At 67.4% G+C, this 113,965-nt stretch carries 103 protein-coding genes and 3 tRNA genes (1 of these 106 cut by a window edge); 68 read left to right on the top strand and 38 right to left on the bottom strand.

Translation table 11 applies throughout. From position 1 onward, the window contains the following. On the bottom strand, positions 1-854 hold the beginning of the coding sequence (locus ACO2RV_RS08385; protein ID WP_423291771.1) for an Rne/Rng family ribonuclease. Its footprint begins 1,789 nt before the window's first position; only the first 854 of its 2,643 coding nucleotides appear in the window; the start codon lies at positions 852-854; its stop codon lies off the left edge, out of view. 808 nt (positions 855-1,662) lie between these two features. Between ACO2RV_RS08385 and ACO2RV_RS08380 the strand changes: the two genes are divergently transcribed. Continuing rightward, on the top strand, positions 1,663-2,976 hold the full coding sequence (locus tag ACO2RV_RS08380; protein ID WP_423291769.1) for an N-acetylmuramoyl-L-alanine amidase: 1,314 nt from the start codon (positions 1,663-1,665) through the stop codon (positions 2,974-2,976). A gap of 92 nt (positions 2,977-3,068) precedes the next feature. Continuing rightward, a complete protein-coding gene (locus ACO2RV_RS08375) occupies positions 3,069-5,507 on the top strand; it encodes a penicillin-binding protein 1A (RefSeq protein ID WP_423291767.1) in 2,439 nt (812 codons plus the stop codon). A gap of 21 nt (positions 5,508-5,528) precedes the next feature. Here ACO2RV_RS08375 and ACO2RV_RS08370 read toward each other — a convergent pair whose 3' ends face one another. Beyond that, positions 5,529-6,146, bottom strand: coding sequence for a glutathione S-transferase family protein (locus ACO2RV_RS08370; protein ID WP_423291765.1), 618 nt, complete (start codon positions 6,144-6,146; stop codon positions 5,529-5,531). A gap of 91 nt (positions 6,147-6,237) precedes the next feature. Here ACO2RV_RS08370 and ACO2RV_RS08365 point away from each other — a divergent pair, with 91 nt between their 5' ends. Both ACO2RV_RS08365 and prfB read left to right on the top strand, forming a co-directional pair. After that, a complete protein-coding gene (locus ACO2RV_RS08365) occupies positions 6,238-6,747 on the top strand; it encodes an Lrp/AsnC family transcriptional regulator (protein ID WP_423291763.1) in 510 nt (169 codons plus the stop codon). Between the two features lie 101 nt (positions 6,748-6,848). Beyond that, positions 6,849-7,979: a peptide chain release factor 2 gene (gene prfB / locus ACO2RV_RS08360; protein ID WP_423291761.1), complete on the top strand. Its 1,131-nt coding sequence runs from the start codon at positions 6,849-6,851 to the stop codon at positions 7,977-7,979. 21 nt (positions 7,980-8,000) lie between these two features. Here prfB and ACO2RV_RS08355 read toward each other — a convergent pair whose 3' ends face one another. Then, positions 8,001-8,465: a peroxiredoxin gene (locus ACO2RV_RS08355; protein ID WP_423291759.1), complete on the bottom strand. Its 465-nt coding sequence runs from the start codon at positions 8,463-8,465 to the stop codon at positions 8,001-8,003. Between the two features lie 153 nt (positions 8,466-8,618). On the opposite strand from ACO2RV_RS08355, the gene ACO2RV_RS08350 reads away from it, so the two are divergent. Then, positions 8,619-12,197 carry a DUF3971 domain-containing protein gene (locus ACO2RV_RS08350; RefSeq protein ID WP_423291757.1) on the top strand — a complete coding sequence of 1,193 codons (3,579 nt, stop codon included), beginning with the start codon at positions 8,619-8,621 and terminating at the stop codon, positions 12,195-12,197. A 62-nt stretch (positions 12,198-12,259) separates the two neighbouring features. Here the strand turns inward: ACO2RV_RS08350 and tyrS are convergent, their stop codons facing one another. Beyond that, the gene (gene tyrS / locus ACO2RV_RS08345; RefSeq protein WP_423291755.1) at positions 12,260-13,516 is read right to left on the bottom strand and encodes a tyrosine--tRNA ligase; all 1,257 of its coding nucleotides are present in this window, start codon (positions 13,514-13,516) and stop codon (positions 12,260-12,262) included. 181 nt (positions 13,517-13,697) lie between these two features. On the opposite strand from tyrS, the gene ACO2RV_RS08340 reads away from it, so the two are divergent. Then, the gene (locus ACO2RV_RS08340; RefSeq protein WP_423292059.1) at positions 13,698-14,837 is read left to right on the top strand and encodes an anhydro-N-acetylmuramic acid kinase; all 1,140 of its coding nucleotides are present in this window, start codon (positions 13,698-13,700) and stop codon (positions 14,835-14,837) included. Positions 14,838-15,086: 249 nt separating this feature from the next. Next, a complete protein-coding gene (locus tag ACO2RV_RS08335) occupies positions 15,087-15,455 on the top strand; it encodes a hypothetical protein (RefSeq protein WP_423291753.1) in 369 nt (122 codons plus the stop codon). 78 nt (positions 15,456-15,533) lie between these two features. On the opposite strand, the gene ACO2RV_RS08330 is transcribed toward ACO2RV_RS08335, so the two are convergent. Then, positions 15,534-16,199, bottom strand: a complete 666-nt coding sequence (locus tag ACO2RV_RS08330; protein ID WP_423291751.1) for an alpha/beta hydrolase — start codon at positions 16,197-16,199, stop codon at positions 15,534-15,536. A gap of 346 nt (positions 16,200-16,545) precedes the next feature. Here ACO2RV_RS08330 and ACO2RV_RS08325 point away from each other — a divergent pair, with 346 nt between their 5' ends. From ACO2RV_RS08325 to ACO2RV_RS08285, 9 genes are all read left to right on the top strand, one after another. Further along, on the top strand, positions 16,546-17,715 hold the full coding sequence (locus ACO2RV_RS08325) for a cysteine desulfurase family protein (protein WP_423291749.1): 1,170 nt from the start codon (positions 16,546-16,548) through the stop codon (positions 17,713-17,715). A 75-nt stretch (positions 17,716-17,790) separates the two neighbouring features. Further along, the gene (gene sufB / locus ACO2RV_RS08320) at positions 17,791-19,281 is read left to right on the top strand and encodes a Fe-S cluster assembly protein SufB (RefSeq protein ID WP_423291747.1); all 1,491 of its coding nucleotides are present in this window, start codon (positions 17,791-17,793) and stop codon (positions 19,279-19,281) included. A 115-nt stretch (positions 19,282-19,396) separates the two neighbouring features. Then, positions 19,397-20,155: a Fe-S cluster assembly ATPase SufC gene (gene sufC, locus ACO2RV_RS08315; protein WP_423292057.1), complete on the top strand. Its 759-nt coding sequence runs from the start codon at positions 19,397-19,399 to the stop codon at positions 20,153-20,155. Positions 20,156-20,165: 10 nt separating this feature from the next. Continuing rightward, entirely contained in the window at positions 20,166-21,479 is a 1,314-nt protein-coding gene (gene sufD, locus ACO2RV_RS08310) for a Fe-S cluster assembly protein SufD (RefSeq protein WP_423291745.1), read from the top strand. Between the two features lie 178 nt (positions 21,480-21,657). Continuing rightward, on the top strand, positions 21,658-22,905 hold the full coding sequence (locus ACO2RV_RS08305) for a SufS family cysteine desulfurase (protein ID WP_423291743.1): 1,248 nt from the start codon (positions 21,658-21,660) through the stop codon (positions 22,903-22,905). Beyond that, entirely contained in the window at positions 22,902-23,276 is a 375-nt protein-coding gene (locus tag ACO2RV_RS08300) for an SUF system Fe-S cluster assembly protein (protein WP_423291741.1), read from the top strand. The genes ACO2RV_RS08305 and ACO2RV_RS08300 overlap by 4 nt, the downstream gene beginning before the upstream one ends. Before the next feature lie 5 nt (positions 23,277-23,281). Continuing rightward, positions 23,282-23,713 (top strand): VOC family protein, encoded by a 432-nt coding sequence (locus tag ACO2RV_RS08295; RefSeq protein ID WP_423291739.1) that lies wholly within the window; start codon positions 23,282-23,284, stop codon positions 23,711-23,713. Positions 23,714-24,012: 299 nt separating this feature from the next. Continuing rightward, positions 24,013-24,369, top strand: coding sequence for a HesB/IscA family protein (locus ACO2RV_RS08290; protein ID WP_423292055.1), 357 nt, complete (start codon positions 24,013-24,015; stop codon positions 24,367-24,369). Between the two features lie 14 nt (positions 24,370-24,383). Next, the gene (locus tag ACO2RV_RS08285) at positions 24,384-24,749 is read left to right on the top strand and encodes a TfoX/Sxy family protein (RefSeq protein WP_423291737.1); all 366 of its coding nucleotides are present in this window, start codon (positions 24,384-24,386) and stop codon (positions 24,747-24,749) included. A 102-nt stretch (positions 24,750-24,851) separates the two neighbouring features. Here ACO2RV_RS08285 and ACO2RV_RS08280 read toward each other — a convergent pair whose 3' ends face one another. Then, positions 24,852-26,429, bottom strand: coding sequence for a DEAD/DEAH box helicase (locus ACO2RV_RS08280; protein ID WP_423291735.1), 1,578 nt, complete (start codon positions 26,427-26,429; stop codon positions 24,852-24,854). Between the two features lie 219 nt (positions 26,430-26,648). On the opposite strand from ACO2RV_RS08280, the gene greA reads away from it, so the two are divergent. Then, positions 26,649-27,125: a transcription elongation factor GreA gene (greA, locus tag ACO2RV_RS08275; RefSeq protein ID WP_423291733.1), complete on the top strand. Its 477-nt coding sequence runs from the start codon at positions 26,649-26,651 to the stop codon at positions 27,123-27,125. Positions 27,126-27,135: 10 nt separating this feature from the next. Further along, complete coding sequence (locus ACO2RV_RS08270) at positions 27,136-27,765, top strand: LysE family translocator (protein ID WP_423291731.1); 630 nt, start codon at positions 27,136-27,138, stop codon at positions 27,763-27,765. A gap of 6 nt (positions 27,766-27,771) precedes the next feature. On the opposite strand, the gene parE is transcribed toward ACO2RV_RS08270, so the two are convergent. After that, on the bottom strand, positions 27,772-29,814 hold the full coding sequence (gene parE, locus ACO2RV_RS08265) for a DNA topoisomerase IV subunit B (RefSeq protein WP_423291729.1): 2,043 nt from the start codon (positions 29,812-29,814) through the stop codon (positions 27,772-27,774). Between the two features lie 237 nt (positions 29,815-30,051). On the opposite strand from parE, the gene argC reads away from it, so the two are divergent. Then, positions 30,052-31,107, top strand: a complete 1,056-nt coding sequence (argC, locus tag ACO2RV_RS08260) for an N-acetyl-gamma-glutamyl-phosphate reductase (protein ID WP_423291727.1) — start codon at positions 30,052-30,054, stop codon at positions 31,105-31,107. Between the two features lie 69 nt (positions 31,108-31,176). Here the strand turns inward: argC and ACO2RV_RS08255 are convergent, their stop codons facing one another. Further along, the gene (locus ACO2RV_RS08255; protein WP_423291725.1) at positions 31,177-31,536 is read right to left on the bottom strand and encodes a lysozyme inhibitor LprI family protein; all 360 of its coding nucleotides are present in this window, start codon (positions 31,534-31,536) and stop codon (positions 31,177-31,179) included. Then, a complete protein-coding gene (gene phaC, locus ACO2RV_RS08250; RefSeq protein WP_423291723.1) occupies positions 31,533-33,608 on the bottom strand; it encodes a class I poly(R)-hydroxyalkanoic acid synthase in 2,076 nt (691 codons plus the stop codon). The genes ACO2RV_RS08255 and phaC overlap by 4 nt, the downstream gene beginning before the upstream one ends. A gap of 154 nt (positions 33,609-33,762) precedes the next feature. Between phaC and ACO2RV_RS08245 the strand changes: the two genes are divergently transcribed. From ACO2RV_RS08245 to ACO2RV_RS08220, 6 genes are all read left to right on the top strand, one after another. Continuing rightward, complete coding sequence (locus ACO2RV_RS08245; protein WP_423291721.1) at positions 33,763-33,984, top strand: hypothetical protein; 222 nt, start codon at positions 33,763-33,765, stop codon at positions 33,982-33,984. 97 nt (positions 33,985-34,081) lie between these two features. Next, the gene (locus tag ACO2RV_RS08240) at positions 34,082-34,468 is read left to right on the top strand and encodes a hypothetical protein (RefSeq protein ID WP_423291719.1); all 387 of its coding nucleotides are present in this window, start codon (positions 34,082-34,084) and stop codon (positions 34,466-34,468) included. A 129-nt stretch (positions 34,469-34,597) separates the two neighbouring features. Continuing rightward, on the top strand, positions 34,598-35,815 hold the full coding sequence (locus ACO2RV_RS08235) for an LL-diaminopimelate aminotransferase (RefSeq protein ID WP_423291717.1): 1,218 nt from the start codon (positions 34,598-34,600) through the stop codon (positions 35,813-35,815). A 57-nt stretch (positions 35,816-35,872) separates the two neighbouring features. Continuing rightward, entirely contained in the window at positions 35,873-37,192 is a 1,320-nt protein-coding gene (locus ACO2RV_RS08230; protein ID WP_423291715.1) for a homoserine dehydrogenase, read from the top strand. A gap of 14 nt (positions 37,193-37,206) precedes the next feature. Further along, on the top strand, positions 37,207-38,205 hold the full coding sequence (glpX, locus tag ACO2RV_RS08225; protein WP_423291713.1) for a class II fructose-bisphosphatase: 999 nt from the start codon (positions 37,207-37,209) through the stop codon (positions 38,203-38,205). A gap of 203 nt (positions 38,206-38,408) precedes the next feature. Continuing rightward, positions 38,409-38,750, top strand: a complete 342-nt coding sequence (locus ACO2RV_RS08220; RefSeq protein ID WP_423291711.1) for a hypothetical protein — start codon at positions 38,409-38,411, stop codon at positions 38,748-38,750. A gap of 124 nt (positions 38,751-38,874) precedes the next feature. On the opposite strand, the gene ACO2RV_RS08215 is transcribed toward ACO2RV_RS08220, so the two are convergent. Next, positions 38,875-39,570, bottom strand: coding sequence for an alpha/beta hydrolase (locus ACO2RV_RS08215; RefSeq protein ID WP_423291709.1), 696 nt, complete (start codon positions 39,568-39,570; stop codon positions 38,875-38,877). A gap of 243 nt (positions 39,571-39,813) precedes the next feature. Between ACO2RV_RS08215 and ACO2RV_RS08210 the strand changes: the two genes are divergently transcribed. Further along, positions 39,814-40,677, top strand: a complete 864-nt coding sequence (locus ACO2RV_RS08210) for a DMT family transporter (RefSeq protein WP_423291707.1) — start codon at positions 39,814-39,816, stop codon at positions 40,675-40,677. Positions 40,678-40,867: 190 nt separating this feature from the next. Here ACO2RV_RS08210 and ACO2RV_RS08205 read toward each other — a convergent pair whose 3' ends face one another. Both ACO2RV_RS08205 and ACO2RV_RS08200 read right to left on the bottom strand, forming a co-directional pair. Continuing rightward, positions 40,868-42,238, bottom strand: a complete 1,371-nt coding sequence (locus ACO2RV_RS08205) for an esterase-like activity of phytase family protein (RefSeq protein WP_423291705.1) — start codon at positions 42,236-42,238, stop codon at positions 40,868-40,870. Positions 42,239-42,346: 108 nt separating this feature from the next. Further along, positions 42,347-43,345: a homocysteine S-methyltransferase family protein gene (locus ACO2RV_RS08200; protein WP_423291703.1), complete on the bottom strand. Its 999-nt coding sequence runs from the start codon at positions 43,343-43,345 to the stop codon at positions 42,347-42,349. 214 nt (positions 43,346-43,559) lie between these two features. On the opposite strand from ACO2RV_RS08200, the gene ACO2RV_RS08195 reads away from it, so the two are divergent. From ACO2RV_RS08195 to ACO2RV_RS08075, 25 genes are all read left to right on the top strand, one after another. Further along, positions 43,560-44,183, top strand: a complete 624-nt coding sequence (locus ACO2RV_RS08195) for a TetR/AcrR family transcriptional regulator (protein ID WP_423291701.1) — start codon at positions 43,560-43,562, stop codon at positions 44,181-44,183. 58 nt (positions 44,184-44,241) lie between these two features. Next, entirely contained in the window at positions 44,242-46,062 is a 1,821-nt protein-coding gene (recJ, locus tag ACO2RV_RS08190; protein ID WP_423291699.1) for a single-stranded-DNA-specific exonuclease RecJ, read from the top strand. Beyond that, positions 46,059-46,229 carry a hypothetical protein gene (locus ACO2RV_RS08185; protein WP_423291697.1) on the top strand — a complete coding sequence of 57 codons (171 nt, stop codon included), beginning with the start codon at positions 46,059-46,061 and terminating at the stop codon, positions 46,227-46,229. Before recJ ends, ACO2RV_RS08185 begins: the two co-directional genes overlap by 4 nt. After that, on the top strand, positions 46,226-47,506 hold the full coding sequence (locus tag ACO2RV_RS08180; protein WP_423291695.1) for an NAD(P)/FAD-dependent oxidoreductase: 1,281 nt from the start codon (positions 46,226-46,228) through the stop codon (positions 47,504-47,506). The genes ACO2RV_RS08185 and ACO2RV_RS08180 overlap by 4 nt, the downstream gene beginning before the upstream one ends. 323 nt (positions 47,507-47,829) lie before the next feature. Continuing rightward, positions 47,830-48,117, top strand: a complete 288-nt coding sequence (locus tag ACO2RV_RS08175) for a hypothetical protein (RefSeq protein ID WP_423291693.1) — start codon at positions 47,830-47,832, stop codon at positions 48,115-48,117. Between the two features lie 172 nt (positions 48,118-48,289). Continuing rightward, positions 48,290-49,579, top strand: a complete 1,290-nt coding sequence (locus tag ACO2RV_RS08170; RefSeq protein ID WP_423291691.1) for an imelysin family protein — start codon at positions 48,290-48,292, stop codon at positions 49,577-49,579. 13 nt (positions 49,580-49,592) lie between these two features. Then, positions 49,593-51,053 (top strand): multicopper oxidase family protein, encoded by a 1,461-nt coding sequence (locus ACO2RV_RS08165; RefSeq protein WP_423291689.1) that lies wholly within the window; start codon positions 49,593-49,595, stop codon positions 51,051-51,053. A gap of 77 nt (positions 51,054-51,130) precedes the next feature. After that, the gene (locus ACO2RV_RS08160; RefSeq protein WP_423291687.1) at positions 51,131-52,327 is read left to right on the top strand and encodes a di-heme oxidoredictase family protein; all 1,197 of its coding nucleotides are present in this window, start codon (positions 51,131-51,133) and stop codon (positions 52,325-52,327) included. A gap of 12 nt (positions 52,328-52,339) precedes the next feature. Next, positions 52,340-53,464 carry an imelysin family protein gene (locus ACO2RV_RS08155; protein ID WP_423291685.1) on the top strand — a complete coding sequence of 375 codons (1,125 nt, stop codon included), beginning with the start codon at positions 52,340-52,342 and terminating at the stop codon, positions 53,462-53,464. 10 nt (positions 53,465-53,474) lie between these two features. Further along, positions 53,475-54,605 carry a DUF1513 domain-containing protein gene (locus ACO2RV_RS08150; protein WP_423291683.1) on the top strand — a complete coding sequence of 377 codons (1,131 nt, stop codon included), beginning with the start codon at positions 53,475-53,477 and terminating at the stop codon, positions 54,603-54,605. Positions 54,606-54,768: 163 nt separating this feature from the next. Next, positions 54,769-55,554 (top strand): outer membrane protein, encoded by a 786-nt coding sequence (locus ACO2RV_RS08145; RefSeq protein ID WP_423291681.1) that lies wholly within the window; start codon positions 54,769-54,771, stop codon positions 55,552-55,554. Between the two features lie 117 nt (positions 55,555-55,671). Further along, positions 55,672-56,835: an aminotransferase gene (locus ACO2RV_RS08140; RefSeq protein ID WP_423291679.1), complete on the top strand. Its 1,164-nt coding sequence runs from the start codon at positions 55,672-55,674 to the stop codon at positions 56,833-56,835. A gap of 216 nt (positions 56,836-57,051) precedes the next feature. After that, positions 57,052-58,362, top strand: coding sequence for an urea ABC transporter substrate-binding protein (gene urtA / locus ACO2RV_RS08135; protein ID WP_423291677.1), 1,311 nt, complete (start codon positions 57,052-57,054; stop codon positions 58,360-58,362). Positions 58,363-58,490: 128 nt separating this feature from the next. Then, positions 58,491-60,110, top strand: a complete 1,620-nt coding sequence (gene urtB / locus ACO2RV_RS08130; RefSeq protein ID WP_423291675.1) for an urea ABC transporter permease subunit UrtB — start codon at positions 58,491-58,493, stop codon at positions 60,108-60,110. Then, complete coding sequence (gene urtC / locus ACO2RV_RS08125) at positions 60,107-61,273, top strand: urea ABC transporter permease subunit UrtC (RefSeq protein WP_423291673.1); 1,167 nt, start codon at positions 60,107-60,109, stop codon at positions 61,271-61,273. Before urtB ends, urtC begins: the two co-directional genes overlap by 4 nt. An 11-nt stretch (positions 61,274-61,284) precedes the next feature. Beyond that, positions 61,285-62,094, top strand: coding sequence for an urea ABC transporter ATP-binding protein UrtD (urtD, locus tag ACO2RV_RS08120; RefSeq protein WP_423291671.1), 810 nt, complete (start codon positions 61,285-61,287; stop codon positions 62,092-62,094). A gap of 4 nt (positions 62,095-62,098) precedes the next feature. Further along, positions 62,099-62,794, top strand: a complete 696-nt coding sequence (gene urtE / locus ACO2RV_RS08115; protein ID WP_423292053.1) for an urea ABC transporter ATP-binding subunit UrtE — start codon at positions 62,099-62,101, stop codon at positions 62,792-62,794. Then, on the top strand, positions 62,769-63,638 hold the full coding sequence (locus tag ACO2RV_RS08110) for an urease accessory protein UreD (RefSeq protein ID WP_423291669.1): 870 nt from the start codon (positions 62,769-62,771) through the stop codon (positions 63,636-63,638). Before urtE ends, ACO2RV_RS08110 begins: the two co-directional genes overlap by 26 nt. Positions 63,639-63,696: 58 nt before the next feature. Beyond that, a complete protein-coding gene (locus tag ACO2RV_RS08105; protein WP_423291667.1) occupies positions 63,697-64,317 on the top strand; it encodes an urease subunit gamma in 621 nt (206 codons plus the stop codon). A gap of 65 nt (positions 64,318-64,382) precedes the next feature. After that, entirely contained in the window at positions 64,383-66,095 is a 1,713-nt protein-coding gene (gene ureC, locus ACO2RV_RS08100; protein ID WP_423291665.1) for an urease subunit alpha, read from the top strand. Between the two features lie 124 nt (positions 66,096-66,219). Continuing rightward, on the top strand, positions 66,220-66,936 hold the full coding sequence (locus ACO2RV_RS08095) for an urease accessory protein UreE (RefSeq protein WP_423291663.1): 717 nt from the start codon (positions 66,220-66,222) through the stop codon (positions 66,934-66,936). A 9-nt stretch (positions 66,937-66,945) separates the two neighbouring features. Further along, a complete protein-coding gene (locus tag ACO2RV_RS08090; RefSeq protein ID WP_423291661.1) occupies positions 66,946-67,653 on the top strand; it encodes an urease accessory protein UreF in 708 nt (235 codons plus the stop codon). A gap of 15 nt (positions 67,654-67,668) precedes the next feature. Continuing rightward, a complete protein-coding gene (gene ureG, locus ACO2RV_RS08085) occupies positions 67,669-68,313 on the top strand; it encodes an urease accessory protein UreG (protein ID WP_423291659.1) in 645 nt (214 codons plus the stop codon). 178 nt (positions 68,314-68,491) lie between these two features. Continuing rightward, positions 68,492-70,777 carry a putative bifunctional diguanylate cyclase/phosphodiesterase gene (locus tag ACO2RV_RS08080; RefSeq protein WP_423291656.1) on the top strand — a complete coding sequence of 762 codons (2,286 nt, stop codon included), beginning with the start codon at positions 68,492-68,494 and terminating at the stop codon, positions 70,775-70,777. Between the two features lie 81 nt (positions 70,778-70,858). Then, positions 70,859-72,628: an ArnT family glycosyltransferase gene (locus tag ACO2RV_RS08075; protein WP_423291654.1), complete on the top strand. Its 1,770-nt coding sequence runs from the start codon at positions 70,859-70,861 to the stop codon at positions 72,626-72,628. Positions 72,629-72,630: 2 nt separating this feature from the next. Here ACO2RV_RS08075 and metC read toward each other — a convergent pair whose 3' ends face one another. After that, entirely contained in the window at positions 72,631-73,821 is a 1,191-nt protein-coding gene (metC, locus tag ACO2RV_RS08070) for a cystathionine beta-lyase (RefSeq protein ID WP_423291652.1), read from the bottom strand. A gap of 276 nt (positions 73,822-74,097) precedes the next feature. On the opposite strand from metC, the gene ACO2RV_RS08065 reads away from it, so the two are divergent. From ACO2RV_RS08065 to ACO2RV_RS08050, 4 genes are all read left to right on the top strand, one after another. Next, positions 74,098-75,117 carry an amino acid ABC transporter substrate-binding protein gene (locus ACO2RV_RS08065; RefSeq protein WP_423291650.1) on the top strand — a complete coding sequence of 340 codons (1,020 nt, stop codon included), beginning with the start codon at positions 74,098-74,100 and terminating at the stop codon, positions 75,115-75,117. A 117-nt stretch (positions 75,118-75,234) separates the two neighbouring features. After that, the gene (locus tag ACO2RV_RS08060) at positions 75,235-76,425 is read left to right on the top strand and encodes an amino acid ABC transporter permease (RefSeq protein WP_423291648.1); all 1,191 of its coding nucleotides are present in this window, start codon (positions 75,235-75,237) and stop codon (positions 76,423-76,425) included. Positions 76,426-76,434: 9 nt separating this feature from the next. Next, on the top strand, positions 76,435-77,811 hold the full coding sequence (locus tag ACO2RV_RS08055) for an amino acid ABC transporter permease (protein ID WP_423291646.1): 1,377 nt from the start codon (positions 76,435-76,437) through the stop codon (positions 77,809-77,811). Positions 77,812-77,826: 15 nt separating this feature from the next. Beyond that, positions 77,827-78,624 carry an amino acid ABC transporter ATP-binding protein gene (locus ACO2RV_RS08050; RefSeq protein ID WP_423291644.1) on the top strand — a complete coding sequence of 266 codons (798 nt, stop codon included), beginning with the start codon at positions 77,827-77,829 and terminating at the stop codon, positions 78,622-78,624. A gap of 81 nt (positions 78,625-78,705) precedes the next feature. Here ACO2RV_RS08050 and sseA read toward each other — a convergent pair whose 3' ends face one another. The 5 genes from sseA to ACO2RV_RS08025 all read right to left on the bottom strand — a co-directional run bounded on the left by sseA (position 78,706) and on the right by ACO2RV_RS08025 (position 83,005). Further along, a complete protein-coding gene (sseA, locus tag ACO2RV_RS08045; protein ID WP_423291642.1) occupies positions 78,706-79,551 on the bottom strand; it encodes a 3-mercaptopyruvate sulfurtransferase in 846 nt (281 codons plus the stop codon). Positions 79,552-79,578: 27 nt separating this feature from the next. Beyond that, positions 79,579-80,295, bottom strand: coding sequence for an alanyl-tRNA editing protein (locus tag ACO2RV_RS08040; protein ID WP_423291640.1), 717 nt, complete (start codon positions 80,293-80,295; stop codon positions 79,579-79,581). Beyond that, positions 80,295-81,326, bottom strand: a complete 1,032-nt coding sequence (locus ACO2RV_RS08035; protein ID WP_423291638.1) for a cysteine synthase A — start codon at positions 81,324-81,326, stop codon at positions 80,295-80,297. Before ACO2RV_RS08035 ends, ACO2RV_RS08040 begins: the two co-directional genes overlap by 1 nt. 90 nt (positions 81,327-81,416) lie before the next feature. Further along, positions 81,417-82,868, bottom strand: a complete 1,452-nt coding sequence (locus tag ACO2RV_RS08030; RefSeq protein ID WP_423291636.1) for a cryptochrome/photolyase family protein — start codon at positions 82,866-82,868, stop codon at positions 81,417-81,419. Further along, positions 82,865-83,005: a hypothetical protein gene (locus tag ACO2RV_RS08025; RefSeq protein ID WP_423291634.1), complete on the bottom strand. Its 141-nt coding sequence runs from the start codon at positions 83,003-83,005 to the stop codon at positions 82,865-82,867. Before ACO2RV_RS08025 ends, ACO2RV_RS08030 begins: the two co-directional genes overlap by 4 nt. Between ACO2RV_RS08025 and ACO2RV_RS08020 the strand changes: the two genes are divergently transcribed. Beyond that, entirely contained in the window at positions 83,004-83,816 is an 813-nt protein-coding gene (locus ACO2RV_RS08020; protein ID WP_423291632.1) for an SDR family NAD(P)-dependent oxidoreductase, read from the top strand. The genes ACO2RV_RS08025 and ACO2RV_RS08020 overlap by 2 nt on opposite strands. A gap of 21 nt (positions 83,817-83,837) precedes the next feature. On the opposite strand, the gene ACO2RV_RS08015 is transcribed toward ACO2RV_RS08020, so the two are convergent. The 7 genes from ACO2RV_RS08015 to ACO2RV_RS07985 all read right to left on the bottom strand — a co-directional run bounded on the left by ACO2RV_RS08015 (position 83,838) and on the right by ACO2RV_RS07985 (position 93,560). Continuing rightward, positions 83,838-88,094, bottom strand: coding sequence for a translocation/assembly module TamB domain-containing protein (locus tag ACO2RV_RS08015; RefSeq protein ID WP_423291630.1), 4,257 nt, complete (start codon positions 88,092-88,094; stop codon positions 83,838-83,840). A gap of 5 nt (positions 88,095-88,099) precedes the next feature. Beyond that, complete coding sequence (locus tag ACO2RV_RS08010) at positions 88,100-90,031, bottom strand: autotransporter assembly complex protein TamA (protein ID WP_423291628.1); 1,932 nt, start codon at positions 90,029-90,031, stop codon at positions 88,100-88,102. A gap of 340 nt (positions 90,032-90,371) precedes the next feature. Continuing rightward, positions 90,372-90,680: a hypothetical protein gene (locus ACO2RV_RS08005; protein WP_423291626.1), complete on the bottom strand. Its 309-nt coding sequence runs from the start codon at positions 90,678-90,680 to the stop codon at positions 90,372-90,374. Positions 90,681-90,873: 193 nt separating this feature from the next. Then, positions 90,874-91,512 carry a ParA family partition ATPase gene (gene parA / locus ACO2RV_RS08000; protein WP_423291624.1) on the bottom strand — a complete coding sequence of 213 codons (639 nt, stop codon included), beginning with the start codon at positions 91,510-91,512 and terminating at the stop codon, positions 90,874-90,876. 84 nt (positions 91,513-91,596) lie between these two features. Further along, entirely contained in the window at positions 91,597-92,304 is a 708-nt protein-coding gene (locus ACO2RV_RS07995) for a L,D-transpeptidase (protein WP_423291622.1), read from the bottom strand. 88 nt (positions 92,305-92,392) lie between these two features. Beyond that, entirely contained in the window at positions 92,393-92,992 is a 600-nt protein-coding gene (locus ACO2RV_RS07990; protein ID WP_423291620.1) for a flavin reductase family protein, read from the bottom strand. A gap of 4 nt (positions 92,993-92,996) precedes the next feature. Next, entirely contained in the window at positions 92,997-93,560 is a 564-nt protein-coding gene (locus tag ACO2RV_RS07985) for a nitroreductase family protein (protein ID WP_423291618.1), read from the bottom strand. Positions 93,561-93,674: 114 nt separating this feature from the next. Between ACO2RV_RS07985 and ACO2RV_RS07980 the strand changes: the two genes are divergently transcribed. Together ACO2RV_RS07980 and ACO2RV_RS07975 are read left to right on the top strand one after the other, a co-directional pair. After that, positions 93,675-94,829 carry a hypothetical protein gene (locus ACO2RV_RS07980; RefSeq protein WP_423291616.1) on the top strand — a complete coding sequence of 385 codons (1,155 nt, stop codon included), beginning with the start codon at positions 93,675-93,677 and terminating at the stop codon, positions 94,827-94,829. A gap of 95 nt (positions 94,830-94,924) precedes the next feature. After that, positions 94,925-96,055 carry a DUF2336 domain-containing protein gene (locus ACO2RV_RS07975; RefSeq protein WP_423291614.1) on the top strand — a complete coding sequence of 377 codons (1,131 nt, stop codon included), beginning with the start codon at positions 94,925-94,927 and terminating at the stop codon, positions 96,053-96,055. A gap of 10 nt (positions 96,056-96,065) precedes the next feature. Here ACO2RV_RS07975 and ACO2RV_RS07970 read toward each other — a convergent pair whose 3' ends face one another. Further along, positions 96,066-96,884, bottom strand: a complete 819-nt coding sequence (locus ACO2RV_RS07970; protein ID WP_423291612.1) for an NAD kinase — start codon at positions 96,882-96,884, stop codon at positions 96,066-96,068. Between the two features lie 30 nt (positions 96,885-96,914). Between ACO2RV_RS07970 and cutA the strand changes: the two genes are divergently transcribed. Next, positions 96,915-97,256 (top strand): divalent-cation tolerance protein CutA, encoded by a 342-nt coding sequence (gene cutA, locus ACO2RV_RS07965; protein ID WP_423291610.1) that lies wholly within the window; start codon positions 96,915-96,917, stop codon positions 97,254-97,256. Positions 97,257-97,268: 12 nt separating this feature from the next. On the opposite strand, the gene ACO2RV_RS07960 is transcribed toward cutA, so the two are convergent. The 7 genes from ACO2RV_RS07960 to ACO2RV_RS07930 form a co-directional block, all read right to left on the bottom strand. Continuing rightward, entirely contained in the window at positions 97,269-97,517 is a 249-nt protein-coding gene (locus tag ACO2RV_RS07960) for a DUF3297 family protein (protein ID WP_423291608.1), read from the bottom strand. A gap of 93 nt (positions 97,518-97,610) precedes the next feature. Further along, positions 97,611-98,600 carry an MBL fold metallo-hydrolase gene (locus ACO2RV_RS07955; RefSeq protein ID WP_423292051.1) on the bottom strand — a complete coding sequence of 330 codons (990 nt, stop codon included), beginning with the start codon at positions 98,598-98,600 and terminating at the stop codon, positions 97,611-97,613. Positions 98,601-98,710: 110 nt separating this feature from the next. After that, the gene (locus ACO2RV_RS07950) at positions 98,711-99,307 is read right to left on the bottom strand and encodes an outer membrane beta-barrel protein (protein ID WP_423291606.1); all 597 of its coding nucleotides are present in this window, start codon (positions 99,305-99,307) and stop codon (positions 98,711-98,713) included. 166 nt (positions 99,308-99,473) lie between these two features. Then, positions 99,474-100,271, bottom strand: coding sequence for an ABC transporter permease (locus ACO2RV_RS07945; RefSeq protein WP_423291604.1), 798 nt, complete (start codon positions 100,269-100,271; stop codon positions 99,474-99,476). Further along, a complete protein-coding gene (locus ACO2RV_RS07940; protein ID WP_423291602.1) occupies positions 100,268-101,305 on the bottom strand; it encodes an ABC transporter permease in 1,038 nt (345 codons plus the stop codon). Before ACO2RV_RS07940 ends, ACO2RV_RS07945 begins: the two co-directional genes overlap by 4 nt. Further along, positions 101,298-102,374, bottom strand: coding sequence for an ABC transporter ATP-binding protein (locus ACO2RV_RS07935; RefSeq protein ID WP_423291600.1), 1,077 nt, complete (start codon positions 102,372-102,374; stop codon positions 101,298-101,300). The genes ACO2RV_RS07940 and ACO2RV_RS07935 overlap by 8 nt, the downstream gene beginning before the upstream one ends. 188 nt (positions 102,375-102,562) lie before the next feature. Next, entirely contained in the window at positions 102,563-103,690 is a 1,128-nt protein-coding gene (locus tag ACO2RV_RS07930; RefSeq protein WP_423291598.1) for an extracellular solute-binding protein, read from the bottom strand. A 442-nt stretch (positions 103,691-104,132) separates the two neighbouring features. On the opposite strand from ACO2RV_RS07930, the gene ACO2RV_RS07925 reads away from it, so the two are divergent. Both ACO2RV_RS07925 and ACO2RV_RS07920 read left to right on the top strand, forming a co-directional pair. Next, a complete protein-coding gene (locus ACO2RV_RS07925; RefSeq protein ID WP_423291596.1) occupies positions 104,133-104,870 on the top strand; it encodes a TerC family protein in 738 nt (245 codons plus the stop codon). 96 nt (positions 104,871-104,966) lie between these two features. After that, positions 104,967-105,656, top strand: coding sequence for a sulfite oxidase-like oxidoreductase (locus ACO2RV_RS07920; RefSeq protein WP_423291594.1), 690 nt, complete (start codon positions 104,967-104,969; stop codon positions 105,654-105,656). Between the two features lie 86 nt (positions 105,657-105,742). On the opposite strand, the gene ACO2RV_RS07915 is transcribed toward ACO2RV_RS07920, so the two are convergent. The 3 genes from ACO2RV_RS07915 to ACO2RV_RS07905 form a co-directional block, all read right to left on the bottom strand. Beyond that, positions 105,743-106,483 carry a hypothetical protein gene (locus ACO2RV_RS07915; RefSeq protein WP_423291592.1) on the bottom strand — a complete coding sequence of 247 codons (741 nt, stop codon included), beginning with the start codon at positions 106,481-106,483 and terminating at the stop codon, positions 105,743-105,745. Between the two features lie 221 nt (positions 106,484-106,704). Next, positions 106,705-107,337: a hypothetical protein gene (locus tag ACO2RV_RS07910; RefSeq protein ID WP_423291590.1), complete on the bottom strand. Its 633-nt coding sequence runs from the start codon at positions 107,335-107,337 to the stop codon at positions 106,705-106,707. Positions 107,338-107,447: 110 nt separating this feature from the next. Next, positions 107,448-107,522: transfer RNA gene (locus ACO2RV_RS07905), tRNA-Thr, on the bottom strand. Between the two features lie 179 nt (positions 107,523-107,701). Between ACO2RV_RS07905 and ACO2RV_RS07900 the strand changes: the two genes are divergently transcribed. The 4 genes from ACO2RV_RS07900 (at position 107,702) to ACO2RV_RS07885 (ending at position 110,039) form a co-directional block, all read left to right on the top strand. Then, positions 107,702-108,328 (top strand): FkbM family methyltransferase, encoded by a 627-nt coding sequence (locus tag ACO2RV_RS07900; RefSeq protein ID WP_423291588.1) that lies wholly within the window; start codon positions 107,702-107,704, stop codon positions 108,326-108,328. A 174-nt stretch (positions 108,329-108,502) separates the two neighbouring features. Beyond that, on the top strand, positions 108,503-108,925 hold the full coding sequence (locus tag ACO2RV_RS07895; RefSeq protein WP_423291586.1) for a hypothetical protein: 423 nt from the start codon (positions 108,503-108,505) through the stop codon (positions 108,923-108,925). A gap of 34 nt (positions 108,926-108,959) precedes the next feature. After that, positions 108,960-109,586, top strand: coding sequence for an OmpA family protein (locus tag ACO2RV_RS07890; RefSeq protein ID WP_423291584.1), 627 nt, complete (start codon positions 108,960-108,962; stop codon positions 109,584-109,586). 111 nt (positions 109,587-109,697) lie between these two features. Next, positions 109,698-110,039, top strand: coding sequence for a RidA family protein (locus ACO2RV_RS07885; protein WP_423291582.1), 342 nt, complete (start codon positions 109,698-109,700; stop codon positions 110,037-110,039). A 114-nt stretch (positions 110,040-110,153) separates the two neighbouring features. Here ACO2RV_RS07885 and ACO2RV_RS07880 read toward each other — a convergent pair whose 3' ends face one another. Together ACO2RV_RS07880 and rlmB are read right to left on the bottom strand one after the other, a co-directional pair. Further along, on the bottom strand, positions 110,154-111,827 hold the full coding sequence (locus ACO2RV_RS07880) for an MFS transporter (protein ID WP_423291580.1): 1,674 nt from the start codon (positions 111,825-111,827) through the stop codon (positions 110,154-110,156). Between the two features lie 350 nt (positions 111,828-112,177). Beyond that, positions 112,178-113,035, bottom strand: coding sequence for a 23S rRNA (guanosine(2251)-2'-O)-methyltransferase RlmB (gene rlmB / locus ACO2RV_RS07875; RefSeq protein ID WP_423291578.1), 858 nt, complete (start codon positions 113,033-113,035; stop codon positions 112,178-112,180). A gap of 214 nt (positions 113,036-113,249) precedes the next feature. On the opposite strand from rlmB, the gene ACO2RV_RS07870 reads away from it, so the two are divergent. The 3 genes from ACO2RV_RS07870 to ACO2RV_RS07860 all read left to right on the top strand — a co-directional run. Continuing rightward, positions 113,250-113,334 (top strand) — tRNA-Tyr (locus tag ACO2RV_RS07870). Between the two features lie 33 nt (positions 113,335-113,367). Beyond that, a tRNA-Gly gene (locus ACO2RV_RS07865) sits at positions 113,368-113,441 on the top strand. 166 nt (positions 113,442-113,607) lie between these two features. Next, the coding region (locus ACO2RV_RS07860; RefSeq protein WP_423291576.1) for a GTP-binding protein at positions 113,608-113,965 on the top strand (358 nt) is incomplete at its 3' end.

Genomic DNA, 113,965 nt, shown 5'->3' with positions numbered 1-113,965 from the left:
TCCGGCTTGGTGCGGCTGGCGCCGGCGGTGCGCAGGATGACGCCCATGCCCTCCGGCACTTCGAGGTCGGAGGCGACCTCCTTCAGGCGCTTGCGGTCCTCGGCCGAGGTGATCTTGCGGGAGATGCCGCCGCCGCGCGCGGTGTTGGGCATCAGCACCGAATAGCGACCGGCGAGCGAGAGATAGGTGGTGAGCGCCGCACCCTTGTTGCCGCGCTCTTCCTTCACGACCTGCACCAGCATGATCTGCCGGCGCTTGATCACTTCCTGGATCTTGTAGGAGCGGGCGCGGGTGCGCGGGGCGGCGCGCTCGGGCACCTCTTCCAGCGCGTCGTCCGAGCCGACCTCGTCGACGATGTCTTCCTCGCCGGCAATTTCCTCGACCTCGCCGGTCGCTTCCTCGTCGTCGGAGCGGCGACGCGAGCGGCGGGCGGGAGCGGGGGCCTCGCCGTCCTCGGACGCTGCCTCGGAGACCGTCTCGTCACCCTCGGTGGCCTTGGCGGCGCCGCGGCGACGGGAGCGGCCACGCGGCTTGTCCTCGTTCTCCGCTTCGGCTTCCTTGCGCTGGTGGCGCTCTTCCTCGGCCAGCAGGGCCTGCCGGTCGGCGACCGGGATCTGATAGTAGTCCGGGTGGATCTCGCTGAAGGCGAGGAAGCCATGCCGGTTGCCGCCATATTCGATGAAGGCGGCCTGGAGCGACGGCTCGACGCGCGTTACCTTGGCGAGGTAGATGTTGCCGCGCAGCGGCTTGCGGTTGGCGGCCTCGAAGTCGAATTCCTCGACTCGGTTGCCGCGCACCACCACGACCCGGGTCTCCTCCGGATGGGTGGCGTCGATAAGCATCTTGTTGGCCATAGAACTCTCATATGCGGCTGCGGCAGCGTCGACGTCGCGAAGGACGCCGGACGGCTGTGGCCGAGCCTGTAAACATTGACCGGAAATTGGTCAGGGAGGAGGGAATAAGGAAGAGACGCCTCGCGTGCGGGGCGCGGACGGGATTGGCGCGAGACGGCGGCCCGGCGGTCACAAGCACAGCGGTTGAACCCGCTCCGCTGCTGATCCGCACTTGCCGGCTGACGCGTCATCGTATGGTGCCGTCCATTCCTCGACCGAACAGGGCAAGCCGCGACCGCGGGCGGCCCGACTCGAGGCATATGGCGGCGAAGCTCGCGGGCGCGCTCGATGCGAAGCAATCGATTGGCGAACCAACCGGCTGGCGAAGCGTGCGCTGATGCCGCGTCCGAAGGCCCGGAAACAACGTCGGCCGATGCGTGGTCATGACAGCGTTCGCGGCTGTGCCGCTTGCAGCGAGGTGGCGCGCCCACAAGAGCGCTGGCGCCATCCCCACCGGGCATCCCCATTTCTGGATCGCCCAACGCTGCCGGACCGCGATAGCCGGACGTCAAGCGAGCGACCCGGAATGCGAACCATATGCGTGCCCTTAATAGCGGCATGCGTGCCGATTTGGCAAGGATCGCGTCCGATCCGATCGCCGTGAGCCGTGGCCGGTACGCCACGCTGGCGCGTCCGTCGTCGTCGCGCGGTCAACCAATGGTTAACTCTAGGTTCCTAATTCGTTAGAAATGGCCTCAAGGGGGACCATTTCACCGCCCATGTTCCACACCCGCCCCAGAGGGCCGATGCCGGAGTTAGAACACCGACGATGACGTGGGGCGCGATCAAGTGGCGCGAGGCTATTTCGGGGCTCCTGCTCGCGGCGGCGCTGGTCGTGCTGTCGGGCAGCGCGCCCTCGATGGCCCAGGAGCCCGCGGTGGCGACCGACGCGCGTCTGGCGGGCGACGGCGAGCGCACGCGCCTGGTGGTCGATCTTTCGCGTGCCGTGCCGCTCGGCGCCTTCACGCTGGCCGATCCCTACCGCGTCGTCGTCGACATTCCCGACGTGGTGTTCAGCCTGCCGGCCTCGGCCGGGCAGGAGGGAAGGGGGCTGGTAAGCGCCTATCGCTTCGGCCTGTTCGCGCCGGGCAAGGCGCGCATCGTGCTCGATGTCTCGGGACCGGTCACCATCGACAAGGCGTTCGTACTGGAGCCGATGGACGGCCAGCCGGCGCGCCTCGTGGTTGATCTCGCCAAGACCGATCGCGTCAGCTTCCTGAAGGCCGTGGCGGCCCCGATCCGCCGGGCCGAAGAGCCGACCATGCCCCGGGGTGAGGCGCCGAAGGCCGGCGACATGCGGCCGGTGATCGTCATCGATCCCGGCCATGGCGGCATCGATTCGGGGGCGGTGAACCCGGCCTTCAACGTCACCGAGAAGGATCTTGTCCTGGCCATCGCCAAGCAGCTGCGGCACAAGCTCGACCAGACCGGGCGCTATCGTGCGCTGATGACCCGCACGCAGGATACCTATGTGGCGCTCGGCCAGCGGGTGCGGTTTGCCCGCGAGAGCGGGGCGCGGCTGTTCATCTCGCTGCATGCCGATTCGCTGTCGGCGCGCGATGGCGACGTGCGCGGCGCGACCATCTACACGCTCTCGGACAGGGCCTCGGACGCGGAGGCGCAGCGCCTCGCCGATTCGGAGAACAAGGCCGACATGATTGCCGGCCTCGACCTCTCCGAGGAGCCTGCCGACGTCGCCGGTATCCTGTTCGACCTGGCCCAGCGCGAGACCCGCAATTTCTCGGCGCAGTTCGCTCGGACGCTCGTGGGCCAGGTCGGCGATGCGGCGCGGATGCACAAATCGCCACTGAAATCGGCTGGTTTCAAGGTCTTGAAGGCGCCGGACGTGCCGTCCGTGCTCTTCGAGCTCGGCTATCTCTCCAGCGCCAAGGACCTTGAGCTGATGATGTCCTCGGACTGGCAATCGAGCGTGACCGATGCCATGGTGACGGCAATCAATGCCTATTTCGCGGCGCAGAAGCCGGGCGATGCACTCCCGGTGGCGATGCCCGCCAGCATGGACCGGGGCGCGGGCGAGCCGGTGGCGGGTGCCAAGCCCGCTCCGGCCGCGATTAGGCCATAGTTCACCCGCACACGGAGCCCCAGGGCGACGTCGGATACAGGACACGTGGCGCAACGGCGCGGCGCTGTCGCAGCTTATGAGGACAAGGCCGCATGCGGCTGCTTCTGCGGTTCTTGGGCTTTCTGTTCGCCCTCGGCACCATCCTTTTCGTGGTCGGTGGCGCGGTCGCCGGGTATTTCGTCTGGAAGTTCTCGCAGGACCTGCCGGACTACAGCCAGTTGCAGAACTACGAGCCGCCGGTGATGACCCGCATCCACGCGGCGGACGGCTCGCTGTTGGCCGAGTACGCGCGCGAGCGCCGGCTCTATTTGCCGATCCAGAACATTCCCGCCCTGGTGAAGGACGCCTTCATCTCGGCCGAGGACAAGAATTTCTATTCGCATGGCGGCATCGACCTGACCGGCATCGGCCGCGCGGGCTATGCCTTCCTGCAGAATTACGGCTCGGGCCGGCGTCCGCAGGGCGCCTCCACCATCACCCAGCAGGTGGCGAAGAACTTCCTGCTGACGAACGAAGTGTCGTTCGACCGCAAGATCAAGGAAGCGCTGCTCTCGCTGCGCATCGAGCGGGCTTATTCGAAGGACAAGATCCTCGAACTCTATCTCAACGAGATCTATCTCGGCATCGGCTCCTACGGCGTCGCCGCCGCCTCGCTGCTGTATTTCGACAAGTCGGTCTCCGAGCTCACCATCGCCGAGGCGGCCTATCTCGCCGCGCTGCCGAAGGGCCCGAACAATTACCATCCGTTCCGCCGCCACGAAGCCGCTGTCGAGCGCCGCAACTGGGTGATCGACCGCATGGAGGAGAATGGCTACATCACCGCCAAGCAGGCGGAGGAAGCCAAGGCCACCGACCTTTCCGTCACGCTGCGGCCGACCGGCGCGCACATCTTCTCGGCGGAGTATTTCGCCGAGGAAGTCCGCCGCGAGATCTTCGAGCGCTATGGCGAGGACAAGCTCTATGGCGGCGGGCTCTCGGTCCGCACGACGCTCAATCCCAAGCTCCAGCTCGCCGCCAAGAAGGCGCTGCTCGATGGCCTGACGCGCTATGACGAGCAGCGCGGCTGGCATGGCGTGGTGAGCCGGATCGACACCGCCGGCGACTGGGGCGCGCGCCTCGCCGATGTGCGCACCTTCACCGACATCCCCTGGCGCCTCGCCGTGGTGCTGGAATCGGACGCGCAGAGCGCGCGCATCGGCCTTCAGCCGCAGCGCGACCGTTCCGGCGTGCTGTCCTCCCAGCGCGATGTCGGTGTGATCACCCTCGACGGTGCCAAATGGGCCGTGCGCGGCAGCAAGCAGGGCGTCGCCAGCGTGCTGAAGCCGGGCGACGTGGTCTATGTCGAGCCTATCGACGGCAAGCCGGACCAGTGGCGCCTGCGCCAGCAGCCCCGTGTCGAGGGCGCGCTGGTTGCGATGGACCCCTGGACCGGCCGCGTGCTGGCCATGGCCGGCGGCTTCTCCTTCGACGAGAGCCAGTTCAACCGGGCCACGCAGGCGCAGCGCCAGCCGGGCTCCTCCTTCAAGCCCTTCGTCTATGCCTCGGCGATCGACAATGGCTACACGCCGTCGAGCATCGTTCTCGACGCACCGTTCGAGCTCAACCAGGCGGGGCAGGCGACGTGGCGGCCGGAAAACTATTCCGGCAAGTTCTATGGCCCGCAGACGCTGCGCTTCGGCCTTGAACAGTCGCGAAACGTGATGACGGTGCGGCTCGCCAACGATCTCGGCATGCCGATCATCGTCGACTATGCCAAGCGCTTCGGCGTGGTGGACAACCTGCTGCCGGTGCTTTCCATGTCACTCGGCGCGGGCGAGACCACCGTGCTGCGCATGGCCGGCGGCTATTCGATCTTCGCCAATGGCGGCAAGAAGGTGAAGCCGACGCTGATCGACCGCGTGCAGGATCGCTACGGCAAGACGATCTACAAGCATGACGAGCGCGAATGCCGCGGCTGCGACGCGGCGCAGTGGCAGGACCAGCCCGAGCCGACGCTGATCGACCGTCGCGAGCAGGTGCTCGACCCGATGACCGCCTATCAGATGGTCGGCATGATGGAAGGCGTGGTCCAGCGCGGCACCGGTACGGCGCTGAAGGCGCTCGGCAAGCCGGTGGCCGGCAAGAGCGGTACGACCAACGAGGAAAAAGACGCCTGGTTCGTCGGCTTCACTCCGGACATGGTGGTCGCGGTCTATCTCGGATTCGATACGCCCAAGCCCATGGGCAAGGGCTCGACCGGCGGCCTGATCGCCGCGCCGGTGGTGCGCGATTTCATGCAGGTGGCGCTGGCTGACCGGCCGGCGGTGCCGTTCCGCGTGCCGCCGGGCATCAAGCTGATCCGCATCAATCCGAAAACCGGCCTGCGGGCCGGACCGGGCGAGAACTCCATCCTCGAAGCCTTCAAGCCCGGCACGGCGCCGCCGGACAGCTATTCTGTGATCGGCGCCACCGACGCCAATGGTCAGCCCGTCGGCGTTTCGCCGGAAGCGGACCGCGCGATCGGCGGCAGCGGCACGGGCGGGCTCTACTGAGGCCCGCCCCCGGCGCTCGCGTCAGCCCTCATGCGGCGTGGCACGGAAGGCTGGCAGCGCCTCGGCCCGCGATGCGAAGGCGGCAAGGTGCGGAAAATCGTCGTCGCGGACGATGTCCGGGACGAGATTGCGCGAAAACGTCCACGCGACGGCCGTGCTGATGTCTGCCTGTAGCGGACGCTCGCCGGCCAGCCAGTCGGCACGCCCCACGACTTCCGCTTCCAGGAGACCGTAGGCTGCGAGCAACTGGCGACGTACCCGGTCGATCCAGGGCTGGTGCTGCTTCTCGGTCGGACGCAACTCGCGCTCATAGACGATCTGCACGGCCTTCTCGCAGGCGGCCAGCGCGAGCCCGACGATGCGCTGGGCGCGGGCATGCGTCGGGATATCCGTCGGGGCGAGGCTGAGCCGGGGATCGGCGAGGCGCTCGGCATGTTCGAGGATCAGGCTCGATTCCATCAGCACGATGCCCTCGTCGGTCACCAGCGTCGGGGCCTTCACCACCGGATTGATGGCGGTGAAGGCATCGTAGTGGCGGAACACCGACAAGGGCTCGTGGACATAGGGCAGGTCGAGCAATGTCAGCGAAATCGCGACGCGGCGGACGTAGGGCGAATCCAGCATGCCGATGAGGCGCATCTCGTTCTCCAATAGGGAAGGCGAGGGCCAGCATGGCAGGGACGCGCGCGGCCGGACATGCTAACTCATCGGCGAAACGAGGAATTTGCCGATGGATTCAAGGTCGCTTCCGCTTCTCTCGCGCCATGTCCGCGAGGCGGGGCTGGATGACAAGGATGTCGAGATCCTCGAAGCGTTGCAGCAGGACGGCCGCATGCCGCTGTCCGAGCTCGGCCGGCGGATCGGTCTGTCACAGCCGGCGACCTCCGAGCGGGTGAAGCGGCTGGAGGAGCGCGGCGTCATCACCGGCTATGGCGCGCGGATCAGCCTGCCCGCGCTCGGTCTCAACATGACGGCGATCATCCGGCTGAAGACCACGCACGAGCATATACGCGCCTGCCTGAAGCAGTTCGACGAGCTGCCGCACATCGTGGAGGTGCATCGTGTCACCGGCGATGACTGCTTCATCCTCAAGGCCATCGTGCCGGCGCCGGAATATCTGGCGACCATTGTCGACGCCATCGGGCGCTTTGGCGCCGTCACCACATCGGTCGTGCTGCGCAGCGAGGAACCCAAACCCATCGGCCGCGCGCTGATGACCGTTGCACGCTTCGGTGCGTGAGGTCTCATAGCGTCGGGCGGGGCGTTTACAGTCCGGGTCAACGCCTCTATTTTCCGCCGCCTTCCGCGTCGTCCGGCGCGTCCTTCTGAGAGTGAGTGAACATGCGCGCCGAGCTCGCCACGAGCGTCGACGAAATCCGCGAAGCCGCCGGCCTGCTGCGGCAGCACATCGATTTCGACCGTTCCAAGGCCCGACTCGCCGAGCTGAATGCGCTCGCCGAGGACCCCAATCTGTGGAACGACCCCGAGCGCGCGCAGAAGCTGATGCAGGAGCGCGGTACGCTGGAGGACGGGCTCAATTCGCTGGAGCGGATCGAGCGCGAGCTGAACGACAATGTCGAGCTGATCGAGCTCGGCGAGATGGAGGGCGACGAGGGCATCGTCTCCGAGGCCGCCGCCGCACTCGCCAAGCTCAAGGCCGAGGTCGCCCGCCGCCAGCTCGAGGCGCTGCTGTCCGGCGAGGCCGACGCCAATGACAGCTATCTCGAAGTCCATGCCGGCGCTGGCGGCACCGACAGCCAGGACTGGGCCCTGATGCTGCTGCGCATGTACACGCGCTGGGCCGAGCGGCGTGGCTTCAAGGTCGAGCTGATCGAAGAGTCGGCCGGTGAAACAGCCGGCCTCAAATCGGCGACCATTCTGGTGAAGGGTCACAATGCCTATGGCTGGCTGAAGACCGAGGGCGGCGTGCACCGGCTGGTGCGGATCTCGCCCTTCGACTCGAATGCCCGTCGCCAGACCTCCTTTGCCAGCGTCGACGTCTATCCGGTGATCGACGACCGCATCGTGGTCGACATCAAGGAAAGCGACCTGCGCATCGACACCATGCGCTCGGGCGGCGCCGGCGGCCAGCACGTCAACAAGACCGAATCGGCCGTGCGCTTCACCCATATCCCCACCGGCATCGCCGTGGTGGCGCAGGGCGATCGCTCGCAGCACAAGAACCGCGCCACGGCGTGGGAGATGCTGCGTGCCAAGCTCTACGAGATGGAGCTGAAGAAGCGCGAGGCGCAGGCCGCCGCCGATCAGGCCGCGAAGACCGACATCGGCTGGGGCCACCAGATCCGTTCCTATGTGCTGCAGCCCTATCAGCTGGTGAAGGATCTGCGCACCGGAGTCACCTCCGGCACCCCGCAGGAGGTGCTGGACGGCGATCTCGACCCGTTCATGGAGGCCGCGCTCGCCCAGCGCGCCTATGGCGGCGGGCCGGCGAGCGTCGACGACGTGGATTGAGCCTTCGGGCGGCGCGGCGCCTCAGAGCGCCTGCGCCGCCGCCAGCACCTCCTCGGCGTGCCCGGCGACCTTCACTTTCCGCCAGATTCGGGCGATGCGGCCGCCGCGGTCGATCAGCACCGTGGTGCGTTCGACGCCCATGTACTTCTTGCCGTACATGCTCTTTTCCGCCCAGACGCCATAGGCCTCCAGCAACTCATGCGTCTCGTCGCCGGCCAGCGCGAAACTCAGCCCCTCTTTCGAACGGAACTTCGCCAGCGCCTTGTCGGCATCCGGTGAGATACCGATGACGCGGGTATCGGCGGCGTCGAAATTGGGCTTCAGGCGATTGAAGTCGTGCGCCTCAAGGGTGCAACCCTGCGTTCCCGCCTTCGGATAGAAATAGAGAACCAGCTTCTGGCCATGAAATCCCGCAAGCGTCAGGATATCGCCAGTATCGGTCGTTATCGTGAAATCGGGAGCGGGAGATCCGGTCTCAATCGTCATCTGCCTTCCTTTCGGCGGTTTTACAGGTGAACGGCTAACCGAGCCGATCGGGCGACTCAGCGGAAACTTGTACGTAGGATCGCCGCCGAAAGATGTCGCTCCGTTGCCGGTGGGCGGGCATTATTACGAGGCTTCCTTGGATTCGGGCTGTTGATGACTGACGTGAAGACGCGGAAGGGGGAGGCTCGCGCGAAGCGAGGCGCCAAGCGCCCGCGCCTGCGTCGTGTCGCCAAGGCCGCCTGCGAAGCCATACCCCGTCGTCGGCGCCGGTGGCTGCGCATCTGCGGCTGGTCCGGCGGCGGCATGGCCGGTCTCGTCATGGCGGCGGCGGCCGTCGTCTATCTGCTGTTCTCCCTCGGCATCCTGACCGTGGACATGGCGCGTCCCTATGTGGAGCGAGCGCTGGAGGCCCGCCTCGGCCCGGGCCAGACGGTCGGCATCGGCGAGATCACGGCGGATCGCGCCGTCGATGGCGGCATGGTCCTGCGCGCGAGCAACATCGTCGTGCGCGACGCCGACGGCGCGGTCATCGCCAGGGCGCCGCAGGCCGATGTCGAGATGCAGGACACGCTGTTCCCCTGGGCCATGCGGCCACGCCGCGTCGATCTCGTCGGCGTCAAGGTGACGGTGCGCATCGATGAGCAGGGCGCTATCGCCATTTCGACGGAGGGCGGCAAGTCGCTGCAGGCGCCGCAGGTCGTCGAGACGTCCGCGCCGGCGGCCGGGCCGGAGGACGCGCCTGCCAGCGTTCCGGTTGCACAGGCGCCCCGGACGGGTGGCACCCCGGCGGGGGTACAGGCACCAGCGGCGGCGTCGGGCGACAAGGTGGCCTCGCCGCTCGGCCCGATCCGGCTCGCGGGCCTCGCTGCACTTGCCGAGAGTATCGACCGCGGCGGCTTCGATGGCGGCGATCTCGAAAGCGTCGGCCTGAAAGAGGGCGTCCTGGTGGTTCGCAGCGAACTGACCGGGCGGCAATGGACATTCGACGACATCGATCTCAGCATGTCGCGTCCCGAGGTCGGCGGCCTTGCCTTCGACGTCAAGTCCGGCGGGACCGACGGACCGTGGTCGGCGCGAGCCACCATCGGCGCACTGGTCGGCGGTCAGCGGGCGCTTGCGCTCTCCATCCGTGACCTCGCCCCGCGCGATCTCCTGCTCGCTGCGGGCAAGGCCGACGCCGACGTGCTGGCGACGTCGCCGCTCTCACTGGACTTCACGGCGCATATCGACACCGCCGGCACGCTGGTGGGAAGTGAGGGACGCCTCGAGGCGGGCGCGGGCGAGTTGCAGTTCGGCTCGGACGACGCCAGCCGGATGATCATCGACGAAGCATCGCTCGCCTTCAGCTTCGATCCGGTGCGTCACGAGATCGACGTCAAGCCGCTGATTATTCAGGCGGGCTCCTTTGCAGCCGAGATCGCCGCCACGGTCTCCGAGTTGCCGGACGGCACGTGGCGGACCAGGATCGGCACGGCACGGGCGAGCTTCGCCGGCGGCGGGGCGCATGCGCAGAAGGAACCGCCCTTCGTTCTCGATGACATTGCGCTGGAGGGGCTGTACGACCCCGTCGCCCGACGCTTTACCGTGCCCAAGGGCACGCTCAAGGGCCCGCTGGGTAGCCTGACACTGGGCGGCGCCGTCGACCTCGGCACCCCCGAACCGACGTTCAACCTCGATGTCAGCATGACGCCGATGCCGGTTTCGGCGCTGAAGCGCATGTGGCCGATCACCGCCGTTCCGGAAGTTCGCAGCTGGATCTACGACCACATCATCTCTGGCGACGTGACCCGCGCCGACTTCTCCCTGAACATGCCGCTCGGTTCGGTCGGCAATCCGGAGTGGAAGCTGCCGCCCGAGGCCATCTCGATCAACATCGAAGGCAGCAATGCGGAGCTGCATCCGGTTCCGGAGCTTCCCGCGGTCAAGGGAGCGAGCGTCTCCGTGCAGGGAAATGCCCGAAGCGTGCACGTGACCGCCCTCAACGGCACGGTCGACACGCCCGACGGGCGCAAGCTGAATTTGTCGCAGACGGTTTTCGACGTGCCGGAGACCGCAATGAAGGATCCGCCTGCCAAGGTGGTGGTGCAGCTGGATGGCCCGGCGGCGGCGGCGGTGGAACTTGCGGCCATGCCGCCCCTGCGCGGGGTTTCGAGCGAGCAGATAGACCCGGCTGCGGTGCGGGGCACCATCAACGGCACGGCGCAGGTCAACCTCACGCTGTCGAACCACATAACGCCCGCCGATGTCGACTACGCCTTCGAGGCAGATCTGACGGACTTCAGCGCAGACAAGGTTTTCCTTGGCCAGAAGCTCGACGACGCGACGATCCGCGCCTTTATGACGCCGGCCGCCACCGTGCTGCGCGGCGACGGCAAGCTGGGCGGCGCGCCGGCGAGCTTTGAGGTCACCAGGCCGAAAGTCGGCGATGCGACCTTCGTGGTGGCGGCCAATCTTGATGACGCGGCACGTACCAAGCTGAACCTCGATCTCGCCGGCCTTTCGGGGACGGTCGGGGTCAAGCTCACCGGTACGATCGGGCCCAAGAGCAAATCCGCCGATGTCGACCTCGACCTGACGGCCACCCGGCTGGCAGAGCTTGTTCCCGGATGGTCGAAGCCTGCGGGCAAGCCCGCGCGGCTCACGGCAAAGGCGACGGTGACCAATAGCGGCACGCGCCTCGACGATCTCGTCGTTACCGGGCCGGGCGTCAACATCAAGGGCGCCGTCGAACTCGATTCGAAAGCCTCCCTGATCAGCGCCAACCTTCCGACCTTCCAGCTTTCCGACGGCGACAAGGCGAGCGTGAAGGTCGAGAATGTCGACGGCACGATGAAGATCACCGTGCGCGGCGAGGTCATCGAGGCCCGCGCTTTCCTGAAGAACCTGCTTGAGGCACCGATAGCCGGGCGCAAGGATGAAAAGCCGCTGGACATCGACCTCGACGTGAAGCTCGACGTCGTGACCGGCAACAATGGCGAGACCATGCGCCAGGTCGTGCTGCGGCTGTCGCGGCGCGCCGGTACGCTGACCGCCTTCTCGCTCGGCGGGTTGGTGGGGCGCGACGGCGGCGTGACCGGCGAGCTGGTCAGCAAGGGTTCCGATCGGCCACAGCTGAGCGTGGCGACCACCGATGCCGGCGCGCTGCTGCGCTTCATCAATCTCTACGCCCGCATCTATGGCGGCGATCTCTGGATCAATGTCGACGGCCCGCGTGGCGACGGCTCGCCTCAGGCGGGCGTGGTCAACATGCGCGACTTCACCATTCGCGGCGAACCGGGGCTCGACCGGCTGATGGCGGCGGCTCCCGGGCGCGGCAGCGACGGCCGCCCCGCGCCCGGCGGGGTGGTGGCGTTCCGCAAGCTTCAGGTGGAGTTCGTGCGCAGTTCCCAGCAGCTGAACATCAAGGACGGCGCCATCTGGGGCCCGTCGATCGGCTCGACCTTCGACGGCAACCTCGATTTCGCCAATGATCGCGTCTCGGTGCGTGGCACCTATGTGCCGGCCTATGGGCTGAACAATCTGTTCAGCAAGCTGCCGGTGCTGGGATTCTTCCTCGGGGGTGGGCCCAATGAGGGACTCGTCGGCGTGACCTATGAGATCGTCGGGCCGCTGTCGGGGCCGACACTACGGATGAACCCCATTTCGGCTGTCGCGCCCGGCTTCCTGCGCAAGATCTTCGAATACCGCCAGGCGCCCGATCCGACACCGCCCGCGGTCATTCCAACCCGGTAGCGATGAAACGCGAATGGCCGGGACGAGCCCGGCCATTCGTTCGTGGAAACGTCGATCTGTCGTCAGACGGGCCGAAGCAGAACGTGCTTCTTCTTGCCGAAGGAGAGCTTGATGACGCCTTCCGGCGTCAGGTCCCGCGCGGTCAGCACCTGCTTGTCGTCGGTGACGGTAGCGTCGTTCACCTTGAGCCCGCCGCTCTTGACCTGCCGGCGCGCCTCGCCATTGGAGGCGACCAGCCCGGTCTTCTCCGCGAAGGCGACCAGCACGCCGATGCCGGCCTCAAGTTCCGTCGACAGCACGTCGACCGTCGGCAGGTCGGCGGAGAGGCCGCCTTCCTCGAAGGTTTTGCGCGCGGTCTCGGCCGCCGCCTCGGCCGCCGCGCGGCCGTGCAGCATGGCGGTGATCTCGGTGGCGAGGATCTTCTTGACCTCGTTGATCTCCGAGCCGGCCAGCTGCGACAGCCGGGCGATCTCGTCCATCGGCAGGGTGGTGTAGAGCTTGAGGAAGCGGGAGACGTCGGCATCCTCGGTATTGCGCCAGTACTGCCAGAACTCGTAGGCGCCGAGCATGTCGGCATTCAGCCACACCGCGCCGTTGACCGACTTGCCCATCTTGGCGCCGGAAGCGGTGGTGAGCAGGGGCGAGGTCAGCGCGTAGAGCTGCCCGGTGCCCATGCGGTGGCCGAGATCGATGCCGTTGACGATGTTGCCCCACTGGTCGGAGCCGCCCATCTGCAGGCGCACGTCGTAGCGCCTGGCAAGCTCGACGAAGTCATAGGCCTGCAGGATCATGTAGTTGAATTCGAGGAAGGACAGCGACTGCTCGCGATCCAGCCGGGTCTTCACGCTGTCGAAGGACAGCATACGGTTGACCGAGAAATGCCGACCGACGTCGCGCAGGAATTCGAGGTAGTTGAGATCACGCAGCCAGTCGGCATTGTTGATCATCAGCGCGTCGGAAGGTCCTTCGCCATAGCTGAGGTAGTTCGAGAACACGCGCTTGATCGAGGCGATGTTCTCCTCGATCGTCTCGACCGTCATCAGCTTGCGCGCTTCCTCCTTGAAGGAGGGGTCGCCGACCATGCCAGTGCCGCCGCCCATGAGCGAGACGGCGCGGTGGCCGGTCTGCTGCAGCCAGTGCAGCATCATGATCTGGATGAGCCCGCCGGCATGCAGGCTCGGCGCCGTCGGATCAAAGCCGATATAGGCCGAGACGGTCTCCTTCGCGAACAGCTCGTCGAGGCCGGATTCATCGGAGATCTGATGAATGAAGCCGCGCTCGTCCAGGGTGCGGAGGAAATCGGATTTGAACTTGCTCATCTCGGGCCTGCGGGCATCAACGCCATGTTAGGAACGGTCGAATTAGCTATCAGCTTCGCGCACGGCTTCGGCCCGGCAAGGCGGATTTCGTGCGCGGTGGATGTATCAGCTTCGCGCGGCGAAAGCACCCCGAAGCGCTCGCCCGGCGCAACGCAATCGAGGAACGATGATGGTGCGTCCCCTGAAGGCGATCGGCCTGATGAGCGGAACCTCGCTCGACGGCGTCGACGTGGCGCTGATCGAAACCGATGGCGAGCGTGTCGCGAGCTTCGGGCCGGGCCGGACCTATGTCTATGCGCCGGAGACACGGGAATTGCTCTTCCGGGCGATTGCCGATGCGCGCGGCATGACCGACCGCCACGACCGGCCGGGCATCCTCAAACGGGCCGAACGGTTGTCGACCGAACGCCATGTGCTGGCTTTAGCAAGCTTTCTCAAGGAATTCCCAGCCTATCGTGATGTGGATGTCATCGGCTATCACGGCCAGACCGTGCTGCACCGGCCTGAAATCGGGCTGACCGTCCAGATTGGCGATGGACCCGCCCTTGCACGCGCGGTGCGCGGTATGACGACGGGGGACGGCGCCGCGCTGGTCTATGACATGCGCGCGGCCGACGTCGCCGCCGGCGGGCAAGGGGCGCCCTTGGTGCCAGTCTATCACCGGGCGCTGGCGCGGGGGCTGGGACCGGCCAGGCCGCTGCTCATTCTCAATCTCGGCGGGGTGGCGAACGTTACCTATGTCGACGGCATGAGCGACCCGATCGCCTGCGACACCGGCCCGGCCAATGCCTTGGTCGACGATTTCGTGAAATCCCGAACCGATCTGCCCTTCGACGAGGACGGTGCGATTGCCGCTCAGGGGGCCGTCGATGAAGCGGTGGTCGAGCGCCTGCTGGCTCACCCGTTCTTCCACCGTCCGCCGCCCAAGTCGTTGGACCGCAACGATTTCCGTGCCTGGGTCGCGGAACATGCCGGGCTGGACGCCATGAACACCGCGGACGGAGCGGCGACCCTGACGGCAGTGAGCGCGAGTGCTTGCGCTGCCGTGCTGCGCTTTCTGCCGGCAACGCCCACGCAACTGATCGTTGCAGGCGGCGGTGCGCATAATGCGACGCTGCTGCGCATGCTCAGCGCACGGACCGGCATCGAGACGGTGACTGCCGAGAAGGTCGGCTGGTCGATCGATGACATGGAAGCGCAGGCTTTCGCCTTCTTGGCGGTGCGCGCGCTGCGCGGCCTGCCGCTGAGCTTCCCGACCACGACCGGCGTGCCCGCGCCCCTGACCGGCGGGATCATCGTGGCGAGCGGCACGGCGACTTGAGCCTGCCGCCATCGGCTGCACCCCTGATGCAAATCACTGCCGCGCTGCTGCAGCGAAGCTGAAGGCGAGCTTCAGAAAAATTTAATCTACGTCCAGTTTGTCGCAGTATTCCTGAAATGCATTGGTGCGATGCAAAAGCCGATGATGCAATGCACAATATATTGCGTATCTTGAGGGCTCCCGGAAGTCCGGCTCGCCAGGCAGGCAGCTTCCTATCAACACGCCTGGACAGAACTTGGAGCAATCGAGATGCGCAGCCTCATTCGCGACATCCTGCCCCTCGCCGTAGCGGGTGGGCTTATCGCCGTCGCCGTCATCGCCCCGGTGCGGGCTTCCGACAAGGCCGCGGGCCTTCGTCCCGCCACCGCCCAGCCGATCCAGCTCGGCTATGTGAAGGGCGTCGCCTATTACACGCCGGCGAATGACGGCTATCACGTCGTCGCCACGCTCAGCGTCGCCGATGGTGCGCCGGTTCGCGTCGCCGCGACGCTGAAGCCCGAACAGGCGGTCAGCTTCTCCGTGCCCGGCGCGGTGGACGGCGACACCCGCACGGTCGAGATCGTCCGCAGCGGCGATGTGATCACCGTCACCGAGCCGACCCGGCTCGTGCTGAACTGATCGAACAATTCTCCCCGAATGCAGAAGGCCCGGCGTGGTGAGCGCCGGGCCTTTTGTCGTTCAAGGTTTCGAGGGCGCTCAGGCGGCGCTGGTCTTCTTCGCGGTGCCCGGCAGGCGCTTGTCGAGATAGGCGCCGACCACCTCCATCAGATCCTCGGTCTTGCCGTCGAAGAAGTGGTTGGCTTCGGCCACGGTCTGCTGCTCGATGACGATGCCCTTCTGCGTCTTCAGCTTCTCGACGAGGCCGGTGACGGCGGAGAATGGCACCACCGCGTCCTTGTCGCCATGCACGAACAGGCCGGAGGACGGGCAGGGCGCGAGGAACGAGAAGTCGTAGAGGTTCGCCGGCGCGGCGATGGAGATGAAGCCTTCCACCTCGGGACGGCGCATCAGAAGCTGCATGCCGATCCACGCGCCGAACGAGAAGCCGGCGATCCAGCAGGCCCGCGCGTCCGGATTGATCGACTGCGCCCAGTCCAGTGCGGCGGCAGCATCCGCCAGCTCGCCCTGGCCGTGGTCGAACGAACCCTGGCTGCGGCCGACGCCGCGGAAGTTGAAGCGCAGCGTGGAGAAGCCGCGATTCACGAACTGGTAGTAGAGGTTGTAGACCACCGGATTGTTCATCGTGCCGCCGAACTGCGGGTGCGGATGCAGGATGATGGCGATGGGCGCGTGACGCGTCTTGGCCGGCTGGTAGCGACCCTCGAGCCGCCCCTTCTCGCCGGTGAAAATGACCTCAGGCATGTAGATCGAGACCTTGGATGCGGCGCGGGGGAGTGTGTTCTGTCGGAGGAGCGGTGGAATGGCTTTGCCACTACGCCCGACGTCGGGAACTACATTTTACCGCAGGCGCCTTGACGATATGGGGTGCGAACCCTAACTTATTAGAATAATTCTAATATTCAGCGTTAGGTTGTGCAGGCTGCGCCCACAACCTGCGCCCCTTCGCAGATGACGGAAGCCAACCTATGAAGGACGCTGCCTTATTTTGCAAGCTTTTCGCACAGAGGGCAGGCGGAACAGGCATCTGGTGACTATATAGGTCGCGAAGGGCAGATTTCGAGCCCGGGCCCATGTCGACGGCTGGTAAATGAACGAACGTACCTATCTCGATCACAACGCGACTGCCCCGGTGCGTCCCGAGGCGAGGGCGGCTTTGCTGGATGCGCTCGACGCGACCGGCAACGGCTCGTCGGTGCATGGCGAGGGCCGCGCCGCGCGTCTTGTGATGGATACAGCGCGGGCACGTGTCGCGGCGCTGGTCGGTGCCGATCCGCGCGGCGTTGTGTTCACGTCCGGCGGTACGGAGGCCGACACGCTGGCGCTGACGCCGGACTATCAGCGCGGCGTGGTGCCCGAGCGGTGCGACGCGCTGATCGTCAGCGCGGTCGAGCATGCGGCGGTGCTGCGTGGCCATCGCTTCCCCGCCGAGCGGGTGGAGGTTCTGCCGGTGGATTCGCGTGGGCGTGTCTCGCTCGCGGCCCTCGATGCGGCGCTTGAGCTTCAGTCGGCTGCCGGGCGCCGCGCGCTGGTGTCGGTCATGCTGGCGAACAACGAAACCGGCGTGATCCAGCCGATTGCCGAGGTGGCGCGCCGGGCCCATGAGCACGGGGCGCTGGTTCACACCGATGCGGTGCAGGCGGCCGGGCGTATTTCTGTTTCCATCCGCGATCTCGGCGTCGATCTCGTGTCTGTTTCGGCGCACAAGATCGGCGGAGTGCCCGGTGCGGGCGCTCTGGTGATGGCTGATCCCGATCTTCGTCCCGCTCCCGTCTTCGCCGGCGGGGGCCAGGAACGGGGGCGTCGCGGCGGCACCGAGAACGTGCCGGCCATCGCCGCTTTCGGCGTCGCGGCGCAGTCGGCCGGAGCTAGTTTAGAATCAGAACAAATACGTATCGCTGCCTTGCGCGAGCGGCTTGAAAGCGCTCTAAGGTGCGAATTCCCCGAGCTCGTGCTGCTCGTCGGCGATGTCGACCGTTTGCCGAACACCTCGTGCCTGTCGCTGCCGGGCGTGCCGGCCGAAACGATGGTGATCGCGCTCGATCTTGCGGGCCTTGCGGCGAGTGCCGGCTCGGCCTGTTCGTCGGGCAAGGTTGCGGCCTCGCATGTGCTGGCCGCCATGGGCGTGCCGGGACGCATCGCGCGTTCCGCCTTCCGGCTGTCCTTCGGATGGTCGAGCGGGGAAGAGGATGTGAACCGGGCCCTCGGCGCGTTCCGCCGCGTGATGCCGGGTCTGTTGCGTCGCCGCGCGGCAGCGTGAGGCGCGTGCGTTGGTGAGTGAAGTGTTGGCCTGAACCCGCGGGCCTTGAACCCGCGTGGGAGAGGAGATGAGACGATGCCGGCCGTACAGGAGACAGTGGACCAGGTCCGCTCCATTGATGTCGATCAGTACAAGTACGGGTTCTTCACCGATATCGAGTCGGAGAAGGCTCCCAAGGGTCTCGACGAAGATACCGTCCGCTTCATTTCGGCCAAGAAGGACGAGCCGGAATGGATGCTGGAATGGCGTCTTGAGGCCTTCCGCCGCTGGCAGACCATGCGCGAGCCGGATTGGGCGCGGGTGAGCTACCCGCCGATCAATTACCAGGACCTCTATTACTATTCCGCGCCGAAGAAGAAGGCGGCGGTGTCGATCGACGAGATCGACCCGGAGATTCTCGCCACCTATGAGAAGCTCGGCATCCCGCTGCGCGAGCGCGACGCGCTGCTCGGCATCGCCAGCAGCGGCGGCGAAGGTAATGGCAGGGCTCGGGTCGCGGTCGACGCGGTGTTCGATTCGGTCTCGGTGGCGACGACGTTCAAGGAGGAGCTCGCCAAGGCCGGCGTGATCTTCATGCCGATCTCCGAAGCCATCCGCGAGTACCCGGAGCTGGTGAGGAAGTATCTCGGCTCGGTCGTGCCGGTGACGGACAACTTCTTCGCCACGCTGAATTCGGCGGTGTTTTCCGACGGCTCCTTCGTCTACGTGCCGAAGGGCGTGCGCTGCCCGATGGAGCTCTCGACCTATTTTCGCATCAATGAGCGCAACACCGGCCAGTTCGAGCGCACGCTGATCATCGCCGACGAGGGCGCCTATGTGAGCTACCTCGAAGGCTGCACCGCGCCGCAGCGCGACGAGAACCAGCTGCACGCGGCCGTGGTCGAGCTGGTGGCGCTGGCCGACGCCGAGATCAAGTACTCGACGGTGCAGAACTGGTACCCCGGCGACAAGGACGGCAAGGGCGGCATCTTCAACTTCGTCACCAAGCGCGGCGACTGCCGTGGCGACCGCTCCAAGATCTCCTGGACGCAGGTGGAGACCGGTTCGGCGATCACCTGGAAGTACCCGAGCTGCATTCTGCGCGGCGACAATTCGCAGGGCGAGTTCTACTCGATCGCCATCTCGAACGGGCGCCAGCAGGTCGATTCCGGCACCAAGATGGTCCATCTCGGCAAGAACACGTCGAGCCGCATCATCTCCAAGGGCATCGCGGCGGGCTACTCGGACAACACCTATCGCGGTCTCGTCTCGGCGCACCGCAAGGCGACCGGTGCGCGCAACTTCACCAATTGCGACAGCCTGCTCATCGGCGACAAGTGCGGGGCGCATACCGTGCCCTATATCGAGTCGAAGAATTCGAGCGCGCAGTTCGAGCACGAGGCGACCACCTCGAAGATCTCCGACGACCAGCTGTTCTACTGCCGCCAGCGCGGCCTCGATCCCGAGGAAGCGACGGCGCTGATCGTCAACGGCTTCGTCAAGGACGTGCTCCAACAGCTGCCGATGGAGTTCGCCGTCGAGGCGCAGAAACTGATCTCGGTGAGCCTCGAAGGCTCGGTGGGCTAGCCCCTCAATACCGTCATCCCGGACGCGGCACGGCCGTGCTCCGGGATCGCTTCCCAGATTTCAGCGCGCCCCTCGCGGGACGACGCGCTCCAGATACGGACCGAACGAAATGGCCATGCTCGAAATCGACAACCTCCACGCCAAGATCGACGGCGATCACGGCAAGGAAATCCTCAAGGGCCTGTCGCTGACGGTGAACCCCGGCGAGGTGCACGCCATCATGGGGCCGAACGGCTCCGGAAAGTCGACGCTGTCCTACATCCTCGCCGGCAAGGAAGACTACGAGGTCACCGAGGGTTCGGTGACGTTCGACGGCGAGGACCTGCTGGATCTGGAGATCGACGAGCGCGCCGCCAAGGGCATCTTCCTCGCCTTCCAGTACCCGATCGAGGTGCCCGGCGTCGCCACCATGACCTTCCTGCGCTCGGCGCTGAACGCCCAGCGCAAGAAGCGCGGCGAGGAGGAGGTCTCCACCCCGGACTTCCTGCGCCTCGTGAAGCAGCGCGCCGGCAGCCTCGGCATCAACCAGGACATGCTGAAGCGCGGCGTCAATGTCGGCTTCTCCGGCGGCGAGAAGAAGCGCGCCGAGATCCTGCAGATGGCGATCCTGCAGCCCAAGCTGTGCATCCTCGACGAGACCGATTCCGGCCTCGACATCGACGCGCTCAAGGTGGTGTCCGAGGGCGTGAACGCGCTGCGCTCGCCCGACCGCGCGATGATCGTCATCACCCACTACCAGCGCCTGCTGAACCACATCGTGCCGGACTTCGTGCATGTCATGCACAAGGGCCGCATCGTGCGCTCGGGCGGCAAGGAGCTGGCGCTGGAACTCGAAGCCAATGGCTATGCCGAGTACCAGCAGGACGCGGCGTGAGGTGGATGAGATGAACGCCGAAATCCGTCCGATCCGGACCCCGGCCGAGCAGGCGTTGATCGCCTCCTTCGATGGGCTGCCGGCTGGTGGCGACCGGCTCGGCGATCTGCGCCGCGCCGCCGCCCGCAGCTTCGCCGAACACGGCCTGCCGCACCGGCGCGTCGAGGAATGGAAGTACACCGACCTGCGCACGCTGATGCGCGAGGCCGTACCGGTCGCCGGCACCGCCGCGGTGGCTGAAGCCGACGCGCGCGCAAAAGTGCTGCGCGAGGTCGACGCCCGCCGCATCGTCGTCGCCAATGGCCGCGTGCTGCCTGAACTCTCCGATCTCGCCGGGCTGGAAGACGGGCTGACCGTCACCACCCTGTCGGCCGCCATTGCGGCCGGCGATGAGGTGCTGAGCCGCGTCGGCGGCATCGTTCCGGGCCGCTATGACGCGGCGCTGGCGCTCAACACCGCGCTCGCCCGCGACGGCGTCATCGTCACCGTCGCGCCGGGCGTCGAGATCGACCGCCCGATCCATGTCGCCCATGTCTTCGCCGGCCATGCCCCGGCGGCGAGCTATGCCCGCTCGCTGGTGGTGGTCGGCGCCGGCTCCAGGCTCACTTTCGCCGAGAGCTTCGAGGGGCCGGAAGGCATGGCCTACCAGGCCAACAGCGCCACCGAGTTCGTGGTGGGCGACGAGGCGCATCTCGACGTGGTGCGCCTGCAGCGTGACAGCACCACCGCGATCCACCTCTCGACCATCCTGTTCGATGTCGGGCGGCAGGCGCAGGTGCACGCCTTCACCTTCGGCGTCGGCGCCGGCGTGGCGCGCACCTCGCTCTACGCCACGCTGTCGGGCGAGGACAGCCATGTCGGCTTCAACGGCGCGGTGCTCTTGAGCGGCCGCCAGCACGCGGATTCGACGCTGTTCGTCGACCATCAGGTGCCGGGCTGCGAGAGCCGCGAACTGTTCAAGCATGTGCTCGACAATTCGTCGCGCGGCGTGTTCCAGGGCAAGATCGTCGTCCGCCAGGCGGCGCAGAAGACCGACGGGCGGATGATGAGCCGCGCGCTGGTGCTCGGCGACGACGCGGAGATGGACAACAAGCCGGAGCTGGAGATCTTCGCCGACGACGTGCAGTGCGGCCATGGCGCTACCTGCGGCGCCATCGACGACGAGCTGCTGTTCTACCTGCGCGCCCGCGGCATTCCGCTGAAGGAGGCGCAGAGCCTCTTGGTGCAGGCCTTCGTCGGCGAGGCGATCGAGACCGTCGAGCATGACGGGCTGCGCGAGGCGCTGGTGGAGCAGGCGGAAGCCTGGCTGAAGGCGCGGGGGTGACCTGCATCTTCTGCTGACATCCTTCGAGGCCCGGGCTTTGCCCGGGCACCTCAGGATGACGGTGTTCTTTTCGATGGGGCGATGACGCTGCTCTCGGATGCGACGTCATCCTGAGGTGCGAGCGAAGCGAGCCTCGAAGGATGCTCGTCTCCCGCCCGGTGACAGTAAAGGTCGAGACATGACCACCATCCACCCCGCCGTTGCCAACGGCACCTATGACGTCGCCCGCGTGCGGCAGGATTTCCCCATCCTGTCGAAAGAGGTCTACGGCAAGCCTCTGGTCTATCTCGACAATGCCGCCTCGGCGCAGAAGCCGGTGCAGGTGCTGGACCGCATGCGCTTCGCCTATGAGAACGAATATTCCAACGTCCATCGCGGTCTGCATTTCCTCGCCAATGCGATGACCGAGGCCTATGAGCAGGCGCGCGAGCGCTGCCGCGCCTTCCTTAATGCACCGACGCTGGAAGAGGTGATCTTCACCCGCTCGGTGACGGGCGCGATCAATCTCGTGGCCTCCTCGCTCGGCCAGTCGATCAGGGAGGGTGACGAGATTATCCTCTCCATCATGGAGCACCACTCCAACATCGTGCCGTGGAACTATCTGCGCGAGCGCAAGGGCGCGGTGATCAAATGGGTGCCAGTGACGGAAGACGGCGCCTTCGACCTTGAGGCCTACAAGGCGCTGCTGACCGAGCGCACCAGGATCGTCGCCGTCACCCATATGTCGAACGTGCTCGGCACGGTGACGCCGGTCAAGGAAATCGCCCGGCTGGCGCATGAGGTCGGCGCGGTGGTGGTGGTCGACGGCGCGCAGGCGGCGGTGCACATGCCGGTCGACGTGGTCGATCTCGACGTCGATTTCTACGGCGTCACCGGCCACAAGCTCTACGGCCCGACCGGCATCGGCGTGCTCTATGGCAAGCGGGCGCTGCTGGACAAGCTGCCGCCCTATGAAGGGGGCGGTGAGATGATCCGCACCGTCACCGAGGACGGCGTGACTTATGGCGAGCCGCCGCACCGCTTCGAGGCCGGCACGCCGCCCATCGTGCAGGCCATCGGCCTCGGCGAGGCGCTGGTCTACATGGAAAGCCTCGGGCGCGAGCGCATCGCCGCGCATGAGGCCTCGCTCGGCGCCTATGCCAAGGAGCGGCTGTCGCGGATCAATTCCGTGACCATCTATGGCAATGCGCCGGGCAAGGGCGCGATCTTCGCCTTCGACGTGAAGGGCGCGCATCCGCACGACATCGCGACCATCATCGACCGCGCCGGCGTGGCGGTTCGCGCCGGCACCCATTGCGCGATGCCGCTTCTGGGGCGATATGGTGTAACGGCGACGTGCCGGGCGTCGTTCGCGCTCTATAACACGCATGAGGAAGTCGACGTGCTCGCCGACGCCCTCATCAAGGCTCAGGACCTCTTCGCATGAGCGAGATGCAAGCTTCGGACGGCCCGAACGCACCGGCGGTCGATTCCGCGATCCCGGCGCAGGAGCTCGAGCAACTGACCGACGACATCGTCGCGGCGCTCAAGACCGTCTACGATCCGGAAATCCCGGTCGACATCTATGAGCTCGGCCTCATCTACAAGGTCGACATCGCCGACGACCGGCAGGTCGCCGTCGAGATGACGCTGACCACGCCGAACTGCCCCTCCGCCGCCGAGCTTCCCGGCATGGTGGAAGGCGCGGTGGCGAGCGTCGGCGGCGTGTCGGGCGTCACCGTCAACCTCACCTTCGACCCGCCCTGGGACCAGGGCAGGATGTCGGAGGAAGCGCGGCTGTCGCTCAACCTCTGGTGAGCGCGATGGCGGAAGGGCCGGTGCCGCCACCAATCTCCGGCGTGCTGGAGACCGGGCTCTATGTCGACGACATCGAGGCCGCCCGTGCCTTCTATGAGGGCGTGCTCGGCCTCAGGCCGATGATCGCCGACGCCCGCTTCTGCGCCTATAATGCTGGGCCGGCGAGCGTGCTGCTGCTGTTCCAGCGCGGCGCGACGCTGGTGCCCGTCGTGATGGCGGAAGGCACCATTCCCCCGCATGACGGGCATGGGCCGCTGCATTACGCGCTGGCGATTCCTGAGAGCTCGGTCGAGCGGTGGGTGGCGCATCTCGCTGCGCACCGGGTGGAGATCGAGAGCCGGGTCGACTGGAAGGGCGGGGGCATCAGCCTCTATTTCCGCGATCCCGATCGCCATCTCGTGGAACTCGCCACGCCGGGGCTGTGGCCGAATTATTGAGCTTCCCATTGCAGACGTCATCCTGGCCGCAGCGGAGCGCCGGGATCGCTCACCAATTCCACGCGATCCCGGATCGGCCTTCGGCCGTCCGGGATGACGGCAAAGGGCAGCGGGAAGACTCTTCAGAAAATCGATCTTCTCGCCGTTGCCATGGCTGATCCGCGCCGGGCGATCTTGTGTCCGGCGGCGGACTGCCCCATTTTAGGCGAACCGATCCGCCGGCCTTTAACCGGCGTCGATTAGGAGACGACGAAATGACCGAAGCGACCGTGCGTCCTGTCCGCCCGCGTCCCGCCGTGATGACGCTTACCGAAGCCGCCGCCGAGCGCGTGCGGTCGATCATCGCGCGTTCCGAAAAGCCTGTCGCCGGCCTGCGCGTCGGGGTGAAGAACGGCGGCTGCGCCGGCATGGAATACACCGTGGAATTCGCCGAGGAAGCGGGGCGGTTCGACGAGGTGGTCGAGGACAAGGGCGTGAAGGTGCTGATCGACCCCAAGGCGATCCTGTACCTGCTTGGCACCGAGATGGACTTCAAGACCGACAAGTTCTCGGCCCAGTTCGTCTTCAACAATCCCAACCAGACATCCGCCTGCGGCTGCGGCGAGTCCGTCGCCATCACGCCGGTGCGTTCGGAACCTGCCGACGCGCACGCCTGACCGACGGAGCGGACATGGACGAGGCGGCGATTTCCGACATCTTCGCGGCCTTTCGTCCCGTGCGCTGCCGGCGGATGTTCGGCGGGATCGGCATCTACGCCGATGGCGTGATGTTCGCGCTGGCGGCTGGCGAGCGTATCTATCTCAAGACCGATCCGGCCTTCGCGTTCGATCTGAAGGAACGGGGCGCCGAACCCTTCGTCCATGAGACGCAGGGACGCCGGGTGACCTTCAGCTACTGGTCGCTTCCCGATGCGGCTCTGGACGATGCCGAGGCGGCGGCGGAACTCGCCGCGCGGGCCCTTCGCTTGGCCCTCATCGCCGCTGCCGGAAATCCCCGCCGCATGATGCCGACCCGCGCGCGGTCGCGGCGCGACTGAACCCGGTCGCACGGCAGGCGCTGATCGGCAATTTCAGGAGGCACGGCCAAGTGCAGCCCGCCATCGGCTCGGCCTATCCCGAGCCACGAGCGGCCAGACCCTTCAGCCCGCCTTGATCTTCACCGGACGGAGCAGGAAGGCCGGCAGGTGCGAGGTATCCGCCGGCTCGTCGACCGGCGCACGCTCGCTGCGGTGATGCGAGAGCGGCGTCACCGGGGCACGAGCCGGTGCCGGGGCGCGCTGCGGCGCTGCGGCGCGTGCGGGCGAAGCCGCGGGAACCGGCGCATCACCACGCGGGGCGGCCTTGGTGCGGCTACGCGGCTTGCGAGCCGCCTCGGGGGCGCGTTCCTCGGCAACCGGTGCGCTGGTCACCTCGGCGGCGGCCACGGGCTCGTCCTCGGTCTTCTCGACACGACGGCGAGCCGGGCGGGCGCCACGGCGCTCCTCGCTCGCGCGCTCCTCGCGGGCACGCTCGCCGCCACCACGACCGCCCTTGCCGCGCTCGCCGCCGCCATCACGGCGGGCACGCGGCTCGGAGGGCGGCAGGGCGTCGAGCGTGGCGCCTTCCAGCCAGTCGATCGGGCGGCCGATGAGTTTCTCGATCGCGGCGAGCGACTTTGCGTCCGACGGGGTCACGATGGTGAAGGCGGCGCCGGCACGTCCCGCGCGGCCGGTACGGCCGATGCGGTGGACATAGTCCTCGGCATGGTGCGGCGCGTCATAGTTGAAGACGTGGCTCACCGCGGGAATGTCGAGACCGCGCGCGGCGACGTCGGAGGCGACGAGCAGGTTGGCCTCGCCGGTGCGGAACTGGTCGAGCGCCTGCATACGCGAGCGCTGGTCCATGTCGCCATGCAGGGCGACCACCTTGAAGCCGTGGCGCTGAAGCGACTTGTACACTACCGCGACTTCGCTCTTGCGGTTGCAGAAGATGATGCCGTTCTGGAGGCTGTCCGCCTCGGTGATCAGCTTGCGCAGCGTTTCGCGCTTCTCATAGTCCTCCTTGCCGGAGGCGACGAGCAACTGGGTGATGGTCGACGCGGTGGAGGACGGGCGCGAGGCTTCGATCTGCACCGGGTTGGACAGGAACTGCGCGACGAGGCGCTGGATTTCCGGTGGCATGGTGGCCGAGAAGAACAGCGTCTGCCGGGTGAACGGCACCAGCTTGCAGACGCGCTCGATGTCGGGGATGAAGCCCATGTCCAGCATGCGGTCCGCCTCGTCGATGACGAGGATCTCGATGCCGGAGAGCAGCAGGCGGCCGCGCTCCACATGGTCGAGCAGGCGGCCGGGCGTGGCGATCAGCACGTCGACGCCGCGCACCAGCTTGGCATCCTGGTCGCCGAAGGAGACGCCGCCGATCAGCAGCGCTACGTTGAGCTTGTGGTTCTTGCCGTATTTGACGAAGTTCTCTTCGACCTGCGCGGCAAGCTCGCGCGTCGGCTCGAGGATCAGCGTGCGCGGCATGCGAGCGCGGGCACGGCCCTGTTCGAGCAGGGTGAGCATCGGCAGCGTGAAGGCCGCCGTCTTGCCCGTGCCGGTCTGGGCAAGTCCGAGGACGTCCCGGCGGGCCAGCACATGCGGAATGGCCTGCGCCTGGATCGGCGTCGGCTCGGTGTAACCGGCATCGGTGACGGCCGAGAGCACCTTGTTGCTCAGACCGAGTTCATTAAAGGGCATCAGGAGTCTATTCTGCGGCAGCGCACCGCTCACCGGACCCCCCGAGCCGTAACCGGGGGCGGATGGCATCGTCTTCGCGCGGAGCGCATCGATCGGATAAGGTCAGACGACGCGACGCAACATAGGCATAAAGCCCGGAAAGTCAATGAAGTTCGCCTCTGTCAAGAGTTCTGAAGCTGGTTTTCGCGCCCCGTCGGATGAGCGCACGGGGAGGGCGTCGTGAGTCGCGCCTTCGTTAAGGAAGACGGCGGGGCCGACACGCTGCCCGAGCGGCCGGTCAGCCCGAATCGCAACCTCGTCACGCGGCGCGGCCTGGTGCTGATCGAAAGGGAGGCCGCGCGCTATCGCGAGGCGCTGGCCTCAGCCGGCGCGAGGGGCGACCGCGACGGCGCGGCGCAGGCTTCGCGCGAGCTGCGGTACTGGAGCGCGCGGCGCGCCAACGCCGAGCCGGTCGATCCGCCGCAGCAGGCCGAGGCGGTCACCTTCGGCATGGCGGTGACGCTGGAGGCCGAGGACGGCAAGCGCCGCACCTTCCGCATTGTCGGCGAGGACGAGGCCGAACCGAAGGACGGGCGCATCGCCTGGGTCTCGCCGGTGGCGCGGGCGCTGATGGGCAAATGGGTCGGCGACGAGATCACCCTGCCGGCCGGCGAGATGGAGATCGTCGCCGTCGACGCGGCGCCGGAAGCGGAATAGAGACCCCGTCATGCTCATTCCCGTCGAGACTCTCCTGGTCTTCGCGCCGGCGGCGCTGGCGCTGAACCTCACCCCCGGCAACGACATGCTGTTCTGCCTCGGGCAGGGCATGCGCTCGGGCGCGCGGGCCGGTATCGCGGCGAGCTTCGGCATCGCGGCGGGCGGCATGATCCATACGCTGGCGGCGGCGCTGGGGCTGGCGGCACTGCTGGCTGCCCATCCCGGCGCCTTCGAGGCGATCCGCTGGGCGGGCATCGCCTATCTCGTCTGGCTCGCGGTGCAGACCTTCCGTTCGCCGGGTCTCCTGCTCACGCCCGCCGCCGGGCGGCGGGACACGCCCTGGCGCGCCTTTCGCGAGGCGGTGATGGTGAACGTGCTCAACCCGAAAGTGGCGGTGTTCATCCTCGCCTTCCTGCCGCAATTCGTCGATCCGGCGCGCGGCTCGACCTTTCTCCAGTTCGTGCTGCTGGGCGTGGTGTTCAACGTCGGCGGCACGGCCGCGAACCTTCTGGTCGGCATCTTCGCCGGACGGCTGAGCGGCTGGCTCGCCGGCCGGGCAAGGGTGGCCCGGGCTTTTCAGATGGCGACGGGCGGCATCTTCCTGATGCTCGCCGCGCGCCTCGCCTTCGACCGTCGGTGACGGCGCTCAGATATCAAGCAACTCCTCGTCCGCAAAGGCGGCGCGCTCGGAGATGAAGGCGAAGCGGCTTTCCGGCTTGTTGCCCATCAGCCGCTCGACGATATCCGCCGTGGCGGCGCGCTCGGCCTCTTCGATAGTGACCCGCAGCAGCATGCGCGACTTCGGGCTCATCGTGGTTTCCTTGAGCTGCGCCGGCATCATCTCGCCGAGGCCCTTGAAACGGCCGATCTCCACCTTGCCGCGCCCGGAGAACTCCTTCGCCAGCAATTCGTCGCGGTGTGCCTCGTCGCGCGCATAGAGCGTCTTGGCGCCCTGGCTGATGCGGTAGAGCGGTGGCACGGCGAGGAAGAGGTGGCCGTTCTCGATCAGCTTCGGCATCTGCCGGAAGAAGAAGGTGACGAGAAGCGAGGCGATATGGGCGCCGTCGACGTCGGCGTCGGTCATGATGACCACGCGCTCATAGCGCAGGTCTTCCTCGCGGTAGTGCGCGCCGGTGCCCGCGCCGAGCGCCTGTATCAGGTCGGAGATCTGCTGGTTCTGCGCGAGCTTGTCGCGGCCGGCGCTGGCGACATTGAGGATCTTTCCGCGCAGCGGCAGCACCGCCTGGGTTTGGCGCTCGCGCGCCTGCTTGGCCGAGCCGCCGGCCGAGTCGCCCTCGACGATGAACAGTTCGGAGCCGGCGGCGGAGTTGTTCGAGCAGTCCGCCAGCTTGCCCGGCAGGCGCAATTTGCGCACCGCCGTCTTGCGGGAGATTTCCTTCTCCTGCCGGCGGCGCAGGCGCTCGTCGGCGCGCTCGATCACCCAGTCGAGCAGGCGGCTCGCCTGGACGGGATTGCCGGCGAGCCAGTGGTCGAACGGATCGCGCAGCGCCGCCTCGACGATGCGGGTGGCCTCGGCGGTGGCGAGCTTTTCCTTGGTCTGGCCCTGGAATTCCGGCTCGCGGACGAAGACCGAGAGCATGGCGGCGCAGCCGGCCATGATGTCGTCTGTGGTGATGATGGCGGCGCGCTTGGCGTTGCCGGTGCGCTCGGCGTGATCGCGCAGGCCCTTCAGCAGCACCGAGCGCAGACCCGCCTCATGCGTACCGCCCTCGGCGGTGGGAATGGTGTTGCAGTAGGAGGAAATCGAGCCATCCGCATCGCCGAGCCAGGCGATGGCCCATTCGGCCGAGCCGTGTCCGCCGGGGCGCGAGGTCTTGCCGGCGAAGATGTCGGGATGGACCAGCGTATGGCCCTCGATATCGGCGGCGAGATAGTCCTTCAGGCCGCCGGGGAAGCGGAACACGGCCTTCTCGGGAATCTCCGTCCCGGCCACCAGCGCGGCGTCACAGCTCCAGCGGATTTCAACGCCGCCGAACAGGTACGCCTTGGAGCGCGCCATCTTGAACACGCGGGCGGGCTTGAAGCGCGCGGCCTCACCGAAGATCTGCGCGTCGGGATGGAAGCGCACGCGGGTACCGCGCCGGTTCTGCACGCGGCCGATCTCCTGGATCGGGCCCTGCGCGAGGCCGCGCGAATACATCTGGCGATAGAGCACCTGACTGCGCGCCACCTCGACCTCCAGCACGTCGGACAGCGCGTTCACCACCGAGACGCCGACGCCGTGCAGGCCGCCCGAAGTCTCATACACCTTGGAATCGAACTTGCCGCCGGCGTGCAGCGTGGTGAGGATTACCTCCAGCGCCGACTTGCCGGGATATTTCGGGTGCTCCTCGATCGGGATGCCGCGGCCATTGTCGGTCACAGTGAGGAAGCCGTCCTCGGTCAGCTCCACCTCGATGAAGCTGGCGTGGCCGGCGACGGCCTCGTCCATCGAATTGTCGATCACCTCGGCGAACAGGTGATGGAGCGCCTTCTCGTCGGTGCCGCCAATATACATGCCCGGCCGGCGCCGCACCGGCTCCAGCCCTTCCAGCACCTCGATATGCGCGGCCGTGTAGCCGTTCTCTCCGGCGGTCGCCTCTCCTTTCTCCGTCGGTTTGGCGACGGGACGGGAGGGGCGCGCGGCCGGGGCGGGAACGGAGGCGAAAAGGTCGTCGGAATTCGACATGGGTGAGGAGCGGCTCGTCTCTTGCGGGAACACGATTCGGACGTGCATAGCACTATGGCAGTTCGCAGCCTAAACCGGAACGCTCCGTGAACAAAGCGGGGCGGCTATGCGCGCGGCCCAGATATAGCGTCTTTCATCCGACATGCAGAAGGTGTAATGGCGCGGGCTCGATATGCGCGGGCCTTTCCGGAGGCTGCGCGGCCGGCGACACATCAATCGCATCAACGGATTGCCACCATGACGGACAGCAAGGCACGGATCGCCATCCTCGGGGCCTCGGGCTACACCGGCGCGGAGCTGGTGCGACTGCTGGTGCGTCATCCGCGTGTGGAGATCGTCGCGCTCACTGCCGACCGCAAGGCCGGCCAGAGCATGGCCGATGTCTTCCCGCAGTTCGCCCCGCTCGTGCTGCCCACGCTCGTCACCATCGACGAGGTGGACTGGTCGGGCGTGGACCTCGCCTTCTGCGCCCTGCCGCACGGCACGACGCAGCAGGTCATCAAGCGCGTCTTCGAGAGCGCGCCGCATATCAAGGTGGTCGACCTCTCCGCCGATTTCCGGCTGAGCGATCCCGGCGCCTATGAGCAATGGTACGGCCATCCGCACCAGGCGCTGGAGTTGCAGCAGGAGGCGGTGTACGGCCTCGTCGAGCTGTATCGCGAGGACATCCGCAAGGCGCGGCTGGTCGCTAATCCCGGCTGCTACACCACGACCGCGATCCTGCCTGTCGTGCCGCTGATCGAGGCCGGCGCGATCGAGCCGGACAGCATCGTCGTCGACGCCAAGAGCGGCGTCACCGGCGCCGGCCGCTCGGCCAAGGAGAACCTGCTCTACACCGAGGTGACAGAGGGCATGCACGCCTATGGCGTCGGCAGCCACCGCCACATGGCTGAGCTCGACCAGGAATATTCCAAGGCCGCCGGCCGCTCCATCGTGCCGAGCTTCACCCCGCACCTCGTTCCCATGAACCGCGGCATCTACGCCACGATCTATGTGAAGACTGCCGCCGGCATCGGGGCGGAGGGTGTGCGCCGCGTGCTGTCGGAGTTCTACGCCGGCGAGCCGTTCATCCATCTGCTGCCGCTCGGCCAGGTGCCGCAGTCGCGCTTCGTGAAGGGCTCGAACATGACCTTCATGGGCGTGATCAAGGACCGCTCGCCCGACCGCGTCATCATCATCTCGACGACCGACAATCTGGTGAAGGGTGCCTCCGGCCAGGCGGTGCAGAACATGAACCTCGTGCTCGGCTATCCCGAGACGACAGGGCTGGAGCAGGTCGCGCTGTTTCCGTGATCCGGGCTGGCCGTCATCCCGGAGATTGCCTGTGGCAATCGCGGGATGACGGTATGGCAGGGCTCGCCGCTATAGCGGCGGCATGCCTTTGATATAGGTCGCGATCTGGCCTTTCAGCGCGGCGATGCGCGCGGTGTAGAGCGTCGTCAGGCACGCGGCATTGCCGCCGCACTTGGCGCGCGCGGCGAGAAAGGCGCGCGCCTCGTCCTGCCGGTCGCCACTGCCGCCCATCAGCATCGGCAGGCGGCTATAGGCGAACCACAGCCCGCCCATTTCACTGTCGAGTGCGGAAAGAGCCGGATTGGCGCAGACTGCACGCTCGTCGGGCGCGCTGGCCTTGGCGCAATCGAAGCTGGCGGCTTGCGACGGCGCGGCGCAGAGCAGCGCGTCGGCCAGTAGCAATGCGGAAATCGCGACGAGACGCCTCACGACTTCACCTTCACATAGCGGCCCGGCGCGTCCTCGATCGGCTTGAATGCATTCCCGCCGGGCGCGCGCGCGGGCACGCGGCGGCTGTCCTCACTTTCGATCCACGCCAGCCAGTCCGGCCACCATGAGCCGGGGTGCACCTCGGCCTTGGGGATCCAGTCCTCCAGCTTCCCCTTCGGCGCGCCGCCGGTCCAGTACAGGTACTTGCCGCGCGCCGGCGGGTTGATGACGCCGGCGATATGGCCCGATCCCGCCAGCACGAAACGGCCGGGATTGCCGAACAGCTGCACGCCGAGGAACACGGAAGCCGCTGGCGCGATATGGTCCTCGCGGGTGGCGACGCTGTAGGTGGGGAAGTCGATCTTCTTCAGGTCCAGCTGCTTTCCCGCCAGCATCAGCGCGCCCTGCGCCAGCTTGTTGTCGAGGTAGCAGTTGCGCAGATAGAACGAGTGGTTGGTTGCCGGCAGCCGGGTCGAATCCGAGTTCCAGTACAGGATGTCGAACGGGAAGGGCGCCTGGCCCTTCAGATAGTTGTTCACCACATAGGGCCAGATCAGGTCGTTGGCCCGCAGCATGTTGAAGGCGTTCGCCATCTTGCGCCCCTCCATCACGCCGGCTTCCAGCATCTTGCGCTCGAGATTGGCGATCTGCTCCTCGTCGATGAAGACCTTGAGGTCGCCGGCATAGGTGAAGTCGACCTGCGTGGTGAGGAAGCTCACCGTGCGCACGCCGACATCCTTTCCCATCGCGGCCAGCCAGGCCAGCGTCATCGCCAGCATGGTGCCGCCGACGCAATAGCCCATGGCGTGGAAATGCTTTACGCCGGCGGCCTTCTTCGCCACCTCGAACGCCCTAAGCACGCCGTCGGTCATGTAGTCCTCGAAGCCCTTGCCGGCGAGCTCGGGACCGGGGTTGACCCAGGACACCATGAACACGGTGACGCCGTGCTCCACCGCCCAGCGCACGAAGGACTTCTCCGCGGTGAGGTCGAGCACGTAGAACTTGTTGATCCAGGGCGGGATGATCACCAGCGGGATCGCCAGCACGCTCTCCGTCTGCGGCGCGTACTGGATGAGCTGCATCAACTCGTTTTCGAAGATCACCTTCCCCGGCGTGGTGGCGAGGTTCTCGCCGACCTTGAACTTGGAATCGTCGGACTGGCGGATCTTCAGGTCGCCGCCGCCCGCCTCGATGTCCTCCGCCAGCATCTTCATGCCGCGCACCAGGTTCTCGCCATTGGAGGCGATGGTGGTGCGCAGCAGTTCGGGATTGGTCAGCACGAAATTGGACGGCGACACCGCGCCAGCGATCTGGCGGACATAGAACTCCGCCTTATGCTTGGTGTGCTTGTCGATCTCCGCTTCCTCGACCATCTCCTCCGCCCAGTTGGCGGTGAGGAGATAAGTCTGCTTGAGCGTGTCGAAGAACGGGTTGGTGGTCCATTCCGCGTCCGTGAAGCGCGCGTCGCGCGGCGGCGGCTCGGCGACCGGCTCGGCCTTCTTGCCGCTGAGTCGCTTGAGCGTGGAGGACCACAGTTCGAGATAGCCGCCGATCAGCCGCGCCTGCGCCTCCACCGTGCGCTTGGGGTCGGCGAGCCAGTATTCCGCGACATTGCCGATGGTCTTCATGACGTCGGCGATGTCCTCGGCGACGTCGTCATGCACCAGCCCTTCCTCGCGCGGGCGCATATAGGCGGCCATGGCCTTGCCCCCTTCCTCGACGAGCCGGGCGAGATTGCCGGCGAATGCTTCGAGGTTGATCGGGCCGGGGGCGGCTCCCTGCGCACCGGGCGCCTCGGCCCTGGCTGGCGCGGCGGGTTTGTTCGGTGCGGCGACGTTGGCGGCCGGCTGGGATGGGGGCATCTCCAGACGGCGCTGCGAGGGGCGCACGGCGTAGCGGGAAGGCGCGGGCTCTGCCGGGGCGACCGCGGCCTTCCGGCGCGGCGGCGGCGAAGTGGGCTTTTTCGCCGGCGCGGCCGGCGGGGGAGGGGCCGCCTTTGTCGTGGACGCCTTGGCAGCGGTGGGTTTGGCGGCGGTGGTCTTGAGAGTGGTTGCCTTGGAAACTGGCGGCATGGCCGTTTTGGCGGCCGCAGGTACCGGCGCTGCGCGTCTGCCCGCCCGCTTGGGTGCTTCCGGAGAAGGCTGCGTGGCTGGCGGAGCCTTGGGCTTCTTCGCAGCTTGAGGCGCGGGAGCCGCGGCCTGCGCCGGTGGGGTCGCGGGGGACGCCTTGGTCGCGCCGCGGTCGCGGGCCACTTTCGCCGCGCCGGTCGTCGATGCCTTCACCGCCGAAGGCACGGGAGGTCTGGCCGTCGATTCGGCAAGCCGCTGGGCCCGGCCCGCGCCGTCCGCGGCCTTTTTCGGCGAGGCCTTGCTGCTGGAGGGCGCCTTGGCGCCCGAACGGGACGGGTCGGCGGCACCGGTGGCCGGCTTGACGGTCTTGGGTCGTTGACTCACCGCTTGTCCCCGCGGGTACGTGCGTTCATAGGTGGGTGATCATAGACGCGCCGCTCGGCTGTAGCGAGTGCGTATGAGGCCGGAGGGATGCCTTGGGGAAGCTGAGTGTGAAAGGTGACCGGGAGATGAAGGGTGCGCCGATCACGGCCGCGACCCTGCTGTTTGTCGCTGCCACGGTGGGACTCAGCCTGGGCGGCTGCGCCAGTCCGGGCTCGCCCGGTGCCGCAATCGCTGGTGATCCGGCGCCACTGCCGACCACATCCACCACGACGGCGGCGGAGCTGAAGCCGACCACGTTCGGCGTTTCCGGCCCGGCGCCGCAGCAATATGCCTATCCCAGCTTCGGCGCGCCCGCCCAGATCGGCGAGCGCAAGGTGATGACCCCGGCCGAGACTTCCAAGATGCAGACCGACCTTGAGGCCCTCGCCAAGCAGCGCGAGCAGCAATTGCTGCAGGGCAGCGAAGAGCAGGGACAGTAATAGCCGGCAGAATCATCACGCTTCCGCCCGTTTTCGCTGGCATCTCACGCTGTGCGGGCGCGCGAAGAGTGATATGTAGCGCTCGTTGCGCCGATCCCGGTTGAATCGGGCGGCTTGGAGCTGAGACCGATGACCGATTTCCACCGTATCCGCCGGCTGCCGCCTTATGTGTTCGAGCAGGTCAACCGCGTGAAGGCTACCGCCCGCAACGGCGGCGCCGACATTGTGGACCTCGGCATGGGCAACCCGGATCTCGACGCTCCGGCCCATGTCGCCGAGAAGCTGAAGGAAACCATCGGCAAGCCCCGCACGGACCGCTACTCCGCCTCCAAGGGCATTCCGGGCCTGCGCCGGGCGCAGGCGGCCTATTACGAGCGCCGCTTCGGCGTGAAGCTCAATCCCGACACGCAGGTCGTGGCGACGCTGGGCTCGAAGGAAGGCTTCGCCAACATGGCGCAGGCCATCACCGCGCCGGGCGACGTGATCCTAGTGCCGAACCCGTCCTATCCGATCCATGCCTTCGGCTTCCTGATGGCGGGCGCGGCGATCCGCTCGGTGCCCTGCGAGCCAGGGCCGGAGTTCTTCCACGCGCTGGAGCGCGCGGTGGCGCATTCGATCCCGTCACCGCTGGCGCTGGTGCTGTGCTACCCGTCGAACCCCACGGCTCAGGTCGCCGATCTCGATTTCTATCGCGACGTCGTCGCCTTCGCGAAGAAGCACGACCTGATCGTGCTGTCGGACCTCGCCTATTCCGAGGTCTATTTCGACGACAACCCGCCGCCTTCCGTGCTGCAGGTGCCGGGCGCGATGGACGTGACGGTGGAGTTCACCTCCATGTCGAAGACCTTCTCCATGGCCGGCTGGCGCATGGGCTTCGCGGTCGGCAACGACCGGCTGATCGCAGCGCTGGCGCGGGTGAAGTCCTATCTCGACTATGGCGCCTATACCCCGATCCAGGTCGCCGCCACGGCGGCGCTGAACGGTCCGCAGGACTGCATCGCCGAGATGCGCTCGGTCTACCGCAAGCGCCGCGACGTGCTGGTCGACAGCTTCGGCAAGGCCGGCTGGGACATTCCCTCGCCGACGGCCTCCATGTTCGCCTGGGCGCCGATCCCCGAGAAGTTCCGCCATCTCGGCAGCCTCGAGTTCGCCAAGCTGCTGATCGAGAAGGCCGATGTCGCTGTCGCGCCGGGCGTGGGCTTCGGCGAGCATGGCGACGACTATGTGCGTATCGCGCTTGTGGAGAACGAGCAGCGGATCCGGCAGGCCGCGCGCAACGTGCGCCGCTTCCTTGAAACGGGCGCCGAAACATTGCACAACGTCGTCCCTCTCGCTGCGGTTCGCTGACACCCGGCTTTGCCGGGCTGCGCCGCTTCCTGGTCTTCTGTTGAGTTCGGACACATTATGGCGCCGCCCCTGAAAATTGGCATCGCCGGCCTCGGGACGGTCGGTGCGGGCGTGGTGCGCATGCTGGCCCGGCGCAAGGACGCGATCGCTGCCCAGCTCGGCCGCCCGATCGAGGTCGTTGCCGTCAGTGCCCGCGACCGCACCCGAAACCGCGACTGCGACCTGTCCGGCGTCCGCTGGTTCGACGATGCGGTCGATCTGGCGCGCGATCCCGGCATCGACGTCTTCGTCGAGCTGATCGGCGGTCATGACGGCATCGCCAAGGCGGCCGTCGAGGCCGCCATCGCCGCCGGCCACGACGTGATCACCGCCAACAAGGCGTTGCTCGCCCATCACGGCGTCGCGCTCGCCGGCGCGGCGGAAGCGAACGACGTCGGGATCTATTTCGAGGCAGCGGTCGCCGGCGGCATCCCCGTCATCAAGGCGCTGCGCGAGGCACTGCTCGGCAACGAGATCGCCCGTGTCTCCGGCATTCTCAACGGCACCTGCAACTACATCCTCACGCGGATGCATGAGGAGGGCCTGTCCTTCGAGGCCTGCCTCGATCAGGCGCAGCAGCTCGGCTATGCCGAGACCGATCCGACTTTCGACGTCGACGGCTTCGACACGGCGCACAAGCTCTCCCTGCTGGCCGCGCTCGCCTTCGGCGTGCAGCCGGACCCCGACGCGATCCATGTCGAGGGCATCCGCACCATCACGCTGGCGGATCTCGAAGCCGCCGACGAACTGGGCTACCGCATCAAGCTGCTCGGCGTCGCGGCCAAGGCGGGCGAGGCGGTGGAACTTCGCGTCCATCCGACGATGGTGCCCAAACATTGGCCAATCGCGCAGGTCTCCGGCGTCACCAACGCGGTGGCGATCGACGGCGACTCGGTGGCGCTGACCCTGGTCGGCCCCGGCGCCGGCGGCGATGCGACGGCCTCGGCCGTGGTCGGCGACATCTGCGATATCGCGGCGGGCAAGGCCGGCGCGCCTTTCGGCTGGAAGGCCGCGAATCTGCGTCCGGCCGGCAAGGCCGCAATCCAGCGTCATGAAGGTGGGTATTATATCCGCCTGGCGGCGGTTGATCGGCCCGGAACGGCAGCAGCGATTGCCCGACATATGGCCGAGCAGAACATCTCGCTCGAGTCCATTATGCAGCACCGGCGCGGCCGTCCGCATGGCGGCGATCGCGCGGAGAGCGCGGAGGATCCGGCACCGGTGGTGCTGATCACCTACGCCACGAATGAGGACGCGGTGCGCCGCGCGATCGCCGCCATCGATCTCGATGGCGTCATCGCATCGCCGCCGCAGGTGATACGGATCGAAAAGGACTGAGAGGGGCTGGGACGATGGCGGAAGAGATTACGGTCAAGGCGGGCCAGGCGCTTGAGCGCATTCTGACGCTCGAACTGGTGCGCGTTACCGAACGTGCGGCGGTCGCTTCCGCGAGCCTGCGCGGCCGCGGCGACGAGAAGGCGGCCGACAAGGCAGCGGTGGACGCCATGCGGCGCGAGCTCAATCGCCTGCCGATCGCCGGGCGCATCGTCATCGGCGAAGGCGAGCGCGACGAGGCGCCGATGCTGTTCATCGGCGAGGAAGTCGGCACCGGCAAGGGCCCGGCGGTGGACATCGCGGTCGACCCGCTCGAAGGCACCACGCTCTGCGCCAAGAACATGCCGGGCTCCATCGCCGTCATGGCGATGGCCGAGGGCGGCACGCTGCTCTACGCTCCCGACGTCTACATGGACAAGATCGCCATCGGCCCGGGCTATGCCAAGGGCACGATCGACATCGACGCGAGCCCTGAGGACAACATCCATTCGCTGGCCAAGGCGAAGGGTGTGAAGCCCTCGGAGATCACCGCGCTCATCCTCGACCGTCCGCGCCATGCCGGCATCATCGCCGCCGTGCGCAAGACCGGCGCCTCGGTGCAGCTGATCACCGATGGCGACGTCGCCGGCGTGATCCACACCACCGATCCCGACGAGACCGGCGTCGACATCTATCTCGGCACGGGCGGCGCGCCGGAAGGCGTGCTGGCGGCGGCGGCGCTGCGCTGCATCGGCGGCGAGATGTACACCCGCCTCATCCTCGACACCGAGGAGAAGCGCGAGCGCGCCAAGCTGATGGGCGTCACCGACCCGAAGAAGATCTACACCATCACCGACATGGTGCGGGGCGACTGCCTGATCGCGGCGACCGGCGTGACCACCGGCAACCTGCTGAAGGGCGTGAAGTATCGCGGCGACGTGGTGACGACCCACACCGTCGTCATGCGCTCGGCGTCGGGCACGGTGCGCTGGATCGAGGCCGAGCACCGCGACCTCTCCAAATTCCATCTCGGCTGAGCCGAAACCGGATGTGACGGCAACGGGGCGCGCGGCGCCCCGTTTTCGTTTTCGCCGCCCGGCGGCTGGCGAAAGCGGCCTCCGGTTCACCCCAGGCTTTGGAAGCCGCCCGGTGTGCTGTATACCAGGGCATCGTCGAGAGGCGTTCCGCGAGGAATGCGCCTTGCGCGAGAATGCAAATTCAATTGCAAAGGGAACGACCCATGCCCGCTCCTCATTCGCTCCTTCCGCCCCTGCTGGCCAAGATCGACGCGCTCATCGGCGCCGAGAAGTACCAGGAGGTCGCCGAGACCTACGCGGCCTTCGTGAAGGAGCACCCGACCACCAGCTACCTCGCTTCCGAGCCGATCCCGTTCAAGCTGAACGTGGCCTTCTCCAAGAAGTACGGCTCCTCGGCCACCACCACCTTCACCCTGCGCAACACCACCTGGGCGTCCGACGTGAAGGGCGCGCTTAAGGCCGGCGCCAGCGATTTCTCGACGCTCGTCGCCAAATACGAGGCGGAAGTCGCCGACATCGCCAAGACGGTGAAGAAGGTCGCCTGAGCGCGTCTCGCCACGGCATGACGAAAGGCCGGCCTCGCGCCGGCCTTTTGCTGTTCGGCGCGTGCTCTACTCGTAAATTAGAGCACGCGCCGATCAGCTTGTCTCAACCTGATCGGATCAGGCTCTAAGCCGACCGGCCGATATCCTTCAGGAAGTAGTCGACACCCAGCTGCACCATGTCGGGCTGCGAGGCATGCGGGCCGGGATGCTCGATATAGGTCAGCTCGTAGCCGGCGCCGCGCAGCTTGGCAGCATGCGAGCGGCCGGCGGTGTCGATCGGCGTCTGCGTGTCCTGCTGGCCGTGGGCCATGAACACTTTCGGCGCGCCCTCCTGCGCCAGCACGGTCATGAAGCCGGCGGAGAAGGCGAGGATGTGGCTCACCAGGTGGCCGTTGCTCAGCCCGGTGGAGAGCGAATAGCTGCCGCCGTCGGAATGCCCGGCAAAGGCGAAATGCGTCGGGTCGAGGCGGAAGCGCGCGGCGACCTCATCCAGGCCCACGTCGAGCCGCTCCCGGTCCGGTCCATTGCCGGCGATGACGATGTCCCAGGTCGGGAACAGCGACTGCGGCACCAGCAGCAGGAAGCCGCGCTCTTCCGCGTGGCGACGCAGGATCGGCATGATCTTCTCGGCGCTGCCGCCGCCGCCATGGAACAGCGTCACCAGCGGTGTCGGGGTGGAGGCTTCAACGCCTTCGGGAACGATCAGCACATAATCGCGTGTGTCGAACAGGCCGAGATCGTGCCGGCCGGGCGGCAGTGGCGGCTTGGTCGGGGCGGCGTGCTGGAACTGGAGGCGACCGAGGAGGGAGAGATCGAGCATGGCGCGCACCATAATGCGCTCGTGCACACAGGCAAGCCGGGCAGGGTGCCGCGGCTGGTTTGTCGACCCCCGAGCTCCAGGGAGGCTCATGTACCCGATGCAGGGCAGGCATGGCCGCGCGGCCCTTTGCTTCGAGCCGGGGTAGCGCTATCCCGCGGGACGCCGGGCCGGCATCCGCCGAATCGCCCGGCGGCTTGCGTGCCCGCAGCGCGCGTCCGCGTTTTTCCTTGCCATTGGTCCGCAATGCCGCTCCGGGACAAATTCCTCGCCCTCGCCGTGATCTGCGTGTGGGCGCTCAACATGATCGTCATCAAGCTCGGTGTGGCGGAGATTCCCCCGGTCCTGACGACGGCGCTGCGCTTCACGCTGGTCTCTGTGCTGGTCGTGCCGTTCACGCGGATCACGCGCAAGCAGCTTCCCGGCGTGCTGCTGGTGTCCTTCACCTTCGGCGCCGTCCATTTCGGCATGCTGTTCGCCGCACTGGAGCACGCCGAGGCGGGCACCAGCGCGGTGGTGATCCAGCTCGGCGCCCCCATTGCGACGCTGCTCGCCTGCCTCTGGCTGCACGAGCCGCTCGGTCTCGTCCGGCTGCTGGGGTTGGTCATCTCGGTTGCAGGCATTGTCGTGCTCGCCGCGGGTCCGACCCTGCCGCCGCCGCTCTCGCTCGCGCTGCTGGTGACGAGCGCCACCGGCTGGGCGGTGACCAATCTCATCGTCAAGCAGGTGGCCGGCATCTCGCCGATGGCGATGATGGGCTGGTCGTCGCTATTCTCCGTGCCGCAGCTGCTATTGGCGTCGTGGCTGCTGGAATCCGATCGCTGGGGGATGGTCGCGACCGCCGGGTGGCACGGCTGGTTCTCCGTCATCTACAGCGCGATCGGCTCGTCGATCATCGCCTACGGCATCTGGTACTGGCTGCTGCAGCGCCACTCGGTGAATGCGGTGGTGCCCTATTCCATGCTGAACCCGCTGCTCACCGTGCTGTTCGGCATCGTGCTGATCGGCGACGACCCCTCGCCGGTGAAGATCGTCGGCGCGCTGGTCATGGTCGCGGGTGTGGCGCTCATCCTGCGCAAGCCGGCGACCACGCTGCCCGATACGGCGTGAGGCAAAACGGCCGGAGCGTCGCCGCTCCGGCCGTTGGAAAGCTCCTGCGTCCTTCGAGGCTCGGCTTTGCCGAGCACCTCAGGATGACGAGCGCGTGCAAAGCCCAAGAACCAGCACCGTCATGCTGAGGTGCCGGCCGGAGGTCGGCCTCGAAGCACGCAGCCGGTCCGTGCAGGCAGTCCCCGCCGCCTCACTTCGCCTTCAGGAACTCGCCGACCTCGAGCAGGATCAGCTCGTTGTCGTCGGCCTTTTTCGGGTCGCGCGAGGAGGAGAAGGGTAGGTTGTTGTCGTTGCCGACCACGATGTGGGTGGCGTCGACCACGTCGACATTCTCGATGGTGAAGAACGGGAAGGTGAGCACGCCCTCGTTCAGCGGCTTCTTCGCCTTCTTGTCGGGATCGGCGATCTTCATCAGGTCGATATGGCCGATCTTGCGCACGCTCTGGCCGGCATTCGCGTCGGTCAGCTCGATCTTGTAGATGCGCTTGAACTTGGCGAGGTCGTGGAAGCAGTCCGGGCCCTTGGTGCCGGGAGCGCAGGCCTTGTCCGCGGTGCCTTCGCCATTGTCGCGCTCGATGATCATGCCAGTGGTGCCGTCGATCATGTTGAAGTCGCCGATGGCATTGCCGTTCTGCTCGAGAACGTACTGCCACATGCGGCCGGTCCACTTCTGCGCCGCGACGTCGAATTCGAGGATCGGCAGGAACTCCTTGCCGTCGGAGGTCTTCTGCCAGTCCTTCCTGGAGGCGTCCCACAGCGGGCCTTCCAGCAGGGCATAGAGGTACTTGCCGTCCTTGGAGGCGGCCATGCCCTCATAGCCCTTCGAGCGGCGGGCGTTGAACTCCACGCTCTGGTTCGGCACGCCGGGGGTGCCGACGGCGTAATGGTCGGGCGAGCGCACCGGCGTCTCGCCGGCCACGGTCTCGAACACGGCGAGCACCTTGCCGCTCATGTCGGCCTTGATCAGGTAGGGGCCGAACTCCTCGCCGATCCACAAATTGTCGCCGATGATCTGGAAGCTCTCGGTGTCGAAGTCCGAGCCGGTGAGGTAGCGCTTGTCCGTGCCCTCATGGACGATGCGGAACGGCACCTTCTTGTCCGGATCGGTAAGGAAGACGGTCTCGATCCGGTCGAAGGCGCCGGTCTGCCAGTCGATCTTGTAGTGATTGAGGTAGAGCGCCGAATCCGTGCTGTTGGCCTTGGCGCCCATGCCGTTGTCGGTGAGGATCCAGAACGTGCCGTCCGGCATGACCTTGATGCCCGAATGGCCCTGCAGCGGCTGGCCCTTGAACGGCAGCGAGACGCCGGTCGGGCGGCCCGCCGACTTGCCCATCACCGTGCCGACGGCCTCGACGCGGGTGCCGGTGGTGTATTTGCCGGAGGTCTTCAGGTCCGCCGGAGCGTCGGCGGGCATCTCGACGAAGCTCTCCGCCGGCAGCACGGCATGGCCGGCGAGCGTGGCGGGATAGGTCTGGTCGGCGCGGGCCTGCGTGCCGGCGAGGACGACGAGCGCAAGCGCCGCGCTCGCGAGAAGGCAATTGCGGAAGGCTTTGCGAGCCATGACGGTTCTCCGTGTCGGTGAGAGTCGAAGCCAAGGCCGCTTTCCTGACCTTTCGGCATGTCGCCCGCGTAACGGAGGGATGACGGAGCGGTGACGCTCCGCCCTGCGTCAGGCGCCTCCGGCTGCTCCCGCGGGCAGGCAGGCAAGGCTGATCTGGTCGACGTGGCGGTAGTCGGTGCCACAGCAGCCGCCGAGGATGTTGAGCCGGCGCATATGCGTGCGCAGCGCGCGATATTGCCGGCCGAGCTCCGCGGGATCGCCCGCATCGAGATCCGGCGAGGCATCGAGTTCGGCATGGCTGCGCCGCGAGGCATTGGCGCGCAGGCCTTGGATGCGGTCCAGCCAGTCGCCGCCCTCCGCGATGATGCCGGCGAAATGCGTCGGATGGGCGCAATTGATCATGTAGTAGAGCGGGGCGGCATCGGTCTGCGCGTCCACCTGCTCGATCGCCGCGCGCAGGCTCTGGCCGGTCGGCAGCTTTCCATCGGTTTCGAGCGTGAAGGAGATGGTGGCGGGTATGCCGGCGGCCTTCGCCGCCAGCGCGATGCCGACCGCCTCCTCGACATAGTTGATCGTATAGGCGCTCACCATGTCGGCGGCGGTGTCGGCGAAGGTCTCGATCTGCGTCGCGTGGTAGCGCGCCGCCTCCGCTGCCGACATCGTCGCGCCGGGCTGGTAGCCGTCGCCGCGCGGGCCGACGACGCCGGCGAGGATGACGGGCGTTGCCGGCGCCTCGAAGCGGTCGCGCAGGCGCAACATCAGACCGATACTGGCGCGGTTGAGGCCGCTCATCTCGTCTTGCGTAAGGCCGAGTTTCACCGCCCAGTCGGGGCTCGCCCGCCAGGTCGGCGCGTCCATCACGAAGCCGGCGCCGCGTTCGCGCGCGAGATCGAGGAAGCGCGTGTAATAGGCGCTTAGCGTCTCGCGGCCGCTCTCGCGCCGCATCAGGTCGATGGAGGCGAAATAGGGAAGCTCGATGCCGTCATGAAAGATGAAGGTGGTTTCCATGCCGCCATCCATCAGAAAGATGCGATCGGAGAGCAAGGAAAGGTCGCGGCGATGCTTGGGTCGTGCGGAGGAGAATTGGCTGTAGTCGATCTCGGTCATCATGAACTCCTGTCATGTCGCATGGCGGCGGCCCGCCGGTCGGCGGTTAAATGCCCCGGACTGGTGCGGTCGACCTAGCCGTCTCGCGGTCAAGCGAGTGCGGAATTCAACTTTCTCCTTTTATATCATGCAGTTCCACTGGAATCGCCATTATCGTGCAGGACTCGGGAACCGGTTTGGCGACGCCTGACTGTACTTGTGGTACAGTTACGTCATGCTGGAAAACGTTCCGAAGCGCCGCACCGACACGCGGGAGCGCCTGCTCGACCTTGCCGAGCAGGGCATTCTGGCGAAGGGCTTTGCCTCGACTTCCATCGACGAACTGATCGCCGGCGTCGGCATCACAAAGAGCGGCTTCTTTTATCATTTCAGGGACAAGAACGATCTCGCCCGTGCCCTGCTGGAGCGCCATATCGCGCGCGACCGCGATCTCCTCGACGACATCTTCCGCCGCGCCGAGGAACTCAACGACGATCCGCTGCATGGCTTCCTCGTCGGCCTGCGGCTGTTCGCGGAGATGATGGCGGCGCTGCCGGAAGCGCATCCCGGCTGCCTGGCGGCGACGCTGTGCTATCAGGATCAACTGTTCGACCGGACGGTGCAAGCGCTCAACGCCGAAAGCGTGCTCGCCTGGCGTCGGCGCTTCCGGGCGCGGCTGGACGCGATCGCCGCGCGCTATCCGCCGCGCGAGCCGGTGGACCTCGAAGCGCTTGCGGACATGCTGTCGACCCTGGTCGAGGGTGGACTGGTGATGGGGCGCGCCTTGCGCGACCCGACCATCCTGCCACGGCAGATCCTGCTCTATCGCGATTTCCTGCGGCAGAGCTTCGCGCCCTGAGTGCGAACGGCTCAGCGCCACTCGACGCGAGGGCATTGTTCAGGCTTATCCTGCCGGCATGAGTCTGACCCTTCCCACGGCCGCGCCGCCCCCGCGCGCCTTTCTCGGCGTCACGCGCTCGGCGACGGACCGCTTCTGGCGCGAGCGCGTCGATGCGCGCGGCGCGCAGGCGACGCTGGCCATCGTCCAGCGCCATGGCGTCCCCGAAATCCTCGCCCGCATTCTGGCCGGCCGGGGCGTCGGTATCGACGAGGTCGATGCCTGGCTCGATCCGACCGTCAAGCGCCTGCTGCCCGACCCCGACACGCTGACCGACATGGGGCCTTGCGTCGCCCGCCTCGCCGACGCCGTCACCAAAGGCGAGAAGGTCGCGGTCTTCGGCGATTATGACGTGGATGGCGCGACATCGACCGCGCTTCTCGTCGAGGTGCTGCGTGCGGGCGGGCTCGACCCGGCCTTCCACATTCCCGACCGCATCTTCGAGGGCTACGGCCCCAATATTCCGGCCATCGAGGCGCTGGCGGCGGCGGGCGCGACGCTGCTGGTGACGGTCGATTGCGGCACGATGAGCTTCGAGCCCTTCGCCCGCGCCCGCGAACTCGGCCTCGACGTCGTCGTCATCGACCACCATCAGGCGGGCGAAGCGCTGCCGGAGGTCGCGGCGCTGGTGAACCCCAACCGGGTCGACGACCTCTCGGGCCTCGGGCACCTGTGCGCCGTGGGCCTCGTCTTCGTCGTCGCCGTCGGTCTGGTGCGCGAACTGCGCCAGCGCGGCTGGTGGAGCGAGGAACGTCCCGCGCCGAACCTGCTCGCCAGCCTCGATATCGTCGCCCTCGGCACGGTGGCGGATGTGGTGCCGCTGCTCGGCCTCAACCGCGCCTTCGTCACCAAGGGACTTCTCGTGCTGCGCAAACGCGAGCGGCCGGGCCTGACCGCGCTGATGGACGCCGCGCGCCTTTCCGGCCCGCCCAAGGCCTGGCATCTCGGCTTCCTGCTCGGCCCGCGCATCAATGCCGGCGGACGGATCGGCGACGCCGCGCTGGGGACTCGCCTGCTGCTGACCCGCGACCCGATCGAAGCGGCAGTGATCGCCGCCGAGCTCGACCGCCTCAACAGCGAGCGCCAGCAGGTGGAGCGCGCCATCGTCACTGAAGCCGAGATGGAAGCAGAGGCGGCGCTGGGGCTCGGGGGCGCCAGCGCGGTGATCGTCGCCAGTGGGCAGGGCTGGCATCCCGGCGTCGTCGGCCTCGTCGCCGCGCGGCTGAAGGAGAAGTTCGGCCGGCCGGCCTTCGCTGTTGCCTTCACCGGGGAGACCGGGGCGGGCTCGGCGCGCTCCATTCCCGGCGTCGATGTCGGACGGGCGGTGCGCGGCGCGGTGGAGCGCGGGTTGCTGGTGAAGGGGGGCGGCCATGCCATGGCGGCCGGGCTCACCGTGGCGCGCGAAAAGCTCGGCGCGCTGCGTGCCTATCTCGAAGAGGCGCTGTCACAGACGGTGGAGGAAGCGCGCGCCGTCGACGAGACGGTGATCGACGCCGCGCTGTCGGCCGCCGGGGCGACGCCGGATCTCGTCGAACTGGTGGAGCGGGCGGGGCCCTTCGGCGCCGGCAATCCGCAGCCCGTCTTCGCCTTTCCCGCCCATCGCATCGTCTATGCCGAGCCGGGCAATTCCGATCAGGTGCGGGTCCGCCTGCGCGGCTCCGATGGCACGGTCATCTCCGCCGTGGCGTTCCGCGCCGCCAACGCACCGCTCGGCCAGGCGCTGCTCGCCGCGCGCGGCCAGCAGGTCCATGTCGCCGGCATGCTGGAGCTGGACAGCTGGCAGGGGCGCACGCAGGTCAATCTGCGCATCAACGACATGGCGACGATCGAAAACCGATGAAAATCAACATGATACTCGGCGTTTCGGAATCAAATCGTCAGGGCATTGAATCACTTTCCGAGCCTGCGGCGGAAATGGAATCGACCTGTCGGCAACGGCGGCCAAGCGATTCCGCCAGCAAGGTTTTTGCCGGCGGCTTCGTCCTGAATCGGATTGTGAGCTCTTGAGCGCGGCGCCGTCGGCCGAGGCCGCGTATCCCGCCGTCACGGTGATCGGCGCCGGGCCGGCGGGGCTGATCGCCGCCGAGACGCTGGCGCGCGCCGGCTGCCGGGTGAGCGTGCATGACCGGATGGCTTCGCCGGCGCGCAAGCTGCTCATTGCCGGGCGTGGGGGGCTGAACCTGACCCATTCGGAGCCGCGCGAGCGCTTCCTCGCGCGCTATGGCGCGGCGGCGGACTGGCTGGCGCCGATGCTCGACGCCTTCCCGCCCGCGCGGCTGCGCGCCTGGGCGGCGGAGCTGGGCGAGCCGACCTTTATCGGGTCGAGCGGGCGGGTCTTCCCCCGCAGCTTCAAGGCATCGCCGCTACTGCGCGCCTGGCTGCGCCGGCTCGACGGGCTCGGCGTGCGCCTGTTGCCCCGGCAGCGCTGGCTCTGCTGGACCGAGGAGGACGGGCTTCGCTTCGATACACCGGAGGGAGTGGTCGACGTCGCGTCCGCGGCCACCATCTTCGCGCTCGGCGGGGCGAGTTGGCCGCGCCTTGGCAGCGATGGCGGGTGGGTGCGGATTTTCAACGAGGCCGGCGTAATGAGCGCCCCGCTTCGCCCGGCAAACAGCGGCGCGCGCATCGCCTGGTCGCCGTCCTTTATCGAGCGCTTCGCGGGTGAACCGCTGAAACGCATTGCCCTCACCACTGGTGAGCGGACGGTGCGCGGCGAGGCGATGGTCGATCCGTCGGGCCTCGAGGGTGGCGCGGTCTACGCGCTCTCCGCGTTGTTGCGGGAGGCCGTCGCGCGCGAAGGAGCGGCATTGCTCTCGGTCGATCTGCGGCCGGATGTCACGGCCGAGTTTCTGGCGGCACGGCTCGGCGCCAGCCGCAAGGGCGAATCGACCGCGAACCGCTTGCGCAAGGCCGCCGGTCTCACGCCGGTCGCGGCCGGGCTGTTGCGCGAGGCGTCCACGCCTCTGCCGACGGAACCGGAGCGCCTCGCCGAACGGATCAAGGCCGTTCCGCTGGAGGTGACCGGCATGGCGCCGCTGGAGCGCGCCATATCCTCGGCCGGTGGCGTGCTGCGGGAGGCGCTCGACGACCGGCTGATGCTGCGGGACCGGTCCGGCAGCTTCATTGCCGGCGAGATACTGGATTGGGAAGCGCCTACCGGCGGCTATCTGCTGCAAGCCTGCTTCGCCACCGGCTTTGCGGCGGCGTGCGGTGCGCTTGCGCATCTCGGCCTGCCGGCGCCGCCGCCATGGGCGGGCGGCTGGGCGGGGAATGATGTGGAGTGAATGGCGCGGGACGACGACTGAGGGAGCGCGTGTCGCCGTCCCGCGCGGTTCACGAGACCTGCCGGGAAGTGGCCTCGCGAAGGGTTTGCCGACGAAATCGCTGCCGTTTTCGTGTATTCACGGCAGTCCGTCGGCGTTGTTGAGATAAATACCCGCCGATCTGATGTGTGGCAATAATTATCTTCAATGATTATTATAGTTCTAAACTAATCGCCGTGTGTTTTACTTGTGGCTGACGGCGGGCGGGCGGCCCGCCTTGCGCCGCCGCCGCCGCGAGCGTAATTCCTGATGGCGGGGCGTCTGGTTGGAGCCCGAGGCAGGTCATGGCGCGACTGTTCTTTCGCCGCGGAGCGGCAACGGAGGCGGCTCCGGATGCCGCGCGCGAACTCGCCGACAAGGCGCGGAACTTTCTCGGCGTCGGCGAGGATACGACGGTTTCCATCACCGAGATCGCCTGTGGCGACCCGGCCTGCGGCGGTGCCGAGACGGTGGTGCTGATCATGCGGCCGGGCCGGCGCACCGAAGCGGCGAAGCTGCTGTGCCCGCTCGGCGCCGTCACCGACGAGGATCTGCGCGACGCGCTGCAGCCGTTTCTTGACGCAACGGCATGACGGGAATGGGGCAGCAAGTAATTGTGCGGATTTACATGAAGTGCCCGCAATCGCGTGCAGGTGTTCTACCGTAAAACGGTTCTAATGTAAGTCCGATCACTTGCGAATGCTTTGTGCGCTGGCGTAGGAGTCTCCTGCCACGGATGCCGCGCAGGCGGTGGGAGGAGATAACATGCGAGCCAGATCATTGTTCGCCGCGCCGCTGCTCGCGGCTGTGGCGCTTGGGGCCATCATCGCCGCCGGTCCGGCTGGCGCCCAGGATGCGCCGAAGGTGCGCGACGTCGTCGTGACCTATGCAAACATCGCCGAAGCCATCTACGGCGACAGCCTGGCGACGGCCAAGGAACTGCAGAAGGCGGTCGACACCTTCATCGCCGAGCCGACCGAGGCCAATCTGGACAAGGCCAAGGCCGCGTGGAAGGCCGCCCGCGTGCCCTACCAGCAGAGCGAGGGCTATCGCTTCGGCAACGCCATCGTCGACGACTGGGAAGGTCGCGTGAACGCCTGGCCGCTCGACGAGGGGCTGATCGACTATGTCGACAAGAGCTATGGCGCGACCTCGGACGAGAACCCGCTCTATACCGCCAACGTGATCGCCAACACCAAGATTCGCGTCGGCAAGAAGACGATCGACGCCAGCAAGATCACGCCGAAGCTGCTGGACAGCCTGCAGGAGGCGGGCGGCGTCGAGTCGAACGTCGCCATCGGCTATCACGCCATCGAATTCCTGCTGTGGGGCCAGGACCTCAATGGCACCGGTCCCGGTGCCGGCAAGCGTCCCGCCACCGACTACGACCTGAAGAACTGCACCAACGGCAATTGCGACCGCCGCGCCGCCTATCTCAAGGCCGCGACTGATCTTCTGGTCACCGATCTCGAAGACATGACGAAGGCGTGGGGCGCCAAGGGCAAGGCCCGCGCGGCCGTGCTGAAGCAGAAGGACAAGGCCGCGCTCGGCACCATCCTCACCGGCCTCGGCTCGCTCTCCTATGGCGAGCTCGCCGGCGAGCGGATGAAGCTCGGCCTCATCCTGCACGACCCCGAGGAGGAGCATGACTGCTTCTCCGACAACACCCACAACTCGCATTATTACGACGAGCTGGGCATCGCCTCGATCTATCGCGGCAAGTACACCCGCGTGGACGGCTCGGTGGTCGAGGGGCCGTCGGTCGCGGCTTATGCCGCCGCCAAGGCGCCGAAGGCCGCCGAGGAGGCCAGCGCCAAGGTCGACGCCGCGCTCGCCGCGCTGAAGGCCATCAAGGACGAGGCCGACAGCGGCAAGGAGGCCTATGACCAGATGATCGGCGAAGGCAATGCCGCCGGCAACGCACTGGTACAGAAGGGCGTGGATTCGCTCGTCGCCCAGACGCGGGCTCTCGAAGGCGTGGTCGCGGCGCTGAAGCTCAAGATCAAGGTCGAGGGCTCGGACAGCCTGGACGATCCGTCCAAGGTCGGCGAGTGACGGCGAGGTCCTCATGAAGAACGGCGGCGCGAGCCTTTCGCGCCGCGCCCTTCTCGGCGCGGGCGCGGCGCTTGGCGGGCTGGCGCTGCTCGGACCGACGCGCACGGGACAGGCACGCATTCCCACGCCTTTCGTGCCCACCCGCAGCCTGACCTTGAGGGCCGGCGAGATGGAGCTGAAGCTCCTCGGCCCCGGCAAGCCGGCCTCGCGCATCCTCGCCTATGACGGAACCCCTTTTCGGACGCTGCGCCTGCCGCGCGGCTCGCGGCTGGAAGCGACTTTCGAGAACGGGCTCGACGAGGGGTCGACGCTGCATTTCCACGGCATCCGCATGCCGAACGAATATGATGGCGTGCCGACACTGACCCAGCCGCTGGTCCAGCCCGGGGGGCGCTTCGTGCACCTGCTGCCGCTGGACGATCCCGGCACCTTCTTCTTCCATCCCCATTGCGACGAGACGGGCCAGGCGGGCAAGGGCCTTGCCGGCGTGCTGATCGTCGAGGACCCGCGCGATCCCGCATTCGACGCCGAGCATGTGCTCTGCCTGAAGGACTGGCGCCTTGCCGACGACGGCAGCTTCCTGCCGCTCACCGAGCCGGATGGCGCGTCCAAGGCTGGCACCTTCGGCGCGACGCGCACCGTCAACGGCGCCGCTTCGGTCGAGCTTGCGGCGCCGGCAGGCGGCGATGTGCGGCTGCGCATCCTGAACGTCGACGCCACCCGGATCATGGATATCGGCCATGAGGGTGGTGAGGCGTGGCTGATCGCGGTCGACGGCCATGCGCTGAAGCCCGTGCGCCTCGACGACCTGCCGGACGGCATCTGGCGCATGGGGCCGGCGCAGCGCATCGATTTGCATCTGCGCATGCCGCGCGACGGCGGCTCGGTGATGGTGGGCGACTATCGCTCGTCCGACATCTACCCGTTCGCCACCATCACCGCGCAGGGCAGGTCGGCAAGGCCTCGAAAGGGGCCGCTGGCGCTGCCGCCGCCCGATCTGCCGCGCCCGGAACTGAAGAAGGCGGAGCGCTTCTCCTTCACCCTGCAGCAGGCGACGGATGCGGCGGTGAAGGATATCGGCCTGCCGCCGGACGACCCGCTCGCCAAGGCGCTGCTCGACAGCCTGTGCGTCGGCTCGACCACCTATTGGGGCATCAATCGGGAATCCTGGCCCACCGGCGAGCGGCGCAACGTGCCGCCACCGCTGGCACGCATGGAGACGGGGCGCAGCTACCGCATCGAGATCAAGAACGAGACGCGCTTTCCTCATCCCGTGCACCTGCACGGCCACGCTTTCGAGGTGCTGACCTCCAGCCTCGGCCGCCTGCCGCGCCATTTCGCCGATACGGTGCTGGTGCAGCCCGGCGAGGCGGTGGAGGTGGCGTTCGTCGCGGCGCCCGGCGACTGGGTGTTTCACTGCCACATCCTGGAACATATGGAGACCGGGATGATGGGCTATTTCCGGGTGGTGTGATGGGTAGAGCGAACCGTCAGGAGCGGCTTTCCCTCTCACCCGGCACTGCGCGCCGACCTCTCCCCGCGGGGCGGGGTATGGTGACGGCCGTCGCGCTGCTGGCCTCGCTCCTGGCGACGACCGCCATCGCCGGCGATTCCGGCCTCGACGCCGCCATCGGCAAGGCGCTGTTCGAACGGCCCTGGGTGCCGGCGCCGAGTTCCACTCGCGCCAATGACGGGCTCGGCCCGCTGTTCGACGCGCGCTCCTGCTCGGCCTGCCATTCCGGTGCCGGGCGCGGCGCCACGGCGCTCGACGCGAGCGGGCGGCCGGAGGGGATAGGCCTCGTCCTGTCGCTGTTTCGCACGGACGGAGCGGGCGACCCGGTCTATGGCCACCGGCTGGAGACCATGACGCTGCCCGGCGTGCCGGCGGAGGGCGAGATCGGCGTGACGGTCGAGCAAGGCCGGCGCTTTCCGCATGCCGGCAGCCTCGGCTACGGCCCGCTCGATCCGGCCACCCACATGTCACTGCGCGCGGCGCCGGACCTGCGCGGACGCGGCAAGCTCGAACAGGTGGACGACGCGACCATCCTCGCGCTGGAAGACCCCGATGACCGCAACGGCGACGGCGTGCGCGGCCGGGCCCGCCGTCTGGCGCAGGCCGAGGGCGGTTCCTCGATCGGCCGCTTTGGCTGGAAGGCGAGCCACGCCACTCTCGCAAGCCAGACCTCCGAGGCGTTCCAGCTCGATCTCGGCCTGTCGACCCCGCTTCGGCCGGAGCCGTGGGGCGACTGCACGGCGGAGCAGGCCGCGTGCCGCAACGCGCCGCATGGCCGCGACGCCGAGGGCGAGCCGGAGATTTCGCCCGAGATCGTCGACCGCATCGTGGTCTATCTCCGCAGCCTCAGGGTCCCCGCCACCGAGCCGGACCGGCGCGGTGCCAAGCTCTTTGCGGCGACGGGCTGCGTGGCCTGTCATCGTCCCTCCCTGCCGACAGGCGAGGGCGGCACGGTCGCGCTGTTCACCGACGTGCTGCTGCACGATATGGGCCCCGGCCTGGCGGATGCCGGCGATGCCCCGGGCGTCGCCGCGTCCGAATGGCGGACTGCGCCGCTCGCCGGGTTGTCGCGGGCGCTGGCGCGCGGCGATGGGCTGCTGCACGATGGCCGGGCCACGAACGTCGCGCAGGCGGTGCGCTGGCACGACGGCGAGGCCGCGGGGGCGCGAACGCGTTTCGAGGCGCTCGACGCTGGCGACCGGCGGGCATTGGTCGATTATGTCTCTTCCCTTTGAGTGAGGCTCAACATGAACCGCTCCCCATTCGCGCTGGCGCTCGCGCTGGCAGGCCAGATCGGGCAGGCGGCGCAGGGCGTGCCGGGCGTTGCCGCCGCCACGACGCTCATCTCCGGCATCTTCATCGGGCGGGCGCACGCGGCTGCGGTGTCGGCGCCGGATGTGGTCGAGAGCTGGCTGCTGCCGCGCTACGACGCGCTGCAGGCGGCGGCGAAGGCCCAGCAGGACGCATGGACCGCCTTCTGCGAGGCGCCGACGGCCGAGGGCGTTAAGAACCTCAAGGCGCGCTTTACCGCCGTGTCGGACGGCTGGTCGGCGGTGGAGTTCATCACCTTCGGCCCGGTGATGCTGTCGCTGCGATCCGACCGTTTTAACCTGTTCCCCGAGCGCCGCAACGCGGTCGGCCGCTCGGTCACGGAGATCATCGCCGACCCGACCGACGAGCGGCTGCAACCGGCTCGGTTCTTCCGCCTCAGTGCGGCGGTGCAGGGGCTGCCGGCGCTGGAGCGCGTGCTCTATGACGAGGGCGCCGAGGCGGCGCTGGTGCAGGGGCCGGAAGCGGCCCGCCGCTGCCAGCTCGGCCTCGCCATCGCCGGCAATCTCGCGACCATCGCGCAGGAGCTTCGCGCCGGCTGGGGCAGCCGGACGGAGGGGCTGCTGGCGCAACTCGCCGCCGGCAAATCCGACCCGGTCTACTTTCCCGATCCCGATGCGCTGCTCAGCCAGATCGTCACCGATCTCGCCGGCGCCTATCAGCGCGTGGTCGATCAGCGCCTGCTGGTCGTGCTCGGCAAGAGCCCGGACGAGGCCAAGCCGCTGCTGGCGGACCGCCGTCGCAGCGGTTTGGCCAAGGAGACCATCGTCACGATCATCGGCAGCGCCGACGCGCTCGCCACCGAACTGGCGAAGGGGCTCGACGCCAAGAGCCAGGCCAGTCTCGGCAAGACGCTGGACGCCGCGCAGGCCGCGGCCGCCAGGCTGCCCGACGATATCGGCGAGGCGGCCACGACGGCGCCGGGGCGCAAGACGCTGGAGGCCACGATAGCCGCGTTCAAGGCGGCACAGGCCGGCATCGCCCGGCCGCTCGCGGCGGGGCTCGGCGTGCCGCTGGGCTTCAATGCGCTGGACGGCGACTGAGGAGGGAGCGATGGGCCTGCTCGATCTTTCCCGCCGCTCGCTCCTCGGCCGGCTCGGCGGTCTGGTCGCCGTCCCGCGCGTGCTGTTCGCGGGTGGTGCCGCCTCGGCGGCCCATGCGCAGGATCACGCGCTCGATGCGCAATGGCTGGCGACGGCCGGTGTCGAGGGCGGCTTCGCCCCGGTCGTGTTGTCGCCAGACTATGCGGCGACATCGGTCGGCGCCGGCGGGCAGCGCCTGCACTGGGTGGAGCCGAGCCCGGATGGGCGCACCGCCGTCGCCGTGGCGCGGCGGCCGGGCACCACCGCCATCTTGTTCGACCGGCAGGCCGGTGTGGTGCTGGCGAGCTTCGAGCCGGGGGAGGGGCGGGTCTTTTCGGGCCACGGACGCTTTATCGACGGCGGGCGGCGCTTTCTCGCCGTGGAGATTGAGCGCAGGAGCGGGCAGGGCGTCGTTACCCGCCGCGTAGTCGAGGCCGGTTTCGCCATCGAGGCGGAGTGGGCCTCGTCCGGCCTGGGTCCGCATGACATGCTGCCGGCGGGCGGCGCGCTGGTGGTCGCCAATGGCGGCGTCGAGCCGCACACGCCGGAAGCCGTCGGTGCCGAGATTGCCGGCGCCAGCGTCGCGTTGCTCGATCCGGTGACGGGCGAAACACGTACGGTCGCGGCGTTGGGGGACGACCTCGCCTCGCTGTCGCTGCGCCATCTCGCCTCGGCGCCGGGTGGCCTCACGGTCGTCGCCGCGCAGGATCTGCTGGCCGACGGCGTGGCTCGTCCGCTGCTCTACGCGGTCGAAGGGGAGGCGCTTCGCGCCTTCGACGCACCGGACGAGGAATGGCGAGGGCTGCGCACCTATGTCGGCTCGGTCGCGGTCGATGCTTCCGGCGGTTTCGTCGCCGCCGCGAGCCCCCGTGGCAACCGCATCGCCGTGTGGCAGCGGGATGGTCGCTTTGTCGGCTCACTACCGCTCGTGGATGGCTGCGGCCTCGCGCCGACGCGCGAGCGCGGGCAGTTCCTTGCCACCAGCGGCCTTGGCGAAGTGGTGCTCATTGGCGTGGATGAAGGAGAGGTGGGTGTCATCGCGCGCCGCCGGCAGTCGATGCGCTTCGATAACCATGCCACGCTGGTGGTTAGCGAGATATAATTCGAATTATCATCCAAAATATATAATATGTTCATCTAATTCTGGTTTTATATGAAAGTAACTGGGGTATCTGCTCGTCGGGTAATTGACCGGCCGGCAGTGTGCAGGCAAATGCCATTCCCGTTCCATCGGTTCAGTTGCGGCACCTGCGGACGGGATAATCATGAAGAGCCTCATCGTCGCGGCGTCGGTTACGGCCGGCGCGCTGTCCGCCTCGGCCTTCGTGCCAAAGCCCGCGTTGGCCGCGGATCTCGGCTATCCCGTCAAGAGTCCGGCACCGGCCGCCGCTGCCGGCTTCAGCTGGACGGGTTTTCATGCCGGCGCCAATATCGGCTATGGCGGTGGTGACTTCAGCTACCCGTTCAATGTCTCAGCCTTTGGCGGGCGGATCGACGGCAACTTCTCGCTGAACACCGGCGGCGTGATCGGCGGCGGGCAGGTCGGCTACGATTATCAGTTCGGCAACGGGCTGGTTCTCGGCCTTGAGGCGGATCTCCAATGGTCCGACGTCAATGGCGACCTTCTCGCCAGCGGCAATTATTCCACTCCCGGAGGGTTCCCCGCCACGGCGAGCGTCGATGCGTCGACGTCGATCGAGTGGTTCGGCACCGTGCGTGCGCGTGCGGGTTACGGCTGGGACCGCCTGCTGGTCTATGCGACGGGCGGCGTTGCCTATGGCAAGGTCGAATGGCAGGCGGACGTCTCGCTCTCGGCTCCTGGATTTACCTTCGGCGACGACATCCGGGCGGATGAAGTTCAATGGGGGTGGACTGCTGGCGCCGGCCTTGAATACGCGCTGACCGACGCCTGGCTCGTGCGGGCCGAATACCTCTTTGTCGATCTCGGCACGCAAACGCTCTCCGTCGCGCCCAACCCCATCCTCGCCGGCAGCGTCGACGTGCAGACCGGCCTTCACATCGGCCGTGTAGCGGTGAGCTACAAATTCTGATCGAAATTCGTCGGATGCCGAACGGGGCCATGCGGCCCCTTTTCTTTTGGCGCGGCGGGGAGGATAAGAACGGCAGCGTGCCGTTCGATATTGTAAATTACGCGCTGAGACCGTTTAATGAACTCCCTCTTCGCCTCGCTGCCCACCACCGTGTTCGAGACCATGTCGCGGCTCGCGCGCGAGCATGACGCGGTCAATCTCGGCCAGGGTTTTCCCGATGATCCCGGTCCGCTCGATGTGCGGGAGAAGGCGGCGGAGGCGGTGCTCAACGGCTGGAACCAGTACCCGCCGATGATGGGCGTGCCGGAACTGCGCCGCGCCGTCTCCGAGCATTACCGTGACTGGCAGGGGCTCGACCTCGACCCCGACACCGAGGTGATGGTCACCTCCGGCGCGACCGAGGCGATTGCCGGGGCGCTGCTGGCGCTGATCGAGCCGGGCGACGAGGTGGTGCTGTTCCAGCCGCTCTATGACGCCTATCTGCCGCTCGTGCAGCGGGCCGGCGGCATCCCGCGCCTCGTGCGGCTGGTGCCGCCGCACTGGCGGCTGACCGAGGAGGCGCTGGGAGAGGCCTTCACACCGCGCACGCGCCTCGTGCTGTTCAACAATCCGCACAACCCGACTGGGCGGGTCTTCGGCCGGGACGAACTGGAACTTCTCGCCCGCCATTGTGTCCGCAGCGATGCCGTGCTGATCAGCGACGAGGTGTGGGAGCATGTGATCTTTGACGGGCTGACCCACCAGTCGGTGCTGTCGCTGCCGGGCATGCGCGAGCGGGCGGTGAAGATCGGTTCCGCCGGCAAAATCTTCGGCATGACCGGCTGGAAGGTCGGCTTCGTCTGCGCGGCGCCGAACCTGATGCGCGCATTGTCCAAGGCGCACCAGTTCCTGACTTTCACCACGCCGCCCTCGCTGCAGCACGCCGTCGCCTATGGGCTCGGCAAGGATCCTGACTGGTTCATGGGAACGCGCGCCGGCTTGCAGCGCTCGCGTGATCGGCTGGCGGCGGGCCTCGCCGGCATCGGCTTTTCCGTGCTGCCGTCGTCGGGCACTTATTTCCTCAATGTCGATCTCGCGCCGCTCGGCGCCAATGTGCGCGACGAAGAGTTCTGCCGTTCGCTGGTCGCCGAGTTCGGCGTCGCGGCGATCCCGGTTTCGGCGTTCTATGCGCAGGACGCGGTGGAGAGCGTCATCCGCTTCTGCTTCGCCAAGACCGACGCAACGCTCGACCGTGCCATCGAGCGGCTGGAAGCGGTTCGCTCGCGTGCATTGGCCGGATAGGTCGCCCTTTGTATACAAATACTGCTTTGGTCGTACGCGGATCGCGCACAATATGACAATCGTGCCTATATTGTAGGCAGTCGATAGTTCGAAACTCGTTTCTTTCCGAAGATGTCCGCCAGCGGCGGCGTTCCCATCTTCTGGCACGCGCATTGCAACCTGTTCCTGCGGCACGCGGACGGGGGTCCTGCGTGTGTACTCCAGAAGGGAACAACGATGCTCAACCTGTTCACTCAGGCGCGGCGTGTGGCCGGTCGTGCCGCCGTCGGGGCGGCGGCGCTCGCGCTGGCCGGCGCTGTCGTGCCTGCTCACGCCCAGGAAACCATCAAGGTCGGCGTGCTCCACTCTCTGTCGGGCACGATGGCGATCAGCGAGACGACGCTGAAGGACACCGTTCTGTTCATGGTGCAGGAGCAGAACGCCAAGGGTGGCGTTCTCGGCAAGAAGCTCGAGGCGGTGGTCGTCGATCCGGCGTCCAACTGGCCGCTGTTCGCCGAGAAGGCGCGCGAGCTGATCTCGAAGGAGAAGGTCGCGGTCGTGTTCGGCTGCTGGACCTCGGTGTCCCGCAAGTCGGTGCTGCCGGTCTTCAAGGAGCTGAACAGCATCCTTTTCTACCCGGTCCAGTACGAGGGTGAGGAAAGCGAGCGCAACGTGTTCTACACCGGCGCCGCCCCGAACCAGCAGGCGATCCCGGCGGTCGACTACCTCATGGAGAATGAGGGCGTGAAGCGCTGGGTGCTCGCCGGCACCGACTATGTCTACCCGCGCACCACCAACAAGATCCTGGAAGCCTATCTGAAGTCCAAGGGCGTTCCCGCCGAGGACATCATGATCAATTACACGCCGTTCGGTCATTCCGACTGGCAGACCATCGTCGCCGATATCAAGAAGTTCGGCTCTGCCGGCAAGAAGACCGCCGTCGTGTCGACCATCAACGGTGACGCTAACGTCCCCTTCTACAAGGAGCTCGGCAACCAGGGCATCAAGGCGACCGATATCCCGGTCGTGGCCTTCTCGGTCGGTGAAGAAGAACTCGCCGGCATCGACACCAAGCCGCTCCTCGGCCACCTCGCCGCCTGGAACTACTTCCAGTCGGTCGACACGCCGGAGAACGCCGAGTTCATCAAGAAGTGGCGCGGCTACATCAAGAACGACAAGCGCGTGACCAACGATCCGATGGAGGCCACCGTCATCGGCTTCAACATGTGGGTGAAGGCGGTCGAAAAGGCCGGCACCACCGCTCCGGATGCGGTCATCCCGGCGCTGATCGGCGTCTCGGTGCCGAACCTGTCGGGCGGCTTCTCCACCATGATGCCGAACCACCACATCACCAAGCCGGTGCTCATCGGCGAGATCAAGGATGACGGTCAGTTCGACATCGTCGAGCAGACTCCGGGCCTGATCGTCGCCGAGGAATGGTCGCCCTATCTCGAAGGGTCGAAGGACCTGATCGCCGATTGGCGCTCGCCGATGAACTGCGGCAACTTCAACGTCAAGACCGGCAAGTGCGGCGGCGCCGGCAACTGATGCCGCGCAGCTGAGCCGGCCGCCCGCTGGCAGCCGGCGTCCGCCTCGATACGAGGGAAGGCGGGTTCCGCCTTCCCTTCGCCGCCGGGGATCTTCCGGCCATCCGCACCGCCACACCGACGGATGACATGAGTTTTTCAGCCCGCCTTCGCAGCCTCGGCTGCGCGCTTCTTCTGACGGTGCTCGGCGCCGTCGCGCTCGTCTCCGGCCGCGTGCAGGCGCAGGATATCGGCGCCCCGCTGGCACAGCTCGCCACCAACAAATATGACGACACCGAAGCCGCGCTCGCGGCGCTGGCGGTGAGCGGCAGCCCTGCCGCCGCCGGCATCGTCTCGGCTCTGGCGGACGGCAAGCTTGTCTTCGGCGGTGCGCCGCCACGCGTCTTCATCGAAGGCGAGGGTGGAGCGCTGCTCGATCCGCTGACAATGCAGCCGGTCGCTGACGCTCCGTCGGTGAAGCCGGTGCGGGTGAACAACCGCGTGCGGCGCGCCATCGAGGCGGCCAACGGCACGCTGTCCCTCGTCAGTCCCGATCCCGCCCGGCGGCTGGAGGCCGCCACCGCCGTCGCCCGTTCCCGCGACGTGGCGGCGCTGCCGGCGCTCGATCTGGCGCTTGGCAAGGAAACCGACGCGAAGGTGAAGACCGCGCTGACGCTGGCGCGCGCCTCCATCGTCATGGGCCAGCCCGGCGTCTCGGATGCCGAGCGCATCGCCGCCATCGGCGTCGTCGGCGCCGAGGGTAATCAGGACGCGCTGGCGATCCTGCGCAGCGTGCCCGCCGACGCCTCCCCGGCGGTGAAGGACGCCGCCGCCGCTGCCATTTCCGGGATCGAGCGCAATCTCGCCATGTGGGCCGTGGCGCAGAATGTCTGGTACGGCCTCTCGCTCGGCTCGGTGCTGCTGCTCGCCGCCATCGGCCTCGCCATCACCTTCGGCGTGATGGGCGTCATCAACATGGCGCATGGCGAGATGGTGATGCTCGGCGCCTACACCACCTTCGTGGTGCAGGAGCTGATCCGCGCCTACAATCCCGCTCTGTTCGACCTGTCGCTGCTCATCGCCATCCCGCTGGCCTTCCTGTTCACCGGGCTGATCGGCGTCATCATCGAGCGCACCGTCATTCGTTTCCTCTACGGCCGTGCGCTGGAAACGCTGCTGGCCACCTGGGGCATCTCGCTCATCCTCCAGCAGGCGATCCGCACCATCTTCGGCCCCACCAACCGCGAGGTCGGCGCGCCGAGCTGGATGTCCGGCTCGTTCGACATCGGCCAGCTGGCCATCACCTCCGGCCGCCTGTGGATCATCGTCTTCGCCATCCTCGTCTTCATCGCGCTGCTGGCGACGCTGCGGCTGACCCGCATCGGGCTGGAGATGCGCGCGGTGACGCAGAACCGGCGCATGGCGGCCTCCATGGGCATCCGCACCAACTGGGTGGATGCCATGACCTTCGGCCTCGGCTCGGGCATCGCCGGCATCGCCGGCGTGGCGCTCAGCCAGATCGACAATGTATCGCCCAATCTCGGCCAGAGCTACATCATCGACTCGTTCCTGGTGGTGGTGTTCGGCGGCGTCGGCAATCTGTGGGGCACGCTGGTCGGCGCCATGTCGCTCGGCGTCGCCAACAAGCTGCTGGAGCCCTATGCCGGCGCGGTGCTCGGCAAGATCGCGCTGCTGGTCATCGTCATCCTGTTCATCCAGAAACGGCCGCGTGGCCTCTTCGCCCTCAAGGGGAGGTCGATCGAAGCATGAGCATGACAGACACCCGCCCGCCGGCTCTGCTGACGACCAGCGGCCTCGTCTTCCTCGGCATTCTCGCCGCTGTCGCCGTGCTGGTCCCCGCGCTGAACCTGCTCGTCTCGCCCGGTTCCGCCTTCTACATCCCGACTTATGTCGTCTCGCTGCTCGGCAAGTATCTCTGCTACGCGTTGCTGGCGCTCTCGGTCGACCTGATCTGGGGCTATGTCGGCATTCTCTCGCTCGGCCAGGGCGCGTTCTTCGCACTCGGCGGCTATGCGATGGGCATGTACCTGATGCGCCAGATCGGCACGCGCGGCGTTTATGGCGACCCGGTACTGCCGGACTTCATGGTGTTCCTGAACTGGAAGGAACTGCCCTGGTTCTGGTACGGCTTCGACTGGTTCCCCTTCGCCGCCCTGATGGTGCTGCTGGCGCCGGGCATCCTCGCCCTGGTGTTCGGCTGGTTCGCCTTCCGCTCGCGCGTCACCGGCGTCTACCTGTCGATCATCACCCAGGCGATGACCTTCGCCCTGCTGCTGGCGTTCTTCCGCAACGATATGGGTTTCGGCGGCAATAACGGCCTGACCGACTTCAAGGACATTCTCGGTTTCAACATCCAGTCCGACGGCACGCGTGCCGTGCTGTTCTTCCTGTCGGCGCTGGCCCTGGCGCTCGGCTACCTGCTGTGCCGGTTCCTCGTGCGCTCGCATTTCGGCAAGGTGCTGGTCGCCATCCGCGACGCCGAGACGCGCGTGCGCTTCACCGGCTATCGCGCGGAGAACTACAAGCTCGTCGCCTTCGTCGCTTCCGCCATGCTGGCGGGTGTCGCCGGCGCGCTCTACGTGCCCCAGGTCGGCATCATCAATCCGTCCGAATTCTCGCCGGCCAATTCGATCGAGATCATCGTCTGGGTGGCGGTGGGCGGGCGCGGCACGCTGGTCGGGGCGGCGCTCGGGGCGGTGCTGGTGAACTACGCCAAGACCTACTTCACCTCCGGCATGCTGGCGCCCTACTGGCTGTTCATGCTCGGCGGCCTGTTCGTCGCCGTCACGCTGTTCCTGCCGAAGGGCGTGATCGGCACCTTCTATGAATGGCGGGAGAAGCGTCGCCCGCCGCCGGAAGACACTATCGGCGCAGCGGACGCGCCGCTCGCCGAACCCAAGCCGGCCGAGTGAGGGAGCTGGAGATGAGCGACACTCACACGCTTGAACCCGACACCGCCCCGGTCGATGCCATCGCCAAGAAGGACCTGACCGAGGCGCTGCTCTATCTCGACGGCGTCACCGTCACCTTCGACGGCTTCCGCGCGCTCAACGCGCTGTCCTTCACCGTCGATCCCGGCGAGATGCGCGCCATCATCGGCCCGAACGGGGCCGGCAAGACCACCATGATGGACGTCATCACCGGCAAGACCCGCCCCGACAAGGGCGACGTCTTCTTCGCCGGCGGCACGACCGACCTGACCAAGCTCGACGAAACGCAGATCTGCACCCTCGGCATCGGCCGCAAGTTCCAGAAGCCGACGGTGTTCGAGAGCCACACGGTGCTCGACAATCTGCGCCTCGCGCTGAAAGGCCAGCGCTCCGCGTTGCCGAACATCTTCCGCCGTGAAACCGCCGCCGCGCGCGAGCGCATCGACGAGATCTTCGAGACCATCAAGCTGACCGAGCACCGCAACCGCTTGGGAGGTGCGCTCTCGCACGGCCAGAAGCAGTGGCTGGAGATCGGCATGCTGCTGGCGCAGGACCCCAAGCTTTTGCTGGTCGACGAGCCGGTGGCGGGCATGACCGACGCGGAGACCGCGCAGACCGCCGAATTGCTGCGCGCGATCAACGCCAACGGCCATTCGGTCGTCGTGGTCGAGCACGACATGACCTTCGTGCGCGACCTCGGCGTGCGTGTCATGTGCCTGCATGAAGGCTCCGTGCTGGCGGAGGGCACGCTCGACCAGGTCAGCGCCAATGAGCGCGTCATCGAAGTCTATCTGGGGCGCTGACGGCATGCTGGACGTTCAGGACATCAACCTCTTCTACGGCGCGGCGCAGGCCCTGCGCGGGGTCTCGCTGAAGGCCGAGCCCGGCAAGGTCACCTGTGTGCTCGGGCGCAACGGCGTGGGCAAGACCAGCCTGATGCGCGCCATCGTCGGCCAGGCGCCGGTCGCCAAGGGCGCGATCCGCTTCAATGGCGAGGACATCACCACCATGGCGCCCTCTGAGCGGGCGCGGCGCGGCATCGCCTTCGTGCCGCAGGGGCGCGAGATCTTCCCGCTGCTCACCGTGGCGGAAAATCTGGAGACCGGCTTCGCCCCGCTCAAGCGCGCCGACCGCTTTATCCCGGACGATGTGTTCTCGCTGTTTCCGGTGCTCGACAGCATGATGCGCCGGCGCGGCGGCGATCTCTCCGGCGGCCAGCAGCAGCAGCTCGCCATCGGCCGGGCGCTGACCATGCGGCCCAAGGTGCTGGTGCTGGACGAGCCGACCGAGGGCATCCAGCCCTCGATCATCAAGGATATCGGCAATGCCATCCGCTACTTGCGCAGCAAGGGCGATATGGCCATCGTGCTGGTCGAGCAGTATTTCGACTTCGCCAAGGAACTCGCCGACCACTTCATCGTGATGGAGCGTGGCGCGGTGGTGATGTCGGGCGATGGTGCCGCCCTCGAGGATCCCGATGTTCGCAACCGAATTGCCGTTTGAACCCGCCGCCGCTTCGATCCCGGTCGAGCGGCGCGGGCACGGGCGGTTGACGGTGGAGGCACTGGGGCAGGACGGGCGTACGTTACGCGGACAGGTCGAGGAAGCGGGCTTCGCGCGTGTGCGCTTTCCGCGTTCGGGGCGCCGTGGGGCGGCGCTCGAAGCCGTGCTCATCAATACCGGCGGCGGCCTGACGGGCGGCGACAGCTCGCAGACGATCATCCGCGCGGCATCCTCTGCCCAACTCGTGGTCACCACCCAGGCGGCGGAGAAGGTGTATCGCTCCGACGGCGCGCTCACGCGCATCGCGGTCGATCTCGTCTCAGAGGCCAATGCGAGCCTTGGCTGGATGCCGCAGGCGACCATCGTGTTCGATGGCGCGCGGGTGGAGCGCTCCATCACCGCCGACGTCGCGCCCGATGCGCGGCTGCTGCTGGTCGAGCCGGTCATCCTCGGGCGGACGGCGCGCGGCGAGCGTTTCTCCTACGGTCAGCTGCACGACAGCTGGCGTATCCGGCGTGGCGGGCGTCTCGTCTATGCCGACGGATTGCAGCTCGACGGCGACATTTCCGGCCTTCTGGACCGCCGCGCGAGCGCGGGCGGGTGGGCGGCCTTCGCCACGCTGCTGCTGGTCGCGCCCGACGCCGAGAGCCGGCTGGAGGCGGTGCGCGCGGCGCTCGGCCTGCCGGACGCACTCGCCGATCATCTCGACGCCGGCGTCAGCGCCTGGGACGGCATGCTCTCGGTCCGGCTGCTCGCACGCGACGGCGCGCCGCTGGAGGTCGCCATCCGCCGTGCCATCGCCGCGCTCGGGGTGGCCGAGGTGCCCCGCATCTGGCATTCCTGATGCAAGTAGCTCTCGCCCTATTGTCAGCCTTCGCCTTCCCGTATCCGGAGACAGCCCGATGAACCTCAGCCCGCGCGAGAAGGACAAGCTCCTCGTCGCCATGGCCGCGCAGGTGGCGCGCCGCCGCCTGGAGCGCGGCGTGAAGCTCAACCACCCCGAAGCGATCGCGCTGATCACGGATGTGGTGGTCGAGGGCGCGCGCGACGGCCGGTCGGTGGCGGAACTGATGACGCTCGGCGCGCAGGTGCTGACGCGCGACCAGGTGATGCCGGGCGTCGCCGAGATGATCCACGACATCCAGGTCGAGGCGACCTTTCCCGATGGCACCAAGCTCGTCACCGTGCACGAGCCGATCCCGCAGTCGCATGCCGGCGGCGCGCCGGGCGAAATGCTGGTGGAGGAGGGCGAGATCGACCTGCTCGCCGGCCGCGAATTCGTCGTGCTCACCGTCGCCAATACCGGCGACCGGCCGATCCAGGTCGGCAGCCACTACCATTTCTTCGAGACCAATCCGGCGCTGGCGTTCGACCGCGCAAAGGCGCGCGGCATGCGGCTCGCCATCCCCTCGGGCACGGCCGTGCGCTTCGAGCCCGGCCAGAGTCGCGAGGTGACGCTCGTCGCACTCGCCGGCAAGCGCGAGGTCTACGGTTTCCGCCAGGAGGTGATGGGCAGGCTGTGAGGCGCGCGCCTCGTTCCGCCTTTCCCGTGCCCTGCGCCCATCCATTGCCCTGAACGGATTGTCCGATGTCGATCAAGATTTCCCGCGCCAGCTATGCCGAGATGTTCGGCCCGACCACGGGCGACCGCGTCCGGCTCGCCGACACCTCGCTGATCATCGAGGTCGAGAAAGACCTCACCGTCTATGGCGAGGAGGTGAAATTCGGTGGCGGCAAGACCATTCGCGACGGCATGGGTCAGTCGCAGGTCACGCGCGGCGACGGCGCGGTCGACACCGTCATCACCAACGCGCTGATCCTCGACCACTGGGGCATCGTGAAGGCCGATATCGGCCTGCGCGACGGGCGCATCCACGCCATCGGCAAGGCCGGCAATCCGGACATCCAGCCGGGCGTGGACATCATCGTCGGGCCGGGAACGGAGGTCATCGCCGGCGAGGGCAAGATCGTCACCGCCGGCGGCTTCGACAGCCACATCCACTTCATCTGCCCGCAGCAGATCGAACATGCACTGATGAGCGGCGTGACCACCATGCTCGGCGGCGGCACCGGACCGGCGGCGGGCACCAACGCCACCACCTGCACGCCCGGCGCCTGGCACATCGAGATGATGCTGCGCGCCTTCGACTCATTCCCGGTCAATCTGGCGCTGTCCGGCAAGGGTAACGCCTCGCTGCCCGGTCCGCTGGTCGAGCAGATCGAGGCGGGCGCCTGTTCGCTGAAGCTGCACGAGGACTGGGGCACCACGCCGGCCGCCATCGACAACTGCCTGTCGGTTGCCGACGACTACGACATCCAGGTGATGATCCACTCCGACACGCTGAACGAGAGCGGCTTCGTCGAGGACACCATCGCCGCCTTCAAGGGCCGCACCATCCACGCCTTCCACACGGAAGGGGCGGGCGGCGGCCATGCGCCGGATATCATGAAGGTCGCCGGCCTGCCCAACGTGCTGCCGTCTTCCACCAATCCGACGCGCCCGTTCACGGTGAACACGCTCGACGAGCATCTCGATATGCTCATGGTGTGCCACCATCTCGACCCGCTGATCTCCGAGGACCTCGCCTTCGCCGAGAGCCGCATCCGCAAGGAGACCATCGCGGCGGAAGACATCCTGCACGACCTCGGCGCCATCTCGATGATGTCGTCCGACAGCCAGGCCATGGGCCGGCTGGGGGAAGTGATCACCCGCACCTGGCAGACCGCGCACAAGATGAAGCAGCAGCGGGGCCTGCTGCCGGGCGATTCCGAGCGCAACGACAATGCTCGCGCCAAGCGCTACATCGCCAAATACACCATCAACCCCGCCATCGCCCATGGCGTGTCGCGCCATATCGGCTCGGTCGAGAAGGGCAAGCTGGCGGACCTCGTCATCTGGACGCCGGCCTTTTTCGGCACCAAGCCGGACATGGTGATCAAGGGCGGCGCCATCGTGGCGGCGCAGATGGGCGACCCCAACGCCTCGATCCCCACCCCGCAGCCGGTGCATTACCGGCCGATGTGGGGTGCCTATGGCAAGGCGCGCACCGCGACCAGCCTCACCTTCGTCTCCAAGGCGGCGGTCGAACTCGGCGTCGGCGCGCGCCTTGGGCTGGAAAAGCGGCTGGTGGCGGTGGAGAATGTGCGCGGCGGCATCGGCAAGGCCTCGATGATCCACAACGACGCGACGCCGCATCTGGAGATCGATCCCGAGACCTATGAGGTGCGTGCGGATGGCGAATTGCTGACCTGCGCGCCGGCCACCGAACTGCCGATGGCGCAGCGCTACTTCCTGTTCTAAGGATCGTTGGACCCGCAACTGCCGTCATCGCGACGGCCGCCGGCGGAAATGCATGACCGGGGCATGGTATCGCCGCAGAGGCTCCCCACCTTTGCGGCAGACAGTCCCCCGAGGAGAGCCGATCATGATCCGTGCCCGTACGCTTCTGCCTGCCGGAACCTGGGACGTCGCCACGGCGGCCGACCGCGTGGTGCTGCCGCATGACGGCCGGCACCGGCGCCGCATCGCCATGCGCGGCGAGGCCGACGTGGTGTTTCTGCTCGACCTGCCGGAGGCCACGCGGCTGAAGCAGGATGACGGGATTTCGCTCGACGACGGGCGCACCGTCGCGGTGGTCGCGGCGGAGGAGCCGGTGGCCGAGATCGTGGCGCACGACGCTCATCATCTGGCGCGCCTCGCCTGGCATCTCGGCAACCGCCATGTACCGGCCGAACTGCTGGCCGACCGCATCCGCATCGCCCGCGATCCGGTTCTGGAAGAGATGGCGCGCGGGCTCGGCGCCAGCGTCGAGGTCGTCGAGGCGGCGTTCGAGCCGGAGGGCGGCGCCTATGAGGCGGCCGAGGCGCACGGCCACGAACACCACGACCACGAGCACCACGACCACGAGCATGGTCATCATGAGCATGGCGAGGCATGCGGGTGCGGCCATGATCACGGCGAGCACAAGCACGCTCACCACGAGCATCATGATCACGAGCATGGCCACCGCGAGCGCGACGTGCTGAACGTTCAGCCCGCCCCGGCGCATGAGCACAAGCACGGGGCGGAGTGCGGCTGCGGCCATGATCACGATCACCATGACCATGCTCACGGTCATCACGGCCACCGCCACGAACACTAAGTCCCTGCAATGAGAGCAGCTTCCTCGGTGCCGGAAGGCGCTGCGCCGGATCTGCTGCCGCTGTTCGTCTGGTTGTCGCCGGCCTATCCGGTTGGCGCCTTCGCCTATTCGCATGGTCTCGAATGGGCGGTGGAAGCGCTGGAGGTGCGCGATCTTGCCTCGCTCACCGGCTGGGTCGACGACCTGCTGCGGCATGGCGGCCCGTTCGCCGATGCGGTGCTGTTGGCCCATGCGTTCCGTGCCGTGGAGGCCAGAGACGAGCCCCGGCTGGTCGATGTGCTGGAGCTGGCCGCCGCCTTTGCGCCCTCGCGCGAGCGGCAGATGGAGACGCTGAACCAGGGCGACGCCTTCATTGCCGCGACGAAGACCGCGTGGCCCGCCCCGATCTTCGAGCGCCTGTCGCAGATCTGGGAGGGGCGCGTCGCCTACCCCGTAGCGGTCGGCATGACGGCGGCCGCGCACGGCCTGCCACTGGAAGCGACGCTCGGCGCCTTTCTCAACGCCGTCGCCGCCAATCTCATCTCGGCGGCGGTGCGGCTGGTGCCGCTCGGCCAGACCGATGGCAACAGGGCGCTGGCGGCGGCGACGATGACGGTGCGCGAGGTGGCGCCGCTGGCGCTGGAAATGCCGCTGGAGCGCATCGGCGGGGCGGCGCTGCGTTCCGACATCGCGTCCATGCGTCACGAGACTCAGTACACACGGCTATTCCGCAGCTGAACACAGGAGAGTTCCATGGCAGTCGAGACCAGCGGGCCGCTCAGGGTCGGCATCGGAGGCCCGGTCGGTTCGGGCAAGACGGCGCTGATGGAGGCGCTGTGCCGCGTCTTCCGCGAGCGCTACGACCTGTGTGCCATCACCAACGACATCTACACCAAGGAGGATGCGGAGATCCTCACCCGCGCCGGGGCGCTGCCGGCGGAACGCATCATGGGCGTGGAGACCGGCGGCTGCCCGCACACCGCCATCCGCGAGGACGCCTCCGCCAACCTCGCCGCCATCGCCGAGATGCGTGCGCGCTTCCCCCGGCTGGACCTGATCCTGATCGAATCCGGCGGCGACAACCTCGCCGCGACTTTCTCGCCAGAGCTCGCCGACCTCACCATCTACGTCATCGACGTGTCGGCGGGGGAGAAGATCCCGCGCAAGGGCGGCCCCGGCATCACCCGCTCGGATCTCCTGGTGATCAACAAGATCGACCTCGCGCCTTATGTCGGCGCCTCGCTCGAGGTGATGGACCACGATTCCCGCCGCATGCGCGGGCGCCGTCCCTTCGTCTTCGCCAATGTCCGCGCCGGCCGCGGCGTCGAGGCGGTGGCTCGTTTCATCGAGGAGGCCGGCGGTCTCGCCCCGGCGGCGGTGGCCGGCGCGGCCGAGTGACGCCAAGCTATTGTCGTTCCAAGCTATTGTCGTTCTTCGCCATTGATGCTGAAATACCTCCGGAAAGGTAAAAGGCGGCGCCTCGTTATCTGCCGTGCCGATCCCGTGAACACGCTTTTTCTCCACACAGGGTTCACGTCGATCGGCCGACCTTCGCCGTTCAACATCAAGGTGGGAGATGGCATTTCCGGTTCCGGAAAACGAGGCCGAGAGGCTTGCCGAGCTTCATTCGCTGGAGATTCTGAATACCGGAGCCTCGGCCGCGCTCCATGGAATCTGCGAACTCGCTCGCCGGGTGCTTGATGTGCCGTTCGCCTGCGTTGGTCTGGTCGATCGTGATCGCCAGTGGTTCAAGGCGGTGTCCGGCTGGGAGGGAGTCGAGGGCACGTCGCGCGAGCATTCGTTCAGTGCCTGGACGATCATGGCGCCACAGCCGTTGGTAGTGCCCGACGCGACACGCGATCCGCGGTTCGCGGAGAACATCTATGTTACCGGCGACCCCCATATCCGCTTCTACATCGGCGCACCGATCGCGCTGCAGGAGGGGCTGAACATCGGGTCCCTCTGCATCTTCGGACCCGAGCCGCGCGAGCCGAGGCCCGGCGACATGGAGACCATCGACCACTTCGTCCACATCATCGTCGACCAGTTCCGGCTGCATCAGGCGACGCGGCGGGCGAAGCGCGAGATCGATCATCGCCGCACCAGCCAGAGCCTGCTGGAGATGCAGAGCCGCGAACTCTGGCGCCGGCAGACCCTGCTGGCCCAGACCGAGCGCCTCGCCAGGGTCGGCGGGTGGGAGTTCGACATTGCAACGCAGCGGCTGAACTGGTCGGACGGCATCTATCGGATCTATGGATTTCCGCCCGGCCGGGCGGCCACCGTCGAACAGTCGCAGTCGCATTTTCCGACCGAGGCACGGCATCAGTTCCAGCGGAAATTCTACGCGGCCCTGCGCAGCGGCGAGCCCTTCGAGGTCGAACTGCCATTCGTCAACGCGCAGGGCCAGCACCGCCTGGTGCGCAAGACCTGCGAACTCGAGATGGATGGCGAGAAGGTCGTGCGGGCTTTCGGCATCCTTCAGGACATCACGGAGCAGAAGGAAGCCGAGCAGCGCATGTGGCACATGGCCAACCATGATGCGCTCACCGACCTGCCCAACCGTGGTCTGATGCGGGACAAGCTGGAGGTGGCGCTGCGGCGGGCTCGCCGCAGCGGCAATCATGTCGGCGTTCTGCTGGTCGATCTCGACCAGTTCAAGGATGTGAACGATACGCTCGGCCACGATGCCGGCGATGCGCTGCTGGTCGAGGCGGCCCGGCGCCTCAGCGCCTGCGTGAGCGACCTCGACACGGTCGCCCGTCTCGGCGGGGATGAGTTCATCGTGCTGCTGTCTGCCCTGGAGAGCCCGACGGACGGCATGGTGGCCGCCCAGCGCATCCTCTCCGCGCTGAGCCTGCCCTTTGTCTACCGGCGGTCCTCGCTCTCCTGCCGCGGGAGCGTCGGCGTGACGGTGGCGCCCGATCATGGAACCGATCCGTCCACGCTGCTGAAGAACGCGGATATCGCGCTCTACCGCGCCAAGTCCGCCGGCCGGGGCATCGCGGTCGAGTACGACCCGCGCATGCAGCAGGCGACGGAGAACCGCATCCAGCTCAAGGCGCGCGTCCGGCTGGGACTGAAGAACGGCGAGTTCATGCCGTACTACCAGCCGAAGATATCGCTGACGTCGGGCGCGATCGTGGGGTTCGAGGCGCTCATGCGCTGGCGCCACCCGCGCAAGGGGCTGCTGGGACCGTCCGAGTTCGGCCAGGTCTTCGACGATCCGCATCTATCGGTCGAGCTCGGCGAGCGATTGCTGGAGCTTACGACTCGCGACATGGCGGCCTGGACGGCGATGGGCTGTGACTTCTGTCATGTCGCGATCAATGTCAGCTCGGCCGAATTCGCACGCGGCGAACTGCCGGAGCGCATATTGGCGGCTCTCGATGCGGTGCGGCTGCCGCCGGAGCGGATGATGATCGAGGTGACCGAAACGGTTTTCCTCGGTCGCGGCACCGAGACGGTGCGCCACAGCCTGCAGTCGCTCAGCCAGGCGGGCGTGGGCATCGCTCTCGACGATTTCGGCACCGGCTATGCGTCGCTGACGCATCTGAAGCAGTTTCCGGTCGACCGCATCAAGATCGACCGCTCGTTCGTGCACGACATCGAACACGACGTCGACGACGCCGCCATCGTGCGGGCGGTCATCAATCTGGGGCAGAGCCTCGGCATCAAGACCGTGGCCGAGGGCGTGGAGACCCGCTCGCAGGCGGCCTATCTGCGCTCCAATGGCTGCGACTTCGCACAGGGCTATCTCTATTCCAAGGCCCTGCCGGCCTCACGTGTGCCCATCCTGCTGCGCGGCTGGAGCGTGGACGATGCGGCGTACCGCTCTTCTGAGCCGCTGGATGTGGCCGGCTGAGCATGGCGGCCGTGCATCTCGGCCGGACCTTTGCGGGGGCTGCTCTGATATGGTCGCCTCGTGTCGAATCGGACGGGCGTCATGAATACCAGGGCAGAATGGGGACGTAGGACCACGACGGCGTCCCCCGCGAAGGGCAGCTGGCGTGTCGCCAACCGGATCGGCGACATCTTTGACAGTTGCACCCAGTCGAATGGGCGCGCGCTCGCCCTGCTGGCGATCGTCAGCCTGCTTGCCTTCCTTCCCGGTACTTTCGCCATCCCCGCCCTCGACCGGGACGAGGCCCGCTTCGCGCTCATTTCCCGGCAGATGGCGGAGACCGGGAACCTGGCCGATGTGCGGATCGGCACGGAGTGGCAGCGCACGCGGCCGCTGGGGCAGCATTGGCTGCAGGCCGCGGTGGTCGCCACGGCCGATGCCGTCGGCGTGCGGCACGCGACGCGTGTCATCGGGCTGTACCGTCTGCCCTCGCTCAGCTTCGGCATTGCGGCGGTTCTGCTGACGTTTTGGGCAGCTCTGGCGTTTGTCGGCCGCCGGGCGGCGCTGTTCGCCGGCCTGCTGCTGGCCACCTCGGCGGCGGTCGGGGTGGCGGCGAGAGTGGCGGTTCCCGATGCGGCGCTACTGGCGGCGACCGCCGCGATGATCGGCGCGCTCGGACGCCAGTATATGCGCGAGGGCGCGGGCGCAGAGGCCGGCGGGGCGATCGGCCGGGCCGACGAGCGCCGGCTTGCCGTCATCTTCTGGGGAGCCCTCGCCGCGGCGTTCTTCATCAAGGGGCTGGTCGCTCCGATCTATCCCGCGCTGGCGCTGGCGACACTCATCGTGCTGGACCGCTCGCCGCGCTTTCTGCGGGCGCTGGCGCCGCTGCAGGGCATCGGTGTCTGCCTGGCGGTCGGTCTGGTGTGGCTGCTCATCCGGCATTACGCCTCCGGGGCGGACTGGCCGGTGCCGCTGAACATCATCGGCAAGGTCACGCCCGCCTTCCCGGGGCTCGGGGCGCCTCCGGGTGCCTATCTGCTGATGTTCTGGGGCCTGTTCTGGCCGGCGGCGCCGCTGGCGGCGCTCGCCGTCCCGATCATCTGGAAGGCACGGCGGCTGCGCGCGGTCCGCTACCTTCTTGCCTGGATCCTGCCGGCCTGGCTCGTCATCGAGTTCCTTCCGGCCAAGATACCGGGCTATGCCGTGCCGCTGTTCCCGGCCATCGCCATCCTCGTGGCACTGGCGGTTGAGCGCGGCGCGCTGGCGCTTTCGAATACGCGGCTGGTCCGTCTGCTCTGGCTGTGGCCGGTGATCGGGGCGCTGATCGCCGTGCTGGCCCTGCTGGGTTTGGCGCTGTTCGACCGGACGACGAGCCTGCTCGCCTGGCCGCTGCTGCTGGTGGGGTTCTTCGCGCTGGTGGCCGCCGCCGGCGCGATGCGCGAGCTCGGCGTGGAGAGGTCCGCGCTGCTGGCGATGGCCGGCATGCTGGTCTCGGGCTTCGGTGTCATGCAGCTCGTCGTGCCGCATATGCGCTCGGTGTGGATATCGCCGCGTCTCGCCGCCGTCGCCAGCGCGGTGAAATGCGCGCCCGAGGCCGGGCCGGTGACCGTCGGCTCCGCCGGCTACAACGAGCCTAGCCTCGCCTTCCTGCTGCCGGGACGGCTGCGGCTGCTGGATGGCGCGGCGGCGGCCGACTTCCTCAACGAGGGTGGCTGCCGGCTGGCCTTCGTCGAGCGCCGGCAGGAGGCGAGGTTCGTGCGCCGCGCCGAGTCGCTGGGCATGCGCATCGAGCGCGGCGTCGATGTGGACGGCTTCGAATATACCGACGGGCGGCGCCTGCGCATCTCGGTCTACCGCAAGCCCGGCGGCTGAACTCAGCTCGCCGCGCGCAGGTGCCCGAGGCCCTGTTCGAGGTCGGCGATGAGATCGCCGGTATCTTCCAGCCCTATGTGCAGCCGCACGCCGGGGCCGCCCGGTGCCCACGCCGTCGCCGAGCGGTAGGACGAACAGTCGAAGGGGATGGCGAGGCTCTCGAACCCGCCCCAGCTATAGCCGAGGCCGAACAGTGCGAGATTGTCGAGGAATGCCGCAACGGCGGCCTTCGGCGCCGGCTTGAGGATGATGCTGAACAGGCCCGAGGAGCCCTTGAAGTCGCGCTTCCAGAGGGCATGGCCCGGATCGTCCGGCAGGGCCGGATGCAGCACCCGCAGGACTTCCGGCCGGCCCGCCAGCCACTGCGCCACGGTCAGGGCCGACTGCTGGTGCCGAGCAAGCCGCACCGCCAGCGTGCGCAGGCCGCGCGCGGCCAGGAAGGCGTCTTCCGGCGCGACGGTGATGCCGAGATCGCCATGGGTGAGCTTCACGTGCTGGAAGATCGGCGCGGTGGCCGAGATCGTGCCGATATTGATGTCCGAATGGCCGCTTATGTACTTGGTGCCCGCCTGGATCGAGACGTCGATGCCGAAATCGTGCGGCCGGAAATAGAGCGGCGTCGCCCAGGTATTGTCCATCAGCGTGACGATGCCGCGCGAACGGGCGGCAGCCACTATGGCGGGAATGTCCTGCATCTCGAAGGACTGCGAGCCCGGGGATTCCAGGAAGATGGCGCGGGTGTTGGGACGGATGAGTTCGGCGATACCGGCTCCCACCAGCGGATCGTAATAGGTGGTCTCGATGCCGAACCGCTTCAGGTGCTCGTTGCAGACGCGGCGGGTCGGCTGATAGGCGGTGTCGACCATCAGCAGGTGGTCACCGGCCTTCAGCACCGACAGCAGCGCGATGCTGACGGCCGAGAGGCCGGACGGCGTGATGACAACGCCGGCGCCGCCTTCCAGCACCGTCAGCGCCTGCTCCAGGCCTTCGACCGTCGGATTGCCGCGACGGCCATAGCTGTAGCGGCCGGTGTGGCCCTCCAAATCGGCCACGCTGGGGGACAGGACCGTCGAGCCGCGCACGATCGGCGTATTCACGAAACCGTCGAAACGTTGTGGATCGCGACCCGCGACGACGAGTTCGGTCTCGACGGCCAAAGCCGGACGGGCGGGGGCTTTCGAATGTCCTGACATGCGCCTTGTCTGCTTCGCAGGTGGTGGGGGCGCCATTGAGTGGAGGAGGGCCTGTCGCGTCAAGCGCTTGACCCGATCATAATACGGCGTTCTGATGACCTTACGTCTGGGACCGCAGCGCGCCGCGGTTACTGCCGCAGCCCTCAGACGAAGGACGCATGGCATGTTCCGCCGAGTTTCCCCATTGCGGCATGCGACTTGCTTTAGCATTCCACCCGTGCCGCCCGCCGCTGTGGGCGGTGCGTCAGCTCAAAACCGATGAAGAAGGCTGCAAACATGAAACGCCTCCTCTCCACGTTCGCCCTTGCCGGCGCTTTCGGTCTCGTGGCCGTCGGCGCCCAGGCGGCCAAGCTCGACCAGATCAAGTCGAAAGGTTTCGTCCAGTGCGGCGTAAGCCAGGGCCTTCCCGGCTTCTCCACCCCGGACGACAAGGGCAACTGGACCGGCCTCGACGTGGACTTCTGCCGCGCTGTCGCCGCCGCCGTCTTCGGCGATGCGACGAAGGTCAAGTTTACCCCGCTGTCCGCCAAGGACCGCTTCACGGCGCTGCAGTCCGGCGACATCGACGTCCTCTCGCGCAACACCACCTGGACGATCACGCGCGACACCTCGCTCGGCCTAAACTTCACCGGCGTCACCTATTATGACGGCCAGGGCTTCATGATCCGCAAGGACAAGAAGGTGAACTCGGCCATGGAGCTCTCGGGCGCCTCGGTCTGCACCCAGACCGGCACCACCACCGAGCAGAACCTCGCCGACTTCTTCCGCGCCAACAACATGACCTACGAAGTCATCGCCTTCGCCACCAATGACGAAGTGGTCAAGGCCTATGACGCCGGCCGCTGCGACGTGCTCACCACCGACCGTTCGGGCCTCGCCGGCGAGCGTCTCAAGCTCACCAACCCCGACGACCACATCGTCCTGCCGGAGATCATCTCCAAGGAGCCGCTCGGCCCGGTGGTCGCCCATGGTGACGACCAGTGGTTCGACATCGTCAAGTGGGTGCTGTTCGCCCAGCTGAACGCCGAAGAGCTCGGCGTCACCTCGAAGAATGTCGACGAGCAGCTGAAGTCCTCGGCCAACCCGGAAGTGAAGCGCCTGCTGGGCACCGAAGGCAAGTTCGGTGAAGGCATGGGCATCGGCAATGACTGGGGCTACCAGATCGTCAAGAACGTCGGCAATTACGGCGAGATGTACGACAAGAACGTCGGCCCCGACACTCCCCTCAAGCTCGCCCGCGGCGTGAATGCGCTGTGGAACAAGGGCGGCCTGCAATACGCCCCGCCGATCCGCTGAGCTGAGAAGACAAGCGCGGGCTCCCGGCTGCTGCCGGGGGCCCGTTTATTCCGGTCAAGCTGACACAAGTTCGGCGCCGGAAGCTGCAGCTGGCCCCGCAAAGGGGCGAGGGGGACCATGTCGGATCTGGTTGAGCCTGTCTCCGGGCGTTCGAAGACATCTTTCATCAACGACCCGAAAATACGCAGCATCGCGCTGCAATTGATCGCGCTGGCGCTGGTCATCTTTCTCGGCTGGATGTTCGTCGAGAATGCCCGCCAGAATCTGGCGGCGCAGAAGATCGCCACCGGCTTCGGCTTTCTCGACAACACGGCCGGCTTTGGCATCAGCCAGACGCTGATCCCCTATTCCGAGACCTCGACCTATGGCCGGGCGTTTCTCGTCGGCCTGCTGAACACCATCCTTGTCGCGGTGGTCGGCATTTTCTTCGCAACGATCATCGGCTTCATCGTCGGCGTCGGCCGGCTGTCGAAGAACTTCGTCATCCGCCTGTTGTCGACGGTCTATGTCGAGGTGATCCGCAATCTGCCGCCGCTGTTCCAGATCCTGTTCTGGTATCTGGCGGTGCTGAGCGCGATGCCCAATCCGCGCCAGAGCATCAGCATCTTCGGCGAGGCGTTCATCTCGAACCGCGGCATCGTCATCCCGCGGCCGATCTTCGATGCCGGCACCGGCTATGTGCTGTGGGCGTCCGGCGCCGCGCTGCTGGCGGTGATCCTGCTCGGCCACTGGTCGCGCGACCGGCGGGCGGAGACGGGGCGCGGCTTTCCCATGCTGCCGATCGGTCTCGCCATCATCATCCTGGTGCCGCTCGCGGCAATGACCCTGACCGGCTTCCCCATCACTTTGGAGCGTCCCGAGCTCAAGGGCTTCAATTTCGTCGGCGGCATGCGGGTCATTCCCGAATTCGTGGCGCTGACCGTCGCTCTCGCGACCTATACGGCGGCCTTCATCGCCGAGAATGTGCGCGCCGGCATTCAGTCGGTCAGCCACGGGCAGACCGAGGCTGCCCATTCGCTGGGGCTGCGCAACGGGCTGACATTGCGGCTCGTGGTCATTCCGCAGGCCATGCGCGTGATCATTCCCCCGCTCACCAGCCAGTATCTGAACCTGACGAAGAACTCGTCGCTCGCGGTGGGCATCGGCTATCCCGACCTGGTGGCCGTGTTCGCCGGCACCTCGCTCAACCAGACCGGCCAGGCGATCGAGATCATCGCCATCACCATGGGCGTCTATCTCGTCCTGTCGATCATCACCTCCATCATCATGAACAACTACAACAAGCGCGTCGCGCTCGTGGAACGATGAGGGACGGCCATGAGCATGACCTTTGATGACGGCACCTTCATCCGCTCGCAACTGATCGCGCCGCTTCCCCCGCCGGTGCGCAATGTGGGCGTCATCGGCTGGATGCGGGAGAACCTGTTCTCCGGCGTCTTCCACACCATCCTGACGCTTGTCGGCCTCGGGCTGCTGCTGCTCATCGCGCCGCCGCTGATCCGCTTCCTGCTGGTCGACGCGGTATGGACCGGCGAGAACCGCGAGGCCTGCCTGGGGCCGAATGTCGGCGCCTGCTGGCCGTTCATCCAGGCGAAGTTCGGCCAGCTGATCTACGGCTTCTATCCGATTGCCGAGCGCTGGCGGCCCAATGTGGTCTTCGCCGCCGGCGCGGTGCTGCTGGTGCCGCTGCTGGTGCCGAGCTGGCCGATGAAGCGGCTGAATTCGTTCCTGTTCTTCGTCGTCTTCCCGATTGTCGCCTTCGTGCTGCTGACGGGCGGCAACATCGACGCTTCCGCCTTCCTGTTCGAGCATTTCGGCCTCATCCACGCGGTGGTCGGCGACGCGCATGTCGCGGGGGTGAATGTCGTCTTCTGGCTCGACTATGTGCTGACCGCGCTGGTGGCGATGGCGATCATCGGCGGACTGATCGGCGCGATCGGCGGTAGCGGATGGACCGCCGCGCGGGCCACCGGTTGGGTGTTCCTCGCCTTCGGCCTGCTGGTGCTGACCTGGGACATCGATTTCGGCCTGTCCTATGTCGAGACCCGGCAATGGGGCGGCCTGCTGGTCACGCTGGTCATCGCGGTGACGGGCATCGTCGCCTCGCTCCCGCTCGGTATCCTGCTGGCGCTGGGACGGCGCTCGCAGATGCCGATCGTGCGGCTGCTCTCGGTGGCCTTCATCGAGTTCTGGCGCGGCGTGCCGCTGATCACCGTGCTGTTCTTCGCCACCTACATGCTGCCGCTGTTCCTGCCGCAAGGCGCGAACCCGGACGGGCTGCTGCGCGCGCTGGTCGGCGTGGCCTTGTTCTCCGCCGCCTATATGGCGGAGGTGGTGCGCGGCGGCCTGCAGGCGATCTCCAAGGGCCAGTATGAAGGCGCCATGGCGGTGGGGCTGACCTGGAGCCAGATGATGCGGCTCATCATCCTGCCGCAGGCGCTGACGCTGGTCATTCCGGGCATCGTCAACAGCTTCATCAGCCTGTTCAAGGACACCACGCTGGTGCTGATCGTGTCGATCTTCGACTTCCTCGGTCAGCTCCGCGCGTCCTTCACCGACCCCAACTGGGCGAGCCCGGTGACGCTCTATACCGGCTTCGCCTTTGCCGGCATCGTCTACTTCCTGTTCTGCTTCGGCATGTCGCGCTACTCGCTTTTCGTGGAGCGCCGGCTGAACACCTCCCACAGACGCTGAACGACGGAGACACACATGACCGAAACCCATTCCATCGTTCCGAGCGACGAGATTCCCGCGGTCCACACCCCGCCGGGCAAGGATGTCGCCGTCGAACTCGTCGGCGTCCACAAATGGTACGGCGAGTTCCACGTGCTGAAGGACATCAACCTCAAGGTGCGGCGCGGCGAGCGCATCGTCATCTGCGGGCCGTCGGGTTCAGGCAAGTCGACCATGATCCGCTGCATCAACCGGCTGGAAGAGCACCAGCAGGGCACGATCGTGGTTGACGGCATCGAGCTGACCAACGACCTCAAGCGGATCGACGAGATCCGCCGCGAGGTCGGCATGTGCTTCCAGCATTTCAACCTGTTCCCGCACCTCACCATCCTGGAGAACCTGACGCTGGCGCCGATCTGGGTCCGCAAGATGCCCAAGAAGGACGCGGACGAGCTGGCGATGCACTTCCTCAAGAAGGTGAAGATTCCCGAGCAGGCCAACAAATATCCCGGCCAGCTCTCGGGCGGTCAGCAGCAGCGCGTCGCCATCGCCCGCGCGCTGTGCATGAAGCCGAAGATCATGCTGTTCGACGAGCCGACCTCGGCGCTCGATCCGGAAATGGTCAAGGAAGTGCTGGAGACCATGGTGAGCCTCGCCGAGGAGGGCATGACCATGCTGTGCGTGACGCACGAAATGGGTTTCGCGCGCCAGGTGGCGAACCGGGTGATCTTCATGGACGCCGGGCAGATCATCGAGATGAACGAGCCCGAGGCGTTCTTCTCCAAGCCGCAGCACGAGCGCACCAAGCTGTTCCTCAGCCAGATCCTGCACTGAGTCGGCCCAGCAAACGAGAAAGGCCGGAGCGCTTCCCGCGCTCCGGCCTTCTTCGTTTGGCGAGGAGGCCGCGAGCGCAGCCTATGCCGGCCCGATGGCGGCGGGCTGGTCGGATGAGCCCCATTCGGTCCAGGAGCCGTCATAGAGCGCGACGGGCGGCATGCCGAGCGAGTCGAGCGCGAACCACAGGATCGCCGCCGTCACGCCCGAGCCGCAGCTGGTGATCACCGGCTTGGAACTGTCGATGCCGGCGGCATCCACGGCGGCACGGATCGTCGCCGCATCGGCCAGCCGGCCGTCCCTCACCACTTCGGAGAAGGGTAGGTTGCGCGCACCGGGGATGTGGCCCGGACGAACGCCGGCGCGCGGCTCAGGCGCTTCGCCGCGAAAGCGCTCGGGTGCACGGGCGTCGAGCACCTGTACGCTGCCGATGGCGAGGCGATGCGCCACCTGCTCGATGGTGACGACGCGGTTGGTCTCCAGCCGGGCCTCGAAGCGGGCCGGGGCGGGAGTCGGGGCGCCAGCCTCGGTTGGCCGACCTTCCGCCAGCCATTTCGGCAGGCCGCCATCGAGGATGAAGACGTTCGGCGCGCCGAAGACGCGGAGGGTCCACCACACGCGCGGCGCCGAGAACAGCCCGGCGGAATCGTAGACGACGATGCGCGCGTCGCGGGAGATACCGAGCGCGGCCGCGGCGGCGGCGAAGGCTTCCTCGCTCGGCAGCATATGCGGCAGGCCGCTCGATGTGTCGGCGATGGTGTCGATGTCGAAGAACACCGCGCCGGGAATGTGCGCGTTGAGGTATTCGTCATGGCCCTTCCGGCCTGTGGCCGGCATGTGCCAGGAGCCGTCGACGATGACGAGGTCGGGTTCGCGCAGATGTGCGGCGAGCCATTCCGTCGAGACGAGGCGTGTGGTGGTGGTCATGGCATGGCTCCGGATTTCGGACGGCGTTCAGGCCCAGCCGACTCGCACCCGGCGGTTCAGCTGACCCTTCTTCTCGATCTTCGTCACCTGCGCCGCGCCGATCTCGTCGAGGCTGCGTACATGCGTGCCGCCGCAGGGTTGCAGGTCCAGCCCGGCGATCTCGACCAGCCGCACGCGGCCCGAGCCCATGGGCGGCTTCACCGACATGGTCTTCACAAGGCCCGGATTGGCCAGAAGTTCCTCGTCAGTGATCCAGCGCTCAGTGACGGCGGCGCCGGTGGCGATCATCTCCGTCAGCTTGGCGGTGAGGGCGTCCTTGTCCAGCCCGCCATCGGGGATGTCGAAATCGAGCCGGCCTTCATCCTCGCCCACCGAGCCGCCCGTGACAGGGTAGGGCAGCGCGACGGACAAGAGGTGCAGCAGCGTGTGCATGCGCATGCGCTTGTGGCGGATGTCCCAGTCGAGCACCAGCCGCACGCTCTCGCCCAGTTCGGGCAGAACCAGGCCGGGCGTCGCCGGCACATGAACCACCTCGGTCTTGTCCGGGCCGTAGACCGCGGTGGCGAGGGCGATCTCGCTGCCGTCGGCCCGCACCAACACACCCTTGTCACCGGGTTGGCCCCCGCCATTGGCGTAGAACACGGTGCGGTCGACGACGATGCCGCCCTCCGGCGTCACTGCCGTCACGAGGGCGGAGGTCTCCCGGAGATAGGCGTCGTCGCGGAAGAGCAGGAGGGTTGCCATCAGACCAGCACGTTCGGGACGTCGACATGGCGCTCCAGCCAGCCGGGCACCGGAAGTCCTTTTTCACGCAGGAATTCCGGATTGAACAGCTTCGACTGGTAGCGGGTGCCGTAGTCGCAGAGGACGGTGACGACGGTGTGGCCGGGGCCGAGCTCGCGCGCGAGGCGGATGGCGCCGGCGACGTTGATCCCCGAGGAGCCGCCGAGGCAGAGCCCCTCGAATTCCAAGAGGTCGAACACGATCTGCACGGCTTCCGCGTCGGGGATCTGGTAGGCGACGTCGATCGGGGCATCCACCAGATTGGCGGTGATGCGGCCCTGGCCGATGCCCTCGGTGATGGAAGAGCCCTCGGATTTCAGCTCGCCGGTGGTGTAATAGCTGTAGAGCGCCGCGCCGAACGGGTCGGCGAGGCCGATCCTGATGCCCGGATTGCGCTCCTTCAGCGCGATGGCGGTGCCGGCCAGCGTGCCGCCCGTGCCGACGGCGCAGACGAAGCCGTCCACAGCGCCTTCGGTCTGTTCCCAGATTTCCGGGCCTGTGGTCTCGATATGCGCCTGCCGGTTGGCGACATTGTCGAACTGGTTGGCCCACACTGCGCCGTTCGGCTCGGTCTTCGCCAGTTCCTCGGCGAGCCGGCCGGAGACCTTCACATAGTTGTTCGGATTGGAATAGGGCACCGCGGGAACCTCGACCAGCGTAGCGCCGGCGAGCCGCAGCATGTCCTTCTTCTCCTGGCTCTGCGTGTCGGGAATGACGATCACCGAACGAAAGCCCAGCGCATTGCCGACCAGCGCGAGGCCGATGCCGGTATTGCCGGCGGTGCCTTCGACGATAACGCCGCCGGGCCGCAGCTGCCCCCTGGCGACGGCGTCCTTGATGATGAACAGGGCGGCGCGGTCCTTCACCGACTGGCCGGGATTCAGGAACTCCGCCTTGCCCAATATGGTGCAGCCGGTCGCCTCGGAAGCGCGCTGGAGCTTGATGAGAGGCGTGTTGCCGATCGCCTCGACGAGACCGTTGCGGATAGTCATTGTTCTGAATTCGCTTGCTGATTTCACGTGCGGACTGCGCAGGCCCACGAAGCTAGTAGGCCATTGCCGGCTCGGCAACCCGATTGAGCCTCAATCCCCGCGAATGCGGGCATAGCGCTCCAGCGCCCGCTGGCGCGCCGCGCCATGGTCGACGATCGGGTGCGGATAGGTCTCGCCGAGCACTATGCCGGCCGCGGCCAGCACCTCGGCCTTCGCTTCCCACGGGCGATGGATGATCGCCGCCGGCAGCTGCGCCAGCTCGGGCACGAAATGCCTGACATAGGCGCCTTCGGGATCGAACTTCTCGCCCTGCGTCACCGGATTGAAGATGCGGAAATAGGGCGCGGCGTCGGCACCGGAGCCGGCCACCCATTGCCAGCTCGCGGGGTTGTTCGCGGGGTCGGCGTCGACCAGGGTGTCCCAGAACCAGTCTTCGCCGCAGCGCCAGTCGACGAGCCCGTGCTTGATCAGGAACGAGGCGACGACCATCCGCACCCGGTTGTGCATCCACCCCGTTCGCCAGAGCTGGCGCATGCCGGCATCGACGATGGGGTAGCCGGTTCGCCCCTTCCGCCAGGCCCGCTCGAATGCCGCATCGCTGCGCCATTCGAAGGCGTCGAAGCGGGGATTGAAGTTGCGCGTGGCGAGGTCGGGATAATGAAACAGCAGGTGATAGGAGAATTCGCGCCAATAGAGCTCGCTGACGAATTTCTCCACGTCCCTGCCGTTGGCCTTCCCCGACGCTTCCGCATGACGCAGGCCGGACAGTGCCTGATGCGGCGAGATTTCGCCGAAGCGCAGATGCGGCGAGAGGCGCGAGACATGCGGCAGGTCAGGCTGGTCGCGCAGGGTGGCGTAGTCGGACAGCCCTTCCTCAATGAACGCAGCGAGCTTCTGTCGCGCGCCGTCCTCGCCCGGTGTCCACGCCGCGCGCAGGCTGCCGGCCCAATCGGGATGGGTCGGTTCCAGCGACCAGTCGGCCAGCCGGTCGCTGCGAGGGGGAGGGGCGAAGTGCCAGCCTCCGCCTGCGCGAAGCACGGGCCTGGTGTCGCGCTGCGCGGCGTTGCGGTAGAACGGGGTGAAGACACGGAACGGACCGCCCGCCTGTGTCGCCACGGTCCACGGCTCGTGCAGCAGGCCGGCATTGAAGCTCTCGACGCGCAGATCCCGCTGCGTCAGTGCCGCCTTCAGCGCAGTGTCGAGGGCAATTTCCGGCGCGCCATAGCGACGGTTCCAGTAGACGGCGCCCGCTTTCGTCTCGCTGGCGATTGCCGGGATGAGTGATCCCGCTGCGCCGCGCCGCAGGACAAGTTGCCCGCCCTTTGCCTCGATGGCTCGCGTAAGGGCGGCCAGTGAGCGGCCAAGCCACCAGCGCGCCGCGCTGCCGAGAGGACGGAGCTCGGGGCTCTCCTCGTCGAGCACATAGACGAGCAGCAGCGGGTGTCCGCTCTCCTGTGCGGCCCGCAACGCCGGATTGTCCTCAAGGCGCAGATCGTCGCGGAACCAGACGAGTACCGGGGCGGGCAGGGCGGGGGAGGTCATTGGTCGAATCCGTTGAGGCTTTCGACTTTACGTAAAAGCCCGCCGTGCGGATCGCCTATCGGGGGCTCGACTTTTTTCATGTTGATCGTCATGAATACAGCAGCGGCCGGATCGCGGCCATATCGGAGATCTCCCATGAACACGTCACCTCTCGGAACCGCCGTCGTCACCGGCGCCTCAAGCGGAATCGGCAAGATCTATGCGCAACGTCTGGCCGCACGCGGCTATGACCTTATTCTCGTTGCCCGCAACAAGACGCGGCTCGATGAACTCGCGCAGGAACTTGCCACCGGCACTGGCCGCACGGTCGATGTCCTTCCCGCCGATCTCGGCAAGGCGGAGGACGTGGCCAAGGTTGCTGCACGTATAACCGACGATCCGGCGATCACGCTGTTGGTCAACAATGCCGGCGCGGGCACGGAGGGGCCGGTGGTGGGCGCGGACGCGGCCAAGATCGACGCCATGGTGCAGCTCAATGTCGTCGCGCTCACGCGGCTCGCGGTGGCGGCGGTCAATGCGTTTACCGCGCGCGGGCGCGGCACGTTGGTCAACATCGCCTCGGTGGTGGCGATCATTCCGGAGAACTTCCTTGGCGCCTATGCCGCGACCAAGGCCTATGTACTTGCCTTCACCCAATCGCTGGGGACTGAACTGAAGGACGGTCCGGTCCGCCTGCAGGCGGTGTTGCCGGGGCTGACCCGTACCGAGTTTTTCGACCGCGCCGGACTCGACGCTGCGGCGCTGCCGGCGGAGATGGTGATGTCGGCGGAGGATCTGGTCGATGCAGCGCTCGCCGGCCTTGATCAGGGCGAGGTCTACACTATTCCCTCGCTGCCGGATCCGGCCGGCTGGGCGGCGCTGGTCGCGGCGCGCGGCGCGCTGGGCCCGCATTTGTCGCGCAACACGCCCGCCGCGCGCTATGGCGTGGGCGAGCCTGCCGCAGCCTGATCGCGGCTCGACGCTCCCCGATCAGTAGTCCCATTGGGCGCCGATGCCGACCTCGGCCGAGCCGTCGGCGCCCGTGGCACCCTGCAGGCGAATGTTGCGGGTGACGTCGACATCCACCGTCACGCGGCTGGAGCCCGGCGTCGTGCCCTGGCGCACGCCGAGATAGATGTTGTCGTTGAGCCGCCGGCCGATACCGACCTGTCCGCCCCGGCCTGTGGAATCCGTACCGATGTCGAGGCTGTCGACGCCGAGCGAGCGCCGCACATTCTCCAATACGCCCGAGCCGCCGGAGAACTGCGCGATGGTTTGTGCGACCTGAACCGCCTGGCCGGCGTTCAGCGAGCCGGCCGAGCGGCCGAACAGCAGTCGCGCCAGTACCTCGTCCTGTGGCAGGGTCGGGGTGGAGGTGAAGCTGATGTCCGGCCGCGAGGCGGGGCCGCTGACAAGGATGCGCGCCGTCACGTCGTTGCCGGTGGTCTCGGCGACGAAATCCAGTTCCGGGTCGGTCGTGCCGGTGAAGGTGATGCGCCCGCGGGTGAAGGTGAGGCGCCGGCCGGCAAAGTCGAAAGTGCCGCGCCGCATCTCGAAAGCGCCGAGCGTCACCGGCGCCCGCGTCGTGCCGCTCAGCCGAATCTCGCCGCCGAGCTGCGCATCGATACCGAGCCCGCGCACGAACACCGTGTTGTTGGGCGCGGAGAGCACGAGGTCCAGCGCCACGCCGCTGCGGCTGTCGCCGGTGGGGCGCGCGCGGGCGTTGCCGTGCTTGCGGGTGAATTCCTTGCCGGCGTTCACGTGCTGGACGTTGAGATTCTGCACCCCGCCGGGGAAGCGATCCGGGATGTTGATGTCGAGCGCGCGCAGCGTGATCTTGCCGGTCAGGCGCGGGCCGTTCAGGAACGCGCCTTCGACGCCGAGCCTGCCTTCGGCGACGAGGCGCATGAGATCGCTGTTCACCAGCGCCGCGTTGACCAGATCGAGATCGATCCGCCCCGGCAGGCCGGTGGCAACATCGAGGGCGATATTGCCGCGCCCGGAGACGCTGCCGCCATTGGTGGTGCGCGCCGCGAGCGAGGTGATGGTGACGGAGCGGTCCGTGCCGGTCAGCACAGCCTGGATCTGGTCGAGCGCCACGCCGTTCACCGCATCATCGAAGCGCCCGTTGGAGATGCGCACCGTGCCGCCTGCGCGCGGCGCCGCCAAGGTGCCGCGCAGGCTGGCATCGATGGCGGCGTTGCCGCTGATGCGTGCGCCCGTGGTGGCGAGGGCCGGGTTGATGATGGCGAGGTTGATCGCACCGCGAATGGCGAGGTCGAGCTCGCCGGCGGCGACCGGCACGGAGCCGTTGATCGTCAGCCCTTGGAGGTTCTGCCCATTGATCGTCGCGCGCACGCTGGCGCGGCCATTGGCGAGGTTGCCGCTGGCGGCGATGTCGAAGGGACCGGCGCCATTGTGCGCAAGGTCCGGGCTGGAGAGCCGGGTGACACGCAGGTCGTAATTCCCGGTCGGCGCGCTTGCCGGCCCGTTCAGCCGGGCATTGCCGGCCAGCGTGCCCGAGAGGTTCTGCCCCGGCGCGACGAGTTCGGCTAGCGCGAGCGGTAAGGCGCGGGCATCGACGGTCAGGTCCAGCGTCGCGCCGGCGGTGCCGGAAACCGTGATTGTGCCGCCGGCTGTTGCGAGCGCGAGCCGATCAATACGCACGGCGCCATTGTTCAGCGTGAAGGTCGTCGGCGCCGTCATGGCGACGTTCAACGCGCCGCGCGTCGCGGTGAAGCGGTCGAGCCGCAGCCGCGCGCCGCCCTCGATCGGGCTGAGACGCCCGGCGCCGCGCAGATTGATGTTCTGCGCCAGCGCCTCGACGGTGATGTCGGTGCCGGCGCTGGTGCCGGTGGCGCGCAGCGCGGCGGTCTCCACAGTGAAGCCGGAGAGATCGAGCGCGCGCAGGTCGGCGCTGCCATTGACCAGCGGGACGCCGAGCGGATCGGTGACGGTGGCATCGACGCGGGCGCTGCCGAGGCTGCGGCCGGCGAAGCGCACATTGGTGGCATCGCCCAGTGCCGCGACGCGCTGCTGGTTGTTGATGACGTCCAGCGTCACCTCGGCATTCAGCCGGCCGGCCATGTCGGTGAGCAGCAGCGCCGAGATGTCGGCGAGGTCGCCGGCGGCGACGCTGAGCTTGCCGGTCGCCAGCTGGCTGACTGACAGCGCGATGTCGCCATGCGCGGTCACCGAGCCGATGGCGATGTCGAGACCGGAGAGCTGGTGCCCGCCATCCGCCAACGTCGCCAGCGAACCCGTGCCACGCGCGGGTTTGCCGGCGACATCGCCGGAGAGCTGGAAGCGGCCGGTGGGCGCGCCGGTGATGTCCTGCGCGGTGACGTCGAGTGTGACGTCGCGCAGCGGATGCGACATGGCGGTGCCCTCGGGGATCGCCAGCTTCGCGCTCACGCCGAGTTTCTCCAGCGTACCGGAGAAGGCGGCATCGGCTTGGAGCCGGCCGCTCACACGAGGGTCGAGGCGGGCGAGGTCATCGAGCGCCAGTCTTGTCGTCAGGTTGGCGACGTCGCTGGCGATGCGTCCATCGACCACCAGCGACAACCCCTCGGTGTCGACCTTGAAGTCGCGCACCGCGAGCGCGTTGGTGCCGTCGCGGGCCAGCGCCCCGGCCACGCGGGTCTCGCGGCCAAACAGACCATCGATCTGCGGGATACCGGTGACGAGGCCGGTCGCGGTGCCGGTCAGGTCGAGGCTGGCGCGCTGGAAATCGGCGCTGGCGGCGATCCTGGCGTCGAGCACGGCCCGGCCCGCCAGCGTGCGGCCGGCGAGCGGGGAGAAGGCGGCGAGATCGAGCCGCTCGACATTGAGGTCGCCATCGATGGCGGCGGCATCCGCCCGGCCGGCGAAGCGGGCGGTTAGCGCGGCGAGGCGGACGGTGAGGGCGGTCAGTGCCGGCGCGCCGCCGGCCGGAACCGTGCCTGCGGCCTCGAAGCCACCCGCGCTGCCGAGTGCGCTGGCGACCTGCGGGTCCTCGGCGCTCAGGCCCTGTGTGTCGCCCTCGATCGCGAGGGCGAGATTGCCGTCGCCGTCCGGCGTGGTGCGCAGCCTTGCATTGAGCATGGCGGCGCCATAGCCCGCCCCGCGCACGTTCTCCGCATGCAGTCGGGCATCAAGCGCGGGGGTGCGGAAGGCGCCCTTCAGCGTGCCACTGGCGCGCACGCTCTGCCAGTCGATGCCGGGCACCAGCGCGGCAAAGCGGTCGGACGCGCCGGCCGTGACATCGAAGGTGAGATCGGCGGCACCCGTGGGGTCGACCGTGCCGCGCGCCGTGGCCTGGAAGCCGGCGGCGTGCGCGGCGGCGTTCTCGATGGAGACGCGCCGATCGGCATCGACGATGGCGGCGCCGGAGAGTTCGGTGCGCCCCTCGAACAGCGGAGCGATGTCGCCCGGCAGCAGGCGGGAGATGTCGGCGTCAATGGCGAAGGTCACGCGATGGCCCTGCGGCACCGCGCGGATGCCGGCGGCGCCGGAAGCCTCGGCGACGTCGCCGGCCTTGAGCCCGAGATGGCCGTCCCAGGCGTCGAGCGGGCCGCTGCCCTTCACCGTGGCGACGATCTCCGGCAGGCCGTCGAGTCCGGCGGCGCGCGCCATTAGCCCGCCGGCCGGCTCGCGCGCGGCGATGTCGAGGTCGAGCTGGCCGGTTTCGGGGGCATAGGCGGCGCGGCCGGAAAGGCGGCCCGGCGCGTCGCGCCGCTCCAGCGCGAAGTCGAGCGACAGGCCGCGCGTCAGCGAGGCTATGTCGGCGGAGGCCGTGAGCGAGAGCTGCGCGGCATGGCCGAGAACCGGCGCGTCCAGCACGATGTCGGCGATGGAAAGATCGGCGATGCGGACGGGGAGGGCGAAGCTCGCGCCCTGCGCAGGGGTCTCCGTCGGCGCAGGCGGCAGCGCCGGCCGGCGTCTGACCTGCACGCGCTCGGCGGTGAGCGCCGTCACGTCGAGCGTGCGCTCGAGCAGCGCCAGCGGGCGCCAGGCGAGGCGCAGAGCGTCGATCCGCGCGAACTCGCCACTGCTGTCGGCGAGTTCGACCGTGCCGATGCGGATATCAATGGGCAGCAAGCCGGTGATGTCGCGGATCGTCACCCGCATGTTCGGCGTCGAGGCCAGCGAAGAGGCGATGCTGGCGACCAGCGCCTTGCCGGGCGGTGTCTGCAACGCGCCGAAGGCGGCGAACAGCACCACCAGCAGGCTGAGCAGCGAGAGGATGAGATATCGGAGCCCGCGCATCATCATCAGAAGGCCTGCCCCAGACTGACATAGACGCCGAAATCGCCATCGTCCGGCCCCGGATTCAGCGGCACGGCGAAGTCGAGCCGCAGCGGGCCGATGGCGGTGTAATAGCGAAGGCCGATGCCGGCGGAATATTTCATCTCGTCGAAATCCGGCCATTCGGACGCGAAGGCCGAGCCCATGTCGAAGAACGGCACGATGCCGATGGTGTCGGTGACCCGCCAGCGCGCCTCGAACGAACCCTCGAAGAAGGAGCGGCCGCCGATGATGATGCCCTCGGCGTTGCGCGGGCTGGCAGACTGGTAGTCATAGCCGCGCAACGAGCCGCCGCCGCCGACATAGAAGCGCCGCTGCGGCGGCACGTCGTAGAGATCGGCGCCGAAGATGCCGCCCATGGCGACGCGCCCGGCGAGGATGAGGCGGTTCCCGTCATCGACCGCGCGATAGGCGGAAAGGGAGCCCTTCACCATGGTGGTGCCGGCGCCCGCATCGCCGAAATAGGCGAAGGGCTCGGCCGTGCCGGAGAAGCGGACGCCCTTGGTCGGGTCGAGTTCGTTGTCGGTGGTGTCGTATTTCAGGTCGAACGGCACGCCGACGATGCCGTACTCGCCGGAACCGTCGGCATCCTCGACCTGCGACTGTTCGAGGTCGAGGCTGACCTGAAGGCTGAGATTGTCGTTGTAGCGATGGCGTACGCCGCCGAGGAAGGTGACGGCTTCGCGCACGTAGGCGTTCGTCACCTCGCGCAGTACGGCGGCCTGGGCGACGAGATCGTCCTGGGCGGTGTAGATGCCCGGCTTCACGAAGGAGGCGGACACCTTGTAGCCGAACGGATCGGCGTCGGGCACCGCTTCGGATTTCTCGCCGAACCACGAGGTCTGCGCGTCGAGGCGCAGCGTCTCGCCGCCGCCGAACAGGTTGCGATGACCCCAATAGACGTTCGCCGCCGGGCCCTCGGTCGAGGAGTAGCTGGCGCCGAAGCCGACATAGCGCGGCTTGCGGGCTTCCACTTCCAGGGTGATCGGCAGGCTGCCATCGGGATCGAGCCTGTCGGCCTCCTTGATGCGCACGCTGGCGATGGCCTCGTAGCCGAGCAGGCGGCGGCGCAGGCGATTGAGCACCTCCGGCGAATAGGGCGTGCCGGGGGCGATCTCGATCCGCTCCTCAATGAAGCCGGGAGTGAGGAAGTCCGCCCCGGTGACGGTGAAGCGGCCGAATGTGGCGACGGGGCCCGGCGCGACGCGGAAGGTGACGTCGAGCCGGGTGGTCGCATGGTCGGCCACCACGTCCTTGTCGGTGACGCGGGCGAAGGGGTGGCCGGAGCGGCGCCAGTGATCGACCAGCATACCCTCCGCGCGCACGACGGACGAGGCGAGCGCCGGCTCGCCGGGCACCACCCGAAGGCTCGCTAGCGTCGGCGCATCGGCCAGCGGGCGGCGCGAGGCGGCATCGATGATCGCCACCTTGCCGAAATGGAACAGCGGGCCGGGCTCGACCTCGACCCGCACCGGCACGGGGCCACGCTTGCGCGCCGCCTCGACGATCTCGAAGATGTTGGGTGCGTCTGGCGCGTTGCCGGCGATGCGGATGCGGATGATGCCGGAATAATAGCCGTTGGCGTAGAGCGCAGCGCTGATGTTGCCCTGGTCGGCCAGAGCGCGGCGCACGAGGCCGGCGGCGCCCGAGGGCGGGCGGCCCTTCAGGCTTTCGAGAGCGGACGCGCCCTCCACGGCCTGCCGCAGGTCGCGGCCCCCCTCCTTCACGGTGATCTCGACGGTGTAGGGCGTGGCGTCGGGCGCCTGCGGGCCGGCATCGGCCAGACGCTGCGGGTTGAACAGATTGACGATGGAACTGAAAAGGCCGGGTTCGGCCGGCTCCTGCGCCCGGGCGGCCGGGCTTCCGACAAGCAGCGCACACGCGACGGTGGCGAGCAACGCGCCCTTCCGCCAATGCTGTTGTCTATTCAAACGCAACGCCAATTTTCATCGCCCGTACGAGGGAACCGGGGGGAGGGAAGTTTCGCGCCCAAGGCACGAAATTCCCCGCGGAACCGCGAACCTACGGTCACGGCTATGAATTTTGGCTTGCCGAACGGGAAGCTCACCTTCTGATTGCCGCTATGAGGCGGCGGCGTCAACCTCGCTGCGGTGCGATAGAACCGTTACCTGCAAACTTCATACACGCCGGCGGCGTGAGAGTTACCCTCGGAAGGCGGCCGAAACGAATGACGCGGGCCGATGGCCCGCGTCCGCTGTATCCCGAATCTCGCCGACCTCAGTTGCCGCGCTGATCCTGCTCGATCTGCTTGGCGATGTAGGGCTCGACGCCGGGATTGCGCACATAGGGGTTGGCGCCGAGGTTCCCGCCGGTCGAGTAGGATTCCGGCACATAGCGCTGCTCGTCGTCCAGGGTCATCATCGTGGCGTTGCGGCCTTCGATCACGACGGTGCGGCCCGGACCCGGCATGGGCTCGTAATATTCCACCGAGGGACCCGGCGCAGTGCGGTAATAGGTCTGAGCGTTCGCGGCAGCGGTGAGGCCCAGCGTAGCGACGGCGGCGGTGGCGATCAGCAGCCTGTTCATGTCACGTCTCCGTTCTCTGTTTGAAGCCGGCGCCACCAGCCGTTTCCGGCAGGCGCCGCGCTTGTCACGGGGAGAAGCCGCGAAGGCAGTCCGAGGTTCCCGCGCGCACCGCCGATGCCGGCAAAACGTCAGAAAAACCCGCTAACTTATTGGTGATCGGTATCTTTATCCGGGCGCGCCGTCGCCGGGCCCGCTAGTCCCCGAGGTGCCCGCGCAACTCGGCGGCGAGCGCGGCGATTTCCTCGGCCCCCTTGCCGCCGGGCTCGGTCTCCAGCACCGTGAGGCCATCGCCCATGCTTGCGGCGAAGGCGACTCGGTTGCCGAGCCGGGTCTCGGCCGCCGGGTGGCCCAAGGCGCGGATCGCTTCGCTGATCTCTTGCGTCAGTCCGGAACGCGACTGCGCGCGGTTGATGACGAGGAGCGAGGGCGTGCCCTCCTTGGCGATCATCTCCAGTGTCGGCTGGGTCGCCCACAGGTCGATCGGGGTCGGCTGCACCGGCACCGCGACGAGGCTCGCCGCCTCGATGGCGGGACGGGATTCGACGTCCGACTTCGGCGGGGTGTCGATGACCACGAAATCATAGTCGCGGGCCAGGCTGCGCGCCTCGCGCCGGGCGCCCCAGCCGGATGCGGTGCGGAAGGAGAGCCCGGTGCGCTCCTCGCCGAGATTCTGCTCGCGCGCCTCGAACCATTCGCCGAGGCTGCCCTGCGGATCGCAATCGATCAGCGCGACACGACCGACGCGGGCGAGTGCCACCGCGAGATGCGCAGCCAGCGTGGTCTTGCCGGAACCGCCCTTCTGCTGGGCAATGGTGATGATTCGCCCGCTCATGATCGTCGCCTCCCGCCAAAGCAAAAGGTTGCACTGCAACCGGTGAGCGGCAACCGTTTAATCACGCATCCGCGCGCACAGGCATCAGACGCCGGCGCGTCCCCCCAGCACGACCACCTTGGTGCCGACGGTGACGCGGCTGTAGAGGTCGATGGCATCCTGGTTGATCATGCGGATGCAGCCGGAGGACACGTTGGTGCCGATGGTTTCCGGCTCAAGCGTGCCATGGATGCGGTAGAGCGTGTCCTTGCCGTTCTGCCACAGATACATGGCGCGCGCGCCGAGCGGGTTCGACAGGCCGCCAGCGACGCCGGGGCCACTCTGCAGCTGGCTGAGCTGCGACTTGATGTCGGGACGGCGGTCGATCATCTCCTTCGGCGGATACCAGTCCGGCCATTCCTGCTTGGAGTTGATCGTGGCGGAGCCGGACCAGCCGAAGCCTTCCTTGCCGACGCCGACGCCGTAGCGCATCGCCCGGCCGCCCGGCATCACGTAATAGAGGAAGTGCTCGCGCGGATCGATGACGATGGTCCCCGGCGGCTCGCTGGTGGTGTAGGCCACCTCGCGGCGCAGATAGACCGGGTTGATCTTGCCGGTGTCGAAGGCCTGGATGGTGAACTTGTCGTTGATCTGGCCGTAGGTGCCGGTCGGGCCGGCGCTGGCGAAGCTGGTGACCGGCGACATCGGCGTCAGGGGCGCGCTCGCCGTCGTCGTGCGGTTGCATCCGCCCAAGGCAAGGGCCACTCCGGCCACCGAAAGGCCCAGCACGGCACGACGATCGAAACTACGCATGGTCCGCAAACCTCCACCAAGCCAACGAGCATATATTAATGCGATTATGGTGAATAAGTTATTGACGTCCGCGTAATCGGTCGGGGTTTCAGGTCGGACGCGGCAGCGAGCGGACGTTGTCGACCCACGAGTAGTCGAAGTAGCCGCCGCGGGCGAGCGACTGCAGCTTCTCGGTGCGCACGAGCCCGTTCTCGATGTAGTCGTCGTCGATATGCACGCCCACCACCTCGCCGAAGGTGATGAGCCTGCCGGTGTTCTCACCGTGACGGTCGCGCAGGTCAATAGTTTCGATCCACACGCATTCCAGCGCGCAGGGCGAGGCGGCGACACGCGGCGGCTTGACGAGCCGCGAGGGAGCCGCCGTGAGGCCGGTCAGCTCGAACTCGCTCTCATCCGCTGGGATCGGCTTGGAGGAGAGGTTCACTGCTTCCATCAGCGAGCGGGTGGCGAGGTTACAGACGAACGCGCCGGTCGCCATGATGTTGGTCACCGAGTGCTTCTGTCCATCGCTGGAGAACATCACGATGTCCGGCCCCTCGCTCACCAGATTGAAGAAGGAGTAGGGGGCGAGATTGGCGACGCCATCTTCCGACAGGGTGGATATCCAGCCGATTGGCCGCGGCGCGACGATGGCCTTCAGCGGATTGTGCGGCAGGCCGTGGTTGCGCCGGGCGGGCTCGTAGAACATCGGCTCAGTACCTCGTGACGATATCGGCGAGCGCCGGACGTGGCCGGTCGTCCTGCGGGCGGGCGAGCGTGCCGATATGCACGAAACCGACGATGCGCTCGTTCTCGGCGAGACCGAGCCCGGCACGCACACGGGCGTCATAGGCGTACCATTCGGTGAGCCAGGTCGCGGCATAGCCGAGCGCGTGCGAGCCCAGCACCAGCAGCGTGCAGGCAGCAGCACCCGACAGGGTCTGTTCCCATTCGGGGATCTTCACATGCGGTCCGGCCTTCGAGACGACGGCGACGACCAGCGGCGCGCGCGACAGGCGCTCGCGCTCGATTCCCACCCGGTCGGCGTCGGCGTCCGGATTGTCGGTGAGGAACACCGAGGCGATGACGTCGCCGGCACGCTCGCGTCCCTCGCCCTCGAACACGACGAAGCGCCACGGTGCCAGCTTGCCGTGATCAGGCACGCGGGAGGCGACGGACAGAATCTCATCGACCTCGGCCGGAGACGGTCCGGGGCCGGCGATATCGAAGATCTTCGGGCTCTTGCGGGTCTTCAGCAGCGTCAATGCGTCGGTCATCGGTGCCTTCCTTGCCTGTCGAGGCGGTAGCACGTCCGGCGGCGGGCACCAAGGCATCAGCGCGTGCCCTCGACATGACTTGAATTTGCCCCTGTTTGGGGGCACCAAGCGGCGATGCCCAGCGACAGCCGATTTCATTCCCCGCGCTTCGATGCCCCTGCCTTCCGCAGCCGCATGCTCGGCGGCCTGTGCGGCGTCGCGCTGGCGTTCGTCGCTGCGACACCGGGCCTCGCGGCTTCGACGGCGGCCGGGCAGGTAACGGCCAAGCCGGCGCTCGCCCGGCCCGATCTGGTCGACGAGGTTCCCGGTTCGGGTACACTGGCCCAGGCCATGCCTTTTGCCGGCACCACGCCGCCCGCCGCTGCAATCGGCAAGCCGGCGCCGCTGGCCATGCCGGCGCCCGGCCCGGCAAAGCCGGCGACCGGCGATCCGCACACCATCCTTCCGCAGCCCCCGCTCGGCAAGGCGGCGATCGGCATGAGCGCGCGTTTCGGCGAGAAGGAGCCGCTGGTGCCGCGCGGGCTGGTCTGGCGCGTCTTCGCCGACCATCCGGAGGCCTCCGGCGCCTATCCGCTGGTGGCGGAGGCGGCAGAGCCGGCGCCGGTGTTCTTCCTCTCGCCCGGCGGCTATGTGATCCACGTCTCCTATGGCCTCGCCAGCGTCGCCCGCCGCATCGTCGTCGGCGATGAATCCCGGCGCGAGCAGGTGGTCATTCCCGCCGGCGGCGTGAGGCTTCAGGCCGATGTCGTCGACAAGCCGATACCGGCGCAGAAGGTGCAGTTCGACATCTTCGAGGGCAGCTTCCTGCAGGGGCGCGCGTCCAGCCGGCCGTTCTTCCGCGGCGCCAGTCCCGGCGACCTCGTCGTGCTGCCGGCCGGCGACTATTACGTCGTCTCCACCTACGGCGAGGGCAATGCCGTCATCCAGGCCGACCTGCAGGTCGCGCCCGGCAAGGTGACTGACGCGACGCTGCACCACCGCGCCGCCGAGGTGACGTTCCGCCTGGTCGCGACGGCGGGTGGCGATGCCTTGCCCGAGACGCAGTGGTCAGTGCTGTCGCCAGGTGGTGACGCGATCAAGGAATCGATCAACGCGCAGCCGACCTTCGTGCTGGCAGAAGGCGAATACACCGCCGTCGCCCGGCAGGGCGGCAAAAACTACACCAAGGACTTCACCGTGGAGGCCGGCAAGGACAGCCCGGTGGAGGTGCTGGTGGGCGAGCAGGCGGCGGTGCCCAGCATCAATACCGACGAGGGCAGCGGCGACTGAGGGGGGCGTCCGCCGCCACACCCTGTTATGGTCAACGCTTTCTTAAGTCCGACGCCTCATCATCGCCTCATCGAGGATGAGGACGGGGACCGGCCATGATCGTGCGTCAGTTTCTCCTGTGGGCCCGTACGGCGCCGGACGAGGCGCGGGCCAAGGCGACCTCCGCTCTCGCGCGGTCCTATCTGCGCTCCGATCTCGGTGCCGACGACCGTGCCGAGATGGAAGCCGCGTTCCCTGTCATTGCCAGGGATCCGTCGCCGCAGGTGCGGCTTGCCCTTGCCATGGCGCTCGCCCGCCACCCGCTGGTGCCGGCCGATATCGTACTGATGCTGGCGGCGATGGATGGCGAGCCGGGCGCGGTCGTGCTGGCGGTCTCGCCGGTGCTGAACCCCGCCGAGCTGATCGAATTCTGCGAGAGTGGCGACGCCACCAAACGCCTCGCCATTGCCTCGCGCGCCGGATTGCCGGCGGAGGTTGCGGCGGTGGTCGCCGAGGCCGCCGATGCCCGCGCCTGCCTCGCGCTCATACGCAATGACAGCGCCGATCTGCCCGGCTTCGCTCTCGGGCGCATCGTCGCCCGCTTCTCGCATGTGCCGGCGATGCGCGATGCGCTGCTCGCCCGCCCGGACCTGCCGGCCGCGGCCCATCAGGCGCTGATTCGCGCGGTGGCGGGAATGCTGTCGAATTTCGTTGCCGAGCGGCAATGGCTGTCGCCCGGCGCTGCCGCGCGGGTGGCCCGCGAGGCCTGCGACCAGGAAGCCGTGGCGAGCGCCCAGCGCGGCGCCGCCGATGTGCGCGAACTGGTCGAGGATATGAAGCGGCGCGGGCAACTGACGCCGGCGCTGGCGCTGCGGGCGCTGCTGTCGGGCCAGATGCGCATGTTCATCGAGATGGTCTCGGTGCTTTCCGGCGTGCCGACCGACCGGGTGGCAGCGATGATCGCGGATCGCTCCGGCAGCACCTTCCGCCTGCTCTATGACCGGCTCGGCCTGCCGCGCGGCGCCTATGTCGCCTTCCGCACGGCGCTCGAAGTGGTGCAGAGTGAGAGCTATCTCGACGAGGAGGATGAGGCCGTCGGCCTGCGCCGCCGCATCATCGACGAGGTGATCGACCGCTACGAGGTCTCCGGCCACACGGCGGAGGGCAATCGCCTGCTCGGCGTGCTGTGCCGCTGGCGTGACGAGGCGGCGCGCGGTGCGGCCTCGGGCGAGGGGCTCGCCGCCTGACCGGCAGCGGTCAGCCGAACTGCTCGCGCAAGATGCGCTCTTCCATGGAGTGGTCGCGGTCGACCAGCATGGTCATGGAGGATGTCGGGTCCAGCCGCGCCCGCACCGCGACCACGTTCAGCACCTGGAAATGGTCCGCCGTCGCGTTGACCGGGCGCTTCTCCGATTCCATCACCGCGATGTCGACCCGCGCCCGGTCCGGCACCAGCGCGCCGCGCCAGCGCCGCGGGCGGAAGGCGGAGATCGGCGTGATGGCGAGCAGGGGCGTGCCGATGGGCAGGATCGGCCCCTGCGCCGAGAGATTATAGGCGGTCGAGCCGGCGGGCGTCGCCACCAGCACGCCGTCGCAGATCAGCTCCTCCATGCGCATCTTGCCGTCGATGGCGATGCGCAGCTTCGCCGCCTGGTAGGATTGGCGGATGAGCGAGACCTCGTTGATCGCCGGGGCGCGGTGCAGCTTTCCGTTCACATCGGTCGCTTCCATCATCAGGGGATGGATGACGACGCGCTGGGCGGCAGCGATGCGGGCCGGCAGGTCCTCCTGCCGGTAGCTGTTCATGAGGAAGCCGACGGAGCCGCGATTCATCCCGTAGATCGGGATGCCGCTGTCACGGAAGCGGTGCAGCGTCTGCAGCATGAAGCCGTCACCGCCGAGCGCCACGACGATATCCGCGTCCTCCGGCGCCACGCTGCCATACTGGGCGACGAGCTTGGCGCGCGCCTTCTGCGCGTCGGGGGCCTCGCTCGCGACGAAGGCGATTCGGCCATATGCTGGCACCGCGTCAGCGTCCGCGAGTGATTCCGGGGCAGGGCGGGCGACTTCATTCATGCGGGACGGCCCCAGGCACGGGGGTGGGAGATGGCGGAGCAGGCAGGCGGCTACGGCACGGTGGTGATCTATACGAGCTGGCCGAGCGCCGTCGAGGCCGAAGCCGCGGGCCGGGCGATCGTCGCCGACGGTCTCGCCGCCAGCGTGAATATAGTGCCCGGAATCGTCTCGATCTATCGCTGGCAGGGCGAAATCGAGCGGGCCGAGGAAGTGATGATGATGTTCAAGACCCGCGAGGAGCTTGCCGAGCCGGTGACGCAGGCCGTCCGCGCGCGCCACCCCTATGAAACCCCGGCCATATTGGTGCTGCCGGTGATTGGCGGCGATCCCGACTATCTCGACTGGATCGACGCGGAAACCGTGCTGCCGTAAGGCGGTGCCGGCTCACGCGGCCGGAGGCTCGCGCAGATAGGGCTCGACCGGGCCCTGGAGCTTCACCGTCATCGGGTTGCCCGCACGGTCCTTGGCCTTGCCGACGGAGACGCGGACCCAGCCCTCGCTGACGCAATATTCCTCGACATTGGTCTTCTCCACGCCCTTGAAGCGGATGCCGACGCCGCGCTCGAGCAGCTCGGCATTGTAGAACGGGCTCATCGGGTCGCTGGAGAGGCGGTCGGGCAGGATGTCGGTCATGTCGGGTACTCATTTCGGTTCAGGCGGAGCCGCGACACATAGCAGGCTCGCCGGACCGCCTCCAGCCCATGGCGAGAGGCGGCGCGGCAGGGCTCAGAGCACGGGGTTCCACTGCGCCGGCACGACGCGATAGCCGGTGCCGTCCTTCTCGATGAAGCCGGTCGCCGGGAAGGGGTAGTGATAGCCGGTCAGCTGCAGGCGCTCGGCGGCAACCATGTCGTAGATGCGCTTGCGGGTCTCGGTGGCCTTGGCCGGATCCATGTCGAACTGCACCTGCCATTCCGGATTGGCGGCGAACAGGATCGGGATGTTGGTGGTGTCCGCCTGGATGAACAGCTTGTCGTTGCCCGAGGCGAGGACCAGCGCGGTGTGGCCCGGCGTGTGGCCGACCGCGTTGACGGCGGTGAGGCCGGGGACGACTTCCTTGTCCCATTCGTAGCGCTTCACGCGGCTGTCTATGTCCTTGAAGACGCGGCGGACATTCTGGAACGCGCCCTTCATGCCCTCCGGCGCGCGGCTCATCTGACCCTCGTCCATCCAGAACGCCCATTCGGCGGCCGGCACCAGGATCTCGGCATTGGGGAAGGCGAGGCCGCCATCGGCCGTGCGCAGGCCGTTGATGTGGTCGGCGTGGAAATGGGTGATGACCACGGTGTCGACATCGGCGGGCTTCACGCCGGCCCAGTTGAGATTGGCGCCGAGCTTGCCGACGGTCGAGTTGCCGCTCTGCGGGCCGTTGCCGGTGTCGATCAGGGTGAGCTTGCCGCCATTATTGATGAGCAGCGGGTTGAACTGGATCGACAGTGTGTCCTTGGGCAGGAAGCCGGCCTGCAGGGCGGCGTTGACCTCCTCGCGACTGGCGTTCTTCACGAAGCCGTCCGGCAGCGGGAAGGTGCGGACGCCGTCATTCGCCACGGTCACCTCAATGTCACCGACCTTGTAGCGGTAGAGGCTCGGCACCTGCTGGCCCGAAGCGGTCTGGGCGCGTGCCGGCGCGGCGGTCATGGACAGCAGCGGCAGCGCGGCGGAAAGCACCGGCAGGCTGGCGGCACCGATGAGAAGCTGGCGGCGGGAGGCGTGCATCATGTCTGGCTCCGTAAATCGCGGGCCGACCCGGCGGGAAACGGCGCCGCAGGCTAGTGGCGCAACGTCACGGGGTCACGGCACGGTACTTCACGTTCGGGTGAGCCGGCTCAGAAGCGATAGTGGTAGCCGACCTCGATGCCGTTGTAGCTGGGACTGCCGTTCGACCAGTCGCGTTCGATGAACAGCGACACGGTATTATGCGCGTCCAGCTTGAAGTTGACGCCGGTGGCGACTTCCGGCGTGTCGTAGTCGTTCGATGTGTCGAAAGCGTTGCGGTAGCGAAGCCGGAACATGGTCCAGCTCCACTTCTCGTTGATCGGGACCGCTCCGGCGAGCGTGATGTAATAATAGGGAAAGCTGCCGGAATCGTCAGAATGGATGAAATGTTGGCCGATGCCGACCGTGCCGGTCAACGCCAGCTTGCCGAGGTCATAGGTGTAGCCGATGCCGATCTGCGCGTTGGTCTTTGAATTCGATGTGCCGGCGGTGTCGTAATATTTGACCGAGCCGGAGATCGACACCTTGTTGTCGAAGGTATGCGCCGCGTCGATCTGCCAGTCCGTGCCGGTGGTGGCGCCGAAATCATCCGGCGCGCGCTCGGTGGTGAAGGTGCCGCCGATGCTGGTTTCCCCCGCCTCGGCGGTGGAGCTTCCGATGGCGAGCGCCGCGACGCCCGCAAGAAGCAACAGATGGTTGCGCGTCATCCCAGACCCCTCGCCGAACGGGGATGTCGCATGAAGCCCCGGCTCCATGCCACGGTCCCTCAACAAACGTGAATTCGATGGCGTAGGGAGCGACGTAGGCAGGCTCAATCATACGTAGGGATGGTCCGGTATCATGTGCCGGGCTGACGGCCTTTTGGGCTTGTCGTCAGCGCTTCGGCTTGCCTTTCAGCAACACATAGGCGGTGGCGGCGAGCAGGGTGAGGACGACGAAGATGACGCCGACCACATTGATCACCGGCGACAGGCCGAAGCGCAGCCGCGAGGCGATCTCGGTCACCAGTGTCCACTCGCCGCCAATGGCGAACACCGTGGTGTTGTAGTTCTCGAAGGACTGGAGGAAGGCGACAACCGCCGCCGTGAAGGCGGTCGGCGCCAGGAAGGGCAGGGTGATGCGCCGGAACACCAGCCCGTGGCTGGCGCCGAGGTCTAGCGCGGCCTCCTCCAGCGTGCGGTCCTGACGCTGCAACCGGGCGAGGAACAGCAGCATGGCGTAGGAGGCGATGAAGCTCGACTGCGCCATGACCGCGACGAACAGCCCGCCCGGCACGCCGAATTCGCGCCAGAAGATGAGGCTGGAAATGCCGAGGATAATGCCCGGCGTCAGCACCGGCGAGACCAGCACCGAATAGAGCACGGTGCCGGAGCGTTGCCCCAGGCGAGTGAGGATCAGCGCGCCGGACAGGCCCGCCGGAATCGACACCGCGATGACGCCGAGCGCCACCAGCACCGAATTGACCAGCCCCTGCAACAGACGCTGGTCATGGGCGAGGGCGACGAACCACTTCAGGGTGAAACCCTGCCACTGCGTCACCGAGGGGTAGTCGAAGCTGTTGAACGCCGCTGCCGACATCACCGCCAGCGGCAGGAACAGGTAGAGGACGAACAGGCCGATATAGATGTTGAGCACCAGCCGGGCGCCGGGGCTCTCGGTTGCCGTGCTCATTTCGCGATGTCCCTCAGTCCGACGCCGAACAGGCGCATCATGAGAAGGATGAAGGCGGTGCAGACCACCAGCAGCGACACGGCATAGGCCGAGCCCATGTTCCAGTTGTTGCTCTCGTAGAACTGCCGGTAGACGAGCTGGCTGAACCAGTCGCCACCCTGGCCGCGCGTCATGATGGCCGGCACCGAATAGGACCCGGCGGACAGCATGAAGGTCATGATGCATCCCACCGCGATGCCGGGCTTGGCATGGGGGATGATGACGCGCCGGTGGATGCGCAGCGTCGAGGCGCCGAGGTCGCGGGCGGCCTCGATCTGGTTGCGGTCCAGCGTCTCCAGCGTGTTCACCATCGGGAACACCATGAACAGCACATAAGTGTAGATCATCGCCAGGAAGACGGCGGAGGGGTTCTCCAGGAATGGAATCCACTCGCGCGCGTCGAGATCGATGAAGCCCATCCACGCCAGCATGCCGTTGATGACGCCGCGATAGTCGAGGATCATCAGCCAGGCATAGACCCGCAGCAATTCGTTGATGGCATAGGGCACGATGAGCGCGACGGTGAGGATCACCGCCTTGCGCGGCCCGGAGGCGAGCGCCACCACATAGGCGACGGGGTAGCACACCACGAGCGCCAGCGCCGTCACCATCAGCGCGTAGATGATGGTGCGCACGAAGATGTAGAGGTGCAGGCCGCTCATGCGGGTGAAATTGGCCAGCCCGTAGCTGCGGGGCGGGTTGCTTTCCTGCGCTTCGAGCTGGGTCGCCTCGGCCTGCTTCGCGGCGATCTGGGCCTCCAAGGCGGCCTTCTTCGCGGCGTCGGTCTCGGCGTTGCGGTCGAGTTCCAGCAGCGAGATGTCGTTGTACAGGCGGTCGATGGTCAGCGAGACGTCGCCCTTGGAATCCTGCCACCACAGCGATTGCTGTAGCATCGCCCCGAGCGGCACGACGATGAGCGCCAGCACCCACACCACCAGAATGCTCGCCAGCAGCAAAGCGAGCGGCCGGCCATAGGCGCGCGACAGGCTACCCATGGGCCAGCACTCCCGCCGGAAACACCAGCGCGTCGCCGATGCCGAAGGAGAGCGTCAGTTCCTCCGGCAGGTCGCGCACGGTCGGGCCGTTGGTGACGGTGACGGTGAAGTCGTGGCCGGCGGCGGCGCAGACGAGGTTGACGGACGGGCCTTCGAGGCTGCGCGAGACGAGGCGCGCGGGGATGAAATTCTCATTGCCGTCGACCAGCACGATGCGCTCCGGGCGCACCATGACATGGGCGGCGTCGCCGACCTTGAGCGCGCCCTTGGCGCGGCCGGTGATGCGCCCGACCGGGGTCTCCACCACGGTGACCTCGTCGGCGATGCCGGCGACGGTGCCCTTGAGCACGTTCTGCTCGCCGACGAAGGTGGCGACGAACGGCGTGGCGGGGTCGGCATAGAGCGTGTCGGCATCGGCCACCTGCTCCAGCCGACCACGGCTCATCACCGCCACGCGGTCCGACATGGCGAGCGCCTCGCCCTGGTCGTGGGTGATGTAGATGAAAGTGATGCCGACCCGCTTCTGGATGGCGCGCAATTCGGTGCGCATGTGCTGGCGCAGCTTCAGGTCCAGCGCCGAGAGCGGCTCGTCGAGCAGCAGCACGGAAGGCTCGACCGCCAGCGCGCGGGCGATGGCGACGCGCTGGCGCTGGCCGCCGGACAGATCGGCGGGCCTTTTGTCGCCGAACTGGCCGAGCGCGACCAGCTCCAGCAGTTCCTGCGCACGCCGCAGGCGATCCTTCTTGGAGACGCCGCGCGCCTCCAGGCCGAAGGCGACATTCTCGGCGACGCTCATCAACGGGAACAGCGCGAGGTTCTGGAAGATCAGCGCGGTGGGGCGCTCGTTCGGCCCCTTGCCGGCCATGTCCTCGCCACCGATGAGCACGCGGCCCTCGGTCGGCTGGATGAAGCCCGACACGGTGCGCAGGATCGTGGTCTTGCCGCAGCCGGAGGGGCCGAGAATGGAGAAGAACTCGCCGGCATGGATGGAGAGGTCCGTCGGCTGGACCGCGGTCGCATCGCCGAAACGGATCGATACCTTGTCGAGACGGACGTCCTTGCCGCGCATGGGCGATACCTTCGGAAGGGTCGGCGAGTGGGAGAGGTTGGCCGGCGGCCGGCGCCGTCCGCGTCATCGTCGGGAAGAGCCCGGCAACGATAGGACATGGCATGGGATAAGACGAGGATCCCCGGGACCAGCCCGGGGATGACGTGGTTCAGCGATGTTGGAGGGCCGGGCGCGCCGGCCCCCTCGCATCAGCTGTTGGTCAGCTTCTCGACGTATTCGGCGCGCAGCTTGGCGTAGAAGTCGGTCTGCATCGGCCACCAGAACAGGTTGTCGATGGTGCCGGCCGGATAGGCCGCTTCGAAATCCTCTCGGGCTTCGGCCGAGAGGAACTGGCCGGCGCCGACCGCGGCGCTGTTGTAGCCGGTGGTGTTGGCGAACTTGGCGCCGATCTCGGGCTGGTAGAGGAAGTTCGCCAGCGCATAGGCCTGCTCGAGATTCGCCGCGCCGGCGGGAATGGCCAGCGTGTCGGTCCAGGCGAGGCCGCCTTCCTTGGGCATGCCATAGCGCCACTTCTTGTCGGTCTTGCGGTGCAGCATGATGCCCGTGGTGTCCCACGTCTGGCCGATGGTCGCGCCGGCGTCGGTGAAGGCGGCGGTCGCTTCGGTGGCGTTGTTCCAGTAGGCGCCGATATTGCCCTTATGGGCGAGGATGTACTTCAGCACGCCCTCGAACACGCGGCGGCTCTCGGCTTCCGACTTGTAGAGGTCGAGGCCGCGATTGGACGGCAATTCGCCGGTGGCGTCGAGATAGAGAGCGACGCCGTTGAACACCGACTTCTGACGGATGGCGGTCTGCTTGGGGTGATCGGCGAGCCACATATCGCCATAGGAGATATCGCCCGACTTCTTGCCCGGGAACTTCGAGGAATCCCAGGTGACGCCTTCCGTGCCCCAGTCGAACGGCACGAGGTAGCGCTTGCCGCGATAGGCCGCGCCGAGGGTGAGCGAGTTGCGGTAGATCGACGGGATGACCTGCGCGGCCTTGAACTTGGTCTCGTCGATCGGCTGCAGCAGGTTGTCCTTGTAGTAGTTCGGGCCGGTGTCGACCGAAGGGAAGAGCAGGTCGAAGCCCTTGCCGCCGGCGGCGCGCAGCTTGTTCTCGGCCTCCTCGTTCGAGCCGTAGGTCGAGAGGTTCACCTTGACGCCGGTGGCATTGGTGAAGTCCGCCAGCAGGGTGTTCTTGTCGAAGTAGTCACCCCAGGCGTAGACATCGACGGAGCCGGACGAGGCGAGCGCATCATGGGCGCGCAGCACGGCCGGCGCGGCCAGCGCGAAGGCGCCAGCCTTCATCATGTCACGGCGGGAAAAACGGGTCATTCTGAACCTCCCTGAGCCCTCTGGGGCGAAACTGCGTCCGCTCTAGTGAGTGGCGATGAACGAACGATGACACGAGCTTTGGACGGCCGGAAGCACCTGTGAGCAAGCCGAGAGCGGCTGTCGGATTTCAACAGCGACCTTGTCGACTTCCTTCAATGGCGATCCAGCATTCCGGCACCGTGCCAGGGTGCGACAATCTGTCATGTCGAGAGCGCTGGCAAGTCGGCACAGGTGCCTTAAGTTTTGCGCACCCGTTGATCCGGGCCCCTCTGACGCGAGCCGAGCCGGCGTTCGCGTGATGTCGGATCGCTTCCGATGTCGCGCCGGCTGGAATCGTGTTCGAAGATGACCCCTCTTTTCCCTTCCTTTGCATCCCTAAACGGTTGTCGCGCGTTGACGCGCGGCTATCGTCACGTCGTGTCGATCTCGGGGGAGTGATCCGGTGGAATATCTGATGGAACTTGCCGCCAGCCCGGCGGCCTGGGCGGCGCTTATCACCCTCATCGCGATGGAGGTGGTGCTCGGTATCGACAACCTTCTGTTCATCTCCATCCTGACCAACAAGCTGCCCGAGGATATCCGGCCGCGGGCCCGGCGGATCGGCATCGGCCTGGCGCTGATCATGCGCCTCGGCCTGCTCAGCACGGTGGCGTTCATCGTCCAGCTCACCGAGCCGGTGCTGACCGTGTTCGGCCAGGCCTTCTCGTGGCGCGATATGATCCTGATCGCCGGCGGCCTCTTCCTGGTGTGGAAGGCGACCAAGGAGATCCATCACAACATGGCGCCGCATGACGAGCAGGTGGCAATGGAGGGGGGGCTGCTGAAGGTGAGCTTCAGCGCCGCCATCGTGCAGATCCTGATCCTCGATCTGGTCTTCTCGGTCGACAGCATCATCACGGCCGTCGGCATGACCGAGCATATCCCGATCATGGTGGTCGCGGTCGTCTTCGCGGTGCTGACCATGCTGCTGGCGGCGGGCCCGCTCGCCAACTTCATCAACAAGAACCCGACGATCGTGATGCTGGCGCTCGGCTTCCTGCTGCTGATCGGCACCACGCTCATCGCCGAGGGCTTCGGCGCGCATGTGTCCAAGGGCTATATCTACACCGCCATGGCGTTCTCGGCCGGTGTCGAAGCCCTGAACATGATCCAGCGGCGCCGGCGTGCCGGCGCGCACTGAGGGCTGACACGGCTTGATCCGGCGGCGTGGCGATCGGAAACGACACGCCGCCGGATAGTGCTAGGATCCCGCGCGATCTTTCACGGAGCCCGATCCATGACGCAGGACAGCGATCCGCCCGCGAGCGGCGAGGCCTTGCCGGCCGACAGCAAGCTGACCACGACCAAGCAGCGCTGGGCGCGGGAGGGCAAGTTCCTCACCGGCCGTGTCGCTCGGCCCGAGAGCGACCGGCTGCCGCCCGGCCAGCATCTGGTGCGCGACTGGCCGGTACTCGATTTGGGCCTGCAGCCACGCATTCCCCTCGATCACTGGCGGCTGGACGTGACCGGCGAGGTGGAGCAGCCCGTGTCTTGGGACTGGGCCGCTTTCCGGGCGCAGAAGCAAACCAGCGAAGTGACGGACATCCACTGCGTCACCACCTGGTCGCGCTACGACAATCGCTGGGAAGGCGTGGCGACGCGCGACCTGCTCGACATCGTGATGCCGAAGGCCGGCGCGACCCATGTCGTGCTGCACTCACATGACGGCTACACCACCAATCTCGCGCTGGAGGATTTTGCCGCCGAGGATGCGCTGGTGGTGCATAGCTGGGAGGGCGAGCCGCTCACGGTGGAGCATGGCGGGCCGGTGCGCCTCGTCGTGCCGCATCTGTATTTCTGGAAGAGCGCCAAGTGGCTCAAGCAGATCGAGTTCCGCACCGCCGACCAGCGCGGCTTCTGGGAAGAGCGCGGCTACCATAACCACGCCGATCCGTGGCTGGAGGAGCGCTATTCCGACGACGAGTGAGCGGCGATGGGGTTGCGCGCCGGCCAGACAACAAAAAGCCCGGCCGGGGATGAACCGGCCGGGCTTTTTATGTCGAGCCGAGCGGCTCAGCGCGGGCGCGAGGTGCCCGGGCGCAGGAAGCTGCCGGTCTGGCGCGCCGGCTCGCCGGCGCTGGCCACCTTGCGCGGCGGCGTCGAGGAGCTGCCGGAGAGCGAGGTTCCGGATGAGCCGGAATGCCCGGTCGTGCTGGTGTAGGAAGGCTTGCTCACCGTGCTGCCCGCATAGCTGCCGGACGTGCCGGATGGCCGCTGGTTGGAAGCATAGGCTTTGGCGAGGCTGCCGAGCGGAGCCTTGGCGGCCTGGCTGGCGCCGATACCCGTCGAAGAAGTCGTGGACGGCCTGCCGCTGATCGGTCCCTTGGCGATCGGTCCCTTGGCGAGCTGCGCGGTGCGCGGCAGATCGGGAGCGACGGCGGGGCGGGCAGGACGGGTGGTGGAGAGCTCGCGGCGCAGCTTGGCCCAGGTCTCGGCCAGCGCCGACGGATCCCAGCTCGGCTCCTTCTCGTCGACTTCCCACTTCGCCAGCGTCTCCGCCGTGGCAACGCCGGAATCGACGCGATGGCGCGGCTCGAGTTCAGGCGGTGTGGTGGTCATCGCTGTCTCCGCCGCAGCGGCGGGTGCCGATGCGGCAACAGCAGCCACCGGGGCATTGGCGGCGACCAGCGGCGCGGTGGCCGCGACGGCCGTTCCCGGCACGGCCACGTTCCACTTGCCGGTTTCCCACTCGTTGATCGCCCACATGACGGCGGCGCCGAGGCCCGCGCCGGCGGCGATATCGGTGATGCTCACACCAGGCACCACCGCTAGATACAAGGCGCATATGACGGCGACGCCGACATAGCACGCGGGTGCACGCCACTTCGATTGCATATCGGAATCCCCAGATCCCCTGAGATTTGAAACAACATAGCTGATTCGCGGGAATCTCAGTGCCTTACGCGAAAGAAATGACGCGGATTCTCGGCGGGGCAGATCGCGGCGCCCGAGGGTCGGCCATGGCCCGGATCCGGTCACTCGTCGACGAGCATATCGGACGAGAGAACGGGTGACGGCGGCCGTTCGACCACCCGCGCGAGGATGTAGTTCTCGACCGCGGGGTGGGCCGGCAGCCGGAGGTGGCTGCTTGCCCGTGCCCCCAGTGCGCGGGCGGTGATGTTGACCGCGCCGGCCACGGGGCCGAAGCCGGGGCCACGAATGGCGTAGCAGCGGCTCACGGGGCAGGGCGGCGCGGCGGGGGCGGCGTCGATGGTGATGACCACGGGTTCGGGTGCGCCATAGGCCGCGAGGCGCGCGGCGAGCCGCAACCCGGCGACGCCGCCCATCGAATGGCCGATGATAACGTCCGGGACCACTCCCGCGCTGCGGCCCATCGCATGGCTGTCGACATAGACGTCGTAGCCGGCACGCCACAGGCGCCGGGCGAGCGGGTTGAGGCCGATGCCGGCATTGCCGGCGCGGACGCCGAGCCCGTTCAGCAGCAGGATCGTCAGGCCGGCGCGCGGCGCGCCCTCCTCCTGGGCCGCCGCCGGGGGGCCATTCACCACCGACGCCACGAGAACCGCCAGCAGAGGCAGGACCCCCGCATTCGTTCGCCCGATCCGCTTTGATAAGGGCGGCGGGGAGGTGGGGGCGGCGGGTCGCATGGAGAGGCTCTCCTCGTCGCTTGCCGCCGCGCGATTCGCGCGGCTGGAGAGGAACGCGCCCGCGCCAGGAAAGTTCGCTGGCAAGCCAGCAAGGGCGCCGGAAGAGAAAATGGTGCCGGATGAGGGGATCGAACCCCCGACCTTCGGTTTACAAAACCGCTGCACTACCGCTGTGCTAATCCGGCTTTCCCGGGCCCGGCTGGCGTCGCTTCCACCAGCTCTTTCGGGTCCGTGCGGTTCTCTTCGCCGATGGTCGCCTCCGGGTCAAGATCGTCGCGCCGCCGGTTCCGGGCCGATCGGCGGTTTACGCGGGCGGCGGGCGACGCCACTGTGCGCGCGACATACCCTATCGAGGTGCCAGTGCATGTTTGAAGTGCTTGACGGCGTGAAGCTGATCGCCGACGGCGACAATGTCGTTTCGGCGGAGGGAAGGCGTTCCATGGGTTTCGAGCCGGTGTCGCGTCGGCTCTGGAAGGAACTGGCGCGCAAGGGCGGCACCTTCGTCGATGCGGGAGCCTATACCGGCTTCTATTCCATCCTCGCCGCCGTGAACGGCGCGGCGCGGGTGCATGCCTTCGAGGCCAACCCGATCGTCGTCCCGCGCCTGCTGGCCAATCTGGGCCTGAACCAGATCGGCCAGGTTGTCGTGCATCCGCACGCGCTGGCCCGCCTGTCGGGTCGACGGATCGACATCAAGGGCAAGACCGGGCTCAACTCGGCGGCGAGCATCGTCGGCGAGGGGGCGGCCATCGCCTCCGCCAGCACGCTGTCGCTCGACGATGTGGGTCTCGCCGAGCTCGCCGCGATCAAGATCGATGTCGAGCGCTCCGAACTGGACATGCTCCGGGGTGGCGAGGCCACGATCCGGCGCTGCAGGCCGCACATTCTCATCGAATTGCTCGACGATATCGAGCCGGTGGACGCCCTGTTGCGGGAATGGGGCTATGTCGGCGAGATGACCGACGCGCATATGTACCATTACCACGTCTGAAGGCCGCTCCGCCCTCGCGCGCAAGCCGAACGTGACCCTGCGACGCAAATCCCCGATTGCGCCGAGGGGCGCCATCTGCGAGACGATTCACCTCAGGCTCGGCGGTGCTCGCTGAGTCAGGGGGCCGGCCGCTCACGAGGCCGGGACAGTTCGCTTGGGAGGCGGAAGATTGCTATGAAGGGGACTATTTTCGCGCTCGGGGCCCTGATGCTCGCCGGCATGGCCGGCACGGCATCGGCACAGACCATGAGCTACGCACAGGCCGGCGCTCTTATCGCCAAGAGCTGCGGCCCTTCCATCGAGCGCTTCTGCGCGAAGGTGAACATTGGCACCGGGCAGGTCCAGCAGTGCCTGCAGCAGCACCAGGACCAGGTGCCGCGCCAGTGCTTCGACGATTTCGCGGCGGTGCAGACCGCGATTGCCAAGCGCGTCGCGGCGCAGGCCGCCGCCGGGCAGGCGTGCTCGGCGAGCGCGCAGCAGTTCTGCTCAGGTGTGAAGCCGGGCGATGCCAACATCCTCGACTGTCTGCTGGACTCGGTGAAGGTCGTGCGTCCTGCCTGCAAGCAGACGCTGATCGACGCCGGTTGGGCCAACTGACGAACACGGCAACGCTCAGGGAAAGAGACAGAACATGACCCGCTTCACCCGCCTCGTCGGGGGCATGGCTCTCGCCGCCGTGCTCGCCGCGCCGCTCGCCACCGGCGCCGTGGCCCAGACCGACATTTCGAACACGCAGATCCTGCAGGGACTCTCCAGCGTCACCAATGACGATCCCTCGCTCACCGTCGCCCTGCTGCGCAAGATGGCGCAGGACGCGGTGGCGCAGAACCAGCCGTTGGGCGTCGACAAGTCGGCGATCGCCAAGAAGCTCGACAAGCTGGCGCAGATCACCGTGCAGATCCAGTTCGCGCTCAACTCGTCGATCATCCGCCCTGAGTCCTACGGGACCCTGGGCTCGATCGCCGATGCCATGCACCACCCGATCCTGTGGAACTACAAGTTCGTCGTGGTCGGCAACACCGACGCGACCGGCACCCGCGCCTACAATCTGAAGCTTAGCCAGGAGCGCGCGGAGGCCATCGTGCAGGCGCTGGTCGTGCTGTTCCGCATCTCGCCCGACCGCCTGGAAGCCCTCGGCCTCGGCCAGGAAGCGCTTCAGGTGCCGGGCAAGCCGGACGATCCGATCAACCGCCGCGTGCAGATCTTCAACATCGGCACGATGGGGCCGATGGGGAAGGCCTGGACCAACCCGCAGTGATCTAGGAGGGAGGACGGGGCGGTACGCCCCGCCAGTTCTCTGTGCTACCAAGGCCGTCCGGTGCGCTCCGCGCCGGACGGCCTTTCCTTTTGAACACAGAGTTTCGCTGAGATGAGCATCAAGAGAATCGAGATCGGCCCGCGCATGAGCCAGGCCGTGGTGCACGGCTCCGTCGTCTATCTCGCCGGCCAGGTGGCGGCGGGCGAGGGCGTTGCCGCCCAGACCAAGGCGGTGCTCGGCCAGATCGACGCGCTGCTGGCGGCGGCCGGCAGCGACAAGACCAAGCTGCTGACCACCACGATCTACCTCGCCGACATCTCCACTTTCGCCGAGATGAATGCGGAGTGGGACAAGTGGGTCGCGCCCGGCCACACGCCGGCCCGCGCCACGGTCGAGGCGGCGCTCGCCACCCCGGCCTACAAGGTCGAGATCGTCGTCACCGCGACGCTCTGAAGCATTGCGCTGCGTTGGCCCCGGCCGGCAGCCGACAAAAGAAAGGCCCCGTCGCGAGACGGGGCCTTTTGCATTCTCAAGGCGGCTCCACCCGAGGACGGAGCCGGGAGGCGGCTAGTGCCAGTCCTCGAGGTTCCGGTCCTTGGTCTCCGGCAGGAAGATGATGGCGATAACCACCGTCATGATGGCGATGACGATCGGGTACCAGAGGCCCGAGAAGATGTTGCCGGTTGCCGCCACGATGGCGAAGGCGGTGGGTGGCAGGAAGCCACCGAACCAGCCATTGCCGATGTGGTAGGGCAGCGACATGCCGGTGTAGCGGATGCGCGTCGGGAACAGCTCGACGAGCAGGGCGGCGATCGGGCCGTACACCATCGTCACGTAGAGGACGAGGATGAACAGCAGGCCGATGACCGTGAGCGAGCGGCTGTCGCTGAGCACGCCGGCAATGGTCGGCTGCTTCAGGATCGACGGGTCGCCGACCTTCGGGTAGCCGGCCGTCTGCGCTGCCGCGACGATCGCCGCGCCGGCCTTGTCGGTGTCAGGGATGACGACGTCGGTGCCGTTGACGCTGGCGACGAGCGGCGAACCGGCGGCACCGGCCTTCAGCTCGTAATGCATCGAGTTGGTCGCCAGGGTGCGGCGGTAGACGTCGCAGGGCCGGGTGAAGACGCGCACGCCGACGGGGTCGAACAGCGTGCCGCAGCTCGCCGGATCGGCCGTGATGTCGATCTTCACGTTCTCCGTCGCCGCGATGAGCTTCGGGTTGGCGATGCGGGCGATGTTCTCGAACAGCGGGAAGTAGGTCGCCGCTGCGATGAGGCAGCCAGCGATCAGGATCGGCTTGCGGCCGATCTTGTCCGACAGCCAGCCGAACAGGATGAAGAACGGCGTGCCGATCAGCAGGCCGGCGGCGATGAGCAGGTTTGCCGTCGTGCCGTCCACCTTCAGTGTCTGCGTCAGGAAGAACAGGGCGTAGAACTGCCCGGTGTACCAGACGACTGCCTGGCCGGCAGTGCCGCCGAACAGCGCGATAAGGGCGATCTTGGCGTTCTTCCAGCGGCCGAAGGCCTCGGTGAGTGGCGCCTTCGAGCGGGTGCCCTCGGCCTTCATCTTCTGGAAGGCAGGGGATTCGTTCAGTTGCAAGCGGATCCAGATCGAGAAGCCGAGCAGGATGATCGACAGCAGGAACGGAACGCGCCAGCCCCAAGCGTTGAAGTCTTCCGGCGTCATGGAGAGGCGCAGCGTCAGGATGACCAGCAGCGACAGGAACAGGCCGACCGTTGCGGTGGTCTGAATCCACGACGTGTAGAAGCCGCGGCGCCCGTGCGGGGCGTGCTCGGCGACATAGGTCGCGGCACCGCCATACTCACCGCCGAGGGCGAGGCCCTGGGCGAGGCGGCAGGCGATGAAGATCGCCGGAGCGGCATAGCCGATGGTGTCGTAGCTGGGCAGCAGGCCGACCATGAAGGTGGCGATGCCCATGAGCGTCATGGTGACAAGGAAGGTGTATTTGCGACCGATGAGGTCGCCGAGGCGGCCGAAGAACAGCGCGCCGAAGGGACGCACCGCGAAGCCGGCGGCGAAGCCGAACAGCACGAAGATGAACTTCGCCGTGTCGTTGGTGCCGGGCACGAAGGTCGCGGCGATATTGGCCGCGAGCGAGCCCGCAAGGTAGAAATCGTACCATTCGAAGACTGTGCCGGCGGAGGAGGCGATGATGACCTTTCTCTCCTCCGGCGTCATCGGTCCGGCCTTCGCGGCCGGTCCTGCCGTTGTTACGCTCATGTTCGTTCCCTTCCCCAGAAAAAGTCGCGCGAAAATCCAGACGCGTGCTGCCGGGCACGCGTGAAAAACTCGAGCTCCGGAATGGAGCTGCGCCAGTCATGTCGGTCGAGTTTGGGAGTTCCTTGGGAACACCTGTCGCTCGGGCTGTTTCCTCCCGAAGACGGCGCGCCACTACCTAGCTGCGCCGTTCCCCGGATCCGTGGCACGCGGAATTCTTCGACTCCTGCGCTGCCTCAAAGGAAAGCTTGGCGAAAACCGCCCGGTTTGACGATTGGCAATTGGTCGTAACGTCCCGCCACATGCGACGGGACTGAGCGCGCGCCCGATGGAGCCTCGCTCCGGAGGGGGGCTCAGCCGCGCGCGGCGATGGCGCGCCGGGCGATGTGCAGGGCCAGCACGGCGGCGTTGGAGACGTTGAGGCTGACGATGGCGCCGGGCAGGTCGATGCGCGCCAGCGTATCGCAGGTCTGGCGGGTGAGCTGGCGCAGGCCCTTGCCCTCCGCCCCGAGCACGAGCGCCACCGGCGCGCGCAGCCTGGTGTCGACGAGATCGGCCGGGCCCTCGCTGTCGAGGCCGACCACCTGCACGCCGCGCTTCTTCAGGTCTTCCAGCGCGCGGGCGAGGTTGCCGACGAAGCAGAACGGCACATGCTCCAGCCCGCCGCTGGCACTCTTGGCGAGCACGCCGGTCGCCGCCGGACTGTGGCGCGCCGTGGTGACGATGGCCCCGACCTTGAGCGCCGCCGCCGAGCGGACGATCGCGCCGACATTGTGCGGGTCGGTGATCTGGTCGAGCACCAGGATGAGGTCGTTCTCGGCCGCCGTCGCGAGATCGAGCGAGGGCAGGGGATCGCACTCGGCGAACAGGCCCTGATGCACCGCGTCCGATTCGAGCAGGCGGTCGATCTCGCCGGGGCGCACCAGCTGCGGCTCGACCTTGAGCGGGACCGATTCGTCCTGCAGCCGTTTCAGCGCATTCTCGGTCGCCAGCAGGCGGCGGATGCGGCGCTGTGGATTGCGCAACGCCTCGGTGACGCTGTGAAAACCGTAGAGGATGGCGACGTCGTCGGGCCACTCGCCGAAGGGTCGGCCCGCGGGCCGCTCGCGCCGGTCGTCGCCGCGCGGTCCACTGCCGCCGAAGCGAGGCTTCGTCGGGCGGGAAGGGCGTCCCGGCGGCTTTCCGGGCGGGCGGCGGAATTGGTCGTTCATGCCGCCGCTTCTGTCACGCCGCGCGCGGCTTTGCAATTTCATCCGTTCGGGCCGGCGGGAGACGGCGCGGGGGATGGCGGGCCGATCGGGGTTGACAGGGCAGGGGCACCTCACCATAAAGCCGGCCGCACGGGTACCGGAGCTTCACGCCACCGGGGCCCGGACAGGTCGACCGACTGGTGCCTCTAGCGTGCCGGGCGCGACCGACGTGCGAGGGGGAGTGTCCCGAGCGGCAAAGGGGGCGGACTGTAAATCCGCTGGCTATGCCTTCGTAGGTTCGAGTCCTACCTCCCCCACCACGTCGCTCTTCGTTATGCTTGCCACGGTACCTCGCGGGTGTAGCTCAATGGTAGAGCAACAGCCTTCCAAGCTGATGACGAGGGTTCGATTCCCTTCACCCGCTCCACTCCCCTGATGCCGCGACATTCTGCGTCTTATCCGCCGCCGACGGACCGCTGCGCGGGCCGCGCGCGATTCGCCGTCAACGCGGCTCTTGCGGAATTGCGGGAAACCGCCTATCCCACGCCCCGATTTTTCGCGACCTCGGGACGTCGCTGAAGGAAAAAAGAGCCATGGCCAAAGAGAAGTTCAACCGTTCGAAGCCTCACTGCAACATTGGGACGATCGGCCATGTTGACCATGGCAAGACGTCGCTGACGGCGGCGATCACGAAGGTTCTTGCGGAATCGGGCGGGGCGACGTTCACGGCGTACGACCAGATCGACAAGGCGCCGGAAGAGAAGGCGCGCGGCATCACGATCTCGACCGCTCACGTCGAGTACGAGACGTCGAACCGTCACTATGCCCACGTCGACTGCCCCGGCCACGCCGACTATGTGAAGAACATGATCACCGGCGCGGCGCAGATGGACGGCGCGATCCTGGTGGTGTCGGCGGCGGACGGCCCGATGCCGCAGACCCGCGAGCACA

Source organism: Ancylobacter sp. VNQ12, from assembly GCF_049445835.1.
In the GTDB taxonomy this organism is placed as follows: Bacteria; Pseudomonadota; Alphaproteobacteria; order Rhizobiales; family Xanthobacteraceae; genus Ancylobacter.
Note: the sequence above shows the minus strand (reverse complement) of the source record. Positions and strands in the feature narration are given on the sequence as shown.

Coding starts and splice junctions, on each gene's coding strand:
- ACO2RV_RS08035 (WP_423291638.1), bottom strand. CDS start 81,326: ATGACTATCCGCAACGGTCTCGTCGAGGCGATCGGCAACACGCCTCTC.
- sufD (WP_423291745.1), top strand. CDS start 20,166: ATGAACGCCGAAATCCGTCCGATCCGGACCCCGGCCGAGCAGGCGTTG.
- ACO2RV_RS08365 (WP_423291763.1), top strand. CDS start 6,238: ATGGATTCAAGGTCGCTTCCGCTTCTCTCGCGCCATGTCCGCGAGGCG.
- ACO2RV_RS08295 (WP_423291739.1), top strand. CDS start 23,282: ATGGCGGAAGGGCCGGTGCCGCCACCAATCTCCGGCGTGCTGGAGACC.
- ACO2RV_RS08005 (WP_423291626.1), bottom strand. CDS start 90,680: ATGAACAGGCTGCTGATCGCCACCGCCGCCGTCGCTACGCTGGGCCTC.
- ACO2RV_RS08165 (WP_423291689.1), top strand. CDS start 49,593: ATGAAGAACGGCGGCGCGAGCCTTTCGCGCCGCGCCCTTCTCGGCGCG.
- ACO2RV_RS08350 (WP_423291757.1), top strand. CDS start 8,619: ATGACTGACGTGAAGACGCGGAAGGGGGAGGCTCGCGCGAAGCGAGGC.
- ACO2RV_RS08195 (WP_423291701.1), top strand. CDS start 43,560: ATGCTGGAAAACGTTCCGAAGCGCCGCACCGACACGCGGGAGCGCCTG.
- ACO2RV_RS08175 (WP_423291693.1), top strand. CDS start 47,830: ATGGCGCGACTGTTCTTTCGCCGCGGAGCGGCAACGGAGGCGGCTCCG.
- ACO2RV_RS08235 (WP_423291717.1), top strand. CDS start 34,598: ATGACCGATTTCCACCGTATCCGCCGGCTGCCGCCTTATGTGTTCGAG.
- ACO2RV_RS08150 (WP_423291683.1), top strand. CDS start 53,475: ATGGGCCTGCTCGATCTTTCCCGCCGCTCGCTCCTCGGCCGGCTCGGC.
- glpX (WP_423291713.1), top strand. CDS start 37,207: ATGGCGGAAGAGATTACGGTCAAGGCGGGCCAGGCGCTTGAGCGCATT.
- cutA (WP_423291610.1), top strand. CDS start 96,915: ATGGCGGAGCAGGCAGGCGGCTACGGCACGGTGGTGATCTATACGAGC.
- ACO2RV_RS07880 (WP_423291580.1), bottom strand. CDS start 111,827: ATGAGCGTAACAACGGCAGGACCGGCCGCGAAGGCCGGACCGATGACG.
- rlmB (WP_423291578.1), bottom strand. CDS start 113,035: ATGAACGACCAATTCCGCCGCCCGCCCGGAAAGCCGCCGGGACGCCCT.
- ACO2RV_RS08040 (WP_423291640.1), bottom strand. CDS start 80,295: ATGGCAACCCTCCTGCTCTTCCGCGACGACGCCTATCTCCGGGAGACC.
- ACO2RV_RS08055 (WP_423291646.1), top strand. CDS start 76,435: ATGAGCATGACCTTTGATGACGGCACCTTCATCCGCTCGCAACTGATC.
- ACO2RV_RS08280 (WP_423291735.1), bottom strand. CDS start 26,429: ATGCCCTTTAATGAACTCGGTCTGAGCAACAAGGTGCTCTCGGCCGTC.
- ACO2RV_RS08185 (WP_423291697.1), top strand. CDS start 46,059: ATGAAAATCAACATGATACTCGGCGTTTCGGAATCAAATCGTCAGGGC.
- ACO2RV_RS07945 (WP_423291604.1), bottom strand. CDS start 100,271: ATGAGCACGGCAACCGAGAGCCCCGGCGCCCGGCTGGTGCTCAACATC.
- ACO2RV_RS07970 (WP_423291612.1), bottom strand. CDS start 96,884: ATGAATGAAGTCGCCCGCCCTGCCCCGGAATCACTCGCGGACGCTGAC.
- ACO2RV_RS07995 (WP_423291622.1), bottom strand. CDS start 92,304: ATGCGTAGTTTCGATCGTCGTGCCGTGCTGGGCCTTTCGGTGGCCGGA.
- ACO2RV_RS08015 (WP_423291630.1), bottom strand. CDS start 88,094: ATGCGCGGGCTCCGATATCTCATCCTCTCGCTGCTCAGCCTGCTGGTG.
- metC (WP_423291652.1), bottom strand. CDS start 73,821: ATGTCAGGACATTCGAAAGCCCCCGCCCGTCCGGCTTTGGCCGTCGAG.
- ACO2RV_RS07935 (WP_423291600.1), bottom strand. CDS start 102,374: ATGCGCGGCAAGGACGTCCGTCTCGACAAGGTATCGATCCGTTTCGGC.
- ACO2RV_RS07910 (WP_423291590.1), bottom strand. CDS start 107,337: ATGCGACCCGCCGCCCCCACCTCCCCGCCGCCCTTATCAAAGCGGATC.
- argC (WP_423291727.1), top strand. CDS start 30,052: ATGACGGACAGCAAGGCACGGATCGCCATCCTCGGGGCCTCGGGCTAC.
- ACO2RV_RS08160 (WP_423291687.1), top strand. CDS start 51,131: ATGGTGACGGCCGTCGCGCTGCTGGCCTCGCTCCTGGCGACGACCGCC.
- ACO2RV_RS08025 (WP_423291634.1), bottom strand. CDS start 83,005: ATGGGAGATCTCCGATATGGCCGCGATCCGGCCGCTGCTGTATTCATG.
- ACO2RV_RS07920 (WP_423291594.1), top strand. CDS start 104,967: ATGACGCAGGACAGCGATCCGCCCGCGAGCGGCGAGGCCTTGCCGGCC.
- parE (WP_423291729.1), bottom strand. CDS start 29,814: ATGTCGAATTCCGACGACCTTTTCGCCTCCGTTCCCGCCCCGGCCGCG.
- ACO2RV_RS08230 (WP_423291715.1), top strand. CDS start 35,873: ATGGCGCCGCCCCTGAAAATTGGCATCGCCGGCCTCGGGACGGTCGGT.
- ACO2RV_RS08305 (WP_423291743.1), top strand. CDS start 21,658: ATGACCACCATCCACCCCGCCGTTGCCAACGGCACCTATGACGTCGCC.
- ACO2RV_RS08075 (WP_423291654.1), top strand. CDS start 70,859: ATGAATACCAGGGCAGAATGGGGACGTAGGACCACGACGGCGTCCCCC.
- ACO2RV_RS08060 (WP_423291648.1), top strand. CDS start 75,235: ATGTCGGATCTGGTTGAGCCTGTCTCCGGGCGTTCGAAGACATCTTTC.
- ACO2RV_RS08170 (WP_423291691.1), top strand. CDS start 48,290: ATGCGAGCCAGATCATTGTTCGCCGCGCCGCTGCTCGCGGCTGTGGCG.
- ACO2RV_RS08285 (WP_423291737.1), top strand. CDS start 24,384: ATGGACGAGGCGGCGATTTCCGACATCTTCGCGGCCTTTCGTCCCGTG.
- parA (WP_423291624.1), bottom strand. CDS start 91,512: ATGAGCGGGCGAATCATCACCATTGCCCAGCAGAAGGGCGGTTCCGGC.
- sufC (WP_423292057.1), top strand. CDS start 19,397: ATGCTCGAAATCGACAACCTCCACGCCAAGATCGACGGCGATCACGGC.
- urtA (WP_423291677.1), top strand. CDS start 57,052: ATGCTCAACCTGTTCACTCAGGCGCGGCGTGTGGCCGGTCGTGCCGCC.
- ACO2RV_RS08065 (WP_423291650.1), top strand. CDS start 74,098: ATGAAACGCCTCCTCTCCACGTTCGCCCTTGCCGGCGCTTTCGGTCTC.
- ACO2RV_RS07940 (WP_423291602.1), bottom strand. CDS start 101,305: ATGGGTAGCCTGTCGCGCGCCTATGGCCGGCCGCTCGCTTTGCTGCTG.
- ACO2RV_RS08110 (WP_423291669.1), top strand. CDS start 62,769: ATGTTCGCAACCGAATTGCCGTTTGAACCCGCCGCCGCTTCGATCCCG.
- ACO2RV_RS08020 (WP_423291632.1), top strand. CDS start 83,004: ATGAACACGTCACCTCTCGGAACCGCCGTCGTCACCGGCGCCTCAAGC.
- ACO2RV_RS08300 (WP_423291741.1), top strand. CDS start 22,902: ATGAGCGAGATGCAAGCTTCGGACGGCCCGAACGCACCGGCGGTCGAT.
- ACO2RV_RS08155 (WP_423291685.1), top strand. CDS start 52,340: ATGAACCGCTCCCCATTCGCGCTGGCGCTCGCGCTGGCAGGCCAGATC.
- ACO2RV_RS08270 (WP_423291731.1), top strand. CDS start 27,136: ATGCTCATTCCCGTCGAGACTCTCCTGGTCTTCGCGCCGGCGGCGCTG.
- urtD (WP_423291671.1), top strand. CDS start 61,285: ATGAGCGACACTCACACGCTTGAACCCGACACCGCCCCGGTCGATGCC.
- ACO2RV_RS08215 (WP_423291709.1), bottom strand. CDS start 39,570: ATGCTCGATCTCTCCCTCCTCGGTCGCCTCCAGTTCCAGCACGCCGCC.
- ACO2RV_RS07890 (WP_423291584.1), top strand. CDS start 108,960: ATGACCCGCTTCACCCGCCTCGTCGGGGGCATGGCTCTCGCCGCCGTG.
- ACO2RV_RS08030 (WP_423291636.1), bottom strand. CDS start 82,868: ATGACCTCCCCCGCCCTGCCCGCCCCGGTACTCGTCTGGTTCCGCGAC.
- ACO2RV_RS08375 (WP_423291767.1), top strand. CDS start 3,069: ATGCGGCTGCTTCTGCGGTTCTTGGGCTTTCTGTTCGCCCTCGGCACC.
- ACO2RV_RS08325 (WP_423291749.1), top strand. CDS start 16,546: ATGAACGAACGTACCTATCTCGATCACAACGCGACTGCCCCGGTGCGT.
- ACO2RV_RS08095 (WP_423291663.1), top strand. CDS start 66,220: ATGATCCGTGCCCGTACGCTTCTGCCTGCCGGAACCTGGGACGTCGCC.
- urtB (WP_423291675.1), top strand. CDS start 58,491: ATGAGTTTTTCAGCCCGCCTTCGCAGCCTCGGCTGCGCGCTTCTTCTG.
- ACO2RV_RS08145 (WP_423291681.1), top strand. CDS start 54,769: ATGAAGAGCCTCATCGTCGCGGCGTCGGTTACGGCCGGCGCGCTGTCC.
- ACO2RV_RS07900 (WP_423291588.1), top strand. CDS start 107,702: ATGTTTGAAGTGCTTGACGGCGTGAAGCTGATCGCCGACGGCGACAAT.
- ACO2RV_RS08090 (WP_423291661.1), top strand. CDS start 66,946: ATGAGAGCAGCTTCCTCGGTGCCGGAAGGCGCTGCGCCGGATCTGCTG.
- ACO2RV_RS08080 (WP_423291656.1), top strand. CDS start 68,492: ATGGCATTTCCGGTTCCGGAAAACGAGGCCGAGAGGCTTGCCGAGCTT.
- ACO2RV_RS08200 (WP_423291703.1), bottom strand. CDS start 43,345: ATGACCGAGATCGACTACAGCCAATTCTCCTCCGCACGACCCAAGCAT.
- ureG (WP_423291659.1), top strand. CDS start 67,669: ATGGCAGTCGAGACCAGCGGGCCGCTCAGGGTCGGCATCGGAGGCCCG.
- prfB (WP_423291761.1), top strand. CDS start 6,849: ATGCGCGCCGAGCTCGCCACGAGCGTCGACGAAATCCGCGAAGCCGCC.
- ACO2RV_RS07985 (WP_423291618.1), bottom strand. CDS start 93,560: ATGACCGACGCATTGACGCTGCTGAAGACCCGCAAGAGCCCGAAGATC.
- sseA (WP_423291642.1), bottom strand. CDS start 79,551: ATGACCACCACCACACGCCTCGTCTCGACGGAATGGCTCGCCGCACAT.
- urtC (WP_423291673.1), top strand. CDS start 60,107: ATGAGCATGACAGACACCCGCCCGCCGGCTCTGCTGACGACCAGCGGC.
- ACO2RV_RS07930 (WP_423291598.1), bottom strand. CDS start 103,690: ATGACCCGTTTTTCCCGCCGTGACATGATGAAGGCTGGCGCCTTCGCG.
- ACO2RV_RS07980 (WP_423291616.1), top strand. CDS start 93,675: ATGCCCAGCGACAGCCGATTTCATTCCCCGCGCTTCGATGCCCCTGCC.
- ACO2RV_RS08335 (WP_423291753.1), top strand. CDS start 15,087: ATGCGCAGCCTCATTCGCGACATCCTGCCCCTCGCCGTAGCGGGTGGG.
- recJ (WP_423291699.1), top strand. CDS start 44,242: ATGAGTCTGACCCTTCCCACGGCCGCGCCGCCCCCGCGCGCCTTTCTC.
- ACO2RV_RS07955 (WP_423292051.1), bottom strand. CDS start 98,600: ATGCACGCCTCCCGCCGCCAGCTTCTCATCGGTGCCGCCAGCCTGCCG.
- sufB (WP_423291747.1), top strand. CDS start 17,791: ATGCCGGCCGTACAGGAGACAGTGGACCAGGTCCGCTCCATTGATGTC.
- ACO2RV_RS08220 (WP_423291711.1), top strand. CDS start 38,409: ATGCCCGCTCCTCATTCGCTCCTTCCGCCCCTGCTGGCCAAGATCGAC.
- ACO2RV_RS08205 (WP_423291705.1), bottom strand. CDS start 42,238: ATGGCTCGCAAAGCCTTCCGCAATTGCCTTCTCGCGAGCGCGGCGCTT.
- ACO2RV_RS07975 (WP_423291614.1), top strand. CDS start 94,925: ATGATCGTGCGTCAGTTTCTCCTGTGGGCCCGTACGGCGCCGGACGAG.
- tyrS (WP_423291755.1), bottom strand. CDS start 13,516: ATGAGCAAGTTCAAATCCGATTTCCTCCGCACCCTGGACGAGCGCGGC.
- ACO2RV_RS07950 (WP_423291606.1), bottom strand. CDS start 99,307: ATGACGCGCAACCATCTGTTGCTTCTTGCGGGCGTCGCGGCGCTCGCC.
- ACO2RV_RS08140 (WP_423291679.1), top strand. CDS start 55,672: ATGAACTCCCTCTTCGCCTCGCTGCCCACCACCGTGTTCGAGACCATG.
- ACO2RV_RS08290 (WP_423292055.1), top strand. CDS start 24,013: ATGACGCTTACCGAAGCCGCCGCCGAGCGCGTGCGGTCGATCATCGCG.
- phaC (WP_423291723.1), bottom strand. CDS start 33,608: ATGCCGCCAGTTTCCAAGGCAACCACTCTCAAGACCACCGCCGCCAAA.
- ACO2RV_RS07895 (WP_423291586.1), top strand. CDS start 108,503: ATGAAGGGGACTATTTTCGCGCTCGGGGCCCTGATGCTCGCCGGCATG.
- ACO2RV_RS07885 (WP_423291582.1), top strand. CDS start 109,698: ATGAGCATCAAGAGAATCGAGATCGGCCCGCGCATGAGCCAGGCCGTG.
- ACO2RV_RS08355 (WP_423291759.1), bottom strand. CDS start 8,465: ATGACGATTGAGACCGGATCTCCCGCTCCCGATTTCACGATAACGACC.
- ACO2RV_RS08330 (WP_423291751.1), bottom strand. CDS start 16,199: ATGCCTGAGGTCATTTTCACCGGCGAGAAGGGGCGGCTCGAGGGTCGC.
- ACO2RV_RS08210 (WP_423291707.1), top strand. CDS start 39,814: ATGCCGCTCCGGGACAAATTCCTCGCCCTCGCCGTGATCTGCGTGTGG.
- ACO2RV_RS07960 (WP_423291608.1), bottom strand. CDS start 97,517: ATGACCGACATCCTGCCCGACCGCCTCTCCAGCGACCCGATGAGCCCG.
- ACO2RV_RS08050 (WP_423291644.1), top strand. CDS start 77,827: ATGACCGAAACCCATTCCATCGTTCCGAGCGACGAGATTCCCGCGGTC.
- ACO2RV_RS08370 (WP_423291765.1), bottom strand. CDS start 6,146: ATGCGCCTCATCGGCATGCTGGATTCGCCCTACGTCCGCCGCGTCGCG.
- urtE (WP_423292053.1), top strand. CDS start 62,099: ATGCTGGACGTTCAGGACATCAACCTCTTCTACGGCGCGGCGCAGGCC.
- ureC (WP_423291665.1), top strand. CDS start 64,383: ATGTCGATCAAGATTTCCCGCGCCAGCTATGCCGAGATGTTCGGCCCG.
- ACO2RV_RS07990 (WP_423291620.1), bottom strand. CDS start 92,992: ATGTTCTACGAGCCCGCCCGGCGCAACCACGGCCTGCCGCACAATCCG.
- ACO2RV_RS08105 (WP_423291667.1), top strand. CDS start 63,697: ATGAACCTCAGCCCGCGCGAGAAGGACAAGCTCCTCGTCGCCATGGCC.
- ACO2RV_RS08380 (WP_423291769.1), top strand. CDS start 1,663: ATGACGTGGGGCGCGATCAAGTGGCGCGAGGCTATTTCGGGGCTCCTG.